The sequence below is a fragment of the Palleronia abyssalis genome (genome assembly GCF_900302445.1).
Taxonomy (GTDB): Bacteria; Pseudomonadota; Alphaproteobacteria; order Rhodobacterales; family Rhodobacteraceae; genus Palleronia; species Palleronia abyssalis.
Genome location: NZ_ONZF01000004.1, coordinates 1 through 109,497, shown reverse-complemented (window position 1 = coordinate 109,497; position 109,497 = coordinate 1). Strand labels below are relative to the sequence as shown.

General features: G+C 64.6%; 111 protein-coding genes, 1 other RNA gene and 5 pseudogenes. 60 read left to right on the top strand and 57 right to left on the bottom strand.

Translation table 11 applies throughout. The features are described 5' to 3' along the window. The first annotated feature begins 267 nt into the window (after positions 1 to 267). The 5 genes from PAA8504_RS22065 to PAA8504_RS10725 all read left to right on the top strand — a co-directional run bounded on the left by PAA8504_RS22065 (position 268) and on the right by PAA8504_RS10725 (position 2,914). Positions 268 to 417: a hypothetical protein gene (locus PAA8504_RS22065; protein ID WP_181375764.1), complete on the top strand. Its 150-nt coding sequence runs from the start codon at positions 268 to 270 to the stop codon at positions 415 to 417. Next, on the top strand, positions 407 to 1,510 hold the full coding sequence (gene ribB / locus PAA8504_RS10740; RefSeq protein WP_108894189.1) for a 3,4-dihydroxy-2-butanone-4-phosphate synthase: 1,104 nt from the start codon (positions 407 to 409) through the stop codon (positions 1,508 to 1,510). The genes PAA8504_RS22065 and ribB overlap by 11 nt, the downstream gene beginning before the upstream one ends. Next, positions 1,510 to 2,007, top strand: a complete 498-nt coding sequence (locus tag PAA8504_RS10735) for a 6,7-dimethyl-8-ribityllumazine synthase (RefSeq protein ID WP_108894188.1) — start codon at positions 1,510 to 1,512, stop codon at positions 2,005 to 2,007. Before ribB ends, PAA8504_RS10735 begins: the two co-directional genes overlap by 1 nt. Positions 2,008 to 2,009: 2 nt before the next feature. Continuing rightward, a complete protein-coding gene (gene nusB, locus PAA8504_RS10730; protein ID WP_108894187.1) occupies positions 2,010 to 2,477 on the top strand; it encodes a transcription antitermination factor NusB in 468 nt (155 codons plus the stop codon). Positions 2,478 to 2,689: 212 nt separating this feature from the next. After that, positions 2,690 to 2,914 (top strand): hypothetical protein, encoded by a 225-nt coding sequence (locus tag PAA8504_RS10725; RefSeq protein ID WP_108894186.1) that lies wholly within the window; start codon positions 2,690 to 2,692, stop codon positions 2,912 to 2,914. On the opposite strand, the gene PAA8504_RS10720 is transcribed toward PAA8504_RS10725, so the two are convergent. From PAA8504_RS10720 to ssrS, 3 genes are all read right to left on the bottom strand, one after another. Then, positions 2,903 to 3,685 (bottom strand): COG3904 family protein, encoded by a 783-nt coding sequence (locus PAA8504_RS10720; RefSeq protein WP_108894185.1) that lies wholly within the window; start codon positions 3,683 to 3,685, stop codon positions 2,903 to 2,905. The genes PAA8504_RS10725 and PAA8504_RS10720 overlap by 12 nt on opposite strands. Next, on the bottom strand, positions 3,682 to 4,950 hold the full coding sequence (locus tag PAA8504_RS10715; protein ID WP_108894184.1) for an AAA family ATPase: 1,269 nt from the start codon (positions 4,948 to 4,950) through the stop codon (positions 3,682 to 3,684). The genes PAA8504_RS10720 and PAA8504_RS10715 overlap by 4 nt, the downstream gene beginning before the upstream one ends. 82 nt (positions 4,951 to 5,032) lie before the next feature. Further along, a non-coding RNA gene (ssrS, locus tag PAA8504_RS22960) (6S RNA) lies at positions 5,033 to 5,187 on the bottom strand. Positions 5,188 to 5,274: 87 nt separating this feature from the next. Between ssrS and PAA8504_RS10710 the strand changes: the two genes are divergently transcribed. After that, positions 5,275 to 5,736 (top strand): MmcB family DNA repair protein, encoded by a 462-nt coding sequence (locus tag PAA8504_RS10710; RefSeq protein ID WP_108894404.1) that lies wholly within the window; start codon positions 5,275 to 5,277, stop codon positions 5,734 to 5,736. A gap of 483 nt (positions 5,737 to 6,219) precedes the next feature. Here the strand turns inward: PAA8504_RS10710 and PAA8504_RS10705 are convergent. The 10 genes and pseudogenes from PAA8504_RS10705 to PAA8504_RS10660 form a co-directional block, all read right to left on the bottom strand. Next, a pseudogene (locus PAA8504_RS10705) lies at positions 6,220 to 7,592 on the bottom strand (IS1182 family transposase); the annotation flags it as partial. 971 nt (positions 7,593 to 8,563) lie between these two features. Continuing rightward, positions 8,564 to 8,816, bottom strand: a pseudogene (locus PAA8504_RS22955) (transposase zinc-binding domain-containing protein); the annotation flags it as partial. 1,172 nt (positions 8,817 to 9,988) lie between these two features. Further along, a complete protein-coding gene (locus PAA8504_RS10695; protein ID WP_108894182.1) occupies positions 9,989 to 10,192 on the bottom strand; it encodes a DUF6324 family protein in 204 nt (67 codons plus the stop codon). A gap of 61 nt (positions 10,193 to 10,253) precedes the next feature. Continuing rightward, positions 10,254 to 10,784 carry an NADPH-dependent FMN reductase gene (locus tag PAA8504_RS10690; RefSeq protein ID WP_108894181.1) on the bottom strand — a complete coding sequence of 177 codons (531 nt, stop codon included), beginning with the start codon at positions 10,782 to 10,784 and terminating at the stop codon, positions 10,254 to 10,256. Positions 10,785 to 10,794: 10 nt separating this feature from the next. Beyond that, on the bottom strand, positions 10,795 to 12,105 hold the full coding sequence (locus PAA8504_RS10685) for a TRAP transporter large permease (RefSeq protein WP_108894180.1): 1,311 nt from the start codon (positions 12,103 to 12,105) through the stop codon (positions 10,795 to 10,797). Next, positions 12,102 to 12,668 carry a TRAP transporter small permease subunit gene (locus PAA8504_RS10680; protein WP_245897587.1) on the bottom strand — a complete coding sequence of 189 codons (567 nt, stop codon included), beginning with the start codon at positions 12,666 to 12,668 and terminating at the stop codon, positions 12,102 to 12,104. The genes PAA8504_RS10685 and PAA8504_RS10680 overlap by 4 nt, the downstream gene beginning before the upstream one ends. A gap of 16 nt (positions 12,669 to 12,684) precedes the next feature. Continuing rightward, complete coding sequence (locus tag PAA8504_RS10675) at positions 12,685 to 13,743, bottom strand: C4-dicarboxylate TRAP transporter substrate-binding protein (protein WP_108894179.1); 1,059 nt, start codon at positions 13,741 to 13,743, stop codon at positions 12,685 to 12,687. Positions 13,744 to 13,766: 23 nt separating this feature from the next. Beyond that, a complete protein-coding gene (locus PAA8504_RS10670) occupies positions 13,767 to 14,168 on the bottom strand; it encodes a YciI family protein (protein ID WP_108894178.1) in 402 nt (133 codons plus the stop codon). A 27-nt stretch (positions 14,169 to 14,195) separates the two neighbouring features. Then, on the bottom strand, positions 14,196 to 15,338 hold the full coding sequence (locus PAA8504_RS10665) for a CaiB/BaiF CoA transferase family protein (protein WP_108894177.1): 1,143 nt from the start codon (positions 15,336 to 15,338) through the stop codon (positions 14,196 to 14,198). Then, positions 15,335 to 16,144, bottom strand: coding sequence for a citryl-CoA lyase (locus tag PAA8504_RS10660; RefSeq protein WP_108894176.1), 810 nt, complete (start codon positions 16,142 to 16,144; stop codon positions 15,335 to 15,337). The genes PAA8504_RS10665 and PAA8504_RS10660 overlap by 4 nt, the downstream gene beginning before the upstream one ends. A gap of 119 nt (positions 16,145 to 16,263) precedes the next feature. On the opposite strand from PAA8504_RS10660, the gene PAA8504_RS10655 reads away from it, so the two are divergent. The 5 genes from PAA8504_RS10655 (at position 16,264) to PAA8504_RS10635 (ending at position 21,225) form a co-directional block, all read left to right on the top strand. After that, on the top strand, positions 16,264 to 17,136 hold the full coding sequence (locus PAA8504_RS10655; protein ID WP_108894175.1) for a dioxygenase family protein: 873 nt from the start codon (positions 16,264 to 16,266) through the stop codon (positions 17,134 to 17,136). Then, positions 17,133 to 17,936 (top strand): IclR family transcriptional regulator domain-containing protein, encoded by an 804-nt coding sequence (locus tag PAA8504_RS10650; protein WP_108894174.1) that lies wholly within the window; start codon positions 17,133 to 17,135, stop codon positions 17,934 to 17,936. The genes PAA8504_RS10655 and PAA8504_RS10650 overlap by 4 nt, the downstream gene beginning before the upstream one ends. 26 nt (positions 17,937 to 17,962) lie before the next feature. Then, a complete protein-coding gene (locus PAA8504_RS10645) occupies positions 17,963 to 19,477 on the top strand; it encodes an amidohydrolase family protein (RefSeq protein ID WP_108894173.1) in 1,515 nt (504 codons plus the stop codon). A 67-nt stretch (positions 19,478 to 19,544) separates the two neighbouring features. After that, positions 19,545 to 20,567 (top strand): uroporphyrinogen decarboxylase family protein, encoded by a 1,023-nt coding sequence (locus tag PAA8504_RS10640; protein WP_108894172.1) that lies wholly within the window; start codon positions 19,545 to 19,547, stop codon positions 20,565 to 20,567. 61 nt (positions 20,568 to 20,628) lie between these two features. Continuing rightward, complete coding sequence (locus PAA8504_RS10635; RefSeq protein WP_108894171.1) at positions 20,629 to 21,225, top strand: VOC family protein; 597 nt, start codon at positions 20,629 to 20,631, stop codon at positions 21,223 to 21,225. A gap of 4 nt (positions 21,226 to 21,229) precedes the next feature. Here the strand turns inward: PAA8504_RS10635 and PAA8504_RS10630 are convergent, their stop codons facing one another. Then, positions 21,230 to 22,204: a quinone oxidoreductase family protein gene (locus PAA8504_RS10630; RefSeq protein ID WP_108894170.1), complete on the bottom strand. Its 975-nt coding sequence runs from the start codon at positions 22,202 to 22,204 to the stop codon at positions 21,230 to 21,232. Between the two features lie 133 nt (positions 22,205 to 22,337). Between PAA8504_RS10630 and PAA8504_RS10625 the strand changes: the two genes are divergently transcribed. Then, the gene (locus PAA8504_RS10625; RefSeq protein ID WP_108894169.1) at positions 22,338 to 23,378 is read left to right on the top strand and encodes an ion channel; all 1,041 of its coding nucleotides are present in this window, start codon (positions 22,338 to 22,340) and stop codon (positions 23,376 to 23,378) included. Here PAA8504_RS10625 and PAA8504_RS10620 read toward each other — a convergent pair. From PAA8504_RS10620 to PAA8504_RS10590, 7 genes are all read right to left on the bottom strand, one after another. Continuing rightward, positions 23,375 to 24,733 carry an FGGY-family carbohydrate kinase gene (locus PAA8504_RS10620; RefSeq protein ID WP_108894168.1) on the bottom strand — a complete coding sequence of 453 codons (1,359 nt, stop codon included), beginning with the start codon at positions 24,731 to 24,733 and terminating at the stop codon, positions 23,375 to 23,377. The genes PAA8504_RS10625 and PAA8504_RS10620 overlap by 4 nt on opposite strands. Further along, on the bottom strand, positions 24,730 to 25,047 hold the full coding sequence (gene rhaM, locus PAA8504_RS10615) for an L-rhamnose mutarotase (RefSeq protein ID WP_108894167.1): 318 nt from the start codon (positions 25,045 to 25,047) through the stop codon (positions 24,730 to 24,732). Before rhaM ends, PAA8504_RS10620 begins: the two co-directional genes overlap by 4 nt. Next, complete coding sequence (locus PAA8504_RS10610; protein WP_108894166.1) at positions 25,044 to 26,051, bottom strand: ABC transporter permease; 1,008 nt, start codon at positions 26,049 to 26,051, stop codon at positions 25,044 to 25,046. Before PAA8504_RS10610 ends, rhaM begins: the two co-directional genes overlap by 4 nt. Then, positions 26,048 to 27,016, bottom strand: a complete 969-nt coding sequence (locus PAA8504_RS10605; protein ID WP_108894165.1) for an ABC transporter permease — start codon at positions 27,014 to 27,016, stop codon at positions 26,048 to 26,050. The genes PAA8504_RS10610 and PAA8504_RS10605 overlap by 4 nt, the downstream gene beginning before the upstream one ends. Next, positions 27,013 to 28,533 (bottom strand): sugar ABC transporter ATP-binding protein, encoded by a 1,521-nt coding sequence (locus tag PAA8504_RS10600; protein WP_108894164.1) that lies wholly within the window; start codon positions 28,531 to 28,533, stop codon positions 27,013 to 27,015. Before PAA8504_RS10600 ends, PAA8504_RS10605 begins: the two co-directional genes overlap by 4 nt. A gap of 64 nt (positions 28,534 to 28,597) precedes the next feature. After that, positions 28,598 to 29,593, bottom strand: a complete 996-nt coding sequence (rhaS, locus tag PAA8504_RS10595) for a rhamnose ABC transporter substrate-binding protein (protein WP_108894163.1) — start codon at positions 29,591 to 29,593, stop codon at positions 28,598 to 28,600. Between the two features lie 24 nt (positions 29,594 to 29,617). Then, the gene (locus tag PAA8504_RS10590; protein ID WP_108894162.1) at positions 29,618 to 30,418 is read right to left on the bottom strand and encodes a DeoR/GlpR family DNA-binding transcription regulator; all 801 of its coding nucleotides are present in this window, start codon (positions 30,416 to 30,418) and stop codon (positions 29,618 to 29,620) included. A 175-nt stretch (positions 30,419 to 30,593) separates the two neighbouring features. Here PAA8504_RS10590 and PAA8504_RS10585 point away from each other — a divergent pair, with 175 nt between their 5' ends. Together PAA8504_RS10585 and rhaI are read left to right on the top strand one after the other, a co-directional pair. Continuing rightward, on the top strand, positions 30,594 to 32,696 hold the full coding sequence (locus PAA8504_RS10585; protein ID WP_108894402.1) for a bifunctional rhamnulose-1-phosphate aldolase/short-chain dehydrogenase: 2,103 nt from the start codon (positions 30,594 to 30,596) through the stop codon (positions 32,694 to 32,696). A 46-nt stretch (positions 32,697 to 32,742) separates the two neighbouring features. Continuing rightward, on the top strand, positions 32,743 to 34,017 hold the full coding sequence (rhaI, locus tag PAA8504_RS10580; protein ID WP_108894161.1) for an L-rhamnose catabolism isomerase: 1,275 nt from the start codon (positions 32,743 to 32,745) through the stop codon (positions 34,015 to 34,017). 21 nt (positions 34,018 to 34,038) lie between these two features. Here the strand turns inward: rhaI and gntR are convergent, their stop codons facing one another. Next, positions 34,039 to 35,079, bottom strand: coding sequence for an HTH-type transcriptional regulator GntR (gene gntR, locus PAA8504_RS10575; protein ID WP_108894160.1), 1,041 nt, complete (start codon positions 35,077 to 35,079; stop codon positions 34,039 to 34,041). A 103-nt stretch (positions 35,080 to 35,182) separates the two neighbouring features. On the opposite strand from gntR, the gene PAA8504_RS10570 reads away from it, so the two are divergent. From PAA8504_RS10570 to PAA8504_RS10555, 4 genes are all read left to right on the top strand, one after another. After that, positions 35,183 to 35,698, top strand: coding sequence for a gluconokinase (locus PAA8504_RS10570; protein ID WP_219928924.1), 516 nt, complete (start codon positions 35,183 to 35,185; stop codon positions 35,696 to 35,698). 13 nt (positions 35,699 to 35,711) lie between these two features. After that, on the top strand, positions 35,712 to 36,719 hold the full coding sequence (locus tag PAA8504_RS10565; protein WP_108894159.1) for a TRAP transporter substrate-binding protein: 1,008 nt from the start codon (positions 35,712 to 35,714) through the stop codon (positions 36,717 to 36,719). A 69-nt stretch (positions 36,720 to 36,788) separates the two neighbouring features. Further along, positions 36,789 to 37,361, top strand: coding sequence for a TRAP transporter small permease subunit (locus PAA8504_RS10560; protein ID WP_108894158.1), 573 nt, complete (start codon positions 36,789 to 36,791; stop codon positions 37,359 to 37,361). 1 nt (position 37,362) lies between these two features. Continuing rightward, a complete protein-coding gene (locus tag PAA8504_RS10555) occupies positions 37,363 to 38,682 on the top strand; it encodes a TRAP transporter large permease (protein WP_108894157.1) in 1,320 nt (439 codons plus the stop codon). A gap of 53 nt (positions 38,683 to 38,735) precedes the next feature. Here PAA8504_RS10555 and PAA8504_RS22060 read toward each other — a convergent pair whose 3' ends face one another. Further along, positions 38,736 to 38,897, bottom strand: coding sequence for a hypothetical protein (locus PAA8504_RS22060; RefSeq protein WP_181375782.1), 162 nt, complete (start codon positions 38,895 to 38,897; stop codon positions 38,736 to 38,738). 305 nt (positions 38,898 to 39,202) lie between these two features. Next, on the bottom strand, positions 39,203 to 39,835 hold the full coding sequence (locus PAA8504_RS10550) for a J domain-containing protein (RefSeq protein ID WP_108894156.1): 633 nt from the start codon (positions 39,833 to 39,835) through the stop codon (positions 39,203 to 39,205). 75 nt (positions 39,836 to 39,910) lie between these two features. Between PAA8504_RS10550 and PAA8504_RS10545 the strand changes: the two genes are divergently transcribed. Further along, positions 39,911 to 40,165 carry a BolA family protein gene (locus PAA8504_RS10545; RefSeq protein WP_108894155.1) on the top strand — a complete coding sequence of 85 codons (255 nt, stop codon included), beginning with the start codon at positions 39,911 to 39,913 and terminating at the stop codon, positions 40,163 to 40,165. 2 nt (positions 40,166 to 40,167) lie between these two features. Here PAA8504_RS10545 and PAA8504_RS10540 read toward each other — a convergent pair whose 3' ends face one another. Next, positions 40,168 to 40,644, bottom strand: a complete 477-nt coding sequence (locus PAA8504_RS10540; protein WP_108894154.1) for a DUF4177 domain-containing protein — start codon at positions 40,642 to 40,644, stop codon at positions 40,168 to 40,170. 140 nt (positions 40,645 to 40,784) lie between these two features. Here PAA8504_RS10540 and PAA8504_RS22055 point away from each other — a divergent pair, with 140 nt between their 5' ends. After that, complete coding sequence (locus tag PAA8504_RS22055) at positions 40,785 to 40,943, top strand: hypothetical protein (RefSeq protein ID WP_181375763.1); 159 nt, start codon at positions 40,785 to 40,787, stop codon at positions 40,941 to 40,943. A gap of 39 nt (positions 40,944 to 40,982) precedes the next feature. On the opposite strand, the gene gatB is transcribed toward PAA8504_RS22055, so the two are convergent. After that, complete coding sequence (gatB, locus tag PAA8504_RS10535) at positions 40,983 to 42,497, bottom strand: Asp-tRNA(Asn)/Glu-tRNA(Gln) amidotransferase subunit GatB (RefSeq protein ID WP_108894153.1); 1,515 nt, start codon at positions 42,495 to 42,497, stop codon at positions 40,983 to 40,985. A gap of 164 nt (positions 42,498 to 42,661) precedes the next feature. Here gatB and PAA8504_RS10530 point away from each other — a divergent pair, with 164 nt between their 5' ends. From PAA8504_RS10530 to PAA8504_RS10520, 3 genes are all read left to right on the top strand, one after another. Then, positions 42,662 to 43,240: a transglycosylase SLT domain-containing protein gene (locus tag PAA8504_RS10530; protein ID WP_108894152.1), complete on the top strand. Its 579-nt coding sequence runs from the start codon at positions 42,662 to 42,664 to the stop codon at positions 43,238 to 43,240. A gap of 139 nt (positions 43,241 to 43,379) precedes the next feature. Then, positions 43,380 to 44,138 (top strand): transglycosylase SLT domain-containing protein, encoded by a 759-nt coding sequence (locus PAA8504_RS10525; RefSeq protein ID WP_108894151.1) that lies wholly within the window; start codon positions 43,380 to 43,382, stop codon positions 44,136 to 44,138. Positions 44,139 to 44,151: 13 nt separating this feature from the next. After that, positions 44,152 to 44,925 carry a YdcF family protein gene (locus tag PAA8504_RS10520; protein ID WP_108894150.1) on the top strand — a complete coding sequence of 258 codons (774 nt, stop codon included), beginning with the start codon at positions 44,152 to 44,154 and terminating at the stop codon, positions 44,923 to 44,925. Here PAA8504_RS10520 and PAA8504_RS10515 read toward each other — a convergent pair whose 3' ends face one another. From PAA8504_RS10515 to pepN, 3 genes are all read right to left on the bottom strand, one after another. Continuing rightward, positions 44,926 to 45,795 (bottom strand): lysophospholipid acyltransferase family protein, encoded by an 870-nt coding sequence (locus PAA8504_RS10515; protein WP_108894149.1) that lies wholly within the window; start codon positions 45,793 to 45,795, stop codon positions 44,926 to 44,928. It abuts the gene before it with no gap. 102 nt (positions 45,796 to 45,897) lie between these two features. After that, positions 45,898 to 46,452, bottom strand: a complete 555-nt coding sequence (locus tag PAA8504_RS10510) for a type 1 glutamine amidotransferase domain-containing protein (protein WP_108894148.1) — start codon at positions 46,450 to 46,452, stop codon at positions 45,898 to 45,900. Between the two features lie 95 nt (positions 46,453 to 46,547). After that, positions 46,548 to 49,097 carry an aminopeptidase N gene (gene pepN / locus PAA8504_RS10505; RefSeq protein ID WP_108894147.1) on the bottom strand — a complete coding sequence of 850 codons (2,550 nt, stop codon included), beginning with the start codon at positions 49,095 to 49,097 and terminating at the stop codon, positions 46,548 to 46,550. A gap of 105 nt (positions 49,098 to 49,202) precedes the next feature. Between pepN and PAA8504_RS10500 the strand changes: the two genes are divergently transcribed. The 5 genes from PAA8504_RS10500 to PAA8504_RS10480 all read left to right on the top strand — a co-directional run bounded on the left by PAA8504_RS10500 (position 49,203) and on the right by PAA8504_RS10480 (position 53,162). Further along, a complete protein-coding gene (locus PAA8504_RS10500; protein WP_108894146.1) occupies positions 49,203 to 49,409 on the top strand; it encodes a hypothetical protein in 207 nt (68 codons plus the stop codon). Then, positions 49,410 to 49,562 (top strand): DUF2256 domain-containing protein, encoded by a 153-nt coding sequence (locus PAA8504_RS10495; protein WP_108894145.1) that lies wholly within the window; start codon positions 49,410 to 49,412, stop codon positions 49,560 to 49,562. A gap of 3 nt (positions 49,563 to 49,565) precedes the next feature. After that, positions 49,566 to 51,791 carry a malate synthase G gene (locus PAA8504_RS10490; protein WP_108894144.1) on the top strand — a complete coding sequence of 742 codons (2,226 nt, stop codon included), beginning with the start codon at positions 49,566 to 49,568 and terminating at the stop codon, positions 51,789 to 51,791. A gap of 77 nt (positions 51,792 to 51,868) precedes the next feature. Beyond that, the gene (locus PAA8504_RS10485) at positions 51,869 to 52,291 is read left to right on the top strand and encodes a GlcG/HbpS family heme-binding protein (RefSeq protein ID WP_108894143.1); all 423 of its coding nucleotides are present in this window, start codon (positions 51,869 to 51,871) and stop codon (positions 52,289 to 52,291) included. 91 nt (positions 52,292 to 52,382) lie between these two features. Beyond that, the gene (locus tag PAA8504_RS10480) at positions 52,383 to 53,162 is read left to right on the top strand and encodes a gamma-glutamyl-gamma-aminobutyrate hydrolase family protein (RefSeq protein WP_108894142.1); all 780 of its coding nucleotides are present in this window, start codon (positions 52,383 to 52,385) and stop codon (positions 53,160 to 53,162) included. 7 nt (positions 53,163 to 53,169) lie between these two features. On the opposite strand, the gene PAA8504_RS10475 is transcribed toward PAA8504_RS10480, so the two are convergent. Together PAA8504_RS10475 and PAA8504_RS10470 are read right to left on the bottom strand one after the other, a co-directional pair. Next, positions 53,170 to 53,712: a hypothetical protein gene (locus PAA8504_RS10475; protein ID WP_146190482.1), complete on the bottom strand. Its 543-nt coding sequence runs from the start codon at positions 53,710 to 53,712 to the stop codon at positions 53,170 to 53,172. Between the two features lie 109 nt (positions 53,713 to 53,821). Beyond that, positions 53,822 to 54,580 carry an SDR family NAD(P)-dependent oxidoreductase gene (locus PAA8504_RS10470; RefSeq protein WP_108894140.1) on the bottom strand — a complete coding sequence of 253 codons (759 nt, stop codon included), beginning with the start codon at positions 54,578 to 54,580 and terminating at the stop codon, positions 53,822 to 53,824. Positions 54,581 to 54,636: 56 nt separating this feature from the next. On the opposite strand from PAA8504_RS10470, the gene PAA8504_RS10465 reads away from it, so the two are divergent. From PAA8504_RS10465 to PAA8504_RS10455, 3 genes are all read left to right on the top strand, one after another. Next, entirely contained in the window at positions 54,637 to 55,077 is a 441-nt protein-coding gene (locus PAA8504_RS10465; protein WP_108894139.1) for a methyltransferase family protein, read from the top strand. Between the two features lie 103 nt (positions 55,078 to 55,180). Beyond that, entirely contained in the window at positions 55,181 to 56,749 is a 1,569-nt protein-coding gene (locus PAA8504_RS10460) for a Re/Si-specific NAD(P)(+) transhydrogenase subunit alpha (protein WP_108894138.1), read from the top strand. Between the two features lie 19 nt (positions 56,750 to 56,768). Further along, positions 56,769 to 58,205, top strand: coding sequence for an NAD(P)(+) transhydrogenase (Re/Si-specific) subunit beta (locus PAA8504_RS10455; protein ID WP_219928923.1), 1,437 nt, complete (start codon positions 56,769 to 56,771; stop codon positions 58,203 to 58,205). A gap of 32 nt (positions 58,206 to 58,237) precedes the next feature. Here the strand turns inward: PAA8504_RS10455 and PAA8504_RS10450 are convergent, their stop codons facing one another. Together PAA8504_RS10450 and PAA8504_RS10445 are read right to left on the bottom strand one after the other, a co-directional pair. Then, the gene (locus PAA8504_RS10450) at positions 58,238 to 59,431 is read right to left on the bottom strand and encodes an MFS transporter (RefSeq protein WP_108894136.1); all 1,194 of its coding nucleotides are present in this window, start codon (positions 59,429 to 59,431) and stop codon (positions 58,238 to 58,240) included. 76 nt (positions 59,432 to 59,507) lie between these two features. Further along, a complete protein-coding gene (locus PAA8504_RS10445) occupies positions 59,508 to 60,035 on the bottom strand; it encodes a copper chaperone PCu(A)C (RefSeq protein WP_108894135.1) in 528 nt (175 codons plus the stop codon). Between the two features lie 93 nt (positions 60,036 to 60,128). Here PAA8504_RS10445 and PAA8504_RS10440 point away from each other — a divergent pair, with 93 nt between their 5' ends. Further along, complete coding sequence (locus tag PAA8504_RS10440) at positions 60,129 to 60,935, top strand: TIGR00282 family metallophosphoesterase (RefSeq protein WP_108894134.1); 807 nt, start codon at positions 60,129 to 60,131, stop codon at positions 60,933 to 60,935. Between the two features lie 19 nt (positions 60,936 to 60,954). Here the strand turns inward: PAA8504_RS10440 and eda are convergent, their stop codons facing one another. Both eda and edd read right to left on the bottom strand, forming a co-directional pair. Beyond that, on the bottom strand, positions 60,955 to 61,599 hold the full coding sequence (gene eda, locus PAA8504_RS10435; RefSeq protein ID WP_108894133.1) for a bifunctional 4-hydroxy-2-oxoglutarate aldolase/2-dehydro-3-deoxy-phosphogluconate aldolase: 645 nt from the start codon (positions 61,597 to 61,599) through the stop codon (positions 60,955 to 60,957). Between the two features lie 69 nt (positions 61,600 to 61,668). Next, positions 61,669 to 63,474, bottom strand: a complete 1,806-nt coding sequence (gene edd, locus PAA8504_RS10430; RefSeq protein WP_108894132.1) for a phosphogluconate dehydratase — start codon at positions 63,472 to 63,474, stop codon at positions 61,669 to 61,671. 110 nt (positions 63,475 to 63,584) lie between these two features. Here edd and PAA8504_RS10425 point away from each other — a divergent pair, with 110 nt between their 5' ends. Both PAA8504_RS10425 and PAA8504_RS10420 read left to right on the top strand, forming a co-directional pair. After that, positions 63,585 to 64,772 carry an RSP_2647 family RNA methyltransferase gene (locus PAA8504_RS10425; RefSeq protein ID WP_108894131.1) on the top strand — a complete coding sequence of 396 codons (1,188 nt, stop codon included), beginning with the start codon at positions 63,585 to 63,587 and terminating at the stop codon, positions 64,770 to 64,772. Then, positions 64,769 to 65,317: an RSP_2648 family PIN domain-containing protein gene (locus PAA8504_RS10420; protein ID WP_108894130.1), complete on the top strand. Its 549-nt coding sequence runs from the start codon at positions 64,769 to 64,771 to the stop codon at positions 65,315 to 65,317. The genes PAA8504_RS10425 and PAA8504_RS10420 overlap by 4 nt, the downstream gene beginning before the upstream one ends. Positions 65,318 to 65,324: 7 nt before the next feature. On the opposite strand, the gene PAA8504_RS10415 is transcribed toward PAA8504_RS10420, so the two are convergent. The 4 genes from PAA8504_RS10415 to PAA8504_RS10400 all read right to left on the bottom strand — a co-directional run bounded on the left by PAA8504_RS10415 (position 65,325) and on the right by PAA8504_RS10400 (position 68,767). Then, positions 65,325 to 66,533, bottom strand: coding sequence for a LysM peptidoglycan-binding domain-containing protein (locus PAA8504_RS10415; protein ID WP_108894129.1), 1,209 nt, complete (start codon positions 66,531 to 66,533; stop codon positions 65,325 to 65,327). A gap of 70 nt (positions 66,534 to 66,603) precedes the next feature. Next, positions 66,604 to 67,245, bottom strand: coding sequence for a protein-L-isoaspartate(D-aspartate) O-methyltransferase (locus tag PAA8504_RS10410; RefSeq protein ID WP_108894128.1), 642 nt, complete (start codon positions 67,243 to 67,245; stop codon positions 66,604 to 66,606). Further along, a complete protein-coding gene (surE, locus tag PAA8504_RS10405) occupies positions 67,242 to 68,024 on the bottom strand; it encodes a 5'/3'-nucleotidase SurE (RefSeq protein WP_108894127.1) in 783 nt (260 codons plus the stop codon). Before surE ends, PAA8504_RS10410 begins: the two co-directional genes overlap by 4 nt. 101 nt (positions 68,025 to 68,125) lie before the next feature. Further along, positions 68,126 to 68,767, bottom strand: coding sequence for an SDR family NAD(P)-dependent oxidoreductase (locus PAA8504_RS10400; RefSeq protein WP_108894126.1), 642 nt, complete (start codon positions 68,765 to 68,767; stop codon positions 68,126 to 68,128). A 105-nt stretch (positions 68,768 to 68,872) separates the two neighbouring features. Between PAA8504_RS10400 and PAA8504_RS10395 the strand changes: the two genes are divergently transcribed. Further along, positions 68,873 to 69,451, top strand: a complete 579-nt coding sequence (locus PAA8504_RS10395; protein WP_108894400.1) for a biotin transporter BioY — start codon at positions 68,873 to 68,875, stop codon at positions 69,449 to 69,451. A gap of 70 nt (positions 69,452 to 69,521) precedes the next feature. Here the strand turns inward: PAA8504_RS10395 and PAA8504_RS10390 are convergent, their stop codons facing one another. The 3 genes from PAA8504_RS10390 to PAA8504_RS10380 form a co-directional block, all read right to left on the bottom strand. After that, the gene (locus PAA8504_RS10390; RefSeq protein ID WP_108894125.1) at positions 69,522 to 70,184 is read right to left on the bottom strand and encodes a VHL beta domain-containing protein; all 663 of its coding nucleotides are present in this window, start codon (positions 70,182 to 70,184) and stop codon (positions 69,522 to 69,524) included. Positions 70,185 to 70,395: 211 nt separating this feature from the next. Next, on the bottom strand, positions 70,396 to 71,880 hold the full coding sequence (gene purF, locus PAA8504_RS10385; protein ID WP_108894399.1) for an amidophosphoribosyltransferase: 1,485 nt from the start codon (positions 71,878 to 71,880) through the stop codon (positions 70,396 to 70,398). 81 nt (positions 71,881 to 71,961) lie between these two features. Next, positions 71,962 to 72,543: a LysE family translocator gene (locus tag PAA8504_RS10380; RefSeq protein ID WP_108894124.1), complete on the bottom strand. Its 582-nt coding sequence runs from the start codon at positions 72,541 to 72,543 to the stop codon at positions 71,962 to 71,964. An 82-nt stretch (positions 72,544 to 72,625) separates the two neighbouring features. Between PAA8504_RS10380 and PAA8504_RS10375 the strand changes: the two genes are divergently transcribed. Further along, a complete protein-coding gene (locus PAA8504_RS10375) occupies positions 72,626 to 73,093 on the top strand; it encodes an Lrp/AsnC family transcriptional regulator (protein WP_181375762.1) in 468 nt (155 codons plus the stop codon). Here PAA8504_RS10375 and PAA8504_RS10370 read toward each other — a convergent pair. Beyond that, the gene (locus PAA8504_RS10370) at positions 73,063 to 73,629 is read right to left on the bottom strand and encodes an exopolysaccharide biosynthesis protein (RefSeq protein ID WP_181375761.1); all 567 of its coding nucleotides are present in this window, start codon (positions 73,627 to 73,629) and stop codon (positions 73,063 to 73,065) included. The two genes, PAA8504_RS10375 and PAA8504_RS10370, sit on opposite strands and share 31 nt — an antisense overlap. 112 nt (positions 73,630 to 73,741) lie before the next feature. Here PAA8504_RS10370 and PAA8504_RS10365 point away from each other — a divergent pair, with 112 nt between their 5' ends. After that, on the top strand, positions 73,742 to 74,530 hold the full coding sequence (locus PAA8504_RS10365) for an MBL fold metallo-hydrolase (protein ID WP_108894121.1): 789 nt from the start codon (positions 73,742 to 73,744) through the stop codon (positions 74,528 to 74,530). An 82-nt stretch (positions 74,531 to 74,612) separates the two neighbouring features. Here the strand turns inward: PAA8504_RS10365 and thpR are convergent, their stop codons facing one another. Then, the gene (gene thpR, locus PAA8504_RS10360; protein ID WP_108894120.1) at positions 74,613 to 75,155 is read right to left on the bottom strand and encodes an RNA 2',3'-cyclic phosphodiesterase; all 543 of its coding nucleotides are present in this window, start codon (positions 75,153 to 75,155) and stop codon (positions 74,613 to 74,615) included. Between the two features lie 50 nt (positions 75,156 to 75,205). Between thpR and PAA8504_RS10355 the strand changes: the two genes are divergently transcribed. Next, a complete protein-coding gene (locus PAA8504_RS10355) occupies positions 75,206 to 75,790 on the top strand; it encodes a hemerythrin domain-containing protein (protein ID WP_245897586.1) in 585 nt (194 codons plus the stop codon). Here PAA8504_RS10355 and PAA8504_RS10350 read toward each other — a convergent pair whose 3' ends face one another. Continuing rightward, a complete protein-coding gene (locus PAA8504_RS10350; RefSeq protein ID WP_306419530.1) occupies positions 75,791 to 77,029 on the bottom strand; it encodes a multidrug effflux MFS transporter in 1,239 nt (412 codons plus the stop codon). It abuts the gene before it with no gap. 137 nt (positions 77,030 to 77,166) lie between these two features. Between PAA8504_RS10350 and PAA8504_RS10345 the strand changes: the two genes are divergently transcribed. The 8 genes from PAA8504_RS10345 (at position 77,167) to PAA8504_RS10315 (ending at position 83,053) form a co-directional block, all read left to right on the top strand. Beyond that, the gene (locus tag PAA8504_RS10345) at positions 77,167 to 78,699 is read left to right on the top strand and encodes an acyl-CoA carboxylase subunit beta (RefSeq protein ID WP_108894119.1); all 1,533 of its coding nucleotides are present in this window, start codon (positions 77,167 to 77,169) and stop codon (positions 78,697 to 78,699) included. Beyond that, a complete protein-coding gene (locus PAA8504_RS10340) occupies positions 78,696 to 79,097 on the top strand; it encodes a DUF6497 family protein (RefSeq protein ID WP_108894118.1) in 402 nt (133 codons plus the stop codon). Before PAA8504_RS10345 ends, PAA8504_RS10340 begins: the two co-directional genes overlap by 4 nt. 111 nt (positions 79,098 to 79,208) lie before the next feature. Continuing rightward, entirely contained in the window at positions 79,209 to 79,349 is a 141-nt protein-coding gene (locus tag PAA8504_RS22050; protein ID WP_181375760.1) for a hypothetical protein, read from the top strand. Between the two features lie 66 nt (positions 79,350 to 79,415). Further along, entirely contained in the window at positions 79,416 to 79,763 is a 348-nt protein-coding gene (locus PAA8504_RS10335; RefSeq protein ID WP_108894396.1) for a hypothetical protein, read from the top strand. 85 nt (positions 79,764 to 79,848) lie between these two features. Continuing rightward, entirely contained in the window at positions 79,849 to 80,034 is a 186-nt protein-coding gene (locus PAA8504_RS10330; protein WP_108894395.1) for a hypothetical protein, read from the top strand. A 151-nt stretch (positions 80,035 to 80,185) separates the two neighbouring features. Next, entirely contained in the window at positions 80,186 to 80,395 is a 210-nt protein-coding gene (locus PAA8504_RS10325; protein WP_108894117.1) for a hypothetical protein, read from the top strand. Beyond that, positions 80,395 to 82,443 carry an acetyl-CoA carboxylase biotin carboxylase subunit gene (locus PAA8504_RS10320; protein ID WP_108894116.1) on the top strand — a complete coding sequence of 683 codons (2,049 nt, stop codon included), beginning with the start codon at positions 80,395 to 80,397 and terminating at the stop codon, positions 82,441 to 82,443. The genes PAA8504_RS10325 and PAA8504_RS10320 overlap by 1 nt, the downstream gene beginning before the upstream one ends. 4 nt (positions 82,444 to 82,447) lie before the next feature. Beyond that, on the top strand, positions 82,448 to 83,053 hold the full coding sequence (locus tag PAA8504_RS10315) for a hypothetical protein (protein WP_108894115.1): 606 nt from the start codon (positions 82,448 to 82,450) through the stop codon (positions 83,051 to 83,053). An 88-nt stretch (positions 83,054 to 83,141) separates the two neighbouring features. Here the strand turns inward: PAA8504_RS10315 and PAA8504_RS10310 are convergent, their stop codons facing one another. Beyond that, on the bottom strand, positions 83,142 to 83,615 hold the full coding sequence (locus PAA8504_RS10310) for a DUF4174 domain-containing protein (RefSeq protein ID WP_108894114.1): 474 nt from the start codon (positions 83,613 to 83,615) through the stop codon (positions 83,142 to 83,144). 91 nt (positions 83,616 to 83,706) lie between these two features. On the opposite strand from PAA8504_RS10310, the gene scpA reads away from it, so the two are divergent. Further along, positions 83,707 to 85,830: a methylmalonyl-CoA mutase gene (gene scpA, locus PAA8504_RS10305; RefSeq protein ID WP_108894113.1), complete on the top strand. Its 2,124-nt coding sequence runs from the start codon at positions 83,707 to 83,709 to the stop codon at positions 85,828 to 85,830. A 266-nt stretch (positions 85,831 to 86,096) separates the two neighbouring features. Here scpA and PAA8504_RS22045 read toward each other — a convergent pair whose 3' ends face one another. After that, positions 86,097 to 86,270 carry a hypothetical protein gene (locus PAA8504_RS22045; protein WP_181375759.1) on the bottom strand — a complete coding sequence of 58 codons (174 nt, stop codon included), beginning with the start codon at positions 86,268 to 86,270 and terminating at the stop codon, positions 86,097 to 86,099. Between the two features lie 10 nt (positions 86,271 to 86,280). Here PAA8504_RS22045 and PAA8504_RS10300 point away from each other — a divergent pair, with 10 nt between their 5' ends. The 5 genes from PAA8504_RS10300 (at position 86,281) to PAA8504_RS10280 (ending at position 91,257) form a co-directional block, all read left to right on the top strand. Beyond that, positions 86,281 to 87,063: a hypothetical protein gene (locus PAA8504_RS10300; protein WP_108894112.1), complete on the top strand. Its 783-nt coding sequence runs from the start codon at positions 86,281 to 86,283 to the stop codon at positions 87,061 to 87,063. A 78-nt stretch (positions 87,064 to 87,141) separates the two neighbouring features. Further along, positions 87,142 to 88,146 (top strand): hypothetical protein, encoded by a 1,005-nt coding sequence (locus tag PAA8504_RS10295; protein ID WP_108894111.1) that lies wholly within the window; start codon positions 87,142 to 87,144, stop codon positions 88,144 to 88,146. Positions 88,147 to 88,235: 89 nt separating this feature from the next. Next, positions 88,236 to 88,781, top strand: coding sequence for a GbsR/MarR family transcriptional regulator (locus tag PAA8504_RS10290; protein WP_108894394.1), 546 nt, complete (start codon positions 88,236 to 88,238; stop codon positions 88,779 to 88,781). Positions 88,782 to 88,802: 21 nt separating this feature from the next. Then, positions 88,803 to 90,239, top strand: a complete 1,437-nt coding sequence (locus tag PAA8504_RS10285; protein WP_108894110.1) for a cytochrome ubiquinol oxidase subunit I — start codon at positions 88,803 to 88,805, stop codon at positions 90,237 to 90,239. A 4-nt stretch (positions 90,240 to 90,243) separates the two neighbouring features. Next, positions 90,244 to 91,257 (top strand): cytochrome d ubiquinol oxidase subunit II, encoded by a 1,014-nt coding sequence (locus tag PAA8504_RS10280; protein WP_108894109.1) that lies wholly within the window; start codon positions 90,244 to 90,246, stop codon positions 91,255 to 91,257. A gap of 11 nt (positions 91,258 to 91,268) precedes the next feature. Here PAA8504_RS10280 and PAA8504_RS10275 read toward each other — a convergent pair whose 3' ends face one another. Next, positions 91,269 to 92,201, bottom strand: coding sequence for a hydrogen peroxide-inducible genes activator (locus PAA8504_RS10275; protein ID WP_108894108.1), 933 nt, complete (start codon positions 92,199 to 92,201; stop codon positions 91,269 to 91,271). Positions 92,202 to 92,354: 153 nt separating this feature from the next. Here PAA8504_RS10275 and PAA8504_RS10270 point away from each other — a divergent pair, with 153 nt between their 5' ends. Beyond that, on the top strand, positions 92,355 to 92,591 hold the full coding sequence (locus tag PAA8504_RS10270) for a YdcH family protein (RefSeq protein ID WP_108894107.1): 237 nt from the start codon (positions 92,355 to 92,357) through the stop codon (positions 92,589 to 92,591). A 1,666-nt stretch (positions 92,592 to 94,257) separates the two neighbouring features. Here PAA8504_RS10270 and chrA read toward each other — a convergent pair. Both chrA and PAA8504_RS10260 read right to left on the bottom strand, forming a co-directional pair. Further along, a complete protein-coding gene (gene chrA, locus PAA8504_RS10265) occupies positions 94,258 to 95,484 on the bottom strand; it encodes a chromate efflux transporter (RefSeq protein ID WP_108894106.1) in 1,227 nt (408 codons plus the stop codon). Then, complete coding sequence (locus PAA8504_RS10260) at positions 95,453 to 95,767, bottom strand: PadR family transcriptional regulator (RefSeq protein ID WP_108894105.1); 315 nt, start codon at positions 95,765 to 95,767, stop codon at positions 95,453 to 95,455. The genes chrA and PAA8504_RS10260 overlap by 32 nt, the downstream gene beginning before the upstream one ends. Before the next feature lie 133 nt (positions 95,768 to 95,900). Here PAA8504_RS10260 and PAA8504_RS10255 point away from each other — a divergent pair, with 133 nt between their 5' ends. Next, the gene (locus PAA8504_RS10255) at positions 95,901 to 96,113 is read left to right on the top strand and encodes a hypothetical protein (RefSeq protein WP_108894104.1); all 213 of its coding nucleotides are present in this window, start codon (positions 95,901 to 95,903) and stop codon (positions 96,111 to 96,113) included. A gap of 87 nt (positions 96,114 to 96,200) precedes the next feature. Here PAA8504_RS10255 and arsH read toward each other — a convergent pair whose 3' ends face one another. From arsH to PAA8504_RS10235, 4 genes are read right to left on the bottom strand one after another with little or no spacing between them, the layout of a single operon-like run. Then, positions 96,201 to 96,911: an arsenical resistance protein ArsH gene (gene arsH, locus PAA8504_RS10250; protein ID WP_108894103.1), complete on the bottom strand. Its 711-nt coding sequence runs from the start codon at positions 96,909 to 96,911 to the stop codon at positions 96,201 to 96,203. A 21-nt stretch (positions 96,912 to 96,932) separates the two neighbouring features. Continuing rightward, entirely contained in the window at positions 96,933 to 97,271 is a 339-nt protein-coding gene (locus PAA8504_RS10245) for a thioredoxin domain-containing protein (RefSeq protein WP_219928921.1), read from the bottom strand. Continuing rightward, positions 97,271 to 98,335: an ACR3 family arsenite efflux transporter gene (gene arsB / locus PAA8504_RS10240; protein WP_108894102.1), complete on the bottom strand. Its 1,065-nt coding sequence runs from the start codon at positions 98,333 to 98,335 to the stop codon at positions 97,271 to 97,273. The genes PAA8504_RS10245 and arsB overlap by 1 nt, the downstream gene beginning before the upstream one ends. 10 nt (positions 98,336 to 98,345) lie before the next feature. Further along, a complete protein-coding gene (locus PAA8504_RS10235; protein WP_108894101.1) occupies positions 98,346 to 98,681 on the bottom strand; it encodes an ArsR/SmtB family transcription factor in 336 nt (111 codons plus the stop codon). 358 nt (positions 98,682 to 99,039) lie between these two features. On the opposite strand from PAA8504_RS10235, the pseudogene PAA8504_RS10230 reads away from it, so the two are divergent. The 4 genes and pseudogenes from PAA8504_RS10230 to PAA8504_RS10215 all read left to right on the top strand — a co-directional run. Continuing rightward, positions 99,040 to 99,420: pseudogene (locus PAA8504_RS10230) on the top strand (IS5/IS1182 family transposase); the annotation flags it as partial. Between the two features lie 190 nt (positions 99,421 to 99,610). Further along, positions 99,611 to 99,934, top strand: coding sequence for an SH3 domain-containing protein (locus tag PAA8504_RS10225; RefSeq protein ID WP_108894100.1), 324 nt, complete (start codon positions 99,611 to 99,613; stop codon positions 99,932 to 99,934). Positions 99,935 to 100,422: 488 nt separating this feature from the next. Then, positions 100,423 to 100,815: a hypothetical protein gene (locus tag PAA8504_RS10220; protein WP_108894099.1), complete on the top strand. Its 393-nt coding sequence runs from the start codon at positions 100,423 to 100,425 to the stop codon at positions 100,813 to 100,815. Between the two features lie 284 nt (positions 100,816 to 101,099). Next, positions 101,100 to 103,808, top strand: a complete 2,709-nt coding sequence (locus tag PAA8504_RS10215; RefSeq protein ID WP_108894098.1) for a WD40 repeat domain-containing protein — start codon at positions 101,100 to 101,102, stop codon at positions 103,806 to 103,808. Between the two features lie 605 nt (positions 103,809 to 104,413). On the opposite strand, the pseudogene PAA8504_RS10210 reads toward PAA8504_RS10215, so the two are convergent. Together PAA8504_RS10210 and PAA8504_RS10205 are read right to left on the bottom strand one after the other, a co-directional pair. Further along, positions 104,414 to 105,608 (bottom strand): annotated as a pseudogene (locus tag PAA8504_RS10210) (IS91 family transposase). Between the two features lie 12 nt (positions 105,609 to 105,620). Then, positions 105,621 to 106,589 (bottom strand): annotated as a pseudogene (locus PAA8504_RS10205) (tyrosine-type recombinase/integrase). Between the two features lie 782 nt (positions 106,590 to 107,371). Between PAA8504_RS10205 and PAA8504_RS21785 the strand changes: the two are divergent. Together PAA8504_RS21785 and PAA8504_RS21780 are read left to right on the top strand one after the other, a co-directional pair. Beyond that, complete coding sequence (locus PAA8504_RS21785) at positions 107,372 to 107,737, top strand: hypothetical protein (protein WP_146190481.1); 366 nt, start codon at positions 107,372 to 107,374, stop codon at positions 107,735 to 107,737. 8 nt (positions 107,738 to 107,745) lie between these two features. Then, entirely contained in the window at positions 107,746 to 108,978 is a 1,233-nt protein-coding gene (locus PAA8504_RS21780; RefSeq protein ID WP_146190480.1) for a hypothetical protein, read from the top strand. A 161-nt stretch (positions 108,979 to 109,139) separates the two neighbouring features. On the opposite strand, the gene PAA8504_RS10200 is transcribed toward PAA8504_RS21780, so the two are convergent. After that, on the bottom strand, positions 109,140 to 109,497 hold a 358-nt coding region (locus PAA8504_RS10200), incomplete at its 5' end, for an integrase core domain-containing protein (RefSeq protein WP_146190479.1).

Sequence of the window (109,497 nt, the reverse complement as noted above, 5' to 3'; positions counted from 1 at the left end):
CGGCATGGAACGATACGAATATATCAGAATACCGGCCCCCCGGGTAATATTTCTGCGCCGTGATCGCCCCCCTCGAAACGTGCTTTTGGCCCGGGCACCGCGCGCTGTGTTCACCGCGGAGAAACCCGTACCAAGGCATATCCCGCCCTGCGCGCAGACGGACGATACAGCGAGACGATGGGGGGCGGTTCGGGCCTGGCAATCCGGATCGTCCGTCCCCGGACCTCTCACCGGTGAGACGACAGGGCAGGGGGTGACGCCCCTTCCATGACACTCGCGTCCAAGGTGGCGCCACCGACCGTTCTTCATGGATATTTCGCCGCCCCCGGCGCCCGCGACAGGGCGATCCGGGGCAGCGGCGCATCGCCTCTGGCGTTCCGGCGTGTGGACGGCTATTTCCGCCCCCATGAAAAATGACGATTATCGCGACGCCGTGTCCTCGATCGAGGAGATCATCAAGGACGCCCGCAACGGGCGGATGTTCATTCTTGTCGATCACGAGGATCGCGAGAACGAGGGCGATCTTGTCATCCCGGCCCAGATGGCGACCCCCGACGCCATCAACTTCATGGCCAAGGAAGGGCGCGGCCTGATCTGCCTGTCGCTGACGGGCGCGCGCTGCGACGCGCTGGACCTGCAACTCATGTCCTCGCACAACTCGTCGCGGCACGAGACCAACTTCACCGTCTCGATCGAGGCGCGCGAGGGGGTCAGCACCGGGATTTCCGCCCATGACCGGGCGCGCACGGTGGCCGTTGCCATCGACAGCGCGACGACCGCGTCCGACATCGCGACGCCGGGCCACGTGTTCCCGCTGCGTGCGCGCGAAGGCGGCGTGCTGGTGCGCGCCGGCCATACCGAAGCGGCCGTCGACATCTCGCGGTTGGCCGGACTGAACCCGTCGGGCGTGATCTGCGAGATCATGAACGAGGACGGGTCGATGGCCCGCCTGCCGGACCTGGTGTCCTTCGCACAGCTGCACGGGCTGAAGATCGGGACAATCAGCGACCTGATCGCCTATCGCAGGCGCAACGACAACCTGGTCCGCGCCACGTCCGAGCGTCAGATCACTTCGGAATTCGGGGGCGAGTGGACCTTGCGCATCTACCACGACGAGACGCAGGGCGCCGAGCATATCGTGCTGATCAAGGGCGACATCACCGGCGACGATCCGGTGCTGGTCAGAATGCATGCGATGGACCCGCTTCTGGACGTCGTGGGCCTGGGACCCGCGGGCCGCGCGCGCGAGTTCGGCGCGGCGATGGAGGTCATCGCCGAGGAAGGGCGCGGCGTGCTGGTTCTGCTGCGCGACCTGACCATGAAGCTGGTGGCCGAGGACGAGGTGTCGCCCCAGACGCTGCGGCAGTACGGGCTGGGTGCGCAAATCCTGTCCTCTCTGGGGTTGAAGGATCTGATCCTGCTGACCAACTCCCCCAGACCGAAGGTCGTCGGTCTGGACGCTTACGGCCTGACCATCGCGGACACGCGCAAGATATCGGAGATCGGTTGATGGCCGGACAATCCCACTATTCCCCGCCGATGCCCGAATTCGACGAGGCGCCGAAGGTCCTGATCGTCGTCGCCCCCTATTACCGCGACATCGCCGACGACCTGCTGAAGGGCGCGCGGGCCAAGCTGGACTCGGTCGGTGCGGCGCACGAGACGGTCGAGGTGCCCGGCGCGCTGGAAATCCCCACCGCCATCGGCATCGCCCACCGCACGGCCGAGTTCGACGGGTTCGTGGCGCTGGGCTGCGTCATCCGGGGCGAGACGTCGCATTACGAAACGGTGTGCAACGATAGCTCGCGCGGGCTGACGATGCTGGGCCTGTCGGGGGCCTGCATTGGCAACGGCATCCTGACGGTGGAAAATTATGACCAGGCCGCCGTGCGCGCGGGCGAGCAGGACAAGGGCGGCGGTGCGGCAGAAGCGGCCTTGCATCTGGTCGCGCTGTCGCGCAAATGGCGCAACCTGTCCAAGGGCATCGGGTTCAAACCCAAAGGCTGACCATGACCGACAAGAAACAGATGCGCTCGGCCGCGCGGCTTTACGCCGTGCAAGCCCTGTTCCAGATGGAGCAGTCCGATTCGTCGGCCGACCGCGTGCGCGCCGAGTTCGAGACGCACCGCTTCGGCGCTGTCTACGACGAGGGCGAGATGGCCGAGGGCGATCTGGACCTGTTCCGCAAGACTTTGGACGACGCGGTGTCGTGGCAGAACCGGATCGACCAGCTGACCCATGCCGCGCTGGTGGCGAAATGGCCGATCGACCGGATCGACCCGGTCCTGCGCGCGCTGTTCCGCGCCGCCGGGGCAGAGCTGTCGCAAGGCGTTGCCCCGCCAAAGGTCGTCATCACCGAATACGTGGACGTCGCCAAGGCCTTCTTCCCCGAGGGCAAGGAATCGCGATTCGTCAACGCGGTGCTGGACCACATGGCCCGTGCCGCCAAGCCCGAGGCGTTCGAAGCCCGCCGTTGATGGCGGTCCCTGGTGCTGAATCGCGGGCGGCGGTTCAGAATGCGTGGCGGGTGCCATTGGGTATTTTTGCAAGGGTGAATTTGCAGCTGTAGTCCTCCGGGATGCGCACCGGGTCATTCACGATCCCGTTTTGCGGCGGCGATTGCGATGGCGCCGGGGAACCGCAGGGGCGCGACCTCTGTTTCCTTTTTCTAGCGAGTAGGGAGGCTTGGATGCGTGGTGTTCTGTTTCATATAATGGCTGGTATCGTCGCCGCGAGCGGCTTTCTGGGCGCACTTTATGCCTTCAATACGGCGGGCGTCCGCGGGGTCGGGACGACCGAAATCGCATCGATCTTTGCCCTGACGGCGCTGTTCTTCCTGTCGGTTCAGTTAATCCTGGTGCGGCTGTCGTCCGAGCCAGAGCCGCAGCGCCTGCGCATTCGCTCAAGTCGGTGATGCTGCAGCCTCGCCTTCGGGCGGGGTGACGATGTCATATCGCTCCAGCTCCTCGGGCACGAAGATGTAGATCGCTTCGGGCGGGGTTGTCAGAGCGTGCTGCATCAGAAGCGGGTTCAATCCCATTTCGTCGAGGTAGCCCATCACCTGGCCTTGTCCGCGCTGGATATCCTCGACGGCGAGGAAGGCAGGCAGCACCGTGTTTTCCCCGAAATAGTGCTGGTGGACGCCCAGGGCGCCACCGTCCTGCACGCGTCGGTCCACGCCGCCCGCGAACAGGTAGGGACAAGCCGAGAGGCAGACGTCGCCCGGCGCGATCTCTGTCCTCAGGCCAAGGTCGCGGACCGCGCGGCCAAGGCGCAGCGCGTCGTCCACCGACCCGCCGGGCGAATGGATCAGCAGCGCCTCTGGCGCGTCGTCGCCCCCGAAGCGGGCGGCCAGCAGGTCGGGCAGACGTTCGGCATCGCCCATCGCGATGCTGCCGACCATGCGGATCACGCGGCGGCCGTCCAGCTCGGCTTCGGCCAAGCCGAGTCGGTCGGGCATGTCGGGTGTCGGCGGGAAAGGGCGGTTCGGCGCGCTGGGCAGATCGGCGGGCCGGAAGCGGCGCGTCTGGTCGCCGGGGCGCACCGGCTGGTCCAGGTCGGGCGCGCGGGTGGTCGTGGGGAATCGCGGGATGCCGGTCGACAGATCGCCAGCCACCAGCGCGACCCCGATGGCCAGTTGCAGCCCCAGGATGCCCTTGATGACGAGGCCAGAGCTGACGTTCATTCACCCGCCCCGCGGATCGGCGTGGGTTTTGCGGGCGCCTCGGGCGATCGAGCGACGGGCGGCGCCGGGGTGTCCTGCCCTTCGACCTCGCGCAGGGCGATCATTGCGGCGCGCAGCTCGGCCACGGTCATCTGATCCTCGATCGCGACGCGGTCGCGCGAAGTGCGGATCGCCCCGTGCGAGACCATCAGGATGAAGACCAGCACCGCCGGAAGCAGATCGATGGCGATGGCCCCGGCCCAGGAGGGGACGAAGTTCCCGGCATAGCGGATCACCGCGTCGGCGGCCGAGATCGGGGTATAGCTGACCTCGGTCGGGGGCTGCATCGCGGCGACCTCGGCTGCGGCGGCGGCCAGTGTCTCGGCCCGCTGGGCCAGGAGTTCGAGCACACTGTCGATGGTCGCGCGTTGACCCACGGCGGTGGCTTCGGTCGCGCTGAGCGCGGGCTGGACAACGCTGGCCGACAGGTCGTTCGCCGCGCGCAGGACCAAGGGGGCCACCGACAACTGGCGCAGCTGCGTGATGAGGCCGGCCAGTCGCACGGCATCCTCGGAGAACTCGACCGACCGTGCCTCGACCGGGCCCGGCTCGACCGTCAGGGACCGCATGCGCGACAGGATCTCGTTGCCTTCGGCGAAGGCCTGCGCGACGGCGGGGCCCTGTTGGGCGATCTGCTGTTCCAGCGCGGCCAGCTCGTCGGCCTTCTGCGTCAACACGCGGAACACGGCGCCCCGCCCCGAGATGCCCGAGAGGTCGCCGGTCGCCTCCTGTTCGGAGAGGTCTTCGAAGGACTGGCGGACGCGGGCGACGTCCCGCTCCAGCGCTTGGGCCGAAACGGCGATGGTGTTCGCCCGCTCTAGCGATTCCTGGTATTCCTGAACGGTTCGCGCAAGGTGCTGTTCGACCGCCGCCGCCCCAGCCAGCGCGGCGGCGTTCAGCCATGACGACATGGCGATGATCGCCACCGACCCCAGCGCCATGGAGGCAAACAGGCCCAGCCGCGCCGATGCGGTGCGCATCGCGGGCAGAAGCCGCATGAGGTAGGACCAGAAGACGAAGATGCCGACCGACACGGCAATGGAATAGGCCAGTGCGGCGAAGACCGACAGCGCCCCGGTGGAATCCAACAGGGACGACACGCCCAGGTAGGTGTAGATGCCCGATGCCGCCGACAGCACCCCCAGCGCGGCCCCCGAAAAGCTGTCGAGCCAGCTCAGATGCCCCTCGAGCTCACGCACGTGGCGTGGATCGGTGCCGTTCTTCATGGATCAGTCCCCCGTCAAGCCGCGTGACTATGGGGGCATCGCGCGCGATTGCCAAATCACTTGGGGGTCAGGGGGATAGGTAGACGGGACCACCGCAACCGTGGGGTGTTTAAATTCCCGAGGACCTGTATATACAGGTGGGCGCCAGGTAGCAGAACCACGGCCCTGCCAGAGCCAGCTCCCTCGGATTTGCTTAAGGCCACCGGAATTTTCCCGTCACGGGAAGGGCAGTGCCCGTCTGTGATGACAGGTAAGAGGGGGCGGGCCGACTGGCAAGAGGCGCGCGGCCTTGAATTTTGTTTCCACTTTGTTCACTATATCGCCATGCCAGAAGATTTTGTAAATCCAAGCCCCCGACCCGGACAGCTTCTGCAACGGGGTGTGTGCAGATCACTGATCTCGCACGGGTTTGTCTGCGTCGAAGAACTGGTGCCCAGCCCCGGCCTGCGCGTCGACGTGATGGCGTTGGGTCCGAAGGGAGAGATCTGGATCGTCGAATGCAAATCCTGCCGCGCTGACTTCATGGGCGACGCGAAATGGCAGGGGTACCTGGACTGGTGCGACCGCTATTTCTGGGCCGTGGATTCCGAGTTTCCGACCGACCTTTTGCCCGAGGATCAGGGGCTGATGATTGCGGATGCCTATGACGCCGAAATCCTGCGCATGGGGACCGAGGCCAGGCTGGCCCCCGCGCGGCGCAAGGTGATGATTCAGAAATTCGCCATCCATGCTGCGCGGCGCCTGCACGCGCTGCGCGATCCGGGTGCGGCGCTGGGCGGGGTCTGACCGACAAGGATCACGAAGACCTGCCTCTCATGCGCCGCGCTCGCCGGCATTCGAAGCTGCCGTCCAGGCAGCGCGCGGCGAACGCCTGAAAGGGCGGTTCCGCGGCGATGTGTTCGGGCCCAACAATCTCTGGATCGAAAAGTATTGGCCATGAGCCGGGCCGAGCTGTGGCTGGAGATCGTCACAGACAATGCCGGTGAAGCTGCAACGACGCTCCGACAAGGACGAATGTCGTCGGATGTGACGGCATTGAAGATCTTGGTAACAATTTCGACGGCGACTGGGTGTCCAACCCTGTCGCGATCATCCGCCTCGTAAATGCAAAGGAAGGTTCCTGGGCCTAGTACTACCCGTCCGTCTGCTTGCCGTTCGAGCCGAGCGCGGCGAATGACGGTTTGGAGCCGATTCTATGGTGAAACGCCGGTTTTCTGTCGCAGAATGCCGGCGTCGGAACTGGTCGCGGGGGCCTTTCCTCACAGGGCGCGATTGCTGCTGTGCAGGAAAGATCTGCGCCAGTTTCCGGAGGTTCTGGGCGGTGGCAGCGAGGAGAAATTCGTCGTTCGCGCCGCATGGTCCCCGTAGTCGGAGTCTTCCGAGGCCGAGGATGCGCTTGAGGTGGGCGAACAGCATCTCGACCTTCTTTCGGAGCTTGGATGAGACCGCGTATTGCTCGGTCTTCCAGATGGCACGGGCGACGTCCCGGGCGTCTTCGTGCTCTTCGCGGGTGATCTTTCGAGCGTCGGCGTTAGGGCAGCATTTCGGCTTGGACGGGCAGGCTTGACAGGTGTGTTTCAGGGCTTGGTATTTGGCCACGCCCTTACCGGTCGGACCGCGGGTCGGGTCCGAGTAGTTCCGACGGAACTGCTTGAGCGTCTCGCCCTCGGGGCAGATATATTGGTTGTTCTCGGCGTCCCACTCGAAGTCGGATCGAGACCAGGTGCCGTCGGTGCGTCTAGCCTTGTCGATAACCGGAATGTGCGGCGCGATCTTGCGATCGACCAGCCAGCCCAGCATCGGGCCCGAGCCATACGCCGTGTCTGCGATCAGCCGTTCGGGGTGCAAGTCGTACTTCTCCTTTACGCGCTTCAACATGGTCTTCGCCGATCCAACCTCGGCCTGCCTGATTGAGCGCGTCCCCTCAACATCGACGATCACGCCGTGATCTGTATCAATCAGGTAGTTATCGGAATAGCTGAAGAAAGCCGGACTCTTGCGCGCCGCGGTCCACTGGCTGGCCGGATCAGAGTGCGAAGTGAACTTGGGCTGGACCTCGCTGGCGGCGCCGAAGGCAGCCGCGTCCAGCGTGTCGAGATACTCGCGAACCGCGCGGGACGCATCAGCTGCGTCAATGGTGGATGCGTCCCATTCCTCCTTCGGCGTCGAGTTCTGCCTGTTGGCATCCGCTTCGATCAGGCTGGCGTCTATGGCCATACGCTGGCCGCTGACCAAACCTTCCTCGATGCAGCGCGCAACAGTCGTCTCGAACAGGTGGCGCAGCATCTCGCTCTCGCGGAAGCGGCCATGCCGGTTCATGGAGAAGGTCGAGTGATCCGGCACGCGGTCAGCAAGGTCGAGCCGGCAGCACCAGCGATATGCCAGGTTCAGATGAACCACTTCGCACAGCCGTCTCTCGGACCGGATGCCGAAGCAATAGCCGACCAGCAGCATCCGGATCAAGAGCTCGGGATCGACGGACGGACGCCGGTGTGCCTGTAAAAATCCGCAAGATGGCCGCGGATACTGCTCAAATCCACGAAGCGGTCGATGGAGCGAAGCAGGTGATCTTGAGGGACGTGATCCTCCAGCGAGAACTCGTGGAACAGCGCCGGTTGCGCTTCCTGCCTTGGTCCCATCATCGCCGACCCTCCCGCCCATTGGCAGAATTGAATCAGCACCACGCCCCTCGATCAAGCGCGAGTTATCCAACGAAATTAGCCCAGTGACGCGGCTCAGGTTTGTTCAATCGGCATAAAAATTCCGAAGTCACAGGTGATGATCTAGGGTGTCAATCAACGAAAAGGAGAAAGCGATGGGTAAGGGACAAGGCAACGGTGGCGGATGGCCCAGTCAAACGGGAAATCCATCGGGCGGAGGTCGTTCAAACGGCCCCGCTGGCGGAGGAAAAAGTAAATAGCCGAGTGGAGTGCAGCCAGCCGCAAGCCCATCGGGCCGGCGATTGGTGGCCTCGGACGAGGGGAACGAAGGTCCGCAAAGTCGGGGGCTTTTCGATGTGGGCCGCGGCGTGAAGGCTGCTTCCTGCGCGGTAACGGATCACGTTGGAAAACCTGACCAGGACGCCGCCGCGGGGGTCTGGTCGTGCCCGGTGGGGCAAGCGGCACCGGGCCGTTGGCGCTTGTATTCCCGGGCATGGCCCCGACCGGGATCCAGGGTCTTTGCCGCGGTCCGCAAAGGTGATCCGCTGCCGAAGGACGGTCAGAGGCGATGCCGTTTCGGCGCCGTTCTTGCCGGGGGGATCGACGGACGCATGGCGCTCCTGTTGCCGGAACGTTGGCTCGCTCCGGATCGGGGTCGGTGAAAAGGATGGCCCTGTCATCATGTGGCAACCTTTCGGGGCGGCGCGCTGGTCAGGCGTCGCTCGCCGCGCTGGAAAGTTTCGACAGTGTTTCGCCCCGCAGCAATCGGCGTATGGCTGCCTGGGGGTGAGCGGCGGGGCCGGATCGATGTCCGTCGCCTTGTCTGCGGCGGGCGGTTGGGCGCCAAACAGACGGCGGATGGCCTCGACATTGCGGTTGCGGGCGGCGTGGGAGCGGTCTGGCGGGCCGCCGATCCTTGGGCAGTCCGCGCCAGACGCGCGCTTTCAGCGCGACGGGCAATGCCGGTTCTTGCACGAGTTGCAGGCGATGTGCTGGTGGCCACATTTCGCGTGCCCGCCGCGCTTCCGTGCGGCAAGCTTGGATCTTCCCACTCGGGACATCGCTGCGCGATGCGCTGCCGGTCGAGGGACATGACCTTCAACTGGCCAAGGCCGACATGGCCCGCTGCCACGCAGTCCTATCGTGCTGGATGCACACCTCCGGCGTGACGGCGCGGAAGATGTCGGTGAGCACCGGCCGGGGCATCCCCGCGGTCTACTCGGGTCCCGGCCTCGGAAGCACCCCTCACCTTGGCATGGCCAAGCAGAACCTGGACATCCTGATATCGGCGTTGGCCGCCAGCAGGTGCGTGGCGAAGCTGTGGCATGGAGCCGAAAGGCGCGTCCATTGCGCGACGCGTATGCAAGGTGGAGGGCCCGGTTATACCTGCGAGCTGCTTTGCGGTCAGCACGGCGTGGCTCATCTGGCGTGGGCCGAGATCGGGTCGATCTTCGGCTTGCCCCCTGTCTTGACCCCTTGTCGGCGAATGCATGCATGCGTCTGCCGGGCAGCGGGGAAGAGCAAGCCCGCGGGGCGCGCCGCGCGCCAGTATGCCCGGGGAAACTTGAGGAGACCTGGCGACAGCATGGCCTGGCGATCCTTGTGCCCCTTGTCATGCTCGACATGGATCAGCATCCGGGCGCGGTCGTTGTGTCGAAGACGCGCCTCCGGCACGAGGTTGCTGACTTTGGGATCGCAGACCTAGCAGGTACGCAATCCGGCCCTGTAGGGGATGCTGCTTGCCGCGCGGTACTTGAGACCCGGGCCCGGTGCGGCGGGAAGGATCCTGAGCACATCCCCCATGCTCAGAACGACGGGCAGACCTCGCGGTTGGCGGCGGAACTGCATGTGCTTGTACATCTGCTCTTGCTTGCACGTCGTCCCCAAGAGGTCAGGGGAACCGTTGCCGCGGTGGGGCAGCGTCAGTCTCGGAGATCCAGTGTCATGATGTGCGCGTTGAAGGTTGGCGGCCTGACGCCGGACTCGGTCATGTGGAGCTGGTGGGGGCCGAGAGCGTCCGGGGGGCGATGTCGGGAGATGGCCCGAGAAGCCGGGTGAACACCTTGATCCCCCGGATGTCGTCCATCTCATGGATGTTCATGATTCTCGATCATCCGCACGCGAAGCGGTGTGGTCTTCTGCGCCATGGGAACCTGCGATCTGACGATCGAGAAGGTCCCGATCGTCGGCCCGAAAATCGATCGCAGAAGCGCGGCGCTCAGATCGGCGTCAAACGCTCGGCCCTGCACCCTGCCGCGAGAGCGGCTTAGTCCGAGTCCGGCCTGCGGCCGCTCGCAGCGAAAGGCCGCTTCGGAGTAGGCCGCCGGGTCAGAGGTGCCGCCTCCGATGAAAAAGGCAGACCTATACGGTGCTGTCCCCTAACGCTTTTTCTTGCGGCTCATGTTGCGGGCACCTTGCGCGGCGGCGCGGATCTCCTCGGCGATTTCTTCGGCCTCGTCGGGTTCGAAATCCATCGGCACCTCGATCCCGCCATCGGCCTCGACATAGATGCGGACCATGCCGGCGTCGGTCGGGCCGATCTGAAGGTTGGCGGACGTGTCCGAGGGGTCGTTGATGCCCATGATGCGCGCTCCTGTCTGGATGGCTTGGCCTACCGCCCGCGGCGGGGCGGTGCAAGCGGCCTCAGGTGCCCAGCGTACCCAGGAAGTCGTCGAGCTGCGCGCCCGCGAAGGACAGGATGTCGGCATCGGTGAAGGTGCCGTCTTCGACCTTGGCGTTGGCGAAGGGGACGACGATCTCCTTGTCGAGATGGACGCGGGCCAGCATCCCGTTCAGCGTGTATTTCAAATGCGACTGGGCCCGGACACCACCTGTCGCCCCACCCGAGACGGTGGCGACAAGGCACCGCTTGCCTTTGAAGACCGACTCGAATGCCGGGCGCGAGGCCCAGTCGATCGCGTTCTTCAGCAAGCCCGGAATGGAGTAGTTGTATTCGGGGGTGACGAACACGACGCCATCCGCGGCGCCCACCTTTTCGACGAAGGCGGCGACGGTTGGGTCGCCCTCCACGTCCGCGTTGTAGTGGGGCAGGGCGCCGATATCGGCCAGTTCGCTGTCGGCGCGGTCGGCAATCCGGTCCATGAGCGTCTGCGCCAGGGCGCGGGAGGAGGACGCGGCGCGCAGGCTGCCGCAGAGGAAAAGCAGATTGGTCATGGGAAGGGCCTTATATCCGGGTAATCCAGGTAGAGATGGACGGGAACAGGATGAGGATCACGAGGCTGGCGGCCATCGCGAGGACGAACGGGAAAGTGCCGCGGAAGATTTCGCCCACCTTCAGGTCGGGGTCGTCCATTGCGGACTTGATCGTGTAGACCGACAGGCCGAAGGGCGGGGTCAGCAGCCCCATCTCGACCGCGACGACGGTCAGCACCCCGAACCAGATCAGGTCGAACCCGGCGGCATCCGCGACGGGCAGGGCGATGGGCAGCATGATCAGCATGATCGAGATCGAGTCGATCAGGCACCCCAGCGCGATGATGAGCAAAAGGTACAGGACCAGAAAGCCCCATGGCCCGATGGAGTTGCCCAGGAAGAACTCGGCCAGCTCGCGAGGGACGCCCGACAGCGCCAGCATCCGGCTGAAGAACGTCGCGGCGAGGATCAGGAACAGGACCGACACGGTGATCTGCCCGGTCTCGACCAGCAGGCGCCAGAACGAGCGGCGGTCGAGTGATCGGCGCAGCAGGGCGATGATCAGCGCACCGGCAGCCCCGGCGGCGCCGGCCTCGGTCGGGTTCAGGAACCCCCCATAGAGGCCGCCCAGAACGACGATCATCAGGGCCAGGATCGGGATGAATTTCTGCATGACGGCCCACGCGCCGATGCTTTCGTAGTCCTCGGTATCGTCCGTCTCGAACACGAAGCTGCGGTTGCGCCGGGCCATCCAGGCGATGGCCGCACAGAACACGAAGCTGAGCAGCAGGCCCGGACCGATACCCGCAAGGAACATGGCGCCGACCGATTGTTCGGCCAGGACGGCGTAGACGATCATCAGAAGCGAGGGCGGGATCAGCATGCCCAGCACGGACGACCCCGCGACCACCCCGGTGGCGAACTTGCGGGTATAGCCGTGGCGCGTCATCTCGGGGACCGCGATGCGCGAGAACACGGTGGCCGACGCGATGGAAATGCCGGTGATCGACGCGAAGACGGCGTTGGCGAAGACCGTGGCCATGCCAAGCCCGGCCGAGATCCGGCCCAGCATCCGCTGGAACACGTCGAACGTGTCGCGCCCGACATTGGACACGGTGACCAGAAGCCCCATCAGGACGAACAGGGGCACCACCGCGTAGAGGTATTCCTCCAGGCTGTCATTGGCGACGGACGCCATCATGTTCACGGCCACCGCGTCGTTGCGGATCAGGGTGACACCGATGAAGGACACGACCAGCATGCCGACACCGATGGGCATGCCGATCCAGATCAGGGCGATCAGGGCGAAGATGGCGTAGGTGCCGACCTCGACGGGGCTCATGTGCGACCCCGGAGGATGAAGCGCGCCTCGACCAGGGCACGGACGAGAAATTCAAGCGCCGCCACCGCGAAGCCCACAAGGATCAGGGCGCGGAACGGCCATGTGGGCAGGGTGGCGATGCCGACGATGCCGATGAACTCGGCCGAGGTCCAGTCATCGGCCAGGATGTCGAAGGTGTTCATGGCGATGAGGCCCAGCATCCATGCGCCCACGAGGCTGAAAATCAGCGCTAGGGCCGCGCCGATGCGGGGAAAACGGGTGGTCAGGGGCACGATGAAGACCTCTGTGCGGGCAAGGCGGTCTGAGCGGACAGCGGCGGCCAGTTGCAGGGCGACGATCATCACCACGAGCAGGGCGCCCATCTCGGACACCAGGGGTAGTGATGCACCCATGGCGTTGCGGGCCAGGATGTCGGCGCAGATGATGAGGCCAAGGATACCGATCATGAAGGTGCCAAGGGCGGCCAGCGCCTCGACCAGGCGATGCCAGACCCGAACGACAGTCGGGTCTGGCTGGGACGCCGCCGGATCGGCGGCGCCCGGGTTGCGGGGTCCTGTACTCACGAGATCGGACCTGCGATCACTCTTGATCCCAGTCGCGGGCGGGATCCTCGCCCCGCTCGCGCAGACCTTCCATGTACGCGGTCAGGAAGGCGTTGGCGTCGATCCCGCGGTCTTGCAGGGGGGCCGCCCAGTCCTGCGCGATGTTGGGCAGCTTGTTGACCCACTTCTCGGTCTCGCCCTCGGGCATCTGAACGATAGTGGCGCCCGCCTCGACCATTGCATCCAGCGCCGCTTCGTGGCGGTCGACAAGATCCTGGCCGTGGCTTTCGGTGTAATACTCACCCGCCTCGATCATGGCGTTCTGCACCTCTTCGGGCAGGCTGTCCCAGCTGTCCTGGTTGATCGCCACGGCGCCCGAGAACGCGGCCCCGCCGTCGAAGCGGTTGATATAGGGGGCAACCTCGTGAAGCTTGATCGGCAGCGCGCCCAGGGCCAGCGTCAGCGCGCCGTCGGACACGCCGGTCTGCACGTCGGTGTAGTAGGTGGTCAGCGCACCGTCGACGGCGTTCGCACCCGTGCCGCGCAGCCAGTTGCCCAGCACGCCGGGGGCCGAGATCTTCATCCCGTCGATGTCGTCGATGCCCTCGAGCGGTTCCTTGGTATAGATGTCGTAGAGGTCGGTCGCCGTCAGGCCCAGCACCTTGATGTTGTGCTGCTCCCACTCTTCACGGAAGGCGTCGTTGTTTTCGATCAGGTCCTGCATCGTGTCCAGCAGCACCGGCGGGTTGGCCGTCGCGAAGGGCGCGTTGGACGACGCTTGGCTGAGCGGCAGCTTGGCCTGTTCGAGGAACGAGAAGACCCAGCCGATGTCGGTGATGCCCTGCTCGACCGAGGACAGCGTGGCGTTCGCCTTGTAAAGCTGGCCGCCGAAGGCTTCGTTCCACTGGATCTCGTAATTGCCGGTCTCGGCCAGGATCTCGTCCGTGCGGGCCATGAAATGGCTCTGGATCATGCCGACCCACGGCACCACGGTCGGGTGCGAGGATGCGACGGTCAGGTTAATGGTTTCCTGCGCGGCGACAGGAACGGCGATGGCACTGGCCAGAAGCGCGCCGAGAAGCGGTGTGGTTTTCATTTGGGTCTCCTCCCTGAAAGACGTCAGTCGATCTTGAATGTCTGCGTCGAGTTATCGAGCCGGATTGTCACCGACCCTTCGTTGATCAGCCACGGGCGCACCCGGAACGTGCGGGCGCCCGCCTTGTGCATCGGATCGCGGTTGGCGATCTCGGCCGCCGCTTCGGGCGAGGAGGCGCGGACGATGACCATGCCCTCGCCCTCCCACTCGGACCCGTCATCGGTCCACAGGGGACCGGCGGCGTAGAGCACCCCTTCCGCCTCGAGGGACACCTGGAAGTTCAGATGCTCTTCCATGTTGGCGAAGATCGGGCCCATCCCGTCGGTCGGGGACGTGAAGATCGCGAAGAGCTGCTTTTGCAGCATCCCCTTCGAGGCCTCCAGCACCACGCCTGCGGGTACGGATTTCGGGTTGTCGTCGCTCATCTCGCTCCTCCCAAAGCGTGGTTCGGGTCAGCCGGCCTTACGCTTTTGCAATTCGGCCCGGATCTCGGCGCCATGCTCGTCCAGCGTGGGCGGTGGCATGACGTCCAGTTCCGGCGCGCCGTCGAAATTGTAGGGGGGGCGGACGGTGGTGAACGTGCCCAGTTCCGACGACGGCGTGCTGACCTTGATCTGAAGGTGCTGCGCCTGCGGATCCTCCAGCGCCTCGTCGCTGTCGTAGGCCGGCGAATGGGGCACCTCGTTCTTCAGCAGAAGGTCGGCCCATGCGTCGCGGGTCTTTTGCTTGAAGACGGGGGTCAGGATCTCGATCAGGTCGTCCTGGTGCTTGATCCGTTCCAGCCGTTCGGCAAAGCGCGGGTCGTCGGCGAGCTGTTGTTGGCCGGTCGCCTCGAGCATGCCTTCCCAGAACTTGGTGGGGCTGGACATATGGATGGCGATCCATTTCCCATCCTTGCATTCGAACGTGTAGGACTGGCTGACTACGGGGCGCGACAGGGGGCCCATCACCTCGCCCACGGAATAGTAGTGCGTGAAGCTGTCGAGGTTGAAATGGGTCATCGCCTCAAGCATCGAGATGTCGATGCGCCGTCCTTCGCCGGATTTCGATCGTTCCAGCAGCGCGGCGAGGCAGGCCATGGCAGCGTATTGGCCGGTCACGGAATCCGCGATGGCGGGGCCGATGACGCGCGGGTTGTCGGGCGGTGTCAGCAGGCGCAGATAGCCGCTGGCCGCCTGCGCCACGGTGTCATAGGTCGGCCGGTCGCGCGACGGGCCGGACGTTCCGAAGCCCGAGATCGCGCAGTAGATCAGGTCGGGCTTGACCTTGCGCAGCTCTTCCTCGCCCGCGCCCAGCTTTTCGGCCACGCCGGGGCGGAAGTTCTGGATGAACACGTCCGCGGTCGAGACCAGATCGTGCAGCACCGCCCGATCCTCCGGGTTCTTGGTGTCCAGCGCGATGGACCGCTTGTTGCGGTTGTAGGTCTGGTAGTGCGGTGAATAGAGGCCGCCCTTGAAGGCGCGGAACGGATCGCCGGTGCCGGGGCGTTCCACCTTGATGACGTCGGCGCCCAGATCGGCCAGATGCATGCCGGCGGCGGGGCCGGTGATGTATGTGCCCAGCTCGACCACGCGGATGTCCTTGAGGATCTTCATTCCGCGGCCTCCTTCCCGTCTTGCGTTTTGCCGTCGTAGCTGATGGCCAGATCGGCGTGGTTCGACATGATGAAGCCGATGGGACGGTTCGCCTCTTCATACAGATGGGCGGCCAGACCGGCGGTGCGGGCCAGGATCGGCACCGCCTTCAGCGCCTGCAACGGCCAGCCGGCATCCATGATCGTCGCCGGGATCGCGCCCGAGACGTTGATGGGCAGCGGGCGTTCGATGATGTCGGTGGCGTGCTTGCCCAGCAGGTCCAGCACCTCGCAATACTTGCCGGACACACCCAGATCGCGGGCGATGGCCAGCAGTCGATGCGCACGGGGGTCGCCATCCGCGTGCTGCGGGTGGCCCAGACCGGCGACCTTGCGCTTCTGGGCCTTGTGATCCTCGAGGCTGGCGATGACGGCGGTTTCCAGATCGGTTCCGTCCGCCTCGGCCTTGTCGACGACCTCTTGCAGATAGCGCCCGCCGACCTCGGACGAGCCAGCGACGACCGAGCCCATGCCAAGGATACCTGCGGACATCGCGCCCTGATACGCCTCGGGGCCAGCCGCCAGCGTCATCCGCGCGGCCTGCACGCTGGGCACCAGCCCGTGTTCCGCGATCGACACGAGGCACGCATCCATCATCTTGCGTTGCGCGTCGGTCGGGCGGTCGCCCAGCACCAGCAGCCAGAAATAGTCGGTGAAGTCGATCTTGCCGATCAGGTCGTCGCACAGATCGAGGCCACGGACGGTCACGCTTTCGGCGTCGGACGTGGCGATGGCGGTCAGGGCATTGTCCTGCTTGCCGATGCGCATGGTGGCTTCCTCCCCAAATTTTCGTATAGCGAAAAAATTTCCTCTTGCCGAAAAGAATGACATGTCTAACCTACAGGTCAAGGTAAAATATCGGCCACGATGATCAGGGAGGAGAAGACATGAGCGATATCAATCAGTTCAGCATCACCCAGGCGGTGAAGGACAGTTTCGAGACCGAACCGGGCAGCCGGTTCGAGACGTTGTTGCACGGGGTGCTGGACCACCTGCACGACGCCACGCGCGAGTTGAACATCACTCACGAGGAATGGATGGGGGTGCTGAACTTCCTTTATGACTGCGGGCAGATCTCGACGCCCGAGCGGCACGAGTTCATCCTGCTGTCGGACGTCCTGGGCTTTTCCGCGCTGGTCGACATGATCAACACCCGCGGGGGTGCGACCGAGGGGTCGAATCTCGGGCCGTTCTACCTGGACAATGCGCCCGAGAAGAAGCTGGGCGCGCATCTGGCCGACGACCGCGACGGGGTGACGGTGCTGGTTCACGGCACGGTGACCGACAGCCTGCACAAACCCATGCCGGGTGCCATCATCGACACGTGGCAGGCCGATGCCAGCGGCACCTATCCCATCCAGGAGCAGGCGCAGGGCCAGGACAAGATGGACCTGCGCGGCAAGTTCACCGCCGACGATCAGGGGCGGTACTGGTATACGACCGTCCTGCCCAAGCCATATACGGTCCCTTATGACGGCCCCGTGGGGCGGCTTCTGAAGGCCGGCAACCGCCATGCCTGGCGTGCGGCGCACCTGCACTACATCGTGCGCGCGGAAGGGATGCAGGACATCACGACCGAGGTCTTCTTCGAGAACAGCGAATACATCGACAACGACGCGGTGTTCGGCGTGCGCAAGTCGCTGATCGCGAAGATCGAACCGGCGAAGAAGGCGGACGAGCTGGGGCTGGAGACCGAGAAGAAGCCCGACGCGATGTTCAAGTTCGACTTCGTGCTCGCCCCGGAAAGCAAGAAGCGGTGACACAGACGGCCGAACGCCCTGCGGAATTCGTCGAGGCGCTGGCCAAGGGGCTGGCGATCATCGAGGCGTTCGATTCCGTGCACCCCGAGATGACGCTGTCCGAAATCGCGCGGCGGGTGGGTCTGTCGCCCGCCGCCGCGCGTCGGTCGCTGATTACGCTGTCGCATCTGGGGTATGTCGGCCAGACCGCCAAGCGGTTCCACCTGACGCCCAAGGTGATGTCGTTGGGGTCGGGGGTCTATTTCTCGGCCGGGATCGACGAGATCCTGCAACCCGCCGTGCGCGGCATCGTCGAGACCTTCGGCGACGCCTCCTCGGTCGGGGTGCTGTCGGGCGACGACGTGATCTACGTCGCGCATTACTCGCAGCAGCGGGCGCGGCGGAAGGCGGCCGTGGTGGGGGCGTGCTATCCGGCCTATGCGACGTCCATGGGGCGGATCCTTCTAGCGGGCCGCACGGACGAGGAAATCGACGCCTACCTCGCCCGTTACGACCCCCAGCGCCTGACCGAGAAGACCTGCACAAACCCCAAGGCCCTGCGCGCCGAAGTGATGGTGGCGCGGCGCAACGGGTATTCGACCACGGTGGATCAGCTGGATTACGGCATCACCGCGCTGGCCGTGCCGATCCGCGACGCGCAGGGCCGCACGGTCGCGGCGCTGAATACCTCGGGCTACACCGGCATGGTCAGCCCCGACGAGCTGGTCGAGAAACGCCTGCCCGAACTGACGGCCACGGCTTCGGCCATCGGCCACGACATCCTGAAATATCCCGCTTTGCAATCGGTTCTGGCGGGCTGAACGACCATTCACAGGGAGGAAGATTGATGTGCAGATTGTGTAACCCGGCCCGGCCGGAGAAACCTTGCCCCTCGCGGCGGGATCTTTTGAAGGGATCGGCCATCGGGGCGGCTGCGGCTGTGACCGGATTCGGCGGAATCGGCGCGGCGCAGGCGGCGTCGCATGTCCAGTCCGGTCCGCCCGAAGGCGCTGGGGATCCGGGTCGCCGCGTGCTGATCAAGGGCGGGACCGTCATGTCGATGGACGAGTCCGTGGGCAATTTCGCGACCGGCGACGTGTTGATCGAAGGCAAGCGAATCGTCGAGGTCGGGACGTCCATCGATGCGCCCGACGCCGCGGTGATCGAGGCGGACGGCAAGATCGTCATGCCGGGCTTCATCGATACCCACCATCACCAGTTCGAGACGGCGCTGCGCAGCCAGCTGGCGAACGGCATCCTGGTCAACGATGGCCGGCCGGCGAACGCGTCGAACTACTACGAAACGATCCTCGGGAACTTCGCCGGGCGTTACCGGCCCGAGGATGTCTATATCAACGAGCTGTTCGGCGGCATTTCCCAGATCGACGCGGGCGTGACGACCGTGATGGATGTCAGCCAGATCCACCACTCGCCCGAGCATTCCGATGCCGCCATCGAAGGGCTTCAAGCCGCCGGACGGCGCGGCGTGTTCGGCTATTTCGAGGGGACCGGCGACCGGCTTCAGTACCCGATGGACGCGCGCCGCATCAAGGAGCAGTACTTCTCGTCAGAGGACCAGCTGACCACGATGGTCATGGGCGGCGAAATCTATATCCCCGGCTACGAGACCGCATGGGAGATCGGGCGCGAGCTGGGCCTGAAGATCGCGCTGCATGTCGTGGGCACGTTCGGGATGCAGCCCACCTTCGACGCGCTTGGCGCGGCGGGCATGTTCGGTCCCGACAACATCTTCATTCACATGACCGGGATGAACGATGACGGCTGGCGCTATGCCGCGGATGCGGGCGCGCATGTGTCGCTTTCCGTCCCGATCGAGATGCACATGCGCCACGGCCAGCCGCCGATCCAGCGCTGCATCGACCGCGGGATGTCGACGTCGCTTTCCACAGACGTGGAATGCACGATGACGGCGGATTTCTTCACGCAGATGCGCCATTTCATCACCCTGCAACGGATGTGGGTGAACGAGGCCGCGCTGAACGGGGCCGAGGATTACCCCGCGCTGATGCAGTGCATGGACGCGCTTCGTCACGCCACGATGGGCGGCGCGGAAGGCTTGGGACTGGGGTCGAAGGTCGGCTCGCTGACGCCGGGCAAGGAGGCCGACATCATCCTGCTGGACGCGCAGGCGATCAACGTCGCGCCCCTGAACAACGCGCCAGGCGCCGTGGTCACCCTGATGGAGCGCAACAATGTCGACACGGTGATGGTCGCGGGCCGGATCCTGAAATGGCAGGGCGCGCTGCAGGGCTTCGACGTGCCCCGCCTGACGGGCGAGCTGGAGGCCAGCCGCGATTACCTGTTCGAGGCCGCCGGGATCGAGCGCGACCTGTTCGCCTGACGCCTGCCTGACATCTCCGGCGCGCGGGTGCCCGCGCGCCGGTTTCTCCATCCAAGGATAGACCCGTATGCTGTTCCCCACATCTCTCGTCGGCTCGTACGCGCAGCCCGAATGGATCATCGACCGCTCGAAACTGGGCGGCCGTTTCCCGCCCCGCACCCGCGCCAAGGAGCTGTGGCGCATCCCCGAAGAGCACCTGGAGGAAGCGCAGAACTCGGCCACGCTGGAAGCGATCAAGCTGCAGGAAGAGGCCGGTCTGGACATCATCACCGATGGCGAGATCCGGCGCGAGAGCTACTCCAACCGCTTCGCCACTGCGCTTTCGGGTGTCGATATCGACAACCCCGGCGAGGCGCTGGACCGGTCTGGCCACCCCAACCCGGTGCCGCGCGTGACCGGCGACATCCGCCGGATGCACGCGGTCGAGGTCGAGGACCTGAAGTTTCTGAAGGCCCATACCGACCGGATGGTGAAGATCACGCTGCCCGGCCCCTTCACCATGAGCCAGCAGGCGCAGGACGACCATTACGGCGACCCCAAGGCGCTGGCGCTGGCCTATGCCGCCGCCGTCAAGGAAGAGATCGCGGACCTGTTCGCCGCCGGTGCGGACGTGGTGCAGCTGGACGAGCCCTACATGCAGGCCCGCCCCGAGGCGGCCGAGGAATACGGGCTGGACGCACTGAACGCGGCGCTGGACGGGGCTGCGGGGACCACGGCGGTCCATATCTGCTTTGGCTACGCCGCGATCATCCACGCGCGCCCCGAGGGGTATTCCTTCCTGCCCCAGATGAAGGACTGCACGTGCAACCAGGTCTCGATCGAGACGGCGCAGTCCGAGCTGGACACCTCGGTTCTTGAGAACCTGAAGAACAAGACGGTGATCCTGGGCGTGCTGGACCTGTCGGACATGAAGATCGAGACGCCGGAGACGATTGCCGGCCGCATCCGTCGTGCGCTGCCGCATGTCGACCCCGAGCGGGTGATCGTCGCGCCCGATTGCGGGCTGAAATACCTGCCCCGCGACGTGGCCTTCGGCAAGATGAAAGCCATGGCCGAGGGCGCGGCCATCGTCAGGGCCGAGATGTCCTGATATCGTCGCGCGGGGCGGGCGGTCCGTTCGCCCCGCGCAAGGAGTAACATAGGGGGGCGACATGGCCGGGACCGAACATCGCAAGATCCAGACGCAAGGGGTTCATCACATCACGCTGGTGGGTGCGGACCGTCAGACCTCGATCGACTTCTGGGAAGGCGTTCTGGGGATGCCGTTCATCTTCGAGCAGCCGAACCTGGATTCCGAAGGCGAGTCGCACCTGTATTTCGATCCCGGCGACGGGCGGTTGATCACGATCTTCACGCGAGAGGATCGCACGCCAGACATCACCCGCACCCCGACCGACCCCGGTTGCGTGCATCACCTTGCACTGAACGTCAGCCAGGCGACCTTCTGGCAGATCGAGAAACGGCTGGACGCGCGGGGGATAAGCCATTCCGGCGCGAAGGACCGGGGGTTCATGGACTCGATCTATTTCAAGGACCCGCTGGGCTTCCTGATCGAGCTGGCCTCGTACCGGTTCGAGCCGCCCGAGGGTTGCCGCCATGCCGACGTGATGATCGAGGCGCACCGCATCCGCGTCGCCCGCGGCGATCACCATATCGACCGCGAGCATCTGGCCGACGCGATCGAGGGTCTGGTGGAGCGGACGCAGCAGACCCTGTCGGACAGCCGCGCCCCGAAAAACCCCTACTGACGGATCACAGCGTCAGGATCGTCGATCCGGTGGTCTGACGCGATTCCAGCGCACGGTGTGCGTCGGCCACATCCTCCAGCGGGAAGGTCTGGCCGATGCGGATCTCCACGTCGCCGGACAGGACCTTGTCGAACAGATGCCGGGCCATCGCCTGACACCGGTCGTGATCGGCCAGGAAGGTGAACAGCGTGGTGCGCGTCAGCTTCAGCGACCCCTTGCCGGCCAGTGTCAGCAGATCGACCGGCGGCACCGGGCCAGAGGCGTTCCCGAAAGAGATCATGAACCCCAGCGGCTTCAGGCAATCCAGCGAGGGGTCGAACGTGTCCTTGCCCACGCCGTCCATGACCACGTCCACGCCCGCGCCGCCGGTGATTTCCTTCACGTGGGGCGCGAAGTCCGTGTCGCGGTAGTTGATGCATGTCGTCGCGCCATGGTCGCGGGCCAGGGCGCATTTCTCGTCCGAGCCTGCGGTACCTATCAGCTCGATCCCTTCGGACCGGGCCCATTGGCAGGCGATCAGGCCGACCCCGCCCGCCGCGGCGTGGAACAGCACGCGGTCGTCCTTGGTGATGTCGGTGATGCGGTGGAACAGGTATTCCACGGTCATGCCCTGAAGCATCATCGCCGCCCCGGTCTCATACGAGATGCCATCGGGCAGGGGGCAGACCTGTGCTGCGGGCATCACCCGTTCTTCGGAATAGGCGCCGGGGGGCATGGACGCATAGGCCACGCGGTCGCCTTCCTTCAGGTGGGTGACACCCGCGCCCACGGCCACGACGTCGCCCGACGCCTCCATCCCCAGGGGATGGGGCAGGGTCAGGGGATAGAGGCCCATGCGTTGGTAGACGTCGATATAGTTCAGCCCGCAGGCCCGGTGACGGATGCGCACCTCTCCGGCGGCGGGATCGGCGACGTCCCGATCCACCATCGTCAACATGTCCGGCCCGCCGGCCGCCTCGATCACTATGGTTCGTGCCATCCCGTCCCCTCCCATCGGTCAACCGCCTCTGACCTAAGGCGCGCGGTCGCTTGCGCCAGACCGGTCGTCGCTTCCTTTACATTCGCGGTCCCTTTGGGGATGTCTGGGACCGGGCGGGGACGGCTGGATTTCGATGGCGAACTTTCCGACATTCGCGATGCGGCTGATGCGCAAGGCGGCGCGGCACGCGACGCAGGCAAGCTGGCGCTTTACCCTGCTGGTCACGCTGGCCCACGCGGCCAGCGCGGCGGCCGGGCTGATCGTGCTGGGCGAGACGCCGCTGGTCTCGTCGGCGTTGCAGTTCGTCTATTTCTACATCGTGACCGGGTCATCGGTGGGCTATGGCGATTTCTCGCCCCAAAGCCCGGCGGGGAAATTGTTCACGGCGCTTTGGGTCATTCCCGGCGCCATCTCGATCTTTGCCTTCGTCGTGGGCAAGATCGTCGGCGAGGTCAGCATGGGGTTGCGTCAGATCATGAACGGTCACGGGGACTTTTCGGACAAAAGCGGGCATCTGGTCGTGATCGGGCGGGTGGAAGGCCAGACCGACCGCCTGCTGGAAGAGACGCAGCACCTGCACGGGGCGCGCGACGTGGTCATCGTCTCGACCCATGACCTGAGCACGGTGAAGGCCGGGTGGGACTGGGTGCGCGCCACCTCGCTGGCCAATCCAACCGATCTGAACAGGGCGGGGATCGCGCGGGCCGATTTCGTGGTGATCCTGGCCGAAAGCGACGACGAGAGCCTGACCGCCTGCCTGGCCATCTGTGCGCTGGACGTGGCGGGCCACTGCGTCGCCTATTTCCGCGACCGTGCGCCGGCCGACCTGGTCGAGACGCATTGCCCGAAGATCGAGACGGTGACCTCGAACACGGTGGAGCAAGTGGCCCGATCCCTGAGCGATCCGGGCGCCAGCGACCTTTTGCGGCGGCTGGTGTCGACCCGAGTCGGAGCGACGTTGCATTCCGCGCGCCTTTCGGGGCCCGATCGCATTACCGTGGATCGGGCCATGGCGGCGCTTCTCGACGGCCACGGAGCGACGCTGATCGGGTATCGCCCTGAGGATGGGGGCGATCCGGTCATGGCCATGCGTCCGGGGACCGAGCTGTCGGCCGGGCAGACGATCTATTACATCGCCGAGACGCGGCTGCCCGCAAAGGTGGACCTGACCTAGGGGGCTGACGCGATCCGGCGTCGCCATTCGTCGGCATAGGCGCGCAGGGGGGCGGGGTTGCCGGCGGCGATGCGGTGTTCGGGCCCCTCGCTATGGCGATCGACGAACAGCAACGCCCCCCCGACCGAGGTTCCGGTGGCCGAGGGGCTGGCCTCGACCTCCCTGCGCAGGGCGGACAGCATGTTCAGGTAATCGGCGTTGCGGGCGAAGGGGCCTTCCACGATGACGGGCCCCTGCGCGCCGATCAGCGACAGGCAGGTGTCGGTCATCAGCGCAAGGTACCATGACAGCGCAAGGGTGCGCTGGCCCGGGGTTTCGGGATTGGACGTGAAGCCCCCCCGGCGGTCGGGGAAGGGGCCGGTTCCCGGCTCGACCGCGGGATGGATGAACAGGCCGGCAAGAACAGCGGCGCGGTCGGCGTCGGTGGGGGCCGCGTCGGGATGGGGACGCAGGACCTCGTATTCGCGGCCGCCCATGAAGCGGGCCGAGGGGACGGCGCCGCCATGGGCGTTGACGTTGACCAGCGTGTCGCGGGCCGGATCGAGCGCCACGGGGTCGCCGCCCACGGCCATGGCGATGACCCATGTGCCGGTCGAGACGACCGAGAAGGGCGCGCTCCGCCCCGCAAGGTGGGGGTAGAGCGAGGCGTTGCTGTCGTGGATGCCGCAGACGACGGGGGTCGTTTCGGGCAGGCCGGTGCGGGCCGCGATCTGGGGCGTGATCGGGCCAAGCACGTCCGACGAATGGTGCGCGGGGGCGAGGCGGTCGGTCAGGCGCAGCGTTTCGACCAGCGACGAGGGGGCGCCCGTCCACGGGTTCCACAGGTCGGTGTGACAGCCGAGCGAGGTTACGTCGGTCGCGAATTTGCCGGTCAGGCGGAAGCCCCAATATTGGGGGTAAGTGACGACATGGGCCACGCGCGCGTCGAGGTCGGGGTCCTGCAACTGCCAGTGAAGCTGCGCGCCGAGGTTCAGGCCCATGGGCAGACGGGGCGAGCCCGTTTCCGAGAACGGCGGGCGGATGGCGTCGTATTCGGCGGCGAGGTCGTTCGGGCCAGTGTGTTCATAGTCCAGCATCGGGGCGGCTAGCGCGCCGTCCTTGTCCAGCAGCACCGCCGCGGCCCCGTGGGTGGTGACGGAAATCGCGTCGATGCCGTGGTCGGCCTGCAACCGGGTCAGGGCGTCGAGCAGAAACTCCCAATGGCCGGCGAGGTCGAAATGCGGCCAGGGCGGGCCGGGCAGGACGGTGTTGGGGCGCGTCTCGACCGCGAGTTCGCGCAAGGTGGCGGCGTCGACCAGCGCCAGCTTGGCGTTGGTCTTGCCGATGTCGATGACGGCAATGCGGGCAGGGGTCATGCGAGGTGGAATACCGTGTCGAGGGGGCGTTCGTAGGGGGAGGCGTCGGCGTTCGTGACCATCAGGTCGGCCATGTGGTCCCACCAGCGCTTCATCACCGGGTGGGACGGCAGGTCGCCCATCGTGTGATCGTCGGTGCGCCAGAGAACGGCGAAAAGGGTCGATGTTTCGCGATCGAGATGGATCGAATAGTCGCTGACCCCGGATTCGTGCAGCAGGTCCACGAGGTCGGGCCAGATCTCGTCATGGCGGCGCTGATACTCGGACTCGCAACCCGGGATCAGTTTCATGAGGAAGGCGTGTTTCTGGCTCATGCGGCTTTTCCGGTTCGGATGAGGCGGATGAGGCGCGGGATGGCGATGACGCCGATCAAAAGCGCGCCGATGAAGATGGACATGACGATGCCCGGCACGTTCAGAAGGCCGAGGCCGAAGGTCACGAGGCCGATGATGACCGCCGCGATCACGACGCCAAGGATGGACCCCGCGCCGCCAAGGATCGACACGCCGCCCAAGACGACCATGGTGACGACCTCAAGCTCCCACGCGAAGGCGATGGAGGGGCGGGTGGAGCCGAGGCGCGCGGTCAGGCAGACGGCGGCGATGCCGGACATGAGGCCGGTCAGCAGGAACAGGATCATCTTCACCCGTGCGACGCGGATCCCTGAGAAGGTCGCGGCGGTGGGGTTGTTGCCGATGGCGTAGATCTGGCGGCCGAAATTCGTGAAATGCAGGACGCACGCGTAGATCGCGGCGAAGATGAAGAACAGGACCAGTTCGAACGAGATGACCCAGAAGACGTAGCCGCGGCCGAAGAAGGCGAAGTCGGTGGGGTAGCCGTTGAACGCCTGATCGCCGAGAACGATGTAGCTGATCCCGCGGAACAGGCTCATCGTGCCGATGGTCACGACGATGGACGGCAGGCCGAGGCGGGTGACGAGGACTCCGTTGAACGCGCCGCAGACGAGGCCGACGGTCAGGCCGATCACGATGAGGCCCGGCGTGCCGATGCCGAATTGAAGCGCCCAGCCCATGGCGGTGGAGGCCAGCGCGATGATGCCGGCGACGCTCAGGTCGATTTCCCCGCTGATGATCAGCAGCGCCATGGCGAAGGCGATGAAGGCTTTCTCGGTGAAGTTGAAGGTCGCGTCGCTGAGGTTCCAGGGGTCGAGGAAGTAGGGGCTGGCCTGCGTGTTCGCGAGGAAGATCAGGATCGCGATGCCGGCAAGGAGCAGCTCCCACGAGCGCAGGATGCGGGTGGGGCGGCCATGCAGGCGGTCGGGGACGTTGCGGGGCTGGGTGCCGTCCGTGATGCTCATTGTGCGACCTCCTTGAGGATGACGCGGCCCGGTTCGCGGCGGCGGTTGAAGGCGACGGCGATAATGATCGCGGCACCCGAGATCGCCATTTGCCAGAAGGGCGAGACGCCGGCGACGGGCAGGGCGTTCTTGATGGTGCCAAGAAACAGCGCGCCCAGAACGGCGCCCGTCACGGTGCCAAGGCCCCCCGCGATAGAGATGCCGCCGATCACGCAGGCGGCGACGATGTCGAGCTCGAACCCGCCCGCGACATCCGTGTAGGCGACGGCGTAGCGCGCGACCCAGAGATAGCCGCAGAGGCCCGCAAGGCCGCCCGCGATGGTGAAGGCCATGAAGCGGGTGCGGCCCACGTCGATGCCCGTGTAGACCGACGCGCCGGGGTTGCCGCCGACGGCATAGAACGCGCGGCCCAGCGGGGTGCGGGTCACGAGGATGGCGAAGGCGGCGATGGTGGCGATGCAGATCCAGGCCATGACCGGAAGGGAGAGGAATTCGGCGCGGGGGAAGGCCTTGTAGGACGCACTCATCTCGTGGGAGTTGACCCATTCGCCGCCGGAAACGAGGAAGATGATCCCGCGGTAGATGGTGAGCGTGCCCAGCGTCACGACGATGGGCGGAATGTCGAGCTTCCAGACGAGGATGCCGTTGAAGGCGCCCATCAGGATGCCCAGCAAGACGGCGATGGAGATCAGCGCGATCACCGGGATGCCGGGCATGGCCGCGTTCAGCATGGCGGTGACCATGCCCGTCAGCGCGAGGTTCGACGCCTGGGACAGGTCGATGCAGCGGGTCAGGATCACCAGCGTCTGGCCGAGAGCCAGGATGATCAGGATCGAGGTGTCGTTGAAGACGCGCGCGAGGTTGCCGGGGGCCGCGAAGCCGCTGAACCGGGTTTCGACCAGCAGGATCAGGGCGATGAGGGCGGCCAGAAGGATGGCCTCGCGGGATTTGATGAATTGGGTCACGCGGCACTCTCCTGGTATCCGGCGGCGGCGCGGACGAGTTTTTCGGGGGTCAGCTCGTCGCGCTCGTACTCAGCGGCGATGCGGCCGTCGCGCATGACGATGACGCGGTCGGACATGCCGAGGATCTCGGGGATTTCCGAGCTGACCATGATGACCGACAGCCCTTCGGCGGCGAGTTCGGCCATGAATTCGTGGACGGCGGCTTTAGATCCGACGTCGATGCCCTTGGTGGGCTCGTCGAGGATGATGACCTTGGGCTTGGTCGCCAGCCACTTGGCGATGACCACCTTCTGCTGGTTGCCGCCCGACAGGTTGCCGACGTTCTGATCCAGCGAGGCAGCGCGCAGGTCCAGCCGTTCGGTGTACTTGCGGGCCAACGCGAACTCGTCGGCCATCTTCACGAACCCCTTGTTCGAGGTCTGCGACAGCGAGGGCAGGGTGACGTTCTGGAAGATGGGCATGGCGGTGATGGCGCCCTGCTTGCCGCGGTCTTCGGGGACGTAGACGATGCCCTTGGCGATGGCCTCGGCGGGGGAGCGGATGACGGCGACCTTGCCGTCGAGTTTCACCGCGCCCTTCGAGGGTTTGGTCACCCCGAACAGCGCCTGCATGAATTCGGACCGACCCGCGCCGACAAGGCCGTAGAAGCCCAGGATCTCGCCCTGGCGGAGGCCGAAATTGATGTCTGCGAACTCGGTCGGGTGGGAATAGCCCGAGACGCGCAGGATTTCCTCGCCCGGGGTGCTGTGTCGCTGGGGGAAGATCGCGTCCATCGACCGGCCGACCATCTTTTCGACCAGCGCGTCCTCGGTCACGTCGTCGATCATCCCGGCATCGACCATCTCGCCGTCGCGGAAGACGGTGTAGCGGTCGGCGATGCGGAAGATCTCGTCGAACTTGTGGCTGATGAAAAGGATCGCCTTGCCGTCGGCCTTGAGGCGGTCGACGAGGTCGTAGAGCTCTTCGATCTCGGCTTGGCTAAGGGAGGCGGTGGGTTCGTCCATGACGACGACGCGGGCCTCGACCGACAGGGCGCGGGCGATGGCGACGAGGTGCTTGGAGGCGATGCCGAGGTCGCGCAGCGGCTTCATCGGGTCGAGTTTCGCGCCGATGCGGGTCAGGATCTCGGTCGCCTGCGCCTTCATGACGGACCAGTCGATCAGGCCGAAACGGCCGCGGGGGGCGTGGCCGAGGAAGATGTTCTCGGCCACCGTCAGCTCGTCGAAAAGCACGGTTTCCTGGTGGATGGCGGTGACGCCCGCATCCTGCGCGGCGGTCGCGGTGGGGAAACGGGTCTCGGTCCCGTCAACCTCGATCCGGCCTTCGTCGGGCTGGTAGATGCCGGTAAGGATCTTCACCAGCGTCGATTTGCCTGCGCCGTTTTCGCCCACCAGCGCGGTGACCTGCCCGGGATAGAGCGCAAGCTCGACCTTCGACAGGGCGATGACGCCGGGGAATGTCTTGGTGATGCCGCTGAGCCGGAGGACCGGCGTGTCGGTGGTTCTGTCGTCCTTCATGGGTCCCTCCCCGGATCGCGTGGGGGACCGGCCCGCGAAGGCCGGTCCCGGTGGCGGTGGAGGATCAGAAGACGCTCTTGAACTCGTCGATGTTCGAGGCGTCGTAGGTGAACGGCTCGCTCATCGCGGCCTGGTTGTCGTCGTCCAGCGTGGCGGTGCCCATGCGGCCCATGCCGATCTCGGCGCCCGGTTCGGCCGTGGCCGCGTCGGTGGCGAGGTTGTGGGCGAGCATCGCGGTGGCGTAGCCCAGATCGACCGGATTCCAGATCGCGAACGACTCGGAGGCACCGGATTCGATGGCGCCGGCCATCTCGGACGGCAGGCCAAGGCCCGTCACGTTCACTTCGCCCACCTTGCCGGCGTCCTGCACGGCCTGAGCGGCGGCGACGATCCCCACCGAGGTCGGCGCGATGATCGCGTCGAGGTCGGGGTAGGATTGCAGCAACCCTTGGGTCTCGCGGTAGGACTTGTCGGCGAGGTCGTCGCCATAGACCGTCGCGACCAGTTCGATGTCGGGATACTGGTCCATGTTCGACTTCATCTCTTCGATCCAGGTGTTCTGGTTCGTCGAGGTCGAGGTGGCCGACAGGACGGCGACCTTGCCGCCCTCGGGCAGCTGGTCGGCGGCAAGCTTGATGATGGTCGCGCCGATCAGTTCATCGGACGAGGGGGCGAGGTGCATCTCGCGGCCCTCGGGGGCGACGCCGCTGTCCCACGAGATCACGGTGATGCCGCGCTGCATGGCCTTTTGCAGGGCGGGGACCACGGCGTCGGGGTCGTTGGCCGAGATCGCGATGGCGTCGACGCGCTGGGCGATGAGGGAGTTGATGACCTCGATCTGGCCCTCGGCGGTGGTGGAGGTGGGGCCGGTATAGATGATCTCGGTATTGCCAAGTTCCTCGGCGGCTTCTTCGGCGCCACGCGCGGCGGCCTCGAAGAACCCGTTGCCGAGCGACTTGGCGACAAGGGCGATGCGCACATTGTCCTGTGCCATGGCGGTGGTGCCCATGAGGGCTGCGGTCAGCCCCGTGGCGATGGCGATACGTCTGGTGATGCTCATGTGGTTTCCTCCCATTGGTGAGCGTTATCCCGTGCGCGCTTCGTTGGCGCGGTTCGGGGTGGTGACGGTCAGCGACACACCAGCGGCCTCGATCATCGCGGCCTCGGCGTCGGTGATGCCGTCGTCGGTGACGATGGTGGTGATCCGATCGAGCGGGCACAGGATCAGCGCCGAGCGGTTGCGGAACTTGGAGCTGTCGACCAGCAACACGACCTCGTCCGCCTGGCCGATCAGCTTGGTCTCGGCCTGGATGATGAGGGGGTCCTGCTCCATCACGCCCAGCTTCGACACGCCTTGCGCGCCCAGGAACATGCGCTTGGCGGCGAAGTTGCGGGTCACGTCGTTCTCGAACGGGCTGAGGACGATGTTGTGTTCGCGGTAGATCGTGCCGCCCGCGATCATCACCGTGTTCTTCGACTGCTTCAGCAGGTGTTCCGCGATCGGAAAGCTGTTGGTGAAGACAAGGCAGCGGCGGTTGGCCAGCGGGTGGACCATCTGGAACGTGGTCGTGCCGCCATTGATGATGATGGCGTCGCCGTCCTCGCACATTTCGACGGCCGCTTGCGCGATGGCGCGCTTGGCGGCGACGTGGCGGGTGGCGTTCATCTCGAACGGGCGGCCCGAGAGGCCGACGAATTGCGGGGGCGCGAGGCTTTCGACGCCGCCCCGGACCCGGCGGACCTTCTTTTGCATGTGAAGGGTGGCGATGTCGCGGCGGACGGTGGCCTCGGACGCCTCGGTCAACTCGCAGATCTCGGCGACCGTGACCACGGGCCGGGCCTGGACGGCCGACAGGATCATACGGTGGCGTTCGCTTTCGATCATCGGTTCCTCCCCTGACGTCAAGATTTGCGAGGAAGGGGCCTCATGTCAATCAAAAACAATCAAGGGTGGCGGTTCTGCGGCGCAGCATGATCGAACATGATCGAAAAGGATTGACTTGTGGCGCGACCCGGTCGAGTGTCCCGCGCAAACGGATAGCCGCATGGGAGGGCACAGCATGGCCAAAGACATCGCGACCGGGCACATCGAAAATCAATGGGACGCCGGCAAGGCCGCGTCGATGAGCGAGCCTGAAAAGCTGCTCTACCGCTCGAACCTGCTTGGATCGGACAAGCGGGTGACGAACTATGGCGGGGGCAACACGTCGGCCAAGGTGATGCAGCCCGATCCGCTGACCGGCGACGAGGTCGAGGTTCTGTGGGTCAAGGGCTCGGGCGGGGATATCGGGTCGATCGACATGGCCGGGTTCGCGACGCTCTACATGGACAAGCTGCGGGCGCTGAAGGGCAAGTATCGCGGCGTGGAGTACGAGGACGAGATGGTCGGCTACCTGCCGCACTCGACCTTCAACCTGAACCCGCGCGCGGCGTCCATCGACACGCCGCTGCACGCTTATGTGCCGAAGAAGCACGTCGATCACGTCCACCCGGATGCGGTCATCGGAATCGCGGCGTCCGAGAATTCCAAGGAACTGACGCAGGAGATCTATGGCGACGCCATCGGCTGGCTGCCCTGGAAGAAGCCGGGCTACGAGTTGGGCCTGTGGCTGGAGGATTTCTGCGTCAAGAACCCCGATGCCAAGGGCGTCGTGCTGGAAAGCCACGGGTTGTTCACCTGGGCCGATGATGCCGAGGAATGCTACGGCCTGACGCTCGACACGATCAACCGGGCGATCGAGTGGTTCGGACAGAAGACCGAAGGGGTCGCGCCGTTCGGCGGCGAGGTGCACAAGCCGCTGCCCGCCGAGGACCGCCGCCGGGTGGCCGCGGCGTTGATGCCGGCGATCCGAGGCATGATCTCGGGCGAAAGCCACAAGGTCGGGCATTTCGACGATCAGGACGCGGTGCTGCAATTCGTGGGCGCCAAGGACATGCAGCCGCTGGCGATGCTGGGGACGTCCTGCCCCGACCACTTCCTGCGCACCAAGATCCGCCCGCTGGTCGTGGATTTCGATCCGGCGAACCCGGACGTGGACGGCACGCTCGACAAGCTGAAGGGCATGGTCGAGGACTACCGCGCCGATTACGCCGCCTATTACGAGCGCTGCAAGTACGACGACAGCCCCGCCATGCGCGACCCCAACGCGGTGGTCTACCTGGTGCCGGGCGTCGGCATGATCACCTTCGCCAAGGACAAGGCGACGGCGCGGATCTCGGGCGAGTTCTACGTCAATGCGATCAACGTGATGCGCAATTCCGACGCGGTCAGCACCTATCAGGGCCTGCCCGAGCAGGAGGCGTTCGACATCGAATACTGGCTTCTTGAGGAAGCCAAGCTTCAGCGGATGCCGAAGCCCAAGTCGCTGGCGGGGCGCATCGCCATCGTCACCGGCGGCGCGGGCGGCATCGGTGCCGCAACGGCCGAGAAGTACCTGTCCGAAGGGGCCTGCGTCATGCTGGCCGATATCGACGCGGAGGCTTTGGCGGCGACGAAAGAGAACCTTGCGGGACGGTTCAGCAAGGACGTCGTGCGCACGGTCGAGATGAACGTGACCTCTGAGGACGCGGTGGCGGCGGCCTATGCCGAGATGGCGGTCGAGTTCGGCGGCGTGGATATCGTGGTGTCGAATGCCGGTATCGCCTCGTCCGCGAAGGTCGAGGACACGACGCTCGAGCTGTGGAACAAGAACATGTCGATCCTGTCGACCGGTTACTTCCTAGTCAGCCGCGAGGCGTTCAAGATGCTGAAAACGCAAGGCATCGGCGGGTCGATGATCTTCGTGGCATCGAAGAACGGGCTTGCCGCGTCGCCCGGCGCGTCGGCCTATTGCACGGCGAAGGCCTCGGAAATCCACCTCGCGCGGTGCCTGGCACTCGAAGGCGCGCCCGAGGGCATCCGCGTGAACACGGTGAACCCGGATGCGGTGCTGCGCGGGTCCAAGATCTGGTCGGGCGAGTGGCTGGACCAGCGGGCCAGCACCTACGGGACCGACAAGGAGGGGCTGGAAGAGATGTACCGCGAGCGCAGCCTGCTGAAGCGCAGCGTGCTGCCCGAGGACATCGCCGCCGCCTGCTACTTCTTCGCCAGCGACGAAAGCGCGAAATCGACGGGCAACATCGTCAACGTGGATGCGGGCAACGTGCAATCGTTCACGCGGTAATTTTCGGTGCGCGGGCAACCCCCGCGCATCCGAACGGGAGGATAACATGATCGACAAGACCACCATCGCCGCCGCGAATGAGGCAGACGAGGCACGCTTGCGCGCAGATTACGACGCGCTGGCCGAGCAGCTGGACCGGCGCGGCATCGACATCGCCGCCGTCAAGGACAAGGTCGCGGGCTACGGCATCGCGGTGCCGTCCTGGGGCGTCGGCACCGGGGGCACGCGGTTCGCGCGCTTTCCGGGGCAGGGGGAGCCGGCCTCGATCTTCGACAAGCTCGACGATTGCGGCGTGATCCACCAGTTGACGGGCGCTACCCCGCGCGTGTCGCTGCATATCCCGTGGGACGATGCCGCCCCCGCCGACCTGACCGCCAAGGCCGAGGAATTGGGGCTTGGCTTCGACGCGATGAACTCGAACACGTTCTCGGACGCTGCGGGTCAGGCGCATAGCTACAAGTTCGGGTCGCTGTCACACACCGACGCGGCGACGCGGGCGCAGGCGGTCGAGCATAACCTTTACTGCATGGAGCTGGGCCAGAAGATCGGGTCGAAGGCGCTGACGATCTGGGTCGGCGACGGGTCGAACTTCCCCGGGCAGGTCAACATGACCAAGCAGTTCGAGCGGTATCTCGACTCGGCCCGCGCGATCTATGGCAAGCTGCCCGAGGATTGGCGCCTGTTCACCGAGCACAAGATCTTCGAGCCGGCCTTCTATTCGACGGTCGTGCAGGACTGGGGCACGAACTACCTGATCGCCAAGGAGCTGGGCGAGCGGGCCTTCTGCCTCGTCGACCTCGGCCACCACGCGCCGACGGTGAATATCGAGATGATCGTCGCGCGGCTGATCCAGTTCGGCAAGCTGGGCGGGTTCCACTTCAACGACAGCAAGTATGGCGACGATGATCTGGATACCGGGTCCGTCGATCCTTACCGCCTGTTCCTGGTGTTCAACGAGCTGGTCAACGCGGCCGATACGCCGGGCTTCGACCCGGCGCATATGCTCGACCAGAGCCACAACGTCACCGACCCGATCGAGAGCCTGATGAACTCGGCCATGGAAGTGCAGCGCGCCTATGCGCAGGCGCTGATCGTGGATCGCGCGGCGCTGGCGGGCTATCAGGACGAGAACGACGCGCTGATGGCGTCCGAGACGCTGAAGCGCGCGTTCCGCACCGACGTGACGCCGATCCTGCAGATGGCACGGTTCGAGAAAGGGTGTGCGGTCGATCCGCTCGTGACCTACCGCACCGCCGGATACCGTGCTCAGGTGGCCGAAGCGCGGCCAGTATCGGCCGGCGGTGGCGGCGGGATCGTCTGACGGCTTGGGAGAGGCGTCTGGTTACGCCCCACGATCCGTGCTGCTGCGCGGGATCAGCTTGTAACTGAGGTCGACGACCCGGGGTCCCGTCTCCTTGCCGCCAAGGTGGTCGAGGACTCGCAGCGCGGCGGTTTCGCCCATCTGGCGGCGGAATGTCCTGACGCTGGTGATGCTGGGGTGGGCGGCGGCCATGACCTCGAGGTCGTTAAAGCCGCAGATGCCGATGTCGCGGCCGACCTTCAGCCCGGCGCGCTGGGCCGCGAAGGCCGCCCCCAGCGCAAGGTCGTCGTTGTTGCAGAACACCGCGTCCGTCCCGGGCGCGCGGGCGCGGTGGCGATCCAGAAGCGCGCCGCCGAGGTGGACGCTGGACGGCTCGGTCGTCGTCAGCTCGCGCCCTTCGGTGGACATTCCGACCGCGTCCAGCGCGTCGCGAAAACCCTGCAAGCGCCGTTCGGATCGGGGGTCCATGCGGGCCCCCAGGAAGGTGGGGGCGGTATAGCCCCGGTCGAGCAAGTGTTCGGTCGCCGCCCGTGCCGCCGCGCGGTGCGAGAATCCGACCAGCATGTCCACCGGGTCCGACGCAAGCTCCATGATCTGGACGACGGGGCAATCGGCGCTCTCCAGAAGTCGGCGCGAGGAGTCGGTCTGGTCGATCCCCGCCACGATCAGCCCCGCGGGCCGCTGGCTGAGGAAGATGCGGATCAGCTGTTCCTCGATCTCGGGGCGATAGCGGGTGTTGCCGAGCTGGACGTTGTAGGGCGTGCCGCCCACGGTGTCGTAGAGGCCCGATAGCACGTCTGCAAAGACGCTGTTCGTCACCGACGGGATGATCACCCCGATCACGTCGCTGCGGCGCGAGGCCAAGGCCCGCGCGGCTGGGTCGGGCAGATAGCCCAGATCGGCCACCGCCGCGGAAATGCGTTGGCGCAAACCTTCCGACACCATTTCAGGGCGGCGCAGGGCGCGGCTGACGGTGATCGTCGAGGCGCCAACCTCGCGAGCGACATCGGCCAGGGTCACACGCCGGGGGGATTTCCGCCCGTTATTCTCCGAGTTCGGCATGGCGAGACTCTTCTTGACGTATGACAGCGCTGTCAATATGCATTGCGCCCATGACAACGCTGTCATGCGTATTGGTGGCAGCTGAATCTAGGGGGGACAGGCTTTGCGGCACATCCTGGTGATGGGCATCTGCGGGACCGGCAAGACGACCGTTGCGGGTCTTCTGGCCGCGCATCTGCGCCGTCCTTTGGTCGAAGCCGACGATCACCACGCTGCCGAGGCGATCGAGCGGATGGCCCGGGGCGAGGCCCTGACCGACATCGACCGGTGGGACTGGTTGGACCGCGTGGCCGAGGCCGCGATCAACGCCGGCAGCAGCACCGTAATCGCCTGTTCGGCGCTGAAGCGTGCTTATCGCGCGCGGCTGGTCGAGCGGTTGGGGCACATGGACATCGTGTTCCTGCAGGGCAGCCGCCCGCTTGTCACTGCGCGCATGTCGCGGCGCACCGCGCATTACATGCCGACCAGCCTGATCGACAGCCAGCTTGCCGACCTCGAACCGCCCGAGGGGGACAACGTCCTGACCTTGGAGATCACCGACCCGCCCGACCGACTGGCCGCGGCGGCCTATGACTTCGTAACCCGGTCGCAAGACACTGCGCGGCCGGCCAATTCCTAGTGGGAGGATAACCATGAAGACCCTTACGATCACCGCATTGCTGGCCATGAGCACCGCCTCGGCCGCGTTCGCGCAGGACATGACCTTGCGCTTCCAGTCGTCCGACCCGGCGGGCAACCCGAACTTCCAGCTGCAGCAGCAATGGGCCGAGAGCGTGTCGGAAAAGACCGACGGCGCCATCGAGATCAACCTTCTGCCCGTCGAATCCATCGTCGCCCATAACGAGACGCAGGACGCCATCGCCGCCGGTATCCTGGACGGGCACGTGACCGACACGTCGTATTTCGCGGGCAAGGACGCCGCCTTCGGCCTGATCGCCAACCCCGTGGGCGCCTGGGGCGACCCGCAGGAAATGTTCGACTTCATGGAGACCGGCGGCGGCAAGGAGCTGATGAACGAGCTTCTGAACCCCTACGGCCTGCAGTTCATCGGCGCGACGACCCCGGGGCTGGAAGCCTTCGTGTCGAAGGTGCCGCTGGACGGTGTGGACGATCTTCAGGGCCTGAAGCTGCGCGCGCCGGAAGGGCTGGTCCAGCAGGTCTTTGCCGCCGCGGGTGCCGCGCCGGTGAACCTGCCCGGATCGGAAGTGTTCACCTCGCTCGACAAGGGCGTGATCGACGCGGCCGACTATACCGTGTTCTCGACCAACCAAGCGCAGGGCATGCACGATGTCGCCCCGCACCCGGTCTATCCCGGCTTCCACTCGATGCCGCTGGTCGAGATCTCGATGAACAAGGGCAAGTGGGACAGCCTGACCGACGAGCAGCGCGCCGCGCTGGAAGAGTCGGTGCAGGAATTCTCGCGCATGCAGGTGTCGGCTTTGCAGGAAGCCGATCAGCAGGCGGTCGAAGAGGCCAAGGCCTCGGGCGACGTGACGGTCCATGACTGGTCCGACGAAGAGCGTGCGAAGTTCCGCCAGATCGCCCAGGGCGAGTGGGAGAAGGTCGCCGAGCGGTCCGAGAACGCCCAGAAGGTGTATGACACGCTGACGGCCTACCTGACCGAACAGGGCCTGATGTAATCTGGCACGGCCAGGTCGGGCCGGCTCCACCCCGGAGCCGGCCCTTTCTTTTTGGGAGGGGGCTGTCGGATGACCGACGCGAAGGACGACATCGACCACGGTGCCAGCGAGACGCCGCATCGCGATGAGGGCGGGCCGATCCCGCAGGCGGGTTTGCTGGGCGCTTGGATTTCCAAGGGCGGGATAATCTTTGCCATCGGCATCGTCGCGGCCATGCTGATCCTGATCCAGGAGGTCGTCCTGCGATACTTCTTCAACAGCCCCACCACCTGGGCGCACGAGACGACGATCTTCCTGTCGGGCATCGCCTTCGTCTATGGCGGCCTCTATTGCGTCGCGCGCGACAGCCATATCCGCGTCGTGCTGATCTATGACGCGATCCCGCCGCGCATCAGACGCGCGTTTGACGTCGTGATCTCGGTGATCTGCGCCGCGTCGGCGGCGATGTTCGCCTACGCAGCATGGCTGATGGTCGAACGTGCCGCCTTCACGCCTGCGGGCGACTTCCGGCTGGAGCGGTCGGGCAGCGCCTGGAACCCGGTCTATCCCGGCGCCCTGAAGGTGTTCCTGTTCGCGGTTCTGACGGTCATGGCGCTTCAGTTCGTGATCCTGACAATCAACTACGCACGCGGGAAACGCTGAGATGGAAGTGTTCGGATCCCTCCAGGGGCTTGGCGTCGAAACGGCGACCTATGCCATGTTCGCCATGCTGCTGGTGCTGCTGGTCACGGGCATCCCGCTGGCGTTCGTCACGCTGCTTGTCGCGCTGATCTTCGCGCTGGGCTGGTTCGGCCCCATGGCGGTGCCGCTGATCACCAGCCGCGTCTATTCCTTCGTTTCCAGCTTCGTCTTCGTCTCGGTCCCGATGTTCGTGCTGATGGCCGCCATTCTGGACCGGTCCGGGATCGCGCGGGATCTCTTCGACGCGATGAAGCTGGTGGGCGGGCGCCTGCGGGGCGGGGTCGCGATCCAGACGATCATCGTCGCGGTGATCCTGGCGGCCATGTCAGGAATCATCGGGGGCGAGATCGTGCTGCTGGGCCTGATCGCGCTGCCGCAGATGCTGCGGCTGGGATACGACCGCAGGCTGGCCATCGGGGTCGTCTGCGCGGGCGGGGCGCTGGGGACCATGGTGCCGCCGTCGATCGTGCTGATCATCTACGGGCTGACGGCCAATGTCTCGATCGGGGACCTGTTCACCGCGTCGTTTTTGCCGGGGCTGATGCTAGCGGGGTTCTACGTCGCCTATGTGCTGTTCCGCGGGTGGCTGAACCCCGAGGCCGCGCCAGCGCTGCCGCTTGACGAAACGACCACCTCCGCCGAAAAGCTGAAGCTGCTGCGCGGGTTGATCCTTCCGATCCTCGTGGTCATCGGCGTTCTGGGATCGATCTATGGCGGCATCGCCAGCGTGACCGAGGCGTCGGCAGTTGGCGTACTGGGGGTCATGGTCTCGACCATGCTGCGGGGGGAGTTCACGCTGTCGCTGATGAAGGGCGCGGCCCTTCAGACATTGCAGACGGTGGGCATGATCGTCTGGATCGGCATCGGAGCGTCGGCACTGGTGGGGGTGTTCAACCTGATGGGGGGGCTTGAGTTCATCCAGTCGCTGGTCGCCAACATCTCGGACAACCGGCTGGTCGTGCTGCTGTTCATGATGGCGATCCTGTTCCTTCTGGGGATGTTCCTCGACTGGGTTGGGATCGCGCTTCTTGCGATGCCGGTCTTCGTGCCGATCATCACCGATCTGGGCTATGACCCGGTGTGGTTCGGCGTGCTGTTTTGCATGAACATGCAGGTCAGCTTCCTGTCACCGCCTTTCGGTCCCGCCGCGTTCTACCTGAAATCGGTCGCGCCGCCCGACATCAGCCTGGGCGAGATCTTCAAGTCGCTGCTGCCGTTCATCGCGTTGCAGATCCTAGGGCTGGCCGTGCTGATCGCGTTCCCGGGGATCACCGGGCGCTAGGGGCTGTGTACTGACAGAAACAAGCGGGACGTGGGGCAAGCGCGTCGATGGAGTTATGCTGCGATGGTCCAGACAACGATAAGGCCGATCGCAGTGTAGAACATTGCGTTGACCACCCAGCGCAGCATCAGGCCCGCCTCACTTTGTGGGTCGAGCGAGAAATATTCGCAGAACTTGGTTCCTGGCCACAGAAACATCTTCGAGAGGCTCATCATTCAGGTTTCTCGCAATGGCGCTTCTGAAATCGAAAGCTCCTCAGCCATCATCGATGCTGCATTGCAGGTCAACTGCCGTTCCGATTGTTTCCCCAGGTCTTCGTGGGCGGCCAGATTGATCTGATCCGCTCAGGATCGGCATCTCGGCGCTGCCCCCTGAAAGACGCGAGGCGCAGCTTGACACATTGGAAGGAGGACCCGCAGCGGTCGTTTCGCTGCGAGTTCCGGGATCGCTCAGCCGGACCATGGCATGGAACGGGTGGGGGTCGGGTCGCCCGTTCCCGTTCGTTCCGCGTAACGCCGCTTCAAGAGGTGAAGTGGCGGCTGTCCTTGATCTGGTCCCAGGCCCAGACGACTTCGCCCAGCTGTTCTTCCTGGCTGCGGTCGCCGCCGTTCATGTCGGGGTGCAGCACCTTGATCAGCGCCTTGTAGGCCTTGCGGATCTCGGGCTTGGTCCAGTGATCCTTGGCTTCGAGGATCTCCAGCGCCTTGCGTTCGGTCGGGGGCAGGCGCCGGGTGGTGCCGCCGGTTTCCGACTTGCCGGGATTGCGGGTGGCGTTGTTGCCCAGCACCTGATGCGGATCGTCAACGCCAAGCCGCGCCCAGGCCTTGTGCTCGTCCGAACGCCAGGGCTTCGTGCCGCGGCCCCAGACCTTGTCCTTGTCGATCTGTTCGGCGAATTCTTCCTCGGTCTGGCCGTTGAAGAAGTTCCACTTCAGATTGTATTCGCGCACGTGATCCTTGCAGAACCACAGATACTCGTCGAGATGGTCCGGAGAGCGGGGGGCGCGGTAGACCCCCTTCTCCTCGCAGCCGGGATGCTCGCAGACGCGGGTCGAGGTTTCGAACGCGCCGGACATGCCCCGTTTGCCACGCGGATTCTTCTTCTTGGCCGAAGAGACGCGGATGTCGAACCCGAAGGGATCGCTTTTCGACATGGAACTGCTCCTTGTCCTGGTCGGAGCCGAGAGTTTAGAGACTCCGCCCGAGAGATGAAGAGGAAAGGTTGTCTAATGCGCGTTGCCGATGAGATCAAATCACGCCTTCAGGATCGGTTCGACCCATCCGAACTGGCGGTTGAGGACGAATCCGCCCTGCATGCGGGCCATGCAGGTGCGCCCGAAGGCGGTCAAAGCCACTTTGCCGTAAGGATTCGCGCCGCCGATCTGGCGGATATGTCGCGAATCGGGCGTCACAGGGCGATCCACGAGGCACTGGGTCCCGAACTGGTCGGCCGGATTCACGCCCTGTCGATCGACGCGGGCTAAGCTCAGTCGCGCGAGGGACCGGTCAGGGGCGGGATGTCGCGCCCCGTCTCGGTACGCCGGGCCGAGAAGACCGGCCTTTCCTCGTCCGGGGCGGGGTCGGTCGTGCCCCTTTCTATTTGTTCGGGCGAGGGATAGGGGCGGTCCGCCTCAGGCTCGGGGACGCGCGTCACTGGCGCGACCTCCTCCTGCGGCGGGGGCGCGGACCATGCGGGCGGTGCGGCAGGATCCGACTGGTCCACCGTCTCGACCCAGCGGCGAAAGACCAGAACGGTCAGGACCGTACGCGTGCGCTTGGACAGAAAGCCCTGTCGGACTTCGGTCTCGATCGTTTCGCTGCGCTGGAATTCCCACCCCTCGCGGCCTTCGGCATTCAGGGCTTCGGCCATCGAGAACGCGAACCGCCCCTCGGGGCGCTTTTCGCCTTTTACCTTGGGCAGCGTCTTGGGCGCGGGAACGACGCGGTATTCGTAATAGGACATGCGGCTTTCCTTGTGCCAATCGCGCCGTGATGTAGGCCAAGCCCCGGGGACGTGGCAAGCTGGCTGCGACATTCTCTCGACCCGCGAAACTACAAAGCCCGCTGATACGTTTCAGGGGTTGTCATTAGAAAGGATACCCCATGCGTGCCGTTGCAATCTTCGTAGCCCTTTTCGGACTAGCGGCGTGCCAAAGCTCGGGCGGGCTTCCCACAGACCCGAGCCCCCAGGCCGGACTGGGCGATGATATCGCCGAGCCGACTGACGGTTTCGAGAACGAGCTCGGACCCGACAACGAATAACTCCGTGGCATCGAACGGGGGGCGCGAATGCGGCCCCCGTCAAAGCCCCAGTTTTTGCTGGACGATCTGGTTGACCGCCGCCGGGTTGGCCTTGCCGCCTGTCGCCTTCATCACCTGACCGACGAACCACCCGGCAAGCTTCGGATTGGCCTTGGCCTTTTCGACCTGTGCGGGGTTGGCTGCGATGACCTCGTCGACCGCGGCCTCGATCGCACGGGTGTCGGTCACCTGCTTCATGCCGCGATCGTCGACGATCACCGCTGGATCGCCGCCCTCGGTATAGACGATCTCGAACAGGTCCTTGGCGATCTTGCCCGAGATGTCGCCCGCCTTGATCAGAGCGACGATCTTGCCCAACTGCTCGGCCGAGACGGGGCTTTCCGAGATGCTGTGGTCCTCCTTCTTCAGGCGGCCGAACAGCTCGTTGATGACCCAGTTCGCGCTGGTCTTGCCGTCGCCCGAAACCTGGGCCACGCGTTCGAAGAAGGCGGCGTTCTCGACCTCGGCGGTCAGCACGCCCGCGTCGTATTCGGTCATCCCGTATTCGGTGACAAAACGGGCCTTCTTCTCGTCCGGCAGTTCGGGCAGGGTGGCGGCGATGTCGTCGACCCAGCCTTGCTCGATCTCCAGGGGCAGCAGGTCGGGATCGGGGAAATAGCGGTAATCGTGCGCCTCTTCCTTGGACCGCATGGACCGCGTCTCACCCTTGTCGACGTCGAACAGGCGGGTTTCCTGCACGACCTCGCCGCCATCCTCGATGATGGCGATCTGGCGACGCGCCTCGACCTCGATGGCCTGCTGGATAAAGCGGGTGGAGTTCATGTTCTTGATCTCGCACCGCGTGCCCAAGTGGCTGAAATCGCCGGTCTCCTGGTATTTCTCGTACGCGCCGGGGCGGCAGACGCTGACGTTCACGTCGGCGCGCAGGTTGCCGTTCTGCATATCGCCGTTGCAGGTGCCCAGGTAACGCATGATCTGGCGCAGCTTCAGGATATAGGCGGCCGCCTCTTCTGGCCCACGGATGTCGGGGCGGGAGACGATCTCCATCAGCGCCACTCCGGCGCGGTTGAGGTCGACGAAGGACATCTGCGGGTCCATGTCGTGGATCGACTTGCCCGCGTCCTGTTCCAGGTGAATACGTTCGATCCGCACGCGCCGCGCGATGCCGGGGGCCATGTCCACGATCACTTCGCCCTCGCCCACGATGGGGTGGTAAAGCTGGCTGATCTGATAGCCGGCGGGCTGGTCGGGATAGAAGTAGTTCTTGCGGTCGAAGGCCGACGCCAGGTTGATCGCGGCTTTCAGGCCCAGCCCGGTCTTTACCGCCAGCGCGACGCAGCCCTCGTTGATGACGGGCAGCATGCCGGGCATGCCTGCGTCCACGAAGGCGACGTTCGAATTGGGCTCGGCCCCGAACTCGGTCGAGGCGCCGGAGAACAGCTTGGCGCGGCTGGCGACCTGGGCGTGCACTTCGAGGCCGATCACCAGTTCCCAATCGTCCTTGGCGCCCTGGATCACCTTGGGGGCGGGGGCCTCGTATATCAGGTCGAGCATCGGCGGAACTCCTCTCAGGCAGGTGGGCATCCTGTATATCCGGCCGGATTTGAGCGCAACGCCGCCGAAGCGCGGGGGGCGTAAACTGGCCAAGCCGGGGCGAATCGCGCTAGTCGGACCGCGCCGGTCGCTGCGATGACCGGTGCCACGTACCCGAGGACCCCATGCGCCGCCTGCTTCTTGCCCTCTCCCTTCTCGGCCTTTCGGCCTGCGTCACCGCCACGCCGCAGCCCGAAGCGCCGACAGCGCCCCCCGTCATGCGATGGGATTTCCGGCCCGATGCCGACACCTGGACGGAAGGCACGATGAGCGCGCTGGAAACGCACGGGCAGGCCCTTCCGTCGATGATCCCCGCGGACATCACCGAGTGGTGCCCTGACTACCCCAACCGCACCGCGGAAGAGCGTGCTGCGTTCTGGGCCGGCCTGTTCTCGGCGTTGGCCAAGCACGAAAGTACGTGGCGCCCCGATGCCGTGGGCGGTGGCGGATCCTGGTTCGGCCTGGTGCAGATCGCCCCGGCGACCGCGCGGGCCTATGGCTGCGAGGCCACGTCCGGCAGTGCCCTGAAGAACCCGGTGGCGAACCTGCGCTGCGGCGTGCGGATCGCGGCCCGGCAGGTGACCAAGCGCGGCACGGTCAATCGTGGCATGCGCGATTGGGGGCCGTTCCATTCCGCGTCTAAGCGGGCCGAGATGGCGGCGTGGACGCGCGCACAGCCCTATTGCTCGGCCACACGCGGCTGAGATCGCGGTGCATTTGCGGATCCGGCCCTGCGGGGCGGGTATTTAGCCAAGGGTGATAGGGTGCGCGGTTGGGTCACTACGACTCACGCGGGCGTGATCGTCGTTGCCTTGAGGGGGTCGGCTGGCGTATCGGGGATGAATGCGAATTCTGGTCCTGATGCTTCCCTTGTTCCTGGCCCTTCCGGCAGAGGCGTCTGTTCGGCCGAAACCGCGCCCGGTTGCCGACCCCATTCCGGTGACACGGTGGGACTTCCGGCCGGAGTCGAAGACTTGGAGCAGGGCGTCGATCCGGGCCCTGAAATCCCACGGACGCCGCTTGGTCGACCATACGCCGCGCGACATCAATCGGTGGTGTCCGGGATATACGCGGGCCAGCGAGGTCGATCGCCGCGCGTTCTGGGTCGGTTTATTGTCGGCACTCGCCAAACATGAGAGCACGTGGCGGCCCGAGGCGGTGGGCGGCGGTGGGCTGTGGTACGGTCTTTTGCAGATCCTGCCATCCACCGCGCGCCTTTACGGCTGCGACGCGCGATCCGGGGCCGCGCTGCAGGACGGTGCGGCCAACTTGTCGTGCGGGATACGCATCCTGGCGCGCACGGTGCCGCGCGACGGGGTGATCCATGCGCGCACTCCACGCTGGTCCGGTGTGGCGGCGGATTGGGGTCCGATGCGCTCGGACGCGAAGCGGCGGGACATGCGCCGCTGGTTGCGGGCGCAGGATTACTGCCAGATCTCGGTCAGCCCCCGCCCGCAGGCACGGCCCGCGCCTGATGCGTTGGTGATGGGACCCTATCGCCCGCAGATCGAGCCATTGCCGCGCCCGTCGCGGGCATTGCGGGAGCAGCGTGCGCCGGCCTCGTCGCTGTCGCCGGTCTCGGACGCCGCCGACGCGGAGTGACCGGGTTTTGGACATGCTCTGGTTCATCCTCGGCAAGCTGGTCTGGCTGGTCCTGCGCCCCGAAAGCTGGTTGATCGCCTTGCTCGCGGCGGCGTTCTGGGGAGCCATCTTCCGCCGTCTTGGTGTCGTGCGGTGGTGCTTGGCTGGCGCTCTGGCCTTCGTTCTGGGGGTCGGGATGCTGCCTGTGGACGATTGGGTGATCGCGCCGCTGGAGGGGCGTCATCCGCGCGCGCCTGATATCGATGGGCTGGATGGCATCGTGGTGCTGGGCGGGGGCGAGGATGCCGGCGCTTCGACGGTCTGGGGGTCGCCACAATTGGCCGGCGGTGCCGAGCGGTTCGTCGAGGCGATGGCGCTGACCCGCCGGTTTCCGGATGCACGGGTGGTCGTCTCGGGCGGAAGCGGCGCGCTGATGGATCTGCGAAATGACGGGACGGTTCAGCGCGACATCGCGGAAAGTTTCTTTGCGGGTCAGGGTTTGGATCAGGCGCGGCTGACGGTGGAGCGCATGTCGCGGAATACGTCGGAGAATGCACGCAACACCACGGACCTGCTGGCGGGCGAACGCGCCGGAACCTGGGTTCTGGTCACATCCGCGTTTCACATGCCGCGCGCCCTTAAGAGTTTCCGGCGCGCCGGGTGGGACGACATCGTGCCGTGGCCGGTGGATTACCGCAGCGGTCCCGCGCGGGGGCTTGAGTGGAACTTCGCGGACAACCTGGGCGGCCTGACCGTCGCGCTGAAGGAATATGTGGGGCTGGCAGCCTACGCGGTGCTGGGCCGCTGATCAGCGCACGGCCCAGCTGGGCCGCCGCGTGGTCGCGACCAATGACACCTCGGGCGCGTGGCGACCGCCGAGGGCCAGCGTGGCGCGCCGCATCTCGGCGATGGCTGAGTCCGCGTCCTTGGGCAGGGCCTTGGGCGAGATCGGCTCGCCCACGCCGATCCTAAAGGGTTGCCGGGTCTTGTTCAGCGTTTCGTAGAACAGCGTGATGTCGCGCAGGGACGGGTGGATCAGGTCGAACAGGTAGAACAGCACCGAGTTGCGGGACCGGATGTTCATCGGGATGATCGGCACGTCGAACTTGCGCGCGATCATCGCGGCCGAGGTCATCCATGGACGTTCGACCAGGCGCAGGCCGCGGCGTTTCGCAAGACGGCCCGACGGGAAAATGATCCCCAGACGCCCGTCCGACATGGCTTGACGGGTATAAGCCATCGTCTCGCGCGTTTTCGAATGGTTCCGCTTGTCTTCGCGCCATTCAACGGGTGCGATCATGCAATCAAGCTGCGGGACAACCCGTAGCATGTCGGAATTGGCATAGAAGAACAGGTCCGGACGCAGCGGGGACAGAAGGTGCCACAAAATGATGCCGTCGGCGATTCCGGTGGGGTGGTTGCAGACGATCAGCGCGCCGCCCTGTCGCGGAATCCGGTCAAGGCCCGAGATTTCGACGTCCTGGGCCAGCATCTTGCCCATGCGGTTCATGATGTCGGGGCCGGACCAATCCTCCATTTCCTCGGCGAGGTCGAGGGTCCGGTCATAGCTGAGGACGCGGTTCAGAGCCGCCCGGACGCCCCTTACGGCGGGGTTCGGGCGTTCGAGCCATGCGGCGCGTTCGACGATCTGTTCGTCAATTCGGTTTCTGATGCCCATGGCGGTCCATCCGCTGCAGTTTCCCTGATATCTGGCGCGGACAGATGCCGAAGGCAAGGAAGCGCCGGGGGAACTTGCCGTCCCCCGGCAGGGAGGTCACGCTCACGCGGCCTTACCGGCGTTGTTTGCAACGGCCTCGGTGATCGCCGCGCAGAAGGCGTCGAGGTCGCCGGGATTGCGGCTGGTGATCAGGTTGCCGTCGGTCGCGACCTGTTCGTCCACGGCGTCGGCACCGGCATTCTTGAGGTCGGTGCGAATCGAGGTGAAGCTGGTCAGACGCTTGCCGCGGACCAGATCGGCCTCGATCAGAAGCCAAGGCGCGTGGCAAATGGCAGCCAGCGGCTTGCCGGTGGCGGCGAAGTCCTTGATTTTCTGGACCACGTCAGCCTTCGCGCGCAGGACATCGGGGTTGATCTGTCCACCGGGTAGAACCATCGCGTCATAGGCTGCGACGTCGATATCCTCGATCTTCATATCGGCGGTGGTCGTGTCGCCCCAGTGATCCTTGTCCCAGCCCTTGATGTCGCTGCCATCGGGCGTGGCGATGTGAACGGCGGCGCCGGCATCGGCCAGTTGTTTCTGCGGCTCGGTCAGCTCGACCTGCTCGAAGCCGTCGGTGGCGACGATGACGATGCGGGTGTTGGCGATATTGGCCATGATGTACTCCGTATTCATTCGTTACACTTGCCACCAAAACGGATGGACCTGCACTTCGTTCCCGGACTGCGGCAGCGGCGCGCAGGGCCGATCCTTCATTCCCCCAGGATACGGCTGACCATCTCTGAGGTGTCGCGCGACAAGCCTTCGGTCGACTGAATCCGGCGCAGGGCCGCTTTGGCCTGATCCTGCCGATCTACGTCGTAGCGATGCCAGGTTTCGAACAACGTCGTCATCCGCGCCGTGGTTTGCGGGTTCAACGGGTCGAGGCGGATCAGCCAATCGGCCACAAGCGCGTAGCCCCCACCGGATCGGGCGTGGAAGCTGGCGTGGTTCATCCCCAGCGCCCCGATGACCGACCGGAACCGGTTCGGGTTTTTCCAGTCGAAGGCCGGGTGTTCGACCAGGCGTTGGGCGACGGCAAGGCCCGTCTCGCCCGGGGCGCCCGCGATCTGAAGGGCGAACCACTTGTCCATGACCAGCCGGTCGTTCTGCCAACGGTCGTGGAACGCCTGCAGCTCGGTCTCGGCCTGGCCCGTGCGGATGAGGGCGGACAGGGCCGCAAGGCAATCGGTCATGTTGTCGGCGGCCGCGAACTGCGCGCGGGCCCGGTCGCCGCCGTCGACATGGGTCAGCAGCGACAATGCGGCGTTTCGCAGGGCGCGGCGTCCGGCATCCGTGGCATCGGGGTTGTAGGGGCCGCTCACCTTCATGGCGTCATAGACTGCGTCCAGCGCGCCTTCATGCGCCGTGGCAACAGCGGTCTGCATCCTTGTTCGGGCCGCGTCGATGGCGTCGGGGTCGGGCGTTGCGTTGCTGTCGGTCAGCGCCTGGGCCAGATCGTCGTCGGACGGCAGGGCGAGAGCCAATGCGCGGAACGCCGGATCCTGCGCGTTGTCCGAGATGACGGGGCCGAGGGCGTCGACGAAATGCCGATCCGGCGCACCGGATTGCACGATCATGTCCACGAGGGCGGTCCGGGCCAGGGCGCGCCCTGCCTCCCACTTGTTAAAGGGATCGGTGTCGTGGGCCAGCAGAAGCGCGCGATCGGCGGCGGACAGTGTCTGGTCCAGGATCACGGGGGCCGAGAAGCCGCGGTTGATCGAGGCGACGGCATCGTCGGTGCCGACCTCGAACCGGAAGGTCTGCGCAGTCTCGGTCAACTCGACAACCGCGGTGGGCAGGACCTCGGTCCCGTCGCGTGCGATGGCGCCGATGGCCAGCGGAATGACCTGCGGGGCCTTTTCGGGCTGACCCGGCGTGGCGGGAAGGGATTGCGCGAGGTCGAGGATCAGCGTGCCGCCTTCGATCCGGGTCTCGGCCGTGACGCGGGGCGTGCCGGCCTGGGCATACCACCGGGCGAATTGCGCCAGATCGCGGCCGGTCGCGTCCTCGAACACCTTCAGCCAATCCTCGATCGTGCAGGCCTGCCCGTCATGGCGATCGAAATACAGGTCGCACCCTTCGCGATAGGCGTCCTCGCCGATCAGGCGGCGCAGCATCCCGATGATCTCGGCGCCCTTTTCATAGACGGTCGCGGTGTAGAAATTGTTGATCTCGATATAGCTGGTCGGGCGGACGGGATGGGCCAGCGGCCCCGCATCCTCGCGGAACTGGCGGGCGCGCAGCATCTGCACATCCTCGATCCGCTTGACCGCGTGGGACCGTTCGTCGCCGGAGAATGTCTGGTCGCGGAAAACGGTCAGCCCTTCCTTCAGGCACAGCTGGAACCAGTCGCGGCAGGTGATGCGGTTGCCGGTCCAGTTGTGGAAATACTCGTGCGCGACGATGGCCTCGATCCGGGCGTAGTCGGCATCGGTCGCCGTCTCGGGCGAGGCGAGGACATAGCGGGCGTTGAAGATGTTCAGGCCCTTGTTCTCCATCGCGCCCATGTTGAAGTCGTCCACCGCGACGATGTTGAACACGTCGAGGTCATAGGCGCGGCCATACGCGTCCTCGTCCCAGCGCATCGACCGCTTGAGGCTGTCCATCGCATAGGCGCAGCGGTCCTCGTCGCCGGGGCGGACCCAGATGTTCAGCGCGACCTCGCGCCCTTCCATTGTGGTGAAGCCGTTGGAATGGGCGACCAGATCGCCCGCGACCAGTGCGAACAGATAGGCGGGCTTCTTCCACGGGTCGCGCCACACGGCGTAGCCGTCGCCCCGTTCGACCGGGTCGCCGTTCGACAGAAGGACCGGCAGTTCCGATTCGATCCGGACCTCGAAGGGGGCCATCACGTCGGGGCGGTCGGGATAGTAAGTGATCTTGCGAAAGCCCTCGGCCTCGCACTGGGTGCAGTACATGCCGTTCGACATGTAGAGCCCTTCCAGCGCGGTGTTGGCCTTGGGGTCGATCTGGACCTCGGCCTCCCACGTGAAGGCGTCGGGGGCGTCGATCTCCAGTCCCGCAGGCAGGATTTTCGGCTGAACCTCGGTTCCATCGATGGCCGCGCGGATCAGACGCAGTCCTTCACCATCCAACCGCAGGGGGCCGCCCGGGCCTTCGGGGTTCCGACGAAAGGAAATGCGCGAAAATACCCGTGTGGCATGGGGATCCAGCCGGAACGTCAGCGACACGTCCTGGACCAGGAAGGCCGGATTCTGGTATTCGGACAGGCGGATGGCGCGGGGGGCGGCGTCTTTCATGGAAATCCTCTGGCTGTCGTGGCGAACAAACTGCCCGCCCCTACGTTGAACGCCAAACGATCCGTATCTTCAACGGGTCGGCCCCCGAAGGCGAAAGGAAACGTCATGTCCGCACCCAATACTAACGTCAAGAAGCAGGAGCGCCGCCACAAGTTTCCCCTGATGGGGATGGTCTGGTCCGTCGTCTGGGCCGTCGTGCTTCTGGCAGGTCTGCTGATCTATCTCAGCTTCAGCGGCAACGAGCCTGGCGACCAGCAGCCTGTTGGCGCCGAAGACGGCGGCGTGCCCGCCGAGGAGACGACAAGCCAGTAAATGGCGCGTCAGGTTCGCAAGGCCGATCTGGATACCAAGATCTGCAGGACTTGCGGCCGCCCCTTCACATGGCGCAAGAAGTGGCGCGACGTCTGGGACGACGTGAAGTATTGCAGCGCGCGCTGCCGCGCCGGGAAATCGAATGGGGGGTGACGCATGGTCGACCGGGTCGAGAAACATGGGCTTCAGGTGGCTGCCGCAATGGCGGAGTTCGTCAATTCCGAGGCGCTGAACGGGCTCGACCTCGAGGCAGACAAATTCTGGTCCGATTTCAGCGATCTGATCCATGATATGAGCCCCGAGAACCGGCGTTTACTGGAGATCCGCGAGACGTTGCAGGCCAAGATCGACACTTGGCATCGCGACCATCCCGGGGCCGTTGATGATATCGGCGGCTACCGCGCCTTCCTGTCCGAGATCGGGTACCTCGTGGAAGAGGGGCCCGATTTTCAGATCGAGACGCCGCAGACGGACCCTGAGTTCGCCAGCGTCGCGGGCCCGCAGCTTGTGGTACCCATCATGAACGCCAGGTACGCGCTGAATGCCGCGAACGCGCGCTGGGGCTCGCTCTACGACGCGCTCTACGGCACGGACGCGATGGGGGACCTGCCCGAGGGGGCCGAGTACGACACCCAGCGCGGCGCGCGGGTGGTGGCGACGGCCAAATCCTATCTCGACCGGTTCTTCCCTCTGGTCTCGGGTAGTCATACGCAGCTTGCGGGCTATCAGATTGCCGAAGAAGGGCTGGAAGGCGTGTTCCTGAACGATCAGGATTGGCGCAACACCGACGAGATGCGCAAGAACACCGAGATGGCCCCAACGGGCCGCACGCCGGGGGTCGAGCATACGCTGCCGCTGGAGCGGAAAGAGGCGTTCGTCGGTTTCCGCGGGCCGAAGGATGCCCCGACCCATATCGTTCTGGAAAACAATGGCCTGCACGCCGAGATCGTGATCGACCGGTCCCACCGGATTGGTGCCACCGATGCCGCGGGGATCGCAGATATCCAGCTTGAAAGCGCCGTCTCGGCGATCATGGATTGCGAGGATTCCATCGCCGCGGTGGATGCCGAAGACAAGGTTCTGGCCTACCGCAACTGGCTGGGCCTGATGGACGGCACCCTGACCGAAGAGGTGACGAAAGGCGGGAAGACGTTCACGCGAGAGCTGGCGCCGGATCGCGACTACCAGGCGCCGGACGGTGGCACGCTGCGGCTGAAGGGGCGGTCGCTGATGCTGGTGCGCAATGTCGGGCACCTGATGACCAATCCCGCGATCCTCGACCGCGAGGGGAACGAAGTATTCGAAGGGTCGATGGATGCCGTCCTGACCGTCCTGTGCGGGATGCACGACCTGAAGCGAGACGGGGGCAATTCCGAAACCGGGTCGATCTATGTGGTCAAGCCGAAGATGCACGGCCCCGATGAAGTCGCCTTCGCCGACCGGATCTTCGCACGGGTCGAGGGGATGCTGGGCCTGCCCGCCAACACCGTGAAGATCGGGATCATGGATGAAGAACGGCGGACCAGCATCAACCTCAAGGAATGCATCCGCGCCGCCAAGGGGCGGGTCGCCTTCATCAACACGGGCTTCCTCGACCGGACCGGGGACGAGATCCATACCTCGATGGAAGCGGGGCCCATGGTGCGCAAGGGCGAGATGAAGAAGACCGCCTGGATCACCGCGTACGAGGATCGCAATGTCGATGTCGGTCTGGCCTGCGGCCTGCGCGGCAAGGCCCAGATCGGCAAGGGCATGTGGGCGATGCCCGACCGGATGGCCGACATGCTGGACCAGAAGGTGGGCCACCCCAAGGCCGGGGCGAACTGCGCCTGGGTCCCGTCGCCCACCGCCGCAACGCTGCATGCGCTGCATTACCACGAGGTGAACGTGGCCAAGGTGCAGGATGAGATTGCCCGGAGCGGCCCCCGCACCGACCTGAACGATCTTCTTACGATCCCGGTCAGCCGCGCGAACTGGTCCGAGGACGAGATCACGGCCGAGATCGAGAACAACGCGCAGGGGATCCTCGGCTACGTGGTGCGCTGGGTCGACCACGGTGTCGGATGCTCGAAGGTGCCTGACATCCATGACGTGGGCCTGATGGAGGATCGCGCAACCTGCCGCATCAGTTCTCAGGCGCTGGCGAACTGGCTGCACCATGGCGTGGTCTCGGAAGACCAGGTGATGGACACGATGAAGAAGATGGCGGCGGTCGTGGACCGCCAGAATGCGGACGACCCGAATTACGTGGCGATGGCGCCCGGGTTCGACGGGCCCGCGTTCAAGGCGGCTTGCGATCTGGTTTTCGAGGGGAGGGCGCAACCCTCGGGCTATACCGAACCCGTGCTGCATCGCCGCCGGCTGGAAAAGAAGGCAAGTTGAAGGACGGGGGGCGCTGCCCCCCGCCGGCCTGATGGCCGCCCCCCGGGGTATTTTTTCAAGGATGAAGGGATGAGGGAATGGAAGTGACGCTGGAGATGGCGCGAACGGCGATCCGCGCTGCGTTGGATGCGGGGGCCGAGAAGGGGTTCAGGCCGCTAACGGCGATCGTGCTGGATGCGGGCGGCCACATCGTTGCATTTGAACGCAGCGATGGATCGGCGCCTGGACGTTTCGCAATCGCGCACGGAAAGGCGTATGGTGCCGTGATGCTGGGCATGCCGGGATCGGCGCAGATGAAGCGCGCCGAGGATCAGCATTATTTCATGACGGCGATGAACGGCGCGTTCGGCGGGGCGGTGGTTCCGGTGCCGGGCGGTATCCTGATCAAGGATGGTGACCGGGTGATCGGCGCGCTGGGCGTCACCGGCGACACGTCGGACAATGACGTGATCGCGGGGCTGCAGGGGCTTGAAGCTGCGGGGTTGACCGGCGCCGCCTGATGCCGCGCTGCAGTGTATGTGTGCAACTGCGGCGGTTGTCTGAGGACGGATCATCCTTATACTCAGGGCGTCCCGCAGACCGGAGCGCTCCATGACCCGTCCCATTGTCGGCATCGTCGGCAACCATCACCTGATCAACGAGACTTACGAAGTCCATGGCGCCGGTCGCATGATCTCGCAGTCCGTGTCGGAGGTGGCCGAGGCGGTGCCGATGATCATTCCCGCGGACCCCGCTTTTGTCTCGATCAACGAACTTTGCGATGTTTGTGATGGTTTCCTGTTTCCGGGCGGGCGGCCGAACGTCCACCCGGAGGAATACGGGCACGCACCCACCGAGGCGCATGGCGCGTTCGACCGTGGCCGGGACGGCATCGCGCTTCCTCTGATCCGCGAACTGACCGAGCGGGGGCAGCCCTATCTGGCGATCTGCCGTGGCTATCAGGAGGTGGCGGTTGCGTTCGGTTCGACCCTTCACCCCGAGATCCGCGACCTTCCGGGCCGCGACAATCACCGGATGCCGCCCGACGGCACGATCGACGAGAAATTCGCCCTGCGTCATTCGGTCCGGTTCACCGAAGGCGGTCCGTTCCACCGTCTGATGGGGGCCGACGAGGTGATGACGAACACGTTGCATGGCCAAGGCGTTGTCGATGCCGGTCCGCGTTTCGTCGTAGACGGATGGGCCCCCGACGGGACGCCAGAGGCCGCCTATATCAAGGACGCTCCGGGCTTCACCCTGTCGGTGCAGTGGCATCCGGAATACAACGCGGCGAACGATCCCGTATCACGCAAGCTTTATTCTGCCTTCGGCGACGCGCTGCGTGGCTGGTCGGTTGCGCGTCGGCAGGTCCCGACGCGGGCCATCGCTTAACGGCCGTCTAGTCCGTCCCGGCGCCTTCCGCGGGCGACTGTTCTGCGTCGTCATCGACATCCTCGTCGCTCGGTCGTTCGTCGCCTTCGGGGTCGTTGGCGGCTGCCTCCGTCAGATCGTCGGGGCGCGGGGGTGGGGCGTCGGTTTCGCGCGGGGCCTCGGGCTCGGGCGGCATGTCGGGTGGTGGCGCCGGGGGATCGGCGGTGACGGGCCCCCCTTCGGCAGTTTCGTCGAAGATTCGGTCGGCATAGGCGCGCACGGCGTCGATCACCGGTGCATCCGGCGTTTCGCGGCAGCGGATCGCGATGCCTGCGATCACGTCGACGCTGTCGTCGGGACTGAGCGTTTCGCCCTCGGCTGGCGACTGACCCGCGTCGATCCGGCCGGCCATGTAGCCGAGCGCCCAGTCGCTTGCCTGCGCGAGGTAGGGGGCATTCGCCGCGCCCGTGATCTCGGAACACGCAAGGCGACCGATTCCGCCCACTGGAGGTTCGTCCTGCGCGTAGGCTGGCAGCGCGGCGAGGGAAGCGAATAACAGGGCACGACGCATGATGACACTCCGGCAGGTGGCGAACCGGGTGGTCCGCCGCTTTCCGAGCCAACGAGTCGGATCGTCGCCTGTTCCCCCGCGCGAATGATCGGGCCTGGTGCGCGCGCCCTCAGGCCTGTCCGCCCGCGATCTCGATCGCCTGTCCATTGACCGAACCACATAGAGGATCGCAGAGCCACAGTGCCGTGCGGGCCACCTCGTCCGCGTCGATCAGGCGGTTGTGGCGGTTCTGGGCGACCATGATCCCCAGTGCCTCGTCCTCGCTGACACCGGCGCGGTCACGGATCGAAGCGACGTTGCGGGTGACGATATCGGTTTCGACATAGGCCGGGCAGATGGCGTTGAAGGTCTGCGCGCGGCCGATATAATCCTCGGACAGGGCGCGGATCAGGCCGATCACCCCGTGTTTCGAGGCCGAGTAGGCCGGAGCCCCCTTCAGCCCGCGGACGCCAGCGATGGATGAGACGGCGATGACCCGTCCGTAGTCGAGATCCCGCATCGACCGCAACGCCTCGCGGATCGTCAGGAACGCCCCGTCGAGATTGGTAGCCGTGATCTGTCGCCAGAAGGCGAGGTCGGTCTTCAGGATATTGCGCCCCTCGGCGATGCCGGCATTGGCAATGCAGATGGCGACGGGGCCCCGTGCGGCGACGGCTGCTTCGGTGGCCGAGACGACGGAGGTCTCGTCGGAGACGTCCATGACCTGCGCGTGCAGGCCATGGGCGTCGGCGGCGTCTGTCAGGCGTGCCTCGGTCCGGCCGGTGATGGTCACCTCGGCCCCCGCATCGGCCAGTGCGCGCGCAATCGCGAGCCCGATGCCGGAGCCGCCGCCGGTTACGAGGGCATGGCGCCCGGTCAGATTGGTCATGGTATCCTCCGTGTCGTTCGGACTAGGTTTGGCGAGGGACGGGGCGAGGCGCAAGGATGTGGCGATGGATCGACCTGCCGCCGGTTTGGCTGGCAGTGCATCTTGCGGTTCTATGGCTATTGCCATCCGGAGGGACGGGCGCGGAACAGGTATGGGACTCTGTTGGGATAGGTCTGATCGCGGCCGGGGTCTTGCTGATGGTCTGGGCGGTGGGGGCAATGATGCTGTCCCGCACAACCGTTGTGCCGCACCGCCAGCCCGATGCCCTGGTAACGAGAGGACCGTTCGCGTTCGGGCGCAATCCGATCTATCTGGGCGATGTCCTTGTCATGGCGGGGGCCGCCCTGTGGATCGGTCCGATCTTCGGTCTGTTGTTGGTCCCGTCGCTGATGGTGGTGCTGGAATGGCGCTTCATCCGGCCCGAGGAAGCGCGGCTGCGCGGGTCTTTCGGCCCGTCTTACGCGGCGTGGTCGGCGAAGGTAAGACGGTGGATCTGAAACGAAGTGCGGCGCCCTTGCCTCGCTTGCGAAACATTGTTGCGCAATATATGCGCGTAGGAAGCCCGTTCGCCGGGTGTGGACCATGAAGGGGAGAGGCGCCATGAAGTTCGGTGTCGTCAAGGAAAGCCAGGAGACAGAGGCCCGCGTCGCACTGACCCCGGCCTCGGCCGAGCAGATACGCAAGCTTGGCCATGAGTGTGTCGTAGAGGCGGGGGCAGGCGCGCGGGCCGATATCTCGGACGCCGCCTATCGCGACGCCGGGGTCGAGGTTCTGGACAGCGCCCAAGCGGTGTTCGACGCCGCGGACGTCATCGGCAAGGTCCGACCGCCCACCGAGGCCGAGGTCGACCGCCTGCGCGAGGGGCAGACGCTGATCAGCTTCTTCTACCCGGCCGAGAACGAAGAGCTGCTGAAGAAGGCCGCCGACAAGGGCGCCACGCTGATCGCCATGGACATGGTGCCCCGCATCAGCCGGGCGCAGAAGATGGATGCGCTGTCGTCCATGGCGAATATCGCGGGCTACCGGGCCGTGATCGAATCGGCCAACAATTTCGGGCGTTTCCTGACCGGCCAGATCACCGCGGCGGGCAAGGTGCCACCGGCGAAGATCCTGGTTGTCGGCGCGGGCGTCGCGGGACTGGCGGCGATCGGGACGGCGACCTCGCTGGGGGCCATCACCTATGCCTTCGACGTCCGCCCCGAAGTGGCCGAACAGGTCGAGAGCATGGGCGCCGAATTCGTTTACCTCGATTTCGAGGGCGACACCGGTTCGGGCGAGGGCGGCTATGCCGCTCCGTCCAGCCCCGAATTCCGCGAGGCGCAGCTGGCCAAGTTCCGCGAGCTGGCGCCCGATATCGACATCGTCATTACCACGGCGCTGATCCCCAATCGCGAGGCGCCGGAGCTGTGGACCGAGGACATGGTGAAGGCCATGAAGCCGGGCTCGGTCATCGTGGATCTGGCCGCCGAGAAGGGTGGCAACTGCAAGCTGACCGTCAAGGACGACCGTATCGTTACCGACAACGGCGTGGTCATCATCGGCTATACCGACTTCCCCAGCCGGATGGCCAAGCAGTCCTCGACCCTCTACGCGACGAACATCCGGCACATGCTGACCGACCTGACCCCCGAGAAGGACGGCACGGTCAATCACAACATGGATGACGACGTGATCCGCGGGGCGACGATCACCCACAAGAACGACGTCACATGGCCGCCCCCCAAGCCCAAGCAGGCGGCCCAGGCCGCGCCGCAAAAGCGCGAGAAGCCGAAGGAGAAGACGCCGGAGGAAAAGCGTGCCGAGGAAAAGGCCGCCTTCACCCGGCAGACCCGCAGCCAAGTCATGCTGCTGGCGATCGGCGCGGTGCTGATGCTGCTGGTGGGCGCCTATGCCCCCGAAAGCTTCATGAGCCATTTCATCGTCTTCGCGCTGGCCTGTTTCGTCGGCTTCCAGGTGATCTGGGGCGTCGCGCACAGCCTGCACACGCCGCTGATGGCGGTGACGAATGCGATCTCGGGGATCATCATCCTGGGCGCGCTGTTGCAGATCGGCGCGGGCAACTGGCTGGTCGTGATCCTGTCTTTCATCGGCGTGCTGATCGCCAGCATCAACATCGTGGGCGGGTTCCTGGTGACGCGCCGCATGCTGTCCATGTTCGTCAAGTCGTAAGGGGACAGAGATGTTCGGAATGGGACTTCAATCGGCGGCCTATATCGTCGCCACCATCCTCTTTATCCTGTCGCTGGGCGGGCTGAAGGATCAGGAAAGCGCCAAGCGCGCGATCTGGTACGGCATCACCGGCATGGCGCTGGCCGTCATCGCGACGGTGTTCGGACCGGGCGTGCAGAACGTCTGGTTGATCATCCTCGCCATCGCGGCGGGGGGCTTTGCGGGCTACTACATCGCCGGCAAGGTTCAGATGACCGAGATGCCGCAACTGGTAGCGGCTCTGCATTCGTTCGTCGGTCTGGCGGCGGTGTTTATCGGCCTGAACGCCGACATCATGCTGGGGGCCGTGACCGAGATGCGCGCCAGCGGCATGACCATGGACGAGGCCGACCTGACCGGCTTTGGCGAGTTGCTGTGGATGAAGACCTTCGTCGAGGTGAACATCCTGCGGGTCGAGGTTTTCCTGGGCATCTTCATCGGTGCGGTGACCTTCACCGGGTCCGTGATCGCCTATGGCAAGCTGGCGGGGCAGGTCGACGGCAAGCCCAAGCAGTTGCCCGGCGGGCATATGCTGAACCTGGGCGCCCTGATCCTCTGTCTGGTCCTGGGGCTGCTATATTTCAACGGGGCGGGGATCTGGACGATCTTCCTTGTGGCGCTGATTGCGGGCTTCATCGGCTATCATCTGATCATGGGGATCGGCGGTGCGGATATGCCCGTCGTCGTGTCGATGCTGAACAGCTATTCCGGCTGGGCGGCGGCGGCGATCGGCTTCACGCTGGGCAACGACCTGTTGATCGTGACCGGCGCTCTGGTTGGCTCCTCGGGGGCGATCCTGTCCTACATCATGTGCAAGGCCATGAACCGGCAGTTCGTCAGCGTGATCCTGGGCGGCTTCGGCGGCGCCAGCGGACCGCAGCAGGCGGTCGAGGGCAATATGGTGCCCACCGATGTCGACAGCGTGGCCGACGCGCTGAAGGAAGCCGACAGCGTCATCATCGTGCCGGGCTACGGCATGGCAGTGGCGCAGGCGCAGCAGGCGGTCAGCGAACTGACCAAGAAGCTGCGCGATGCGGGCAAGACGGTGCGCTTCGCCATCCACCCCGTCGCGGGGCGTCTGCCGGGGCACATGAACGTGCTTCTGGCCGAGGCGAAGGTGCCTTACGACATCGTGCTGGAAATGGACGAGATCAACGACGATTTCCCCAAGACCGATGTGGTGATCGTTATCGGCTCGAACGACATCGTTAACCCGGCGGCGAACGATGATCCGAACTCGCCCATCGCGGGGATGCCGGTCCTGCATGTGTGGGAGGCCAACCAGGTCTTCGTGTCCAAGCGCGGGCAGGGGACGGGCTATTCGGGCATCGAAAACCCGCTGTTCTTCAAGGAAAACACGCGGATGCTCTATGGCGACGCCAAGGACTCGGTCCAGGCGGTACTGCAGAAGCTGTGAGATTGGCAGGGGCGGCACGGGCCGCCCCGCCCTTACTGCTGACGTCGGCGGATCAGGACGAACGCGAGTGCGGCCAGGATCGTCGAGGCGGCCGCGTACATGACCGAGACCGGCGTCAGGTCGATCACCATGCGCAGAGCACCCACCACCAGCACCGGGATCGAGATCGCCACATAGGCGACCGTGAAATAGCTGGCCGTGACGGCCGAGGCCTGCCCCTCGGGGCTGTTTCGTCCGATGGCCGACAGGCCGCCCTTGAACGCGACGCCGTGGCCCAGCCCGGCCACCACGATCCCCGCGCACAGGGCCCAAAGCGACACCATCGCCAGCCCAACGGTGATCCCCGCGATCCCCAGCGTGAGAACGCCCATGCCGATGGGAAGCACCATCTTTTCCGGCAGGCGATCTTCCGCGATCTGACCAAAGCAGGACATCAGGAAGATCAGGCCGGCCACCGTGCCGATCGCGACATGGTCGCCCTGAAATCCCAGCACCTGGCCCAGGTAGGATGGCGTGATCGACCCCATGAACCCGCAGATCATGAACCCCGCGAAGGCCGAGATCGCGGCAGGCACGAAGAAGCCGCGCACCTCGGACGGGACAGCCAGGCCCTGCGGGCGCAGCTTGGGGTTCTCCGCGGTCTGAATGGGCTCGGGCGCGCGCCACAGAAGGCCTGTAGCCAGGACCACCATCCCCAGATGGAACAGGTAGGGAAAGATCAGCGGATCGGGGGCGACGGCCGCGACGGCACCCCCGATGACCGAGCCCATTCCGAGGCCGCCCATATTGGCCACGGTCGACCCGATGGCCCCGATCCGTGGATGGCTCTCGGGTGCCATCTCCTTCACGGCCAGCGTCGCGGCAGAGGTGAAGATGCCCACCGATGCGCCCTGCAGGAACCGCGCGGCCAGCAGAAGGGGTAATCCTTGGGCGGCCACGAAACAGATGCCCGAGGCGAAGGCCAGGGCCAGACCTCCCAGAAGAAGCGGCTTGCGCCCGATCTGATCCGACCACGGCCCCGTCAGCAGCAGGGCCCCGATCACTCCGGCGGAATACATCGCGAAGATCGCGGTGATTATGATCGGAGAGAAGCCGTAGGTGTCCGCGTAAATCGGATACAGCGGCGTGGGCACGGTGGCCCCTGCCATCACGGTGAAGAAGGCGAAACACCCGGCGATAAAGGGAAACCAGGGCGCGCGGTCCGCCCGGGTGGATGTGGCTGCCATCGAGGGGATCCTTGCCTGTCCGAGTATCCGGGCAATGCCCTGTTCGGGGCGTTGTTCCCTATGGCAGCCGGTGGGATCAGTCCTCGGCTGGCCGGCCTTCCGTGCCGGAATGATCCATCTCGCCCTGCTCCGTCATGCCCGGGGCCAGACGCCCGTCATCCAGAGTACCGGGATCGGCGGGCATGGTCATGACGTCGAAGGTCACGGGGATGCGCACCTCGTCGCTGAAGATCAGGGTGGCCGGGATCTCGGTCCCGTCAGTCAGCTGCGTATCCAGACCCATGAACATGATGTGACGGCCCCCACGCTCCAACGACAGCGTCTCACCCGGGGCGATGTCGAACCCTTCGGGGCGCGGAACCATGCGCATCACGTCGTTTTCCATGACGCTTTCGTGCAGTTCCGCCCGGGGAAACCCCGCCTCGATACCGGTCAGGGTGTAGGGGGCGTCGCTGTCGTTGGTGATCGTCAGATACCCTGCAGCCGCCTTGGCGACCGGCGTCGTCTCGAAGATCACGGCATCGTGGATAACGATGGCGGGCAGGTGGCTTTCGGCCAGCGCGGGACTGGCGAGGGCAAGAAAGGCAAGGGCGGTGCGCAGCATGGGCGGTCTCCTTTTGCCGATCTATCTAGACCGCCCGGCGTCCGGTCTCAATGAGCCTTGCGCCGCTGGCCGCCGGGTCATAGGCACGACGCCATGAGACTTCTGTTCCTTGGCGATGTGATGGGGCGCTCCGGCAGGACCGCCATTTCCGAACGGCTTGCGGCCCTGAAAGACGAGCTTGGCGTCGAGTTCTGCGTGGTCAATGGCGAAAACGCGACGAACGGGGCGGGTTTGTCCCCCGATCACGCGAAGCTGCTGCTGGCGGCGGGGGCCGATGCGATCACGCTTGGCGACCATGCCTTCGACCAGAAGGACATGCTGCAATTCTGCGAATCCGAGCCGCGGATCGTGCGACCCCTGAACTACTCGAAGGCTGCGCCTGGGCGCGGTGCGCGGGTGTTCGAGGTCACCGGCGGGCGGCGCGTGTTGGTTGCGCAGGTCTTGGGACAGGTCTTCATGAAGCGCCCCTTCGACGACCCGTTTTCGGCCATCGAGCCTGTGTTGAAGAACGCTCCTCTCGGCGCCGCCGTTCAGGCCGCGCTGGTGGATATCCACTGCGAGGCGACGTCCGAAAAGATGGCCATGGGCCATTTCTGCGACGGCAAGGCTAGCGTCGTGGTGGGGACGCATACCCACGTGCCGACCGCCGACGCGATGATCCTGCCTGGGGGCGCCGCGTACCAGAGCGATGCAGGCATGTGCGGCGATTACGACAGCGTCATAGGCATGCAGAAGGAGGAGCCGTTGCGGCGATTCCTGACCGGCATGCCGAAGGGCCGGTTCGAGCCTGCGGGGGGCGAGGCAACCCTGTCCGGGCTGCTGGTCGATACGGACGATGCCACCGGTAAGGCGACATCGGTTCAGATGATCCGGCGCGGCGGGCGCTTGTCGCTGGCCTGACGCGCCGGGATCCCGGGCGTCACCCTTTCTTCAGCGCCGCCGCCTCGCGGGCCAGGGCTTCGATCCCGTCCCAGTCGCCGGCGTCCATCTTGTCCTGCGGTGCGATCCAGGATCCCCCGACGCACAGGGTGTTGGGCAGCGACAGGTAGCTCTGCGCGTTCTTCAGGCTGATCCCGCCCGTGGGGCAGAAGCGCATCCGCGGCAACGGACCGCCCAGGGATTTCAGTGCTGCCGCGCCGCCATTCGCTTCGGCGGGGAAGAATTTGGCCGTGGTATAGCCCCGATCCAGAAGGACCATGACCTCGCTTGCCGTGGCGGTGCCCGGCAGCATCGGCAGGTCGCTGTCTTCGGCCGCGTCCAGAAGCCGCGTCGTCACACCGGGAGATACACCGAAGGTCGCCCCCGCCATCTTGGCCGCACGAACGTCCGCAGGCCCAAGAAGCGTCCCCGCACCGACTTTAGCCCCCTTCACGAGGGACATCTCGCGGATGACGTCCAAGGCGGACGGCGTGCGCATCGTGATTTCCAGAACCGGCAGGCCCCCCTTCACCAAGGCTTCGGCCAGCGGCTTTGCCTGCCTCGGATCCTGCACCACCAACACGGGAATGACGGGCGCCAGGCGGCAAAGTTCGGCCGTTTTCTGGCTGGCCTGTTCTGGGGTCATCGCGATCTCCTTGGGAAAGTTCGGGTGTGCGTAGCCGCAAAAAGTAAAGAAAAAGACGATGCGCGTCGATCAGACCACGACCGCGGCACCTTGGCTGGCAAGACCCACGTTCTGGCGGAAGGCCTCGAACAGTTCGCGGCCGACGCCGTGCGAATTGTCCGTAAGGTCACGGGTCACGGCCTCGCGCGAATCGAGATCCACACCCACAGCGTCGATCGTCCCCTTCGTCGCATCCACGCGCAGGATATCGCCGTCGCGCAGCTTTGCCAGGGGGCCGCCCAGATGCGCCTCGGGCGACAGGTGGATCGCCGCGGGCACCTTGCCCGACGCGCCGGACATCCGTCCGTCGGTCACAAGCGCGACCTTCAGGCCACGGTCCAGCAGAACGGCCAGCGTCGGCGTCAGAGAGTGCAGTTCGGGCATACCGTTCGCACTGGGGCCCTGGAAGCGGACGACGACGACCGTATCCTCGGTGAACTCGCCGTTCTTGAAGGCTTCCTTGACCGAAGGCTGATCCTCGAAGATCCGGCAGGGGGCTTCGATGACGTGGTATTCCTCTTTCACGGCAGAGATCTTCATCGCCGCGCGGCCCAGGTTGCCCTGGAGGTCGGCCATGCCGCCCGTCTTCTGGAACGGATTGCTGGCGGGGCGCAGGATCTTGTCGTTCTGCGTCTCGCGCGGAGCGTCTTCCCACACGATCTCGTCGTTGCGGATCTTGGGCTCTTTCACGTAGTCCTTCAGGCCCTCCCCCATGACGGTCATGGTGTCGTCGTGCAGAAGACCGGCGTCCAGAAGCTCTCCGATCATGTAGGTCAGCCCGCCCGCCGCGTGGAAATGGTTCACGTCCGCCAGCCCGTTGGGATAGACCTTCGCCATCAGAGGCGTCGCGCTTGAGATCTCGGCGAAATCCTCGAGGTCCAGAAGCACGCCAGCCGCGCGGGCCATCGCGGGCAGGTGGATCAGAAGGTTGGTCGATCCGCCGGTGGCCATCAGGCCGACGATGCCGTTGACGAACGCCTTCTCGTCCAGAACCTGCGACGCGGGTCGGTAGTCGTTCCCCAGATTGGTGATTTCCGTCGCGCGCGTGGCGCCCGCGCGGGTCAGGGCATCGCGTAGGGGCGTGTTGGGGTTCACGAAGGAGGCACCGGGCAGGTGCAGGCCCATGAACTCCATCAGCATCTGGTTGGTGTTGGCGGTGCCGTAAAAGGTGCAAGTGCCGGGGCCATGATAGCTGGCCATCTCGGCCTCCATCAGCGCGTCGCGGCCGACTTCGCCGGCGGCGAATTGCTGACGCACGCGCGCCTTTTCGTCGTTGGGCAGGCCGCTGGTCATGGGGCCGGCGGGCAGGAACACCGCGGGGATATATCCGAAGGTCGCCGCCCCGATGATCAGGCCCGGCACGATCTTGTCGCACACGCCCAGATACACCGCTGCATCGAAGGTATTGTGAGACAGCGCCACACCGGTGGCCAGCGCGATCACGTCGCGCGAGAACAGCGAAAGCTCCATCCCGACCTGGCCTTGCGTGACTCCGTCGCACATGGCGGGCACCCCGCCCGCGACCTGCGCGGTGGACCCGGCCTTGCGGGCGGCATCGCGGATGATGTCGGGGAACCGCTCGAACGGCTGATGCGCCGACAGCATGTCGTTATAGGCCGTGACGATCCCGATATTGGCCTGTGTGCCGGTGGCCAGCTTGTCCTGATCCTCGCCCATCGCGGCATAGGCATGGGCCTGGTTTCCGCAGGTCAGATGGGCGCGCTTCGGCCCCTCGTCGGCGGCGCGGGCCATGCGGTCCAGATAGGTTGCGCGACGATCTTTCGAGCGTTCGACGATACGGTCCGTGACGCGGGCGATGGTGTCGTTCAAAGGCATATCCGTCTCCGTTCGGGAGGTCTTCGGGCGATGCGCTAACATATGCGCGTTAGCGATACCAGCAAGCCTTCGCGCTTTTCACGTCGCGCGATTTGGCCTAGCTGGCAGGCATGAGCGAGCTTCCCGTGATCCGCCTTCTACCCAAGGCCAAACCCCAGGCGATCCGTCACGGATTCCCTTGGGTCTATTCCAACGAGGTCGTCACCGACCGTCGCACCCGGGCTTTGGCGCCGGGTACGCTGGCCGTGCTGGAGGACGGGGACAGGCGGCCGATGGGACTTGTCGGCGTCACGCCCGCGTCGAAGATCATCGGGCGGATGCTGGATCGCGACCCCAAGGCCACCATCGACCGCGCCTGGTTCGAAGACCGGCTGACCCGCGCCCTGGCGCATCGCGACCGCATCTATGACGGCCCGTTCTACCGCCTTGTCCATGCCGAGGCGGACGGCCTTCCCGGCGTGGTGATCGACCGGTTCGGTGATGCCGCCGTCATCCAGCCCAACGCCGCCTGGGCCGACGCCCGGCTCGACGATCTGGTCGCCGCCCTGGTGGCCGTGACGGGCGTGACGACGGTTCTGAAAAGCGCCAGCGGGCGCGCGCGGTCGCTGGAAGGTTTGGACGATGCCGACACGGTGCTTCTGGGTGACGTCGGGGGGCCTGTGCCGGTGCAGATGAATGGCGCGACCTACATGGCTGACCTTACCGGGGGGCAGAAGACTGGCCTGTTCTATGACCAGCGTGACAATCACCGCGCGGTGGCGCGTCTTGCTCGCGGGGGGCAGGTGCTGGACGTGTTCAGCCATGTCGGCGGCTTTGCCTTGGCCGCCCTTGCGGCGGGGGCCGAGACTGGGCTGGCGGTGGACGGATCCGCGGCGGCGCTGGACCTCGCCCGCGCCGGGGCCGAGGCGTCGGGCACGGCCGATCGGTTCGACACGCGGCAGGGCGATGCGTTCGAGGTCCTGGAGGCTCTGGCGGCCGAAGGGCGGACCTTCGACGTCGTGATCTGCGACCCGCCGGCCTTCGCGCCCGCGAAACAAGCGCGAGAGGCTGGGCTGCGTGCCTATGAACGGGTGGCCAAGCTGGCCGCGCCGCTGGTGGCGGACGGGGGATACCTGACATTGTGCTCGTGCTCGCACGCCGTCGACCTGGCCTCGTTCCGGAATGCCAGCGCCCGCGGCATCGGCAAGGGCGGGCGGCGCGGCCAGATCGTGCGCACCGGGTTCGCCGGACCGGATCACCCGCTTCTGCCGCAACTGGCCGAGTCCGGGTATCTGAAGGCCCTGACGTTCCGGTTGTGAAGGTCTTCCTCGACGCCTGCGTCCTTTACCCCACTGTCCTGCGCGAGATCCTGGTCGGTGTCGCCGCAAAGCATCAGTTCGCCCCGCAATGGAGCCCGCGTGTCCTGGAAGAATGGGCCCGCGCCGCCGCGCGTCTGGGCCCCGCTGGCGAAGCGATCGCGCGGGGCGAGATCGCGGCCCTGCGGGTTGCCTTTCCGGCGGCGGAGGTCACGCCGCGACAGGGCGACATGGCGCGGCTGGTGCTGCCCGATCCCGACGACGAACATGTCTTGGCCGGCGCCATCGCCGGGGGCGCGGATCTGCTGTGCACTTTCAACGCCAAGGATTTCCCGCGCCATGTGCTGGCGGCGGAGGGGATCGAACGGGTCGATCCGGATCAGCTTCTGGCCCGGCTTCCGCTTGCGCATGTCGCGCCGGTGGTTGCCCGCGTCCACGCCACGGCCGAACGCCTCTCGGGCGAGGTGCTGCCGCTTCGGCCGCTGATGAAGCGCGCGCGGCTGCCGAAACTGGGAAAGGCGTTGGACCGGGCCGGACCGGCGCGGTAGCCCGGGTTCAGTCCAGATATTCCGACGGATCGACGCTTTCGAAGCCTTCGCGCACCTCGAAATGCAGGAAGGCCGGGTCGCCGGCGCGCACCTTGGCGATGGACTGGCCCTTCGTGATGCTGTCGCCCTTCGCCACCGTGATGTCGCTGACGCCCGCATAGACCGTCAGAAGGTTGCCCGGGTGGCGCAGCACCAGGATGGGCACCTGTTCGGTGTCGCGGGTGATGGCAGCCACGGTGCCGCTGCCGGCCGCCTTGACCGTGGTTCCGGCCGGGGCGGCAATGTCGATGCCGTCGTTCCGGCCCTTGCTGTAGGCCCGGACGATGCTGCCCTGCACGGGATAAACGAACTGGGCCCCCGAGGCAGAGGCAGAGGTCGTCTGTTGTTGCAGGGCTGGCGAAGGCGGCGTCTCTTTCGGGGGGGCTTGGTTGGCCTCTTCCGCCGGAAGCGGTTCGGCGGCCGAGGGCGGGGGCGGTGCGACCGTGCCTTGGCCGGGCTGGCTGGCCTGCCGGTCCGGAACAGGGGCCGAGCGGTCGACGACCGGAATCAGCAGCACGCTGCCGGTGCGGACGGTCATCTGATCGTCGAGGCCGTTCCATTCAGCCAAGGCCGACACCGGAACGTCGTAACGTCGCGCGATGGAGAACGCCGTCTCGCCCCGCTCGACGCGATGGCGGGTGGGTTGGGTTCCATTGGACGACGGCGTGCGAACGGCCGCCGGGGTCGCTGCGGGAGTATTGCCTTCGGCCCGGTCGATAGCGGTGCTGGCGCGTTGGTCCAGGGGCACCGTGGCGATCGGGGTGGTCGCCGGGATCGACGCGGTTGCCGAGGCGATGGCTGTCGGGGCGCCGGTCGCGGCAGACGGCTCGGACACGCGGGCGGGAAGGGCGATCAGCTCCCCTCGGCGCAGGCCGACATTGGAAGGCAGACCGTTATACTCGGCCACCTGCTGCGCGTTCAGGCCAAGGCGCTGCGACAAGCTCGCCACGGTATCGCCATTGCGCGCCACCGCGACCTGGTAGTCGGGATAGGAGATGACGCCGCGATTGTCGGGCTCGGGCCGTCTTTGGACGGCTTGCTGGACCGCCGGGGTCGTGTCGAAGGCCGCTATGCCCAAGCGGTCGCGCAGGTCCATGTCGAACCCCGACGGTGTGCAGGCGGTCAATCCAAGCGTGGCGATGGCAGCCAGGGGCAGGACCGGTGTGGTGCGGATCATCGGCTCGTCCTCGTGTTCGGGGCGGCGTCTCTTTCCGGACGCTCGCCTGTCATGATACAGCGCGCGCGCCCTAGTCCGTGGCCATGCCTTCGACCAGCGGAACGAACCGGACGGAACGCAGATCGTCATAGTCGTAGTCGTCCCCTTGCCGGGTAACCTTCAGAAGTGTCTGCACGTGATCGGACTGCCCCACCGGCACGACCATGATACCCCCGTCGCGCAGTTGCGCCAAGAGCGCGGGGGGCGGGTCCTCGGCCGCGGCGGTCACGAGGATGCGATCGAACGGGGCCTGTTCGGGAAGCCCGTGGCCGCCATCGGCGGGCAGGATCGTGACGTTCGTGATGTCCATCGATTCCAGAAGCTCGCGCGCGGCGCGGGCAAGCCGCTTGTGACGATCGACCGTATAGACGCGGCGCGCCAGCTGCGACAGGATTGCCGCCTGATAGCCCGACCCCGTCCCGATCTCGAGCACCTTGTCCCGGGGACGGATGTTCAGAGCCTGAGTCATGAGGCCCACGACCGACGGTTGCGAGATTGTCTGCCCGCATTCGATGGGCAGGGGCATGTCTTCATAGGCGCGGCCCTGGAAGATGCCGCGCACGAACCGCCCACGGTCGACCGCTTCCATGGCCGCAAGAACGCGCGTGTCCGTGACCCCCTTGGAGCGGAGCGCGAACAGAAGCTGCATGCGGGCCTGGGCGTCGAATGTCATTCCAGCCGGTCCTTCAGCGGACCGATCAGATCGTGCGCCGTCAGATCCGCGCGCATGGGCGTGATCGAGATATAATTCTCCAGGTTCGCGGCGCAGTCAGTTCCGGGGGCGGTCGGCGTCTGCTGCGGCGCGCCCGTGACGTAAAGGAACCGCCGCCCCGAAGGCGAGACATGGGGCGTCATGCCGTGATCGGCGTCGGGGCGCCAGCCCTGCGCCGTGACCTGCCGACCCTTCACGTCGGCGGCGGGGCAGGGCGGAAAGTTCACGTTGTAGAAAAGGCGGTAATCGGCGCTGTCCCATTCGGCATGGTCAATCATCGTGCGGATCAGTTCGACCCCGTGAGCGCGCGCGGCGTCGAACGGATCGTCCAGGGCCGCATTGTCGGGTCCGTAATACTGGCTGAGCGCGATCGACGGCACATGCTGCAACGCGCCTTCCATGGCACCGCCGATGGTGCCGGAATACAGCACGTTCTCGGCCGCGTTGTTGCCGCGGTTGACGCCCGACAGGATCAGATCGGGCCGCTCGGGCATGACGTCATACAGCGCCGCCAGAACGCAATCGGCGGGAGAACCTTCGACGGCAAAGCGGCGCGGCGCGAATTCCTGCACCATCGTCGGGCGCGAGTACGAGATACAGTGCCCGACGCCCGATTGCTCGAACGCGGGCGCGACGGTCCAGACCTCGCCCCCGTTGCCGGCGATTTCGGTGGCAAGCTCGGTCAGGACCTGAAGTCCCGGCGCCGAGATGCCGTCGTCATTGGTGATGAGGATGCGCATGAAGCCCTGCCGTTTTGTCCTTCCTAGGGGGGACGCGCTGGGGCGGCAAGCGGCTGGGTCACGGCGGTGCAGGATGTTGCAGCGCGGACTCGGGGGGCGTCCTAGAGGTCGGCGAGAAGTCGCCGGGCTTCGTCCCGCGGGTCGGCCAAGCCGGTCCGATCCTCGCCCGGAAAGAAGCGGGCGCGGGTGGCGGTGGGCATCGGGGCAGGCGACAGGATCGTGACGCGCGGGCCGGTCTTGACCGTTTCGGCCGCCCAGGATCGCACCAGTGCCATCTGCGCGGCCTTGGTGGCGCCATAGCTTCCGAAGAACTTCTCTCCGCCGCGGGCGTCTTCGAAGAATACCGCGCGACCCTCGGGGGCGGCCAGAAGTAGCGGCTCGACCATGCGGATCAGCGTGTGGGTGGCGGTGGCGTTCACGGCGACCGACTTGTCCCAGTCCTTGGCGGCCAAGTGCGCCGCCGGGCCCAGCGGCGCAGCGTGGATCGCCGTGTGAAGCCACAGGTCCGCGTGGCCCCAGCGGTCGTGGATGTCCCGGCACAGATGCGCCATAGCGTCGGCATTGGTCACGTCCATCGGGGCCAGGGTGGCCTGTCCGCCCTTCGCCTGTATGCGGTCGTCAAGCTCTTCCAACGCGCCGGTCGTGCGGGCGACGGCGACGATGTGGTACGCGGGGGCGAGGGCTTCGGCCAGCGCGGCGCCAAGGCCGCGGGACGCGCCGGTGATGAGGGCAAGCTGGGTCATGGCGCCCCGTTTGCGCATACGGGCCGCGCTTGGCAAGGGCCAGACCGCTTGACGATGCGCCTCTGCACGTGGAGAACGAACGAAACACAGGTTCCGGAGTTCGACATGACCTACGATACCCCCCTTCTTCGCGGCCGCGACCTTGCCATGTGGCAGCAAGGCGCGCTGATTTTGGCCGGAACGGCCCTGATCGCGCTGGCGGCGCAGATCGCGGTGCCGATGTGGCCGGTCCCGATGACCCTGCAGGGCGCGGCGATCATCGCGGTGGGTCTGTCGATGGGATCGCGGATGGGCGCGCTGACGCTGCTGACCTATCTGGCCGAGGGCGCGATGGGATTGCCCGTCTTTGCCAATGGCGGCGCCGGTCTGGCCTACATCGCGGGGCCGACGGGCGGCTTCCTGGTCGGGTTCGTGCTGATGGCGTGGATTGCCGGTCTTGGGGCGCGCGCGGGCGTTCTGGGCATGACGGCTGCGGCCCTTGCGGCAGCGTATGCGCTTTATGTGCCGGGTCTAGCATGGCCCCTGGCCGTCGCCTCGGTCTTCGGGGTGGAGTCTGGCTGGGCGGCGTCTTCGGCCGCATCCCTCTGGAGCGGCTGGATGCAGCCCTTCCTGATCGGCGATGCGGTGAAGGCCGTCCTGGCGGCCCTTCTGGTCTCGGGCACGCTCCGCGCGCTGAAGCGCTGAACCTCCCCGCCCGAGCGATTTGCCAACGCCGTCCCTTCGGGGGCGGCGTTTCTCGTTGTGCCCGTCGCGCTTACTGGCCGACGTCGATATATGTGTCCCCGGCGCGGACCGTGCGAACGCCGTCAAAGCAGGACGCGCCGTCGTCCGAGACGGCCACCCAGTTGTGGCCCAGATACGTTTTCACCGTCGCCACATCGCCCGTGTCGATATGGAAATAGGGCTTCGTGTTCCCTTCGAAGTCGATCCAGTAGAGGTCGACAGCCTCCGGGGCCTGGTTCACGAAGGTCACCGTCAAGGGGGCCTGCGACCCGGGGGAGGCATGAGTTCCCGGCATCGGGCAGGTATCGAGCGGTGCCCGCGCGGCGACGGTCGGGCGGGGCGGGGTCAGGCGCTGGTTGCATTCCTCGACCTTCAGCAAGGCCGCCGCTGATCCGGTCAGGGGTATGAAATCGGGCGGGGTATCGCCTGCGATGAAGACGGTCAGATCGTTGCCGTTCCGGATCGCGATCAGTTCTGCGCCGCTGAGGGATCGGACCGCAAATCCGTCCTCGATCCCGTACTGCACGTCGAAATCCCGCCCGTCGACGCCGACGATGCCGCCGACATAAACGCCGTCCAGCCGGGTCGGAATGGTCAGGCGCCATTCGCCAAAGGCGTTCTCCAACGAGAGCGGTTTGCCGAGGTCGGTATAGCGTCGGGCCGACAACCCGCCCTCGCGCCCGGCGTGATCCATGACCCGCACGTTCCAGCCTTTGACGTCGCGGACGTAAGGGGTGAACCCGATTTCCCCATAGCCTTAAGTCAGACCGGGGCCGGAGAAGGCGCACAACGCCGTACCAACAGACAGGACCAGAGATTTCAGCATCGGAGCCGTCCATCTTGCGTATCGATGAACGAACTTTCCGCTAGGTCAGAATCCCGGTCAAGACGCTTGCGCCAATCGCCTATTCAGCTGCTTCCTTAAGGCGAAAGCCCTTCTCGACGCGGTCGGTCGGGGTGATCGGGTATTCGCCCGAGAAGCAGGCATCGCAGTATTGCGGCTGCGACGGATCGCGGCCGCCGGCCTCGCCCACCGCGCGGTACAAACCGTCCAGCGAGATGAACCGCAGGGAATCAACGCCCAGATGCGCGCACATCTCGTCCTCGGACATCGTAGCGGCGATCAGCTTGTCGCGGTCGGGCGTGTCGACGCCGTAAAAGCAGGGCCATGCCGTCGGCGGGCTTGCGATGCGGAAATGCACGGTCTGGGCGCCCGCATCCAGAAGCATCTCGCGGATCTTCACCGTGGTCGTTCCGCGAACGACCGAATCGTCGACAAGGACGATACGCTTGCCGCGGATCAGGGCCCGATTGACGTTCAGCTTCAGCCGCACGCCCATGTTCCGGATCTGCTCGGTCGGTTCGATGAAGGTCCGGCCCATGTACTGGTTTCGGATGATCCCCATCGCGTAGGGAATGCCGGACTCCTGACTGTAGCCGATGGCGGCCGGCGTGCCGGAGTCGGGCACGGGGCAGACCAGGTCGGCCTCGACCGGGGCTTCGCGGGCCAGTTCGACACCGATCTGGCGCCGCGTCTCGTACACGGATCTGCCGCCAAGGATCGAATCGGGCCGTGAGAAATAGACGTGCTCGAAGATACAGAAGCGGGACTTCTGTGGCGCGAAGGGGCGGTGCGAATGGACTTCGCCATCCTCGATCACGACCATCTCGCCCGGCTCGACGTCGCGGATGAACTCGGCGCCGATGATGTCCAGCGCGCAGGTCTCGGAACTCAGGACCCAGCCGTCGCCGATCTGGCCCAGCACCAGCGGGCGCACGCCCAGCGGATCGCGCACACCGATCAGCTTGGTGCGCGTCATCGCCACGATCGAGAACGCGCCTTCCACCCGGCGCAAGGCGTCCTGCATCCGCTCGGGCACCTTGCGCTGAAGCGAACGCGCCATGAGGTGGATGATGCATTCGCTGTCGCTGGAGGACTGGAAGATCGACCCGCGGTCGATCAGCTCGCGGCGCAGGGCGTCGGCGTTCACGATGTTGCCGTTATGGGCAATCGCGGCCCCGCCCATCGAGAATTCGCCGAAGAAGGGCTGCACGTCGCGGATCTGCGTGTTCCCCTTTGACCCGGTGGTGGAATAGCGCACGTGACCGATGGCCAAAGGCCCAGGCAGCGTGTCCATCAGCGACTGCTTCGTGAAGTTGTCGCGCACATAGCCGAATCGGCGGGCCGAGTTGAACCCGTGGGCGGCATCGTGGCTGACGATGCCCCCGGCTTCCTGGCCACGGTGCTGAAGGGCATGCAGGCCCAACGCCACGAAATTGGCCGCGTCGGTGACGCCGGTGACGCCAAAGACCCCGCATTCCTCGCGAAGTTTGTCGTCGGTTCCGTCATCTGGAATCGCGTCGAAGTCGAACGGGTGGGCGGGGGGCATCGCGGGCATTGGCAGCGGCTCCGGCGAGTGGGGTCGCGCTCATCTAGGGCGTCGGGGGCGGATTGTCACGCCCCCATCCAGTCACAGCATCGCGGGTAGGGTCGAGATCAGGAGAAGCGCCGCCATCACGCCATTAAATAGTCGCAGGCGAAAGGGTGTGCCCAGAAAACGACCTATGCCTTCCCCGGCCACCGTCCACAGCGCGGTCAGCGGGATCGCCGCCGAAGCGAAGATCGCGCTGGCGAGCACGAACTCTCCGCCGGGGAGGTAGACCGCGGTCGTGGTCAGCGCCATCGCCCATGCTTTCGGGTTGACCCACTGGAACGCGGCCGCCTGCAGGAACGAGAACGGCCGACCGCCGGGGTGCCCGGGTTCCGGCGGGGCCGCGGTGGCGATCTTCCACGCCAGATACAGCAAGTAGACCGCAGAAACCGCCAGAAGCGTCGGCGAGAGCCATGGCCAAGCCTCGAACAGGCGCCCCAAGCCAAGGCCCACCAACATGATCATGGCCGCGAAGCCAAGCGCGATCCCCAGGATATGGGGCAGGGTGCGGCGCAGGCCGAAATTCGCCCCAGAGGCCATCACCATCAGGTTGTTGGGCCCCGGGGTTCCGGTTCCGACGGTTGCGAAGACGATGAGCGCAAGCAGGGTTTCAGTAGACATACCGGCAATCTGACGCAAAACAGGCGGCATATGGTTGCGAAGATGCGAAGGAATAGCCTCAAGGCACAGTAGATTGGTGAAAATGGACCGAATTGACGAGAATATATTGCGCGAACTGTCCCAAGACGGGCGCCTGTCGAACCTTGCGCTGAGCCAGCGCGTCGGCCTCTCGCCCTCGGCGTGTTTGCGCCGCGTCCAGGCGTTGGAGGCATCCGGTGTGATCGCGGGATACCGCGCGGTTCTCGATCCCGGCGCGATGGGACGGGGGTTCATCGCCTATCTGGAGGTTGGTCTGACCGACCATACGAAAGTCGGGCAGGAGGGGTTCGAGCGCGCCGTCGCCGCCAGCCCCGAGGTCGTCGAATGCTACAACGTGACGGGCCGGACCGAGTATCTGCTGCGCGTCGAAGTGGCCGATATCGAGGCTTACAAGCGCTTCCACACCGACGTTCTGGGGACACTGCCGCAACTGGGCTCGATCGTCACGTTCGTGGTTCTGGGCGCGCCGAAAGGTCCGCTTCAGAACGGCCAGAAGCGCCACACGCCATAGAACGCCAGGACACTCGATGCGAACGCCAGGGCCATAAGCACCCCGTCCCGCAAGGTCAAACCCAGACCCAGCATAGCGATCCCGGCAAACGGGATGATACCGGCAAACGGAACGAGTTCCAGCGGAGGCATCGTGAACGCAAGGAGCAGGCAGAACCCGGCTGCAATCCGGTTCGCGATCGATCCTGTCAGGGCTTCCAGACGATTGCCGAAATGGCGATCGATCCAGTCGGCAAGGCCACGCAACCGTTCGGTGGCGTTCCTGATCCGGTCGTCTTCGACGCTTCGGCGCCCGATCATGTCCGGCACCCAAAGTTGGCGCTGACCAAGTATGATCTGGACCGCAAGGATCGTGATCAGAACGCTGGATATGGTCGGAACACCCGGAATGCCGCCGATCGGCGTAATGCCCATAAGTCCGGGCAACAACAGAACGACGCCTTGCCCGCGAGAGCCGAGTTTGCCGATGACGTCGTTCAGGCTGACGGTTTCCTCGGCCCCGGCAAGGTCGTTCAGATCGTCGAGAATGTCATTCAAGCCGTCGCTCATAAGGACCGAACGTCGCACCCCGTCGCACGTTCCTGCCGTCGTTCCGTGACGCCGGTTCGCACCACGCTACCTCTGGATCGGAACAATCCGGAGGACGAAGATGACCACCAGACGCAGCTTTCTTGCCACCGGCGTAGCGCTTGGCGCGACGACGATCCTTCCCACCAATGTTCTTGCGGCGGCCCATGCCTCGAACACGTTCCAGACGGACGGGGGCGAGATCACGGTCTACCCCATCAGTCACGCCAGCTTCGTGATGGAGACGCCCGACCGCGTCATCTATGTCGATCCGGTGGGCGCGCCCGAGCAATATGCCGACCTACCGGAGCCGGACCTGATCCTCATCACCCATGAGCATGGCGACCACTACAGCGTCGAGACGCTTCAGGCGGTAGCCGGTCCCGCGACACAGATGGTCGTGAACCCGGCCGTCTATGACATGCTGCCCTCCGAGCTTCAGATGAAGACTCAGGAGGCCGCGAATGGCGAGTCGGTCGATGTCTCGGGCCTGATGATCGAGGCGGTTCCCGCCTACAACATCACCGAAGGTCGGCTGGATTTTCACCCGCAGGGCCGCGACAACGGATACGTGTTCGAGATCGACGGACGCCGCATCTATGTCGGGGGCGATACCGAGGGCACCGATGAAATGCGCGCGCTGGAAGACATCTTCCTGGCGTTCATCCCCATGAACCTTCCCTTCACCATGGACGCCGAACAGGCCGCGGACGCCGTCGCCGAATTCCAGCCCGCCTACGTCTATCCATATCACTACCGCGGACGGGACGGCGGCACGCAGGATCCTGAAGAGTTCGCCGCGATGCTGGGCGAAACCGATGCCGGGACCGAGGTGCGCATGGGCGATTGGTACGCGGAAGGCGAAATCTGACGCGGCGATTGCGCGAAACGGACAAGAATGGGGGGGCGCGGCATTGGTGGCGCCGTCCCGTAATGCGCGAAAAGTGCAAGCCTCAGATCAGGGGATAGCGCTCGAGCTCGTCATATCGGGGTCCGTCTTCCGTCAGGGTGGACTGGTACAGCACAACCTCCTGGATCACGGCCGCGTCGAAATGGACATTGCCGCGCCGTTCCAGGAACCGCCCCAGCCTGACGTGGTCCTCGGGCGGCATCCGGTTTGGGAACCGCGCCAACGTGATATGCGGAACGAACCTGCGGTGGGGCAGGTCGATGCCCGACCTGCGGGCGGCGGTTTCAACTTTCTTCTGCAAATGCACCAGGGGCGCGCTTGCCATGACGGAAGCGTGAACCGACCGCGGATTTTCCGATCCGAAGGTGTCGATCCCCGCAACCTCGATCGTGACCGGCCCCGGTCGCATGAGGTCGAGGGTCAGGTCCATCTCCTCCAGCGCGGCTTGCGAGGCGTCGGGAAAGAAGCAAAGCGTCAGATGCAGATCGTCCTCGTCGACATGACGCCCGCAACGCAGGTCGTCTTGCAGGGCCGACAGGGCATTGCGCAAAGGGTCTGGCGGGTCGAGGGCGAGAAAAGCGCGCATGCCGTTCAGGTATCGCGATTTTGGGGGTGTCGGAAGGGGGTGGGACGCTTATGTCCCGCGACATGACAGAAGAAGAAATCCAGGCGCTGGAAAAGCGCGAAGGTCTGCCCGACGCCTTGCGCGTCCTGGTCGACGAGCTTCCCCGCGGCACGTGGGAGGCGCATCCCAACTTCTCGCCGCTTACGCGGTTCTGGCTACAACGCCACCTGATGTTCCGCGAGATCCTTGAACGGCTTCAAGGCGGCACACGTGGCTATCTGGACGGGCTGATGGACGCAGACCAATACGGGCGAAACACCGCCAGGATGGCGCAGTTCTTCCTGCAAGAACTGCACGGCCACCATTCGATCGAGGATCACCACTATTTCCCTGCGCTGACCGGTCTGGATGGCCGGCTGGAGAAGGGGTTCCTAATCCTGGATGCCGATCACCACGCGCTGGACGGGCACCTGAACGGTTTGGCCGAAGGGACGAACGCGATGCTTCGCGGGCTGTCGGGTGCCGATCCCAAGCGCGAGGCGGGGCTTCTGGACGACCGCCTGACGGAGTTCGGCACGTTTCTGGATCGCCACCTGACAGACGAGGAAGACCTGGTCGTTCCGGTGATCCTGAAATACGCACCCGAGATCCACTGATCAGGCGGCGCTGCGCGTCCTTGCAAGGCGGGCCTCGCGGTAGATGACGAAGATGATCGACGCGACGGCGGCGGCAGATGTCGCCGTCATCAACGCGATCAGGGGCAGGGCGGTCGACTGCCCCGCCAGAAGGACCCCCGCAAGGGTCGACAGCGCAGCGCCCCCGCCGATCATGATCGCGCCGCCCAGCCCCGATGCCGTCCCGGCCAGGTGCGGGCGGACCGACAACATCCCCGCGGTCGAGTTCGGGATGACCAGACCGTTGCCCAAGCCCACGAAGGTCATGAAGCCGAAGAAGATCTCGGCGGTGGCAACCCCGGTCAGCGACAGGATCAGCGCGATCCCCAGGCCGAACACCGTGGTGACAGTTCCGATCAAGACCATGCGGTTCGTCCCGACCTTGACCGAATAGCGCCCAGTAAGGCCGTTGCCGACCAGGTATCCGACGGCCGGTGCCCCGAAATAGAGGCCAAGCTGCGACGGGCTCATCCCGAAGACTTCCGAACCGACATAGGGCGCGCCACCGAGATAAGCGAAGAATGCACCCGACGCGAAGGCCGCCGTCAGCGCATAGCCCCAGAACCGCGGGGCGGTCAGAAGTTCGGGGTATTGCGCGATCTGGGCGCGCAGGCTGGCGGTGCTGGGGGCCGCCGTCTCGCCGAAGTCGTAGAACGTCAGCGCCAGCGCCCCGATCCCGCAGATCAGCAACGCAATGAAGGACGCGTGCCAACCGAAAGCCTCGTCCAGGATGCCGCCGAAGAAGGGCGCGATCATGGGCGCGACGGACATGCCCATCGTGACATACCCGATCATCGATGCACTTTCATCCTGCGTATACAGGTCGCGGATCGCCGCCCGTGGCAGGACCAGGCCCGCGACTATGGCGGCCTGGATCATCCGGAAGGTCAAAAAGACGACGATATGCGTGGACAGCACGCATCCCAGCGTCGCCAGGATGAAGACGAGGATGGACCACATCATCACCTTGCGCCGCCCGTAGCGGTCCGACAGCGGTCCGATGATGATCTGCATGATCGCGTTGACGCCCAAATAGCCCGCGACCGCGATCTGGATGACGCCGTAAGGCGTGTCGAAGAACTCGGCCATTCCGGGCAGCGACGGTAGGAACAGGTTCATTCCCAACGCGCCAAGCGACGTGATGAGGATCATCGTCGCGATATGCGGCGGTGTTGAACGGTCAAGGAAGACGGAGCGGCGGTTCGGAGACATTTCGCGCATCTAAACCGCTCGGTTCGAAAGTCCAAGGGCGGGCCGGGGCGTTTCGGCGCAAACACGTGACAAGGGCGGGCCTTTCGTCTTTTCGGCGGCTCGCCCGACCCCTATGCTCCGATCAAAATATCTGGAGGGGACGCGCGATGAAGGACATTCTGGAACAGTTGCAGGACCGCCGCGCGACCGCGCGCCTTGGCGGCGGCGAGGACCGGATCGCCAAGCAGCACGAGAAGGGCAAGCTGACGGCACGCGAACGGGTCGAGCTTTTGCTGGACGAGGGGTCCTTCGAAGAGTTCGACATGTTCGTCACCCACCGCGCGACCGACTTCAACATGGCCCAGAACAAGGTGTCCGGCGATGGGGTGATCACCGGATGGGGCACGATCAACGGCCGGCAGGTCTATGTCTTCAGCCAGGATTTTACGGTGCTGGGCGGGTCCCTGTCCGAAACGCATGCCCAGAAGATCTGCAAAATCATGGATATGGCCATGCAGAACGGGGCGCCGGTGATCGGGCTGAACGATTCGGGCGGCGCGCGGATCCAGGAGGGGGTGGCCTCGCTTGCCGGCTATGCCGAGGTGTTCCAGCGCAACGTGATGGCGTCGGGCGTGATCCCGCAGATCAGCGTGATCATGGGGCCCTGCGCCGGCGGAGCCGTCTATTCCCCGGCGATGACCGACTTCATCTTCATGGTGAAGGACACGTCCTACATGTTCGTCACCGGACCCGACGTCGTGAAGACCGTGACGAACGAAGTCGTCACGGCCGAGGAACTGGGGGGGGCGTCCACGCATACGAAGAAGTCCAGTGTCGCGGACGCGGCATTCGAGAACGACGTCGAAGCCCTGATCGAGACGCGGCGGCTGGTCGATCTGCTGCCGCTCAACAACCGCGAAAAACCGCCAGTCCGGCCCTTCTTCGACGATCCCCATCGCATTGACGAAAGCCTCGATACGGTGATCCCCGCGAACCCCAACATGCCTTACGACATGAAGGAAGTGATCACGAAGGTCGCGGACGAAGGGGACTTCTACGAGATCCAGGAGGATTTCGCGAAGAACATCCTGACCGGGTTCATCCGGATGGAAGGGCGGGCCGTGGGCGTCGTCGCGAATCAGCCGATGGTGCTTGCCGGTGTTCTGGACATCGATTCCAGTCGCAAGGCTGCGCGGTTCGTGCGATTCTGCGACGCGTTCGAGATCCCGATCCTGACCTTCGTCGACGTTCCAGGCTTCCTTCCCGGGACCGGGCAGGAGTTCGGGGGCGTCATCAAGCACGGCGCCAAGCTGCTTTTCGCCTATGGCGAGGCGACGGTGCCCAAGGTCACCGTCATCACCCGCAAGGCCTATGGCGGGGCCTATGACGTCATGAGTTCGAAGCACCTTCGCGGCGATTTCAACTATGCTTGGCCCACGGCCGAGATCGCGGTCATGGGCGCGAAAGGCGCGGTCGAGATCCTCTATCGTTCCGAGCTGGGCGATACGGACAAGATCGCCGACCGCACCAAGGAGTACGAGACGAACTTCGCCAACCCGTTCAAGGCCGCGGAGCGGGGCTTCATCGACGAAGTGATCCTGCCGCAGTCGACCCGGCGCCGAGTCTGCCGTGCCTTCGCCAGCCTTCGCAACAAGAAGCTGCAGAACCCGTGGAAAAAGCACGACAATATACCGCTATGAAGGTTCTGCGGCGTATCAATTTTGCAGGCTTGGCTGTCCTGGCCGCCCTGCCGATGCTTCCTGCGCGGGCCGAGGTGATCCCGCTTCCTTCGGGGATGACGGTCTCGGCGCTGGACGTGATCACGGACGCCCCTGGCCTGGGGGTCGCCTATCGCTTTCGGTTCGTGGCCGATGCCCTCGACCCCGCGCAGGACTACGCGACGACGGAAGCCGACATGGCCCATCTGTGCCGGTCCTACGCCCTGAAGGTGGTCGAGGCGGTCGAACCACCTCCGGACGCCATTGTCATTACCTTGGCCGACAAGGCCGTTCCGTTCGGCAGCACTGACCCTGATGCAGTCCAATTCTTCGAAGCGTATCGCCCCGTCGACGGCGATTGCGAATGGCAGGCGTTCTGATCGCGTCTTTCGCGTCACACCTGTTTACAACCCTTCTACAAAGCCTATTCCAACTCCTGTATCGTCCCCGTGGGATCGCGCTTGCGATTCACGACATCAACGGAGTTATTCATGTCGACGAGCTTCAAAATGATCATGGGCCTTGTGCTCGTTTCCTTCGTCGCTGCCTGCGGCGGACGGGAAGAAGAAGTGGTCTTCACCGACCCGACGCCGGCCCCGATCGTGGCCGAGCCGACTTACTCGAAGTACTGAGATTACTTGCGGGCGGCCCCCGATTGGGGCTGCCCGCATTCAAGCGCGCCCCTTGCCGAGATCGACATGCTGAAACACAGGGGCTTTCCGGGGCGATATCCCGGGACCGACTTCCAGTTCACCATCCGCCGTGCATCGCCCAAGGGCGCGACGAAGCTGATCGTACGCGAGCGGTATCGCGACCGCAGGCATGGCGACAAGCTTGCGGATGAGGGGTTCCTCTGGGCGCTGTGGCAGCATTTCGGCACCGACCCGTTCGAGCGTGGCAATCTCGATGCCGGGCGTCTGTCGTGGCTGTTCGGTCGAGAAGTGGTGCCCGCCGAAGACCCGTTCGATCCTGAAAGCTACGAGGCGCTTTTGCGCATCGACGAGCCGCGGGCGCGCGCGTCTTTCCCGGACGTGTTCGAGCGCTGAGCAGAGAATTCGTGCGTATTGGGCGGGAACCTGCCTCAAGAACGTGTGTTCGGAACATGAACGAACAGATCAAGTGGAGTTTATCATGACCGTGACCCGTACCCTTTTCGCCCTTGCCGGTCTGGCTGCCCTGGCCGCTTGCGGCAACACCGACCTCGAGCGTGCCGGAACCGGCGCACTGGGCGGCGCGGCCGTTGGCGCCGCCGTTGACGAGCCCGTGGCGGGCGCCGCGATCGGCGCTGTCGGCGGCGCGCTGGCGGACGACATCTGATCCGAGACCCTCTCAACGAGGCTTGCGGCGCGTTGCCAGACGGCAGCGCGCCGTTCTCGTGCGCGCCTGTTGGCGCAATCTTTGTGCGGTAAGGATTGTGCAGCGCGGGGAAATGATGCCATTCCATCCGGTAAATTGCGGAGGGACACCGATGTTGGATCGTTTTTGCCGGCTTGCGCCGATTGTTGCCGTGACGCTGGCCCTTGCCGCCTGCGCCCCTGTCGAAGGCACGGTTCCGCTTGCAACGCCGGATGGAGGTGCCACGGGGGGCACGGGCCCGCAATACGAGCCCGGCGATCCGTGCAAGGGCGTGGTCCCGCAGCTTTGCGCCTATGACAGCCCCTCTCCGGAGGTCGGGTGATGTTTTCGAAGATCTTGATCGCCAACCGTGGCGAGATCGCCTGTCGCGTCATCAAGACGGCCCGCCGCATGGGCATCAAAACGGTGGCCGTCTATTCGGATGCCGACCGCAATGCCCTGCATGTCCGCATGGCCGACGAGGCGGTGCATATCGGCCCCGCGCAGGCGAACCAGTCCTATATCGTGATCGACAGGATCATGGAGGCGATCCGCGAAACCGGGGCGGAAGCCGTCCATCCCGGCTATGGCTTCCTGTCGGAGAATCCGAAATTCGCCGCCGCGCTGGACGCGGCCGGTGTGGCTTTCATCGGTCCGCCACAGAAGGCGATCGAGGCGATGGGCGACAAGATCACCTCGAAGAAGCTGGCCGACGAAGCGGGGGTTTCCACCGTGCCCGGTCACATGGGCCTGATCGAGGATGCCGACGAGGCGGCGAAGATTGCCGCGCAGATCGGCTATCCGGTGATGATCAAGGCCAGCGCGGGCGGTGGCGGCAAGGGCATGCGCATCGCGTGGGACGATGACGAGGCGCGCGAGGGGTTCCAGTCGTCCAAGAACGAGGCGGCCAACAGTTTCGGCGACGACCGCATCTTCATCGAGAAGTTCGTCACCCAGCCGCGCCACATCGAGATCCAGGTGTTGGCCGACCAGCATGGCAACTGCATCTACTTGGGCGAGCGCGAATGCTCGATCCAGCGGCGCAACCAGAAGGTCATCGAAGAGGCGCCGTCGCCGTTTCTGGATGAAGCGACGCGGAAGGCGATGGGCGAGCAGTCCGTGGCACTTGCGCAGGCCGTGGGATATACCAGCGCGGGCACGGTCGAGTTCATCGTGGACGGCGACCGCAACTTTTACTTCCTCGAGATGAACACGCGGCTTCAGGTCGAACACCCGGTGACCGAGTTGATCACGGGCGTGGACCTCGTCGAACAGATGATCCGGGTCGCCGCAGGAGAGAAGCTGGAGCTGCCGCAGGACCAGGTGACGCTGACCGGCTGGGCCATGGAAAGCCGCCTGTATGCCGAGGATCCGTATCGCGGGTTTCTGCCCTCAATCGGGCGGCTTTCGCGCTACCGTCCGCCCGAGGAAGTCGCTGCCGGTCCGCTGGCCGAGGCCGGAAAATGGCATGAAGCCGGCGCGCCCGAGGGCGATACGGCCGTGCGGAACGATACCGGCGTCTTCGAGGGCGGCGAGATCAGCATGTATTACGACCCGATGATCGCCAAGCTGTGCACTTGGGCCCCGGATCGGGCAGGTGCCATCGAGGGGATGCGCCTGGCGCTCGACCGGTTCGAGCTTGAGGGGATAGGCCACAACCTGCCGTTCCTGTCGGCGGTGATGGATCACGACAAGTTCGTCTCGGGCAACATGACCACGGCCTTCATCGCCGAGGAATATCCCGACGGGTTCGAGGGGGCGGTCCTGCCCGACGATCAGATCGACCGGATCGCTGCCGCAGCGGCGGCGATGAACCGCGTGGCCGAAATCCGGCGCACCCGCATCTCGGGGCGGATGGACAATCACGAGCGTCGCGTGGGCAGCGACTGGGTCGTCACGATCCAGGACCGCGAGGTCGAGTTGACCACCGACGCGGACCGCGAGGGGGCGACCGTTCGCTTCGCCGACGGCCGGTCCATGCGCGTCACGTCCGACTGGCAGCCGGGACAGCCCCTGGCGGTGCTGAACGTGGACCGCGAACCGTTGGTGCTTAAGGTCGGGCGGATCACCGGCGGCTATCGCGTCCGCACGCGGGGTGCCGACTTGGTGGTGAAAGTCTACTCTCCCCGCCAGGCCGAGCTTGCCCGCCTGATGCCCGAGAAGGTCGAGGCGGACACCTCGAAGCTGCTGTTGTGCCCGATGCCGGGCCTCGTGGTGAAGCTGCACGTCGAAGACGGCGCCGAAGTCCAGCAGGGGCAGGCGCTCTGCACCATCGAGGCGATGAAGATGGAGAACATCCTGCGCGCCGAACGCAAGGGTGTCGTGTCCAAGATCAACGCGGCCGAGGGCGACAGCCTGGCCGTGGACGAGGTGATCATGGAGTTCGAATAAGGCGATGTCCGCGGCGACCGAGATCCTGCGCGATCCCCGGATCTGGCAGGCGGTCGTCGCCGGCGCCTTCGTCGCGGTCGGCTGGCTGGTCAACGGCTGGCAGAACAGGCGCGAACGGTACGCCGACCGGATGGAACGTCTCCGCGACAGCCACCGCGCGATCTATGCCGAGATCGGGGCGAACCTGTTCAACCTCGGCAGTCCCGAGGCCCTGACCGAGCATGCGGAAGTGATGTGCGCGCGAATGGTGCAGGATTCGGGGTTCGTCCCTTTCGTGCCGACGGAGCGCCCATCGCCGGTCTTCGATGCACTGGTGGCACAGATCCACGTCCTGCCCCGCGTCTCGATCGACCCCATCGTCGCCTATTACCTGCAACTCAGGGCAATCCGCGAATTCGCGTCGGACATGCGGGGGGACGTCTATGCAAAGCTTTCGCCCGAACGGCGCAGCGCCATTTACCGTGACTATATCGAAATGAAGATCCAAGCGTTCCTTTTCGGCGATCACGCTTTGCGGATCATCGCGGAATACGCGGCCGAAGGGAAAGACAGCGCCGAGGACTTGGCGCGCCGCCTCAGTAACCGGGGCGGGGACCGGTCCGACCCGTGACGGGGATCGGGGTATAGGGAATGTCGTTCTTGCGAGGCATGATCGCTCCTCCTGTCATTAATATAGGCACTGCGCACCCGTGGCGCAATCAACTGCCGCCGTCGCGGATTTCGCGCTGGCGCATCGGCATCTTGTCGATGGAGCGCGAAATTTCCCGCACGCTCCATGGCGAGGGTTTGCGTAACTTAACCTCGCCGTCCTTGCCGATCAGCGTCATCTGAAAACCGCGCGGGCGCAGGGCCGTGCGGATCTCGGACCCGGCGTCGGGATCGGAATCGGTTACAACGACGACGTCGCGGCGCGCCAGATCGTCGATACGGCGCGCGATCAGGTCCATCTGGTCCTGAAAGGCGGGCTGCTGGGGGGCATCACCGAACACGACGACGGGGCGCGCGATCCACAGGAATTCATCCAGATCGACCTCGGTCGAGTCAAAGATCGTGGTCGGGTCGGCCTGCCACCGGGCCACCGCGCTTTGCCCGTCCTCTTGCGCTAACAGCGGGACAGGCGCGGCGAGGGCGGCTATGGACAGGGCGACGCTCAGCAAGGTTCGGATTTTCATGGCTTGAATGTAGTCACGGTCCGCGCTGAAACGAAGAGGCAGAACGCCGCCCCCGATCAATTCGGCGCGGGCGGCCTAAGGGAGGCGACGCATGACCGACTGGAAAACCCGGGCCGAGAAGGAACTGCGCGGCCGCGCGCTGGACGATCTGACGTGGCGCACCGCCGAGGGGATCGATATCTTCCCCGTTCACGGCCCCGACGATGCCACGGGCGACCACATGGGTTCGATGCCGGGCGAGGCGCCGTTCACCCGCGGCGTGAAGGCCACGATGTATGCGGGCCGTCCCTGGACCATCCGGCAATATGCTGGCTTTTCGACGGCCGAGGAATCGAACGCCTTCTACCGTCGCGCGCTGGCCGCCGGGCAACAGGGCGTATCGGTCGCCTTCGATCTGGCGACGCACCGGGGATATGACAGCGACCACGAGCGGGTCGAAGGCGACGTGGGCAAGGCGGGGGTCGCCATCGACTCGGTCGAGGACATGAAGGTCCTGTTCGACGGTATTCCGCTTCAGGATGTCAGCGTGTCGATGACCATGAACGGTGCGGTGATCCCGGTTCTGGCCAGCTTCATCGTGGCAGGGGAAGAACAGGGTGTGGACCGCGCCAAGCTGTCGGGGACCATCCAGAACGACATCCTCAAGGAGTTCATGGTCCGCAACACCTATATCTACCCTCCCGCGCCTTCGATGCGGATCGTGGCGGACATCATCGACTATACCGCGCAAGAGATGCCGCGCTTCAACTCGATCTCGATCTCCGGCTATCACATGCAGGAGGCCGGCGCGAACCTGGTGCAGGAGCTGGCCTTCACCCTCGCCGATGGCAAGGAATACGTGAAGACCGCCATGGCGCGGGGGATGGATGTGGATAGCTTCGCCCCCCGCCTGTCGTTCTTCTTCGCCATCGGCATGAACTTCTTCATGGAGGCCGCCAAGCTGCGCGCCGCCCGTTTCCTGTGGCACGAAATCATGACCGAGCTTGGCGCCAAGGACGACAAGTCCAAGATGCTGCGCACCCATTGCCAGACCAGCGGTGTCAGCCTGGCCGAGCAGGACCCCTACAACAACGTGGTGCGCACGGCGTACGAGGCGATGAGCGCGGTATTGGGCGGCACGCAGTCGCTGCACACGAACTCGTTCGACGAGGCGATCGCCCTGCCCACCGATTTCTCGGCCCGGATCGCACGGAACACGCAGCTGATCCTGCAGAACGAGACCGGCGTGACCAACGTGGTCGATCCGCTGGCAGGCTCCTACTATGTCGAGAAACTGACGGCCGACCTGATCGAAAAGGCTCGCGAACTGATGGCCGAGGTGGACGAGCTGGGCGGCATGACCAAGGCGGTCGAGTCCGGCATGCCCAAGCTTCGGATCGAGGAAGCCGCCGCCGCCAAGCAGGCGCGGATCGACCGCGGCGAGGAAGTGATCGTCGGCGTGAACAAGTTCCGGCTGGAACAGGAAGAAGACCTGGATATCCGCGTGATCGACAATGCCGGCGTGCGCGACAGCCAGATCAAGCGCCTGAAGTCCTTGCGCGACACCCGCGACCAGGCCGCCTGTGACGCCGCGCTGACGGCCCTGGCGGAGGGCGCGAAGTCCGATGGCAACCTTCTGGAACTGGCGGTCGAGGCAGCCCGCGCCCGCGCCACGGTGGGAGAGATCAGCCAGGCGCTTGAGGACGTGTTCGGCCGCCACCGGGCCGAGGTGAAGACCCTCTCGGGCGTCTACGGCGCGGCCTACGAAGGCGACGCGGGCTACGAGAAGATCCAGAACGACGTCGAGGCCTTCGCCGAAGAGGAAGGCCGCCGCCCGCGCATGCTTGTTGTCAAGGTTGGCCAGGACGGCCACGACCGGGGCGCTAAGGTCATCGCGACCGCCTTCGCCGATATCGGCTTCGATGTTGATGTCGGCCCCTTGTTTCAGACGCCCGAGGAAGCCGCGCAGGACGCGGTCGATAACGACGTCCACGTGGTGGGCCTGTCCAGCCAGGCAGCGGGCCACCTGACGAACGCGCCGAAGCTGATCCAGGCGCTGAAGGACAAGGGCGCCGGCGATATTCTGGTGATCTGTGGCGGTGTCATCCCTGCGCGCGACTATCAGGTCCTGAAGGATGCGGGCGTCGCCGCGGTATTCGGGCCCGGCACAAACATCCCCGAAGCGGCCGCGCGCGTCCTCGCCCTTATCCGGGATGCCCGGACAGAGCCCGCGTAAATTCATCCTTGCCGAAATACCCTGGGGTCCGGGGCGAAGCCCCACTGTCGACTCATAAGCCCCGGTACCGGCCCTTCCTGAAAAGAAGGGCCGATCGCCAAGTTCAAAGGTCAGGGCGTCGTGCATGATGATCCCGGCGGCGCCCGAGATCGACACGCTCACGGATGCCGAGGAGCCGACGCCCTGGAGCGGCCGGGTCGGACCGGTGATCGCGCTGGCCTCGACTCCCCCATCGGCACCGCGCATCTTGAATGTTCAAAGCCGTTTTAACGGGTCCGCCGGCGGATCCGGGGTGCGAGAGCACGGAACAGTCGGTCCTGGTCGAGCCCGATCCGCTCGACCTGGTTCAGCCGGCACTTCTGCGCGTCGACCATCGGCTTGCCGGCGCGGCCGACTTCACCGGAGAGGTCGTCACCCCGGCGCAGGGGCGTCGAGATCACCGCCTACGGCTTGGGCGACACCGTCGAGATCAGGGCGCTCGCAATCACCCGCGACGGGATCGAAGGGCCTTATTCCCAAGTGGCGGCCCACGTGATCGGCTCGGACAACGCCGCGTTGCCCACCCCGCTCGACGCCGGCGCCGTCACGGTCGAGGGGCTGCCGGGGCATGCACGGACCACGGTCGCGGTGCCCGACGAGAGCGTGGCGGCCATCCTGATCTGCCGTACCCGGCCGGGGGCATCACCGGATATCGTCGACGACGCCCTGGGCGCGCCCCGCGCGGTCGGCTCGGCCTCGACCGCCTACTTCGTCGACGGCGATGCGACCCGGACCTCTTTGCTCGCCGATGGCACCTTCGACCTTTCGGGAGACTGGACCGTGGGACCCGGCTGGACGATCTCGGCGGGGAGCGCCCAGCAGGCGCCTGGAGACGCCGGCGACCTCGTCCAGACCCTCGCGCTCGAGGCGGGCGAGACTTACCGGCTGGCCGTGACGATCGCCGGTATCGACGCCGGCGAGATCGTGCCCCAGCTTGCGGGCGACACCGTCTCGGCAGGTGCGGGCATTGCCGCCTTGGGGCGCTCTGCCGGAACGCTCATGGCACCGGCCACGCCCACGGCACTTATCTTGGCCGCCAGTGCGACGTTCGACGGGACCATCGACGACGTGTTGCTCTATCGTGAGACGGCCGCCTGCGCCCCGCCGGGCGCGTGGGAGTACTGGCTTGCCCCCGTCTATGCCGAGGGCATCCACGGGCCACTCGTCGGACCGTTTCCCGCCTTCATCGACTGACCCCCGCACGGGCTTGTGGGCGGATCGGGGATCGCGCGCGCGCGATGATCGGCGCGATCCCAACCGAAGGTCCCGATCATGTCAAACGGCATCGCCACGATCGATCTCGCCAAAGCCGCCCAGTTGGACGAGCTGCTCGGCAACTGCGAAGGGTCGACCGTTCGCGCCTCGATGGATCAGGTCGCGGCCGCGATCGGAAGCCGCCTCGGCGCGACCTACGAGACGCTCCAGGAGCTCGATGCCGATCTCGACTGGCCCGAGGGCACGATCGGCACGGTCTGGAACGACGGTGTGGAGCCCCAGAACGGCGCCTACAAGAAATCCGGCGATATCGGTGCGGGGCAGTGGGCCCGGGTTGGCGATGCCCCGATCGGCGTCGCCATGAAGCATGCCCTGGACCGGGTGACCGAAGCCCGGGCGGAAGCCGACAGGTCGGCCGCCCAGGTTCCGCTCGCTCAGGCCCAGGCGGGTATCGCCGACGCGCATCGGCTGGCCTCGGCCGGACATGCGGCCGAGGCCGGGGTGTCGCGCGACCAGGCGGCCGCCGCGGGACTGGTCGCGGGCAACCGGATATTCACCGGCACCCTCGAGGAGGCCGAAACCGCGACCGCCGACGGCGAGACGTTCCTGTTCCAGAACGGCCCGGGCACCGCCATCTACCGCAACGATCTGGGCAGCGCGACATTCGTCGACTGGATCGGCGAGGTGCTCTTCGACAGCGCCCAGACCCTTCTGGCCTTCACCGGCGAGATGAACCCGGGAACGCTGGTTCGGACCCGCGAGGAGGGCTTCGCCTACCGCGTCGTGGCGGACTGGACCTCCGCATGGGGGGCGGTTTCGGCCGGCGGGGTCAAGCTTTACCCTATCTCGAGCGGCGGGTGGATCACCGCGCGGATGTTCGGGGCGATGGAAGGCGTCGATGTCACCGCGGCAGTCCAGGCCGCGATCAACTTCGCCATGTATGGCGGGCCCGGCTATACCGCGCTGGTCGGGGCCCGCGGTGCCCAGGTCGATGTGTCCGAGGCGAAACAGAGCGATCCCTCGCTGTACTATCTAATCTACACCAAGTTTTTTGCTCAGTAGGAAGTCAGCAGCGGTTGAAGGCTACCGTTGATCGTCATATCTGAACTTTCGGAAATTACTGAAAGCTCTGTAGATCGATGGTTCAACCGATGAAATTGCCGCCGCTACACCAGGAGTTCGTCCTTCACTTCGGTGAGATGGGCAGCCGTTGGGGGATCAACCGGACGGTCGGGCAGATCTACGCACTGCTCTTCTTGTCGAGCGAGGCGCTGAACGCCGACCAGATCACCGAAGCACTTGGCATCAGCCGGTCGAATACCTCGATGGGGCTAAAAGAGTTGCAGGCGTGGCGGTTGGTGCGGCTGAAACACGTGCCCGACGACCGCAAGGATCATTTCACCACGCCAGATGACCTGTGGGAGATCGTCCGCATCCTGATCGAAGAGCGCAAGAAGCGGGAAATCGACCCCACCCTGTCGAAGCTGCGCGCGCTTGAGATGCAGGGACCTGCGGGCGACGACTACTCCGAAGCCCGCATCTCGGAACTGCGCGAGATGATCGAGATGATGACGGATTTCTACGAAGACATGGCCCGGCTGGAGACCGAGAAACTGGTCCGCCTGATGACCTACGGCAGCCGGCTTGCGGGCCTGATTGACAAGGTCGGTGGCTACCTGCCGTCGACGAAACGCTAACCGTGGGCCGAAGACAAAACGATGGAAGCTCTCGACACCCTTATCCTGAGCCGCATCCAGTTTGCGGCAAATATCTCATTCCACATCTTGTTCCCGACGATCACCATCGCACTGGGCTGGGTGCTGCTGTTCTTCCGCCTGCGCTTTGCGGGCACGGGCGATGAAAAATGGATGGCGGCCTATCGGTTCTGGGTGAAGGTCTTCGCGCTGTCCTTCGCGATGGGCGTCGTGTCGGGGATCACCATGTCGTTCCAGTTCGGCACCAACTGGCCGGGCTTCATGGAAACCGTCGGTAACATCGCCGGGCCGCTTCTGGCCTACGAGATCATGACTGCGTTCTTCCTGGAAGCCGCGTTCGTCGGCATCATGCTGTTCGGCTTTTCCCGCGTCCCGGGCTGGCTGCACATCACCGCGACCGCGCTGGTGGCCTTCGGCACGACCCTGTCGACCTTCTGGATCATCGTGCTGAACAGCTGGATGCATACGCCGCAGGGCTTCGAGATGATCGACGGCGTCGCCCGTGCGACAAGCTGGTGGGACATCATCTTCAACCCGTCGATGCCCTACCGTTTCGGCCACATGATGCTGGCGTCGTTCCTGACGGTGTCGTTCCTGGTGGCGGGTGTCTCGGCCTACCGCTGGATCATCGGGGATCGGTCGCGTGACGTGCGCGCGATGCTGAAGACGGGCGTGGCCATGGGCGCGATCCTGATCCCATTGCAGATCCTTATGGGTGACATGCACGGCCTGAACACTAAAGAGCATCAGCCCGCCAAAGTCGCGGCGATGGAGGGCCTGTGGGAGACGCAGGAAGGCGCGCCGCTGGTCCTGTTCGGCCTGCCCGACGAAGAGGCGCGCACCAACCGCTATGCCGTGGAAATCCCAGGCCTCGCGTCCTTCATCCTGACCCACGAATGGGACGGTAAGCTGAAGGGCCTGAACGATTTCGTGGCCGAAGACGGCACGGTCATGCACCCGCCGGTCAGCCCCGTGTTCTGGTCCTTCCGCGTGATGGTCGGCACCGGCATGGCGATGCTGGCCCTAAGCTGGTCCGCTGCGGCCTTCATGTGGCTGCGCCGCAATCGGCACGAGGGGCGGATCAAAGGCCACTGGTTGGCGGTCGAGGGCCTGCCCAAGCCGATCCTTTGGGCGCTTGTGCCGATGGCATTCTCTGGCTGGGTCGCCACGCTTGCGGGCTGGTACACGACAGAGATCGGCCGCCAGCCGTGGTTGGTGCAAGGCGTCATGACGACCGACATGGCCGTGGCTGACGTGCCGGCGCCCATGGTGATGGGCACGCTGGTGGCCTACCTCGCGGTCTATGCCGTGCTGCTGGCCTCTTACGTCGGGGTGATCGCCTACCTCGCGCGGAAGGCCGCGCGGGGGCAGGACGCCCGCGCTATCAGCATGTCCCATTCGGGCAAGGCGCAGGTGACTGCCCTGACCCCAGCGGAGTAAACCAATGCTTCCCGACTTTTCCAATCCCGCCGACTGGCTGCCCTGGGCTTTCGCCTCTCTGATGGGTCTGTCGATCCTGGTCTACGTTGTGCTGGACGGCTTCGATCTGGGCGTCGGCATCCTGTTCCCCTTGGCCGAAAAGGCCGAGCAGGAGCGGATGATCGGCTCTATCGGGCCGTTCTGGGACGCGAATGAGACCTGGCTGGTGCTAGCCGTGGGGCTGCTGCTGGTGGCCTTCCCGACGGCGCACGGGATGATCCTGTCGACGCTTTACCTGCCGGTCTTCGCCATGCTTATCGGCCTGATCCTGCGCGGCGTCGCGTTCGAGTTCCGGGCCAAGGCGCGCGATCACCACAAGGCGCTGTGGAACCGTCTGTTCTTTGCAGGCTCGCTGACCACGGCACTGGCGCAGGGGTTCATGCTGGGCCTTTACGTCATGGGGCTGGAGAAGTCGGCCGAAACCTACCTTTTCGCGACACTCACGTCGGTCTTTCTTGCGGTGGGTTACGGCTTCATCGGCGCGGCGTGGCTGGTTCACAAGACGACCGATGCCCTACAGGCCAAGGCCCTGCGCTGGGCGCGGCGCAGCCTGTGGGGAATCATTGCGGGCGTAGGGGCCGTGTCGCTGGCCACACCGCTAGTGGATGACCGCATCTTCGCCAAGTGGTTCACCTATCCAGAGATCCTGTGGCTGATCCCCTTGCCGCTGATCTCTGGTACGCTGGTCGTAACGCTGTGGTGGATGCTGCGGCGGATGCCCTTCGCGGGCGACCGCTGGGACTGGTTGCCCTTCGCGACCTCCAGCGCCATCTTCGCGCTGGCTTACGTGGGGCTTGCCTACAGCTTCTACCCCTACGTAGTGCCGGAGCGGCTAACGATCTACGAGGCCGCCGCGGCGCCGGAAAGCCTGATCATCATTTTCGTCGGGGCCTGCTTCGTCGTGCCCATCATCATCGCCTACTCGGTGCTCGCCTACGTGATCTTCGGCGGCAAGGCGATCGAGCTGCGCTACGACTGACGCGCACCCGGTTACTCGATCACCACGACCCCGGCAAACCTGTCGCGCACCACATCGGTGATCAACGCCGACATGCGCCGGATCAGGTCGCGATGGGCTGATCGCCGTCGCCAGGCCAGTCCTATAGAACGCGTGACCCGATCCTTGCGGAACGGATGGATGATGACGTCGCCTGCCGTTGAGGACACCTCCGACCGGGCATAAAGGGCGGGCAGAAAGCTGATACCCATATCAAGGGCCGTCATCTGCCGCACCGCGTCCAAACTGGTGCCTTCATAATCGCGCCGCAGGTTCGCGCCCAACTCCTCGCACAGCGCTGCCACTTGCGTGTGCAAGCGGTAGGCGTCCGACAAGCCAAGCACGTCCAGCCCCGCAAGATCCGCGTCCGCGATGGTCTTTTGGGCAGCCAGCGGATGGTCCCGCGCCATCGCCAGCTTCAACGGCTCTCTGAACAGCCGCATGACTTCGGTATCCCCCGACGCCACCGGCAGTTGCGTCAGGATCAGGTCGTGCTGCCCGGTCAATAGCTCTTCCTGCAAAGCGACCGGTGTGGCGTCGCGCACGATCACCTTCAACGACGGATAGGCTGCGTGAAGCTGGCGCATGACGTGCGGCATCAAGTACGGCCCCAGCGTTGGGGTAGAGCCAAGGCGGATCGTCCCGCTGAACCCTTCGCGGGCGTCTTGGGCCAGCGTGCGCAGAATCTGTGCCTCGTCCAAGATCCTCCGCGCCTGTTCCAGTACCGTCCTGCCGTTCGGGGTCAGCACCGCACCGCGCTGGCCGCGTTCGACCAGTTCCAACCCAAGCACCTCTTCCAGTCCCACGATCTGCTGGCTGAGCGATGGCTGACTGATGCCGACCCGTTCGGCGGCGTGCCGGTAGTGGCGCGTGTCTGCAAGCGCCACGAAATAGGTCAGCTGTTTCAAAGTGACGTCAGCGGCCATGGGGCGTCCTTCTGCGACGGAAGCTGTCCGATTAATATAGGAAAAACCAATCGGACTTTCAGGTTGGTCTATATTTATCCAATCGCATCCCCAGCCCATATTCATCCTGTGGCCACGGTGGTCACCGCGAAACATTATCTACGGAGAAATCAAATGCATATGACGTCCGCCAGGAACCTGCCCTCCCTTCAGACGAGGGTCGCCAACCTGCGCCGGCGCCATCTCGATCTGGCGGCGCGCATCGAAGACGAATTGCAGCGGCCCGCCCCGTGCAGCATGTCCCTGCAGGACCTGAAGCGCCGTCGCCTGCGTCTGAAGGATCAGATCGCTCGCCACGAGACTGTCATGCGCAACCCAAACGGCGCGCAGTTCCCGCTGGGGGCGGCGTGACGGCCATGCTGTATTTCAATTTCCTGTTCCGCAACACCGGGATCGGCCGGATGCACAGCGCCGATCTAAAAGATATGCGAAGCGCTCTCTTACCGGACGACCCTGGTGTGCCCAACGACGCAGATGGGCCTGCGAGGACCAAAGACCACGCAAACGACGCATACCGTTATGACAGAGCATCCTGATTAGCACGTAAGCCGTCGAGGGAGGGGCAAAGCCCCTCTCACCCACCGAGCCGATCGGGCGGCCACCGATAAAGCACGTTTCCAGTAGTAGCTTAAGAGACTAGCGTGACCTGTTCCCTGTCGCGGTGGTTCGCAAAGGTGTCGTCCCCGGGCCGGACACCAATCTGCCATTCTAACTCGATAGTCATGTCGTCAAGAACATCCTTCGAGCCAAGCCTTCCAAAAACCATGTATCGAACGTGCTATGCCCAACTGCAGTTCAGGCATTCACGCTGAGTTCGTGATGCAGCGTAATGCTGCACGCAGGTGCGAATGTTGCCTTCGGAGAAGCCGCACTACAGTGAATATCGCGATGTTGAGTGTCCGGTATGGGCCGTCATCTACGGACCGAATGTGCCGTCATGCACTCTACAGCATAGCCCGCGGCCGCCATCGCCTTTTAGCACATCAATGAGGCCGGCTACGCCCTGTATGGATATTCCCTGACATCGTTTCCGGGCTGACACTGCAAGCCAGCAGCGGGTCGAATACTGCGTGCGTATTCCCGAAGCGATTGGGAACGTCGGCATGCCGCGCGTGTTCCATTCCTGCTAACCCGGTTCGGCGCACAGGTCGCCGAACTGCTTATACACTCCAAGGAAGGCGGGCGCATGAATGAACGAGGCAACTTGGTGCCACGCACAAGGCTAATGCGAGGCCCGATCGCTTTTCGCGCGGTGGCAATCGGGAGTATAGCAAGCCTTGCCGTGCACGGCGCCTTGGCCATCTTCGGGCGAAGCGCGGGGCGAAGCGCATTCGCGGCAATCAACGCGACCAGCCACATCGTGTATGGCCCGGCGGCGGGGGAAGTCGACGAAGCCGACCTTCCGCATACGGGTGTGGGGGCGGCGATCAATCACGGGGCCTCGATCTTCTGGGCAGTGCCGCTCGCGTGGTGGCTCGCTGCACGTCGCGAAACGTCGACGGCGGACATCGTCCGAGGCGCAGTGGCCACGGGCATCACCGCCGGGGTAATTGACTATGGCGTGGTGCCCCGCCGCCTGTCGCCGGGCTGGCACCTTGCGCTTCCCGCAAGGTCGGTCGCGGGAACTTTCGGAGCGCTTGCCGCGGGACTAGCGCTCGGCGCACTACTGACCCGCGGCTCAGGCAGAGTACCATCACGAAGAACGCGTGGAATTGTCTTTGGCCGGAAGCGACCATGATCCGTCGGCTCGTCGAATGGCAGCGAAGGGCAGCGAAGGGCCGGGAGCGACGACCGCCGCTGACTGCCAAGCGTCCGACCCGCTGCGTCGCCGCATGACCGCTTCGAGCCCAAACTACCCGCGGCAGTGGTAAAGAGCCTCGCCGTTGCGGCACGATCTCGTCTGACGCGACTTGAGCTACGGGCGATGTCGATCAGTCGAAACTCTGCTGACAATTTTGACTGAAGCCGCCAAGTCGGCGGCTCTGCCTCTCGTGCCCTTGGACGCGTTCTTCTACTTCTAAAGAACCGCGGGCGCTGTCCCTCCCGCCGCGAGAAGGCACACCACGATCCACGGCGGCGTTTTCCAGACGGTCAGCAGAACGAAGCCCACCAAGGCGAGGGCGAAGTCGCGCGAAGTGAAGATCGCGCTCGTCCAGACCGGGTCGTAAAGCGCCGCGCCGAGGATGCCGACCACCGCCGCGTTCGCGCCGCACAACGCCGCCTGAGCGCGCGGGCGGGTTCGAAACGTATCCCAGAATGGCAGCACGCCGATCAGCAGCAGGAAACCGGGAAGAAAGATTCCGACGAGCCCGATCACCGCGCCGATCGCGCCGTTCGGTTCAGGACCCAAGACGGCGCCGAGATAGGCGCCGAAGGTGAATAGAGGCCCCGGAACGGCCTGTGCCGCGCCATACCCGGCAAGAAACGCGTCCTCGCTTACCCAACCGGGCCGGACCACCCCCGCCTCGAGCAGCGGAAGAACGACATGGCCGCCACCGAACACCAGCGCGCCGGCTCGGTAGAAGGCGTCGAGCAGTTCGATCCCTTGAGATGACAGAGCTCCCGACAGGATTGGTAGAAGCAACAGCAAGACGAAGAAGAATCCGAGCGCCGCGGCTCCAACGCGCTTCGGCACGGCGAACGACAGTTGGTTTGCATTTGGCGCTACGGCGGCTCGGCAGAGCCATACACCAGCGATGCCGCCCATGACGATTGCCACGATCTGCCCGACGGAGCCGCCGGCGAAGACCACGATCAATATCGCCCCGAGGGCGATGCTGGCCCGTTGTCGATCGGGCGCGAGAGACCGCGCCATTCCCCAGACGGCTTGAGCGACCACGGCCACGGCGACGATCTTGAGGCCGTGTAGAAGGCCTGCGCCCACCGGACCTTCGAACGCGGAGGCGCCGTAAGCGAACAGCACCAGAAGCAGGGTAGACGGCAAGGTGAACGCCGCCCATGCCGCGGCCGCCCCGAACGGGCCGCCACGAAACAGCCCGAGCGCAAACCCGACCTGACTGCTGGCCGGACCGGGGAGGAACTGACAGAGGGCCACCAGATCGGCATAACCTGCTTCGTCGATCCACTTGCGCCGAAGGACCAGCTCGTCGCGGAAATAGCCGAGATGCGCGATCGGTCCGCCGAACGAGGTCAAGCCGAGCTTCAGGAATGCGCGAAAGACCTCTCCGGCCGCGCCGCGGGGGGCCGCGGCGTCAGGCGCCTCGGTCTTCGGGTGCGACCTCATGAAACAACTCCCTGATTTTCTCCCGCGCCATCGTCAGCGCCTCCATCCCGTAGGGCGTGGCGCGATAGATACGCCGTTGCGAGCGGCCCGCCCGCTCGACGCGGGAGGTCAGGTAGCCCTTGCGCTCCATCGCATGCAGCATCGGATAGAGCGTTCCGGGACTGATCCTGTATCCGTGATGTGCCAGCTCCTCGATCATCCAATTCCCGTAGAGGTTGCCCTCGGCGGCATGATGCAGCACGTGCGGCCGAATGAAGCCCGAAAGCAATTCCTGGTGTTCCATCTTGGGCTCGTCCCATGCTCCCCCTGCAATCGAAACCCGATATCGGGATCCGACTACAGCGAGGGTGGTTCCTCGTGCAACCCGTCTGGTGAGATCGGTGGGTGCAACGGAACATATCGACAGGAGGGCCTGCATGGCTAGCGAAGCAGGTCGAAATCCGCGTCACCACACCCAGCAGATGCAGACCCGTCTACAGGAGATGATGGATCACCTGCGCGCAGACATCGACAAGGTCGATGAGCCGCAGTTGGAGGCGATGTTAGAGACGGCCGCCGAAGTGCTGGGCGGGCTGAAGAAGGCGTTCAGCGACTACGAACAGAAGAACGAGAGCGCCTGGCGCGACTGAGCGCTGAGCTCGCGCTGGCCGCCGTCGAGGCGGCGAGTGCCTTTGGCTGCCTCTGGCATCACGGAAGCGGTTGCGTCTGACGGTTGATCAGATCGCCTTCTGGTTCACGCGCTTCGACAGCTCGGCGGCGCTTTCCTTCCGCTCGCTGTAGCGGTCCAGCAGGTAGGCCTTGCTGTCGCGGGTGAGGATCGTGAACTTCATCAGCTCTTCCATGACATCGACCATGCGGTCGTAGAATGGCGACGGCTTCATGCGGCCCGCCTCGTCGAACTCCAGAAACGCCTTCGGGGTGGAGGACTGGTTCGGGATGGTCAGAAGCCGCATCCAGCGGCCGAGGATGCGCAACTGGTTCACCGCGTTGAAGCTCTGCGAGCCGCCACTGACCTGCATGACGGCCAGCGTCTTGCCTTGCGTGGGCCGCACGCCGCCGAGGGACAGCGGTATCCAGTCGATCTGGGTTTTCATGATGCCGGTCATCGCGCCGTGACGCTCGGGCGAGCACCAGACCATGCCCTCGGACCACGTGACCAGATCGCGAAGCTCCTGCACCTTCGGATGATCTGCGTCGGCATCGTCGGGCAGGGGCAAGCCGGAGGGGCTATAGGTTCGGGTTTCGGCCCCGAACCTTGTCAGGATGCGGGCCGCTTCTTCTGTCATCAGGCGACTGAAGGAGCGTTCTCGCAATGAGCCGTACAGCAGCAGGATGCGCGGCGCGTGCGAGGCGTACTCGGTCGGTAGCAGACGATCCGTCTTGAGACGGTGGAAATGATGCTCGTCGAGGTTCGGTGTGTCAGGCAAGGCGGTATTCCTTCGCGTCGATCAGCGGCATATGGTCGAGCACTCTCTCGCTCGGGCAGCGGGGGCGCGCCCCCTTGGGCGAACTAACGATGGGCCGGGTGACGGGGTCGGGTGGTCCAGGATCACGTCGTCGCCATCCGAGGGGTCGAGCAGACCCAAATCCTCCGGCGGCGACTTCGCCGTGTGCAAGGCCGTGCACGGCGTCAGACCGGCCGATGCGAACAGCGCCACGAGTTGCGCGCGGGCCCTGCCAGTCTCGAGAGACCCTATGACCGCCGACGTCTCGCCGAAGGCCTCGATGATCGCCAGCACGTTGCGCGAGGTGCTACAGCCCGGATTGTGGTGGATGACGAAGTTCATCACGCGCCTTCCTCTGCGGGGAACCAGTGCTTCGTCCGGTTGGCGAAGGCGACGAGGGACAGCATCACCGGCACCTCGACGAGAACGCCGACGACCGTCGCCAGCGCAGCGCCCGAGCCGAGTCCGAACAGGCTGATCGCGACGGCCACTGACAGCTCGAAGAAGTTGGACGTGCCGATCAGGGCGCATGGGGCGGCAACGTTGAACGGGATGCCCCAGGCCAGCGCCGCGCCATATGCCACGAAGAAGATGCCGTACGACTGGATCAGCAAGGGCACGGCGATCAGCGCGATGATGAGCGGACGGTCGAGGATGACTTCGCCCTGGAACCCGAAGAGCAACACGACAGTGAACAGGAGCCCGATGACCGAGACTGGCTGAACACGGGCCTTGAATGCGTCGATCCCGGCCTCGCCGTTCCGTGCGATGAGTCTCCGTCGGGTCGCGTAGCCCGCCAGCAGCGGCAGCATGACGTAAAGGCCGACCGACAGCAGCAGCGTGTCCCATGGCACTACAATGTCCGTCATCCCCAGCAGGAACGCGACGATCGGCGCGAAGGCGAAGACCATGATCACGTCGTTCACGCTGACCTGCACCAGCGTGTAGGTCGGATCCCCGCGCGTCAGGTTCGACCAGACGAACACCATTGCCGTGCAGGGCGCAGCACCCAGCAGGATCACGCCCGCCAGGTAGGCCTGCGCGTCGTCCGGCGGGATCAGTCCGGCGAAGACATAGTTGAAGAACAGCACGCCCAGAGCCGCCATCGTAAAGGGCTTGATCAGCCAGTTCACCACCAGCGTGACCACGAGCCCCTTCGGCTTGTCGCCCACGCGTTTCAGCGAGCCGAAATCCACGCCGACCATCATCGGATAAACCATCGCCCAGATAAGGACGGCCACAGGCAGGTTGACCGAGGCGACCTCCAGCGCGGCCAACGCGCCGAAGAGGCCGGGGAATAGGTTCCCGAGCAGAAGTCCCGCACCGATGGCAAGCGCCACCCAGACCGAAAGCCAGCGCTCGAAGGTGCCCAGACCCGCCGCGGCGGAAAGTGAGGTGTCGGCCATTGCAGTGTTCCTATGATCGGGGGCAGGCAATCGCGTCGATGACGGGTTGGCACAACTCGGGGCGCCCGGCGCAGCAATCCTCCATCAGGAACGCCAGCAGCCCCCGCACGCCGTCCATGTCGGCGAAGTAGCGAATGCTGCGGCCCTCCCGCTCGTTCCGGATCAAGCCGGAGCGGGCCAGGATCGACAGGTTGGCCGACATCGTGTTCTGGCGCACGCCGAGGGTCTCGCCGATGTCGCCGGCTGACATGCCGGCTTCGCCAGCCTTGATGAGGAGGCGAAACACATCGAGCCGGGTTGGCTGGCTAAGGGCAGCGAATGCTTCAAGAGCGTCAGGCTTATCCATATATCATGAGTGGTGGATTCAATGAGTGCGTGTCAAGTCCAGTAGCCCTCTCGCGCGGGAAGGTCGGCTTTGTCCGCACAGCGGTCATTCAGGCACAAAAAAATGCTGCGCGATGGACGAATGGCCGGTTCGGTGAAGCTGCGTCGCGGCGTAGCCGAACCCAGCCAAGGTCCGCTGCGGGCCGATCGCGTTGGCGCTCACTCAAGGAGGAAGGGGCGGATTCCGGAAGTTCGCCGCTGGTGCGAGCGCACCTTAGCCCCGACGTGGAAGCGGACGTTCCGCCACTCCCGCCCCGCCCGATCTGAGTGATCGACCCTGACGGCGGCAAGCGGAAGTTCGCTGTTGTGGCGCAATCACATTGGTCGAGCGCAAGATCGCACCGCACATCCCGGTCTTAGACAAGTCTGGCCGCAGCGATGGCAGCTGGAGCCGGGCGGACTTCGAGTGGGACGCTGAGAACGACCAATACGTCTGCCCCGAGGGTCAGAAACTGAAGCAGTTCCGCCGGAAATACTACGACCCGAACCGGGGGCCGACCAGTGAGGGTCGGGCCAAATACCGCGCCCTGAAAATGACCTGCCAGGCCTGCACGTCGAAACAGCACTGCTGCCCGAACGCCGATGCCAGGTCCATTACCCGCGAGGAAGACGAAGATGCCCGCCAGAATGCCCGCGATATTGCCAGGACAGAGCAATACGCCGTCTCGATGAAGCTGCGGAAGAAGGTCGAGATGCTGTTCTGACGCATTCTGTCCTTTGGGAGCCTTACGGTCATGCAGGGGCCGTCTACGGCATTAGCTCAATAGAGGATTTGAACATGGGCGTTGGCATGCCAGACCCACCACCCAGCTTCAGCTGACAACGTTGTTGCAGGGTGACGGGCTTGAAGAGTAGAGTGGGTTCTAATATCAAAGAAAAGGAATTGCGTTGATGAGGTATGCTATCGCCACGATAGTTGCGCTATCCTGCTCTCCACTTTCAGCGCAACAACTGGATATGGACTTCCGAATTGTGGAGGATGACCAGGCCGCCGGATGCCTAGGAGCCACGGTTCAAGGCCTCGATCCGAACGGAGATGGCTTTCTGGCCGTTCGCACGGGTCCGGGGACGAATTACCGCAAGATCGACGAACTGCATAACGGCGACGGCGTTCGCCCGTGTGCCCAGAGCGGCAAGTGGTGGGGCGTGTATTACGGCAATCCCCGCCGTAAAGGCTGGGTCCATGGCAACTGGCTGGGGAGATGGGCAGGATAGCCTATTGGCCGAGATCCCGGAAGCTTCTTCCTTCAGGCAGGTAAGACCATGCGGCGCGAAAGATGAATTCCTCCTCGCAGCCACGGCCCGGAACCTCAGGAAACTGGCGAAGATCCTTCCCGCACCGCAGCAAGCGCAAAAAGCCTGATGCGAAAGGCGTGCGCATTTACCGGCCGTCGATTTCTGCGCTCGCGAACGGGTGTTTTCCCACAGAACCGACGGGGAGCTGCCGTTCGCTGCGGTTTGAATGAAGGTTCGGACTGCGGTCCAATAGGGCAGTTGTGTCGCTGACCTCTTTTAATAGCGGCACAACGTGTAAGAGTCCGGTACAGGCCAGCCGAGCCCGTACCGCTTGTTGGAGGTCCGCGCCGCTATGACCACTATGAGGCGTCCTGAACCATTTTAGGTAGCGCTTTACGGTCCGGTCGCGCTTAGCTCGGCTATGACGTTTAAGTTCCGTTGTCGACTCATTCCCGAAAGGATCTCCGATGAAATATTCTCCGATCGCGCTTTCTTTGTTCTTTTGGGGCAGCCTAGGTCTTGGCACGGCGAATGCGCAGGGCGTCATGTTTGAGTATTTCGCGACACTAAGCCCGCGTGATACCTACAGTTCGGAAGGCGTAGCCCTCAACAGCGTCTGCGCCATCGTTCAGCAGGATCGGGCGAATGTGCACAGATTTGGCAATCCCGACGGTGAGGAGCCGGATCCATTCTTCACGACCTCCGAGCGCCGAGCAATGATCCAGGGCAAGTGCGATTATGACCGTACTCACCACACTGTCGATCGTATCCGGAACCGAGTTATCGGGTTTGTCTTCGTGCGGGTCTATGGCTCCGGCGGGCAGGTCTCACGCGTGGAGATTCAGGAAGCTGCGGGTTAGATAACCTTTTCGGGATACTATCGTTTTTTTGGTGTAAGAGGTAGATCTCGGGGTTTTGGGCTGCGCTTCTGACTGGTCTGGCGGCACGCCCGAGACGGCTGCGTCCGGGTTTGCGCCGCAAATCGCAGCAGGCTGGCGCCTTGCCGCTCTCCTCAGAAAGCGCCCCGTACCGGACTGGTTCGTGACGATGCCGAATAGCATCCATCGGGGCAATTGACTCGATCGGCGAACGCAAGGTTACCTTGGGTCACCTTGTGTTTCCTTCCGCCATGGAGGTCCGACCTATGATGCGCTCCATCATATCTGCAACGGCTGTTATTCTCCTGACAGTCCAAACCAATGCCCAAGACCAAAACCAGATTCTTCCGAAGGACGGCGCCGCGGCGGAGGCGTCGCTGAGATCGCTCGGACGCGGGGACCGCGAAGGTGCCATTCGAGCTGTTCTCGAGGCACTCCCGAGCGAACCGACGGTCGAGGAGCTCGATCTCTATCCAGAGGCCATGGAGGCCCTTTGGCGGGCGGTCGCCTCCCGGATCGTCGTGATCGAGGACTCCGATCGCGTGGTGGCAGCGACCGATCCGGGCGGTACTCGAATGCTGATCGCTGATGGAGCCCCGGATGGCGATCGACGCCCGCTCACGTTGCATGACGCTCAAAGCGGCGCAATGATTGCCGAAATCGCTTCGGCTGAAATAGCCGAAAGCCCCACGGGTCTACGCGCAGATTCGGATCTTAGATTCTCGCCTGATGGAGCCTACGCATCAGCCAGCCTCTATGGTGGCGGTGTCATCGTCATCATCGATACGGTGACTGGTGAGCGAATCTTCGATGTGGCGATCGAAGACATGAAAAGACCTCTGGGCTTCTCGGATGATAGTCGACTGTTCGCGATCGGTGGTCCTAATGGCCTTGTGATTAGGGATAGCCGAAGCGGGGAATTGATTTTTGAGCGCAGCTTCGAGATGGCCAAAATAACTGGACCTACGACCTCCCGCGGAGTTTTAGGCTGGCTCTCCGACAAAAGCTTTCTTGTGGGCGAAACCGAACTTGGCGGAATTCTCGACATTGGAGAAGCCAACCTGCGCGGACTCGACGAGGAAAACCTCACCATTGGCGGACCCGCGATCGGAAATCTTCTCTTGTCGCTCTCGGACAAGGTAGGCCGTCTCGTCGAAATCGGACCAGGCATCGAAAAAACAGTGTTGGACGATTTTGATGTTGAGACCTACTCTTTCGCACGAGATCCCGGACGCGACGATTTCGTGCTCTCCGGGGATTCCGGTGCTATTGTAGCCTCCAAAGAGACAGGCCTAAGGTCCGTGATGCCGGGCTCTCCTATGCCGGCCTTCTTGACGCGTGGTGGAGAGGCCATCGTATGGCCGGCGAACTTATATGCCGCGAACGCTGAGGATCTCCAGCTTGTTGTACGTGACCTGGACGGTCATCTGATCGACCCGATAGCGCAGGATTATGGTCCCTTCGGTGCGATGGTCTTCTCCACGGAGGGCGATCTTCTGGGGGTCTCTTCTTTGGGAGAGAACAGCGGACCTCGCTATCGCGGCAAGGGCGTCCCGACTGGTATGGACCTGTTTGATTTGGCCGTTTCCATCGTTCCGGATGCGGCACAAGGAGCAGGAATATCGGCGGTCAATACGGCTCTCAATCTGTCGGCTGACGATGCATCCCGAGACTTCGCGCGGATTGCCGCGCGTCACTTGGCGGCCGGGCAGAAACAGGAGGCGATCATCGCCTCGCTGAAAGGGATACCGGCCAACCCATCAGCGAGCGATCTCGAACGGTTCGATGAGGCGCACAGGATGCTGCGGAGGTCCTACGCGGCTCGCCCCGCCATCCTCGAAGATCGACAGCAGGCCATCTACGTCGTCAATCGCACAGGATCGCGCGGCGTCGTGATGCAACCTCGGCCCGATCAGCAGTCGTTTTCAGCACATCTGGTCGACGTTGAACTCGGCGAGATCGTCGTAGCGATCACCCATGCTGACCTTCCCGCCACCAACTTCAACACGCTGTCGACGGTCTTTTTCTCCCCGGACGGATCGCAGTTCATCCTGCTTCCCGAAACCCGCGACAGGGTCTCTATTTTCCGGTCGAGCGACGGCACGCTCGTCAGGGATTTGATGATCCCCGATCTTGTTTACGATGAGTTTCAAAGAGATTCCGTATTTAGCGGTGGCTTTTCTCCTGACGGGCGATTGGTTGCCGCCGGTAATGATGGCCGCATCATGCTGTTCGCAGCGGATACTGGCGAAATGGTCGAAGAGGTGCCGGTTCCCGCGGATCTTGTAAGTCCCAATCCGATGGGATGGGGCGGCGACGGACGGCTCTTCATTTCCGGGATGAAGCTTATGATGTCCGGTGGTGTGCCCGGACAACCGGGCATGCCTGGAGAGATACCCGGAAGGCCTGAAGTGCCCGGTGGGATACCTGCCCGACCGGATATCTCGGGAGGAGTACCCGGAAGACCAGACATTTCCCCGACGGAAATCCTGATCTACAAGAACGGGTCTTTCATCGATCGGTTTGCCTTGCCGCCAGGAACCGGCGCGGTCGCCGGACAGTCGATATGGCCATCGCCGCATGGTGAAGCCTTTATCCTGACCGGCGAATCCAGCGTTCTTTTCGACGAAGGCGGTGGCGAGATCCTGACCATTCCCGGTGGACGTCCCGTATACTGGACCCGCGAAGGCTCGGCCGTCGTCATCGTGACGCAGTCGGGCAATTCAGAGGGCGGGATCACTGTCGTGGACCTCGACGGAAACGAACTCCCACCTGAACCTGGAGATTATGCCCCGATGGATGCGGCATCATACAGCATAGACGGCCATAGGCTCTCTTATGGTCCCCCTCGAATTACGTTCGACTGGGGGGCCGAGGATGTTCCGGATGGCGCTCAGTTGGTCGACCTCGTCTGGTCTGGCCTTTCCCAGGACGTCCAGGATCAAATCCAATCCGAGCGAGTGCAACCTCGGTGACCCAAGCGCGGAAGGTGCATGCAGAGGCAACGATGCACTGCGTCAAGAGTCGGCCGTCGGGACTGTCGTAAACCGCTGTTGACCGAAATTGTCGCAAGCCTTGGGGCATACGGACATAAGCCCGGGGTGACGTCCGGCAGGCAGACTTAATTGCCTCTTAGTGCGCATAGCTGACCTCCGACCGTTACCGCGGTTCGCAAATGCGGCGAACGGCAGCTTTCAGTGGCCGCGATGCAGCACATTAAGCTGATGACGAATTTCGGCTTCGGTGAAGGTTTTCTGATGCGGATCGCGGCGAAACGTTGCGCACTGGCGGGACCACGACCCGTGTTGGAAAACCTCCCAAGGAGGAAGCCGCGGGGGTCTTGGCGCAATCTATGGGGAAAGTACGCGGACGGGCGAGGCAGCGACTGCTTCAGGGGTGCGGCTGAAGGTTCGCATGGCGCCTGAGACGGGGGCAAACTCGTTCGGTGATCCCGACAAAGCTGCTGGTTGCGCCGTGATTGCCGCCGTGTGTCGTGCCGCGGAACGATAAGCGCACGCGGGCTTGGCCGGATCTGCGAGGCACAGCCGTTGCTGTTCTGTGGCGGACGATAGGGGGTGTGTCATGCTGCCTGCTCCCTCGGAGGTGCGCGCGACATTGGTTTCTGTCCTCGCCTGAAGATCTCAATGATGCGCATGGGCCCGCCGCAGCAGGGGCATGGCTCGCGCAGGGTGAGCGGAGCCTCGGCCTGTGGTTCCGGCACGGCGACCTGTTCAGGCTGTTGGACGCAGAGCAAGGCGCGGGCCTTTCTGATGTTGGCCTTGCGGGCCGAGCTGGCCAGCAGACCGTAATGCCGGATGCGGTGGAAGTTGTCGGGCAGGACGTGGATCAGGAAGCGGCGGATGAACTCGGGCGTGGCCAGTCGCATGACCTTTTGCCGGTCCCCGGATTTTACGCGGTAATCCTTCCAGCGGAAGGCGACGGTCTGGGCATCGGCGCTGATCAGGCGGGCGTTCGAGATCGCCACCCGGTGGGTATAGCGGCTCAGGTAGGCCAGCACGGTGTCGGGTCCTCCGAAGGGCGGCTTGGCATAGACCACCCATTCGGTTTTGCGGAAGGGGGCGAGCTAGGCGGTGAAGGTGTCAGCATCGGCCAACTCGGCCAGATCGCCGAAGAAGGCCAGCTGACCGGCGCGGTGCAGATCCCTCAGCCCGTCCAGAAACAGGCGTCGAAACAGCCGCGATAGAACCCGCACATGCAGGAAGAACCCCGGCTTGCAGGCAACCCACCTAGTGCCGTCGGGCGACAGGCCGCCACCCGGAACGATCATGTGGATGTGCGGGTGGTGCGTCAGCGCCGATCCCCAGATGTGCAGCACGCTGGTCATGCCCACGCGCGCGCCCATGCGCTTGGGATCGGCCGCGATGGTTATCACCGTTTGCGCCGATGCCTTGAACAGCAGCCCGTAGACCGCCTTCTTGTTCCAGAACGCGATCCGCGCGATCTCCGCCGGAAGGGTGAAAACGACGTGGAAGTATTCCACGGGCAGCAGGTCTTCGGCCCGCCGCCATCCAGTCGCGCGCCGCCGGTCCCTGACATTTCGGGCAGTGGCGGTTCTTGCAGGAATTGTAGGCAATATGGTGATGGCCGCACTTGGCACAGCCGGCAACATGCCCGCCGAGCGCCTCGGTCCGGCAGGCCTCGATCGCTGACATCACCTTGAGCTGGGACAGGCTGATACGCCCGGCATTGGCCTGTCGCCACGCAGGACCATGGGCACGGAAGATGTCAGCAATCTCCAGCTTTGGCCGGGCCACCCCGGCGCCCGGTCACTCCAGACTTCGCTTCACCGTCTGATCCTGCAACCTGGCCAGCATCTCGTAGGGGCTGACCGTGTCGCGGATCGTCTCTCCTCTCGTGACATTGCTGCGCAATGCACTGCCGGGCAGTGAGTGGCCACATGGGTGTATCGCGCGGTGGTCGTCAGCTCGGGCCGTGGCCGAGGAGCACCTGGATCACCCGCACGTCCATGTTGGCCTCCAACAGGTGCGTCGCGAAGCTGTGGCGCAGCGTGTGCAAGGTGGCGGGCTTCTTGACCCCGGCCATGTGTTTGGCCGAGGTGAAAACGCGGTTCAGTTGGCGCGGTGAGATCGGGTTGATCTTCGGCTTGCCCCCTCTCAGCGAATGCGTGCATTCGCCTGCCGGGCAGCGGGGAACAGCCAACCCTCCGGCCGGGCCTCGCGCCACCAGGCGCGCAACAGCTCCAGCAATCCGGGCGACAGCATGACCTTGCGGTCCTTCTGGCCCTTGCCCTGCTCGACGTGGATCAGCATCCGGTCGCTGTCGATGCCGCCGATCTTGAGGTTGCAGACCTCGGCCGCCCGGAGCCCCGCGCCGTAGGAGATGCTGAGCGCGGCACGATACTTGAGCCCGGGCCCCGGCGCCGCCATCAAGATGTCGGACACCTCCTCGACGCTGAACACGACCGGCAGTTTCCGCGGTTCGGTGCGGAATTGCATGTAACGCTTCATCTCCTCCCGCCCGCAGGTCATGCCGAAGAAGAACCGCAGTGCCACGATCCGCACGTTGAACGTCGATGGCGTGACCCCGGTGTCCGTCATGTGGAGCTGGTAGGCGCGCAGATCATCCGGCGTCGCCGCGTCGGGCGGTCGTCCAAGGAAGGCCGCAAAATCCTTGATCGCCCGAAGATGGGACTTCTGCGCTTTGTCGACCATTCCGCGGATGCGCATGTCTTCGATCATCCGCTGGCGCAGCGGTGTTACTCTCTCCTCCGTCATGGGAACCTCCTGTCTGATGATTGAGAAGGTCCCAATCGTCAGCCAGGTCGGCCGCATCACAAAATGCTCAACGTTACAGGCGGCTCACGCCATAAGCCAAAAGCGCCAATGCCGCGGAGCGGCTTCGTCCGTGGGCCTTGAGCGGACCCGGTCGATTCGAGCGCCGAAGGTCAGCTGTGGTGAAGGTTTTCTAACGCAGGTCGTGGTCGCGTGAGCCAGCAGCATTCCGCCGCGACCCGCATCGGAAAACCTACACCATTGCCGACCTTGGGATTGGGTGACCACGCCGCGGCGCAGCTTCACCGTAGCGGTCGTTCTTGCGTCGCGCAGCATTTTCCGACGGCCAGAGACCGCTGAGCGGACCTTCCGGTAGTCCGCTGCAAACGCAGCATGCGGCTCTTTGCGTGACGGCAAAGCGTAGGAACCGGGCGTTGGCAAATCTTGGCGAGCCACGGATTTGTGCAGCGTGGAAAGGTGGTCATGAGCCCGGATTGCGCGAGGCTGTCATATCGATGACCGCGGGGTATCCCTAAAAATTCTGCAACCAAAAGGGGCGTGCAGACGTATCTCGAGATACACTTAGAAGGCAGTCATGCAAAGACCTTGTCGCTCTCAAACTATTTGATGGATCTTCAGGTCATTCTAGTCAAGGATGAACTTAGCAGCCTTGGAGGCCGAACGCGTCTTGCAAATATTTCGACTTTTCCGTTCTTATTCCGCGCGATCATCAATGTCAATGTCAATGTCAATGTCAATGTCAATGTCAAGAGGATATCGCAACATTGAAAGAATCTATACGTCAAATTGAGAATTTACTCCGACTGGACGCTGATAATCTTTATCTGAAGCTCGCCAATAGTGACGGGCTTGTTGCTTTTGGAGCCAGTGAAGGCAATGAAGAAACAGGAAAGGCGCTCGGCCGCACTATTCTTGCGGATCACATCGTCGAACTTCGTGGACAATTATGCAGCCGCGATGAAGTTAGGGAGTTCATTAAGTCGAACGAAGAAATTGTGTCGCGCGATGTAATTCTTGCTGTCTTAGATGTTGCACTGTCGGCATTAGGCGGTCCCCCAGTTTTCGTTGTTACTGCCCTTATTATTAAATTTGGACTGCGCAAGATTTGTGAAGGCAAAGTTCCTCGGTGAAGTTTAATATGCTTTCGACGGCTCAACTATTTTCAGAAATCACCTCGCATCTCCGCTCCAATATCGATTCACTCGCTGCTCGACACAGCGCGACCATCGCTTTGCGCCCGTTCGAAAGCCATGGAATTCAGGTAAGCGTTCGAAGGCTTGCGCCCAATAACTACAAGATCTACTTCCCGCTTGGACTTCTTGATCGCTTTATCTTGCTGTCTAGTCTTTTTAGATTCTCTACTAAGATTGATCCAGTCGATCATGTTCAATCTTACACTGACAGGCGGCAAATCGAATTTCACATTCCAACCAGGCTCAAGCTAGTTTTTGATCCGAATGAGGCATTTTGCCAAGAGACGGCCCAGAGTCTTGCCATGGAATACTGCAATCATCCGGCGGATTTTACCTTGATCCAATCGGTGTTTGACTTTGTAAATTTTCTTCTTCACCACGAACTTGGCCATGTAAGCCTTGGCCATCTCGAATATTTTGAATATTGCAGATCTAATGACAGTGAGATGACGAGCGACACACTGGGATATTCAGAATTCGACTTTAGGCAGGGGTATGAGGTCGCGGCTGATCAATTTGCGGCAATGTACTTTGCGCCGAGTGTCATAGCAAAGACGCAACTTTTTAAGAAGCATGGTCTACCCCCTAGCGCGGCCTTGAGCGAATCAATTATCACAATTGCACTTCTGGTTTCGTTATTTGACATAAGGAGTAGGTCTTTAGATATCGCGAGCGCAGAGTTTCACCCGCACCCCATACTTCGATATTCAATTATTAATTTTGCAATTGCTGAAGCACTGGAGGCTGACGGCCAAAAGGATCTCTCCGACGAGTACTGGAGATTAACACGTAAGTGGGCGGACTCGGTTTCTGCGAGGATTCATGGAATTTATTTGTCAGAAATGCTCAGGGAGCAAAGGTCCGTCGACCTTCCAGAGGGAACAGTCCCAATATGCCCACTCAGATTTGACAAGAATCCGATAAATGAAAGTATATTTTGGGACTATCTTACCCGAACGGCTGAGCGAGGGCGGCGCATGGATATGCGCATAAACTTGCACAAGGAGTTTAATTTTTTTGGGCTCGCCGGTTTAAGAGAAGAGTTTAATAAAGATTTGTTAACCCGATGGAAGCACGTTAAGGATCGCGCACGATCTACATCTATCGTTAGGGATAAAGTGTCGGCAGGCGCAAGGTTCACTTCTTTTTACGGCCCAATTCGGGGTTGCGAGGAATAAACACCCTTCCGCCCCACAGCCGATCGCGACCCGCGCAGTAAAGGTCGGCTTTTTCAGATCCAAGCCGATAGGAACTTCGGATTGGCACCAGGCGCCCCAGCGCTTGGTGCGACCTGCAGGTTGGGGCTGGCCTGCCCCAATCGGGAGGTCCGGTTTCAGTCTTAGTGCATGACGGGACTCGGCGCTACGGCCGGAGTGGCCGGCGAAGCGGCTCCGGATTGCGGAGCCGGCCACTGCACCACCTCGGGTGCTGGGGGCCGGTAGCCCAAGGATGAGTGCGGTCGCTTCGTGTTGTAATGCCTGCGCCAGCTCTCGATAATGATCTTGGCTTCGGCGAGGCTATAGAAGATCTCGCCGTTCAGCAGCTCGTCGCGGAGCTTCGAGTTGAAGCTCTCACAGTAGCCGTTCTCCCAAGGACTGCCGGGCTCGATGAATGCTGTCTTCGCTCCCATGGCATTGATCCAGTCCCGAACAGCTTTGGCGATGAACTCCGGGCCGTTGTCCGAGCGAACATGACCG

What these genes read in the sequence shown, in the direction of transcription:
- edd (WP_108894132.1), bottom strand. Translation starts at nt 63,474, where the DNA reads ATGCCTTTGAACGACACCATCGCCCGCGTCACGGACCGTATCGTCGAA.
- PAA8504_RS10655 (WP_108894175.1), top strand. Translation starts at nt 16,264, where the DNA reads ATGAGCGATATCAATCAGTTCAGCATCACCCAGGCGGTGAAGGACAGT.
- PAA8504_RS10470 (WP_108894140.1), bottom strand. Translation starts at nt 54,580, where the DNA reads ATGACCAATCTGACCGGGCGCCATGCCCTCGTAACCGGCGGCGGCTCC.
- PAA8504_RS10465 (WP_108894139.1), top strand. Translation starts at nt 54,637, where the DNA reads ATGTGGCGATGGATCGACCTGCCGCCGGTTTGGCTGGCAGTGCATCTT.
- PAA8504_RS10320 (WP_108894116.1), top strand. Translation starts at nt 80,395, where the DNA reads ATGTTTTCGAAGATCTTGATCGCCAACCGTGGCGAGATCGCCTGTCGC.
- PAA8504_RS10345 (WP_108894119.1), top strand. Translation starts at nt 77,167, where the DNA reads ATGAAGGACATTCTGGAACAGTTGCAGGACCGCCGCGCGACCGCGCGC.
- PAA8504_RS10255 (WP_108894104.1), top strand. Translation starts at nt 95,901, where the DNA reads ATGGCTAGCGAAGCAGGTCGAAATCCGCGTCACCACACCCAGCAGATG.
- PAA8504_RS10660 (WP_108894176.1), bottom strand. Translation starts at nt 16,144, where the DNA reads ATGCGCATCGGCAAGCAGGACAATGCCCTGACCGCCATCGCCACGTCC.
- PAA8504_RS10475 (WP_146190482.1), bottom strand. Translation starts at nt 53,712, where the DNA reads ATGCGTCGTGCCCTGTTATTCGCTTCCCTCGCCGCGCTGCCAGCCTAC.
- gntR (WP_108894160.1), bottom strand. Translation starts at nt 35,079, where the DNA reads ATGCCGAACTCGGAGAATAACGGGCGGAAATCCCCCCGGCGTGTGACC.
- rhaM (WP_108894167.1), bottom strand. Translation starts at nt 25,047, where the DNA reads ATGAGCCAGAAACACGCCTTCCTCATGAAACTGATCCCGGGTTGCGAG.
- PAA8504_RS10635 (WP_108894171.1), top strand. Translation starts at nt 20,629, where the DNA reads ATGGCCGGGACCGAACATCGCAAGATCCAGACGCAAGGGGTTCATCAC.
- PAA8504_RS10555 (WP_108894157.1), top strand. Translation starts at nt 37,363, where the DNA reads ATGGAAGTGTTCGGATCCCTCCAGGGGCTTGGCGTCGAAACGGCGACC.
- PAA8504_RS10220 (WP_108894099.1), top strand. Translation starts at nt 100,423, where the DNA reads ATGAAATATTCTCCGATCGCGCTTTCTTTGTTCTTTTGGGGCAGCCTA.
- PAA8504_RS10525 (WP_108894151.1), top strand. Translation starts at nt 43,380, where the DNA reads ATGCGAATTCTGGTCCTGATGCTTCCCTTGTTCCTGGCCCTTCCGGCA.
- PAA8504_RS22055 (WP_181375763.1), top strand. Translation starts at nt 40,785, where the DNA reads ATGCGTGCCGTTGCAATCTTCGTAGCCCTTTTCGGACTAGCGGCGTGC.
- PAA8504_RS10550 (WP_108894156.1), bottom strand. Translation starts at nt 39,835, where the DNA reads ATGTCGAAAAGCGATCCCTTCGGGTTCGACATCCGCGTCTCTTCGGCC.
- PAA8504_RS10335 (WP_108894396.1), top strand. Translation starts at nt 79,416, where the DNA reads ATGCTGAAACACAGGGGCTTTCCGGGGCGATATCCCGGGACCGACTTC.
- PAA8504_RS10720 (WP_108894185.1), bottom strand. Translation starts at nt 3,685, where the DNA reads ATGAACGTCAGCTCTGGCCTCGTCATCAAGGGCATCCTGGGGCTGCAA.
- PAA8504_RS10290 (WP_108894394.1), top strand. Translation starts at nt 88,236, where the DNA reads ATGAAATTGCCGCCGCTACACCAGGAGTTCGTCCTTCACTTCGGTGAG.
- PAA8504_RS10375 (WP_181375762.1), top strand. Translation starts at nt 72,626, where the DNA reads ATGGACCGAATTGACGAGAATATATTGCGCGAACTGTCCCAAGACGGG.
- PAA8504_RS10275 (WP_108894108.1), bottom strand. Translation starts at nt 92,201, where the DNA reads ATGGCCGCTGACGTCACTTTGAAACAGCTGACCTATTTCGTGGCGCTT.
- PAA8504_RS10675 (WP_108894179.1), bottom strand. Translation starts at nt 13,743, where the DNA reads ATGAAAACCACACCGCTTCTCGGCGCGCTTCTGGCCAGTGCCATCGCC.
- PAA8504_RS10295 (WP_108894111.1), top strand. Translation starts at nt 87,142, where the DNA reads ATGTCAAACGGCATCGCCACGATCGATCTCGCCAAAGCCGCCCAGTTG.
- PAA8504_RS10515 (WP_108894149.1), bottom strand. Translation starts at nt 45,795, where the DNA reads ATGGGCATCAGAAACCGAATTGACGAACAGATCGTCGAACGCGCCGCA.
- PAA8504_RS22065 (WP_181375764.1), top strand. Translation starts at nt 268, where the DNA reads ATGACACTCGCGTCCAAGGTGGCGCCACCGACCGTTCTTCATGGATAT.
- PAA8504_RS10440 (WP_108894134.1), top strand. Translation starts at nt 60,129, where the DNA reads ATGAGACTTCTGTTCCTTGGCGATGTGATGGGGCGCTCCGGCAGGACC.
- PAA8504_RS10390 (WP_108894125.1), bottom strand. Translation starts at nt 70,184, where the DNA reads ATGGATCACGCCGGGCGCGAGGGCGGGTTGTCGGCCCGACGCTATACC.
- PAA8504_RS10690 (WP_108894181.1), bottom strand. Translation starts at nt 10,784, where the DNA reads ATGACCAATCTGCTTTTCCTCTGCGGCAGCCTGCGCGCCGCGTCCTCC.
- purF (WP_108894399.1), bottom strand. Translation starts at nt 71,880, where the DNA reads ATGCCCCCCGCCCACCCGTTCGACTTCGACGCGATTCCAGATGACGGA.
- PAA8504_RS10270 (WP_108894107.1), top strand. Translation starts at nt 92,355, where the DNA reads ATGCATATGACGTCCGCCAGGAACCTGCCCTCCCTTCAGACGAGGGTC.
- scpA (WP_108894113.1), top strand. Translation starts at nt 83,707, where the DNA reads ATGACCGACTGGAAAACCCGGGCCGAGAAGGAACTGCGCGGCCGCGCG.
- PAA8504_RS10225 (WP_108894100.1), top strand. Translation starts at nt 99,611, where the DNA reads ATGAGGTATGCTATCGCCACGATAGTTGCGCTATCCTGCTCTCCACTT.
- PAA8504_RS10530 (WP_108894152.1), top strand. Translation starts at nt 42,662, where the DNA reads ATGCGCCGCCTGCTTCTTGCCCTCTCCCTTCTCGGCCTTTCGGCCTGC.
- PAA8504_RS10545 (WP_108894155.1), top strand. Translation starts at nt 39,911, where the DNA reads ATGCGCGTTGCCGATGAGATCAAATCACGCCTTCAGGATCGGTTCGAC.
- PAA8504_RS10565 (WP_108894159.1), top strand. Translation starts at nt 35,712, where the DNA reads ATGAAGACCCTTACGATCACCGCATTGCTGGCCATGAGCACCGCCTCG.
- PAA8504_RS10585 (WP_108894402.1), top strand. Translation starts at nt 30,594, where the DNA reads ATGGCCAAAGACATCGCGACCGGGCACATCGAAAATCAATGGGACGCC.
- arsB (WP_108894102.1), bottom strand. Translation starts at nt 98,335, where the DNA reads ATGGCCGACACCTCACTTTCCGCCGCGGCGGGTCTGGGCACCTTCGAG.
- PAA8504_RS10630 (WP_108894170.1), bottom strand. Translation starts at nt 22,204, where the DNA reads ATGGCACGAACCATAGTGATCGAGGCGGCCGGCGGGCCGGACATGTTG.
- PAA8504_RS10540 (WP_108894154.1), bottom strand. Translation starts at nt 40,644, where the DNA reads ATGTCCTATTACGAATACCGCGTCGTTCCCGCGCCCAAGACGCTGCCC.
- PAA8504_RS22050 (WP_181375760.1), top strand. Translation starts at nt 79,209, where the DNA reads ATGTCGACGAGCTTCAAAATGATCATGGGCCTTGTGCTCGTTTCCTTC.
- PAA8504_RS10665 (WP_108894177.1), bottom strand. Translation starts at nt 15,338, where the DNA reads ATGAAGATCCTCAAGGACATCCGCGTGGTCGAGCTGGGCACATACATC.
- chrA (WP_108894106.1), bottom strand. Translation starts at nt 95,484, where the DNA reads ATGAGGTCGCACCCGAAGACCGAGGCGCCTGACGCCGCGGCCCCCCGC.
- PAA8504_RS10365 (WP_108894121.1), top strand. Translation starts at nt 73,742, where the DNA reads ATGACCACCAGACGCAGCTTTCTTGCCACCGGCGTAGCGCTTGGCGCG.
- PAA8504_RS21780 (WP_146190480.1), top strand. Translation starts at nt 107,746, where the DNA reads ATGCTTTCGACGGCTCAACTATTTTCAGAAATCACCTCGCATCTCCGC.
- ribB (WP_108894189.1), top strand. Translation starts at nt 407, where the DNA reads ATGAAAAATGACGATTATCGCGACGCCGTGTCCTCGATCGAGGAGATC.
- surE (WP_108894127.1), bottom strand. Translation starts at nt 68,024, where the DNA reads ATGCGCATCCTCATCACCAATGACGACGGCATCTCGGCGCCGGGACTT.
- gatB (WP_108894153.1), bottom strand. Translation starts at nt 42,497, where the DNA reads ATGCTCGACCTGATATACGAGGCCCCCGCCCCCAAGGTGATCCAGGGC.
- rhaI (WP_108894161.1), top strand. Translation starts at nt 32,743, where the DNA reads ATGATCGACAAGACCACCATCGCCGCCGCGAATGAGGCAGACGAGGCA.
- PAA8504_RS10645 (WP_108894173.1), top strand. Translation starts at nt 17,963, where the DNA reads ATGTGCAGATTGTGTAACCCGGCCCGGCCGGAGAAACCTTGCCCCTCG.
- PAA8504_RS10610 (WP_108894166.1), bottom strand. Translation starts at nt 26,051, where the DNA reads ATGAGCATCACGGACGGCACCCAGCCCCGCAACGTCCCCGACCGCCTG.
- PAA8504_RS10695 (WP_108894182.1), bottom strand. Translation starts at nt 10,192, where the DNA reads ATGGGCATCAACGACCCCTCGGACACGTCCGCCAACCTTCAGATCGGC.
- PAA8504_RS10640 (WP_108894172.1), top strand. Translation starts at nt 19,545, where the DNA reads ATGCTGTTCCCCACATCTCTCGTCGGCTCGTACGCGCAGCCCGAATGG.
- PAA8504_RS10485 (WP_108894143.1), top strand. Translation starts at nt 51,869, where the DNA reads ATGGAAGTGACGCTGGAGATGGCGCGAACGGCGATCCGCGCTGCGTTG.
- PAA8504_RS10415 (WP_108894129.1), bottom strand. Translation starts at nt 66,533, where the DNA reads ATGATCCGCACCACACCGGTCCTGCCCCTGGCTGCCATCGCCACGCTT.
- PAA8504_RS10735 (WP_108894188.1), top strand. Translation starts at nt 1,510, where the DNA reads ATGGCCGGACAATCCCACTATTCCCCGCCGATGCCCGAATTCGACGAG.
- PAA8504_RS10455 (WP_219928923.1), top strand. Translation starts at nt 56,769, where the DNA reads ATGGGACTTCAATCGGCGGCCTATATCGTCGCCACCATCCTCTTTATC.
- PAA8504_RS10620 (WP_108894168.1), bottom strand. Translation starts at nt 24,733, where the DNA reads ATGACCCCTGCCCGCATTGCCGTCATCGACATCGGCAAGACCAACGCC.
- PAA8504_RS10460 (WP_108894138.1), top strand. Translation starts at nt 55,181, where the DNA reads ATGAAGTTCGGTGTCGTCAAGGAAAGCCAGGAGACAGAGGCCCGCGTC.
- PAA8504_RS10310 (WP_108894114.1), bottom strand. Translation starts at nt 83,615, where the DNA reads ATGAAAATCCGAACCTTGCTGAGCGTCGCCCTGTCCATAGCCGCCCTC.
- PAA8504_RS10380 (WP_108894124.1), bottom strand. Translation starts at nt 72,543, where the DNA reads ATGTCTACTGAAACCCTGCTTGCGCTCATCGTCTTCGCAACCGTCGGA.
- pepN (WP_108894147.1), bottom strand. Translation starts at nt 49,097, where the DNA reads ATGAAAGACGCCGCCCCCCGCGCCATCCGCCTGTCCGAATACCAGAAT.
- rhaS (WP_108894163.1), bottom strand. Translation starts at nt 29,593, where the DNA reads ATGAGCATCACCAGACGTATCGCCATCGCCACGGGGCTGACCGCAGCC.
- PAA8504_RS10600 (WP_108894164.1), bottom strand. Translation starts at nt 28,533, where the DNA reads ATGAAGGACGACAGAACCACCGACACGCCGGTCCTCCGGCTCAGCGGC.
- eda (WP_108894133.1), bottom strand. Translation starts at nt 61,599, where the DNA reads ATGACCCCAGAACAGGCCAGCCAGAAAACGGCCGAACTTTGCCGCCTG.
- PAA8504_RS10495 (WP_108894145.1), top strand. Translation starts at nt 49,410, where the DNA reads ATGGCGCGTCAGGTTCGCAAGGCCGATCTGGATACCAAGATCTGCAGG.
- PAA8504_RS10445 (WP_108894135.1), bottom strand. Translation starts at nt 60,035, where the DNA reads ATGCTGCGCACCGCCCTTGCCTTTCTTGCCCTCGCCAGTCCCGCGCTG.
- PAA8504_RS10325 (WP_108894117.1), top strand. Translation starts at nt 80,186, where the DNA reads ATGTTGGATCGTTTTTGCCGGCTTGCGCCGATTGTTGCCGTGACGCTG.
- PAA8504_RS10285 (WP_108894110.1), top strand. Translation starts at nt 88,803, where the DNA reads ATGGAAGCTCTCGACACCCTTATCCTGAGCCGCATCCAGTTTGCGGCA.
- PAA8504_RS10395 (WP_108894400.1), top strand. Translation starts at nt 68,873, where the DNA reads ATGACCTACGATACCCCCCTTCTTCGCGGCCGCGACCTTGCCATGTGG.
- PAA8504_RS10490 (WP_108894144.1), top strand. Translation starts at nt 49,566, where the DNA reads ATGGTCGACCGGGTCGAGAAACATGGGCTTCAGGTGGCTGCCGCAATG.
- PAA8504_RS10260 (WP_108894105.1), bottom strand. Translation starts at nt 95,767, where the DNA reads ATGGAACACCAGGAATTGCTTTCGGGCTTCATTCGGCCGCACGTGCTG.
- PAA8504_RS10500 (WP_108894146.1), top strand. Translation starts at nt 49,203, where the DNA reads ATGTCCGCACCCAATACTAACGTCAAGAAGCAGGAGCGCCGCCACAAG.
- PAA8504_RS10425 (WP_108894131.1), top strand. Translation starts at nt 63,585, where the DNA reads ATGAGCGAGCTTCCCGTGATCCGCCTTCTACCCAAGGCCAAACCCCAG.
- PAA8504_RS10400 (WP_108894126.1), bottom strand. Translation starts at nt 68,767, where the DNA reads ATGACCCAGCTTGCCCTCATCACCGGCGCGTCCCGCGGCCTTGGCGCC.
- PAA8504_RS10450 (WP_108894136.1), bottom strand. Translation starts at nt 59,431, where the DNA reads ATGGCAGCCACATCCACCCGGGCGGACCGCGCGCCCTGGTTTCCCTTT.
- PAA8504_RS10350 (WP_306419530.1), bottom strand. Translation starts at nt 77,029, where the DNA reads ATGCGCGAAATGTCTCCGAACCGCCGCTCCGTCTTCCTTGACCGTTCA.
- PAA8504_RS10710 (WP_108894404.1), top strand. Translation starts at nt 5,275, where the DNA reads ATGCCAGAAGATTTTGTAAATCCAAGCCCCCGACCCGGACAGCTTCTG.
- PAA8504_RS10280 (WP_108894109.1), top strand. Translation starts at nt 90,244, where the DNA reads ATGCTTCCCGACTTTTCCAATCCCGCCGACTGGCTGCCCTGGGCTTTC.
- PAA8504_RS10685 (WP_108894180.1), bottom strand. Translation starts at nt 12,105, where the DNA reads ATGAGCCCCGTCGAGGTCGGCACCTACGCCATCTTCGCCCTGATCGCC.
- PAA8504_RS10510 (WP_108894148.1), bottom strand. Translation starts at nt 46,452, where the DNA reads ATGGCCAATATCGCCAACACCCGCATCGTCATCGTCGCCACCGACGGC.
- PAA8504_RS10560 (WP_108894158.1), top strand. Translation starts at nt 36,789, where the DNA reads ATGACCGACGCGAAGGACGACATCGACCACGGTGCCAGCGAGACGCCG.
- PAA8504_RS10330 (WP_108894395.1), top strand. Translation starts at nt 79,849, where the DNA reads ATGACCGTGACCCGTACCCTTTTCGCCCTTGCCGGTCTGGCTGCCCTG.
- PAA8504_RS10590 (WP_108894162.1), bottom strand. Translation starts at nt 30,418, where the DNA reads ATGATCGAAAGCGAACGCCACCGTATGATCCTGTCGGCCGTCCAGGCC.
- thpR (WP_108894120.1), bottom strand. Translation starts at nt 75,155, where the DNA reads ATGCGCGCTTTTCTCGCCCTCGACCCGCCAGACCCTTTGCGCAATGCC.
- PAA8504_RS10245 (WP_219928921.1), bottom strand. Translation starts at nt 97,271, where the DNA reads ATGAACTTCGTCATCCACCACAATCCGGGCTGTAGCACCTCGCGCAAC.
- PAA8504_RS10625 (WP_108894169.1), top strand. Translation starts at nt 22,338, where the DNA reads ATGGCGAACTTTCCGACATTCGCGATGCGGCTGATGCGCAAGGCGGCG.
- PAA8504_RS10715 (WP_108894184.1), bottom strand. Translation starts at nt 4,950, where the DNA reads ATGAAGAACGGCACCGATCCACGCCACGTGCGTGAGCTCGAGGGGCAT.
- PAA8504_RS10315 (WP_108894115.1), top strand. Translation starts at nt 82,448, where the DNA reads ATGTCCGCGGCGACCGAGATCCTGCGCGATCCCCGGATCTGGCAGGCG.
- nusB (WP_108894187.1), top strand. Translation starts at nt 2,010, where the DNA reads ATGACCGACAAGAAACAGATGCGCTCGGCCGCGCGGCTTTACGCCGTG.
- PAA8504_RS10235 (WP_108894101.1), bottom strand. Translation starts at nt 98,681, where the DNA reads ATGGATAAGCCTGACGCTCTTGAAGCATTCGCTGCCCTTAGCCAGCCA.
- PAA8504_RS10215 (WP_108894098.1), top strand. Translation starts at nt 101,100, where the DNA reads ATGATGCGCTCCATCATATCTGCAACGGCTGTTATTCTCCTGACAGTC.
- PAA8504_RS22060 (WP_181375782.1), bottom strand. Translation starts at nt 38,897, where the DNA reads ATGATGAGCCTCTCGAAGATGTTTCTGTGGCCAGGAACCAAGTTCTGC.
- PAA8504_RS10340 (WP_108894118.1), top strand. Translation starts at nt 78,696, where the DNA reads ATGAAGGTTCTGCGGCGTATCAATTTTGCAGGCTTGGCTGTCCTGGCC.
- PAA8504_RS10725 (WP_108894186.1), top strand. Translation starts at nt 2,690, where the DNA reads ATGCGTGGTGTTCTGTTTCATATAATGGCTGGTATCGTCGCCGCGAGC.
- PAA8504_RS10670 (WP_108894178.1), bottom strand. Translation starts at nt 14,168, where the DNA reads ATGAGCGACGACAACCCGAAATCCGTACCCGCAGGCGTGGTGCTGGAG.
- PAA8504_RS10355 (WP_245897586.1), top strand. Translation starts at nt 75,206, where the DNA reads ATGTCCCGCGACATGACAGAAGAAGAAATCCAGGCGCTGGAAAAGCGC.
- PAA8504_RS10480 (WP_108894142.1), top strand. Translation starts at nt 52,383, where the DNA reads ATGACCCGTCCCATTGTCGGCATCGTCGGCAACCATCACCTGATCAAC.
- PAA8504_RS10520 (WP_108894150.1), top strand. Translation starts at nt 44,152, where the DNA reads ATGCTCTGGTTCATCCTCGGCAAGCTGGTCTGGCTGGTCCTGCGCCCC.
- PAA8504_RS10410 (WP_108894128.1), bottom strand. Translation starts at nt 67,245, where the DNA reads ATGACATTCGACGCCCAGGCCCGCATGCAGCTTCTGTTCGCGCTCCGC.